Genomic DNA, 115,024 nt, shown 5'->3' with positions numbered 1-115,024 from the left:
TGGACGTGTCTCGTATCACGCACGTACTGAACATCGACATGCCCTATGACCCAGAGTCCTACGTACACCGTATCGGTCGTACAGGTCGTGCCGGTCGTGAAGGTCGTGCGCTGCTGCTAGTAACGCCGCGTGAGCGTCGCATGCTGCAGGTCATCGAGCGTGTAACAGGTCAGAAGGTTGGCGAGATTCGCCTGCCCGATGCCGAAGCGGTACTGGAAGCCCGCATTTCCCGCCTGGCGGACAGTCTGGGTGCGCTACTCGCGGACGCAGAAGAAAACCGCGGTGCGCTGCGTGACGAGCTGTGCGAGCGTCTGCAGTGTGATCCGACAACATTGGCCGCTGCGGTATTGGCCAAGCTGACTGCTGGCCGTGCGCTGGATATCGACACGGTTCGCCGTGAGCAGCCGCTGACACCGGCGCCTCGCTCCGATCGTGGCGAGCGTCAGAGCAGTGGTGGTCGCAGTGAGCGTGGCGAGCCACGTGATCGTCGTCCGATGGCGCCACTGCCGGAGGGTCGCGTACGTTGCCGTACAGCCCTTGGTGCACGTGATGGCATCGCTGCCAAAAACCTGCTGGGTGCTATCCTTAATGAGGGTGGTGTTCAACGCGAGGCGATTGGTCGTATTCAGATCCGTGAATCCTTCAGCCTGATCGAGTTGCCGGAAGAGGGACTCGAAGGGCTGCTGAATCGTCTGAAAGATACGCGTGTAGGTGGCAAGCCGCTGCGTCTGCGTCGTTATCGCGAAGACTAAGCAGTGTGATCTGCAAAAAGCCCTGGCCTTGTGCCGGGGCTTTTTGTTTTCGGGTGTTGGATGCCTACTGTCTAGTTATCAGCAAGGAGGTCATGTGGAAGCAGCATTCTGGATATCCAAGTGGGAGCGCAACGAGATCGGTTTTCACGTGCCTGAAGTCAGTGCTTATCTCACACGAAACTGGGTGTCACTGGAGCTAGCTGCCGGGTCGCGTGTACTGGTTCCGCTTTGTGGAAAAACACTGGATATGGTCTGGCTGGCAGAGCAGGGCTATCAGGTCGTGGGCATTGAACTCTCCCAGGTGGCGGTCGAGTCATTCTTTGCCGAGCAGGGGCTGAGTCCTATGCAGGAAAAGCGCGGTGATCTGGTGCTCTACAAGGCGGGACCTTATGAAATTGTGCAAGGTGATTTCTTCAAGGTAGGCGCAGAGCAAGTGGCGGCATGCGCTGGCTTCTATGACCGAGCAGCTTTAATTGCCTTGCCGGAAAATATGAGACCTTCTTACGTTAAGCAAATGGGCAGGCTTATGCCAGCCAAGGCGAAGGGACTCCTCGTAACTCTTGAATATGACCAGGACAAGCGCGCGGGCCCGCCGTTTTCAGTGTCAGAGCACGAACTCCATGCCTTGTATGGCTCTGCTTGGGGGCTGACCTGTCTGGAGCGCAATGATGTACTGGCGGAAAACGCCAAATTCGCCCGGCAGGGGGTGATCCGGCTTGATGAGGTGGTGTACCGAATCAGTCGGTAGGAAAGGAGGGGCAGCAATGCGCTGCCCCTGAGTCAGAGAATGACTTTATCTCGCAGCTTTTCAGCAGCCTGCTGCAAGGCCTGGATGACTTTTTCCTTGTCATAATTCTGGATGCTATTGGTATCCAGGTACATGGAAAAGCCTGGGGCTTCATGCTCCATGTAACTGGGTGAAGCGCCCAGATCATGGCGGAAGTCCACAACCTGATAGATCTGAACCGGACGGCTGAAGCCCTTTACGCTGATCTGGCTTTTATCCCGGCACATGATGACGTCCTTGATCAACGAGTAGGTCTCATGGCTGATCAGAATTTCCCCGGCATCGGCCGCACTTTCAAGCCGGCTGGCAAGGTTTACTTCACGGCCGATGATCGTGTAGTCCATCCGTGTGCTGGCACCGAAGTTACCGACCGTGCAGTAACCCGTATTGAGGCCCATTCGGATTTCCAGAGGCTTGGTAATGCCCTGGCTACGCCACTGCTGCCTGAGAACTTTCATGTGCTTGCGCATGGCGATGGCCATGGATACCGCTGCAACCGCGTCCTTCTTCGCGCCTTGGGTATTGGGGTCACCAAAAAACACCATGACGCAGTCCCCAACGAACTTGTCGATCGTACCACCGTACTTGATGGCAATTTTCGACATCTCGTTGAGGTAGTTGTTGAGCATGTCCGTCAGTGCTTCGGCTTCAAGCTCTTCGGACAGCTCCGTAAACCCTTTGATGTCGGAAAAGAACACGGTGAGCTTTTTACGCTGGGTCTCCAGGATGACGTTCTTTTTACCGGTAAAGATCGACTCCCATACTTGAGAAGGCAGGTATTTAGAAAGATTGTGGGCCAGGTTCGCAGCTTTTTCATGTTCAAGCTTGAGCTCTTCCTGCGCCTGACGCAGGCGAAGCCGCTGTTCATACATGAAGTACGCTGTCATGCAGAGGTGCAGACTGGTGCCTACGATACTGACAAAGGTAACCAGAAGCGGTGTGTGCGGTTCGATGTGCTCCAGCGCGACCGCACTGGTCGCCAGTAGAGCGCTGAAGGCTGTCAGCAATGCAATAGCAGCATAGCGGCCCCCTCCCATCAACAGGGAGGTAAACGTCAGTAGCAGCAGGACCATGAAGCTGGGTACCAGCGAAAAGCCCAGCAGCAGAATGCTGATACCCGCATGCACCGAATCGATGAACAGCAGGATCAGGTCGGTTTCCTGGTTGCGGTTGCGGCGGAAGCGTATGCTGACCTGTTGAGCCACATGGGGATACAACAGCGTGTAAGGCACCAGCCACAAAATGTTGTATGCGAAGTGGTGGGCATAGGCGCCTGCGGCAATGGTGGCTGCCAGGGCAAGGTAGGCCAATGCGCGAGAATAGTATTCGCCTAGGTACTCGGATGGGCTGTTGGCGTGTCGATGGGTCAGAAACTTCATAGAGTCGAACCATCTGGAAGAAAAAGTGATGCCATAGTAACCCTCAAAAGTCTTGCAAAGAGCTGTGCCAGAATAGCGTTGCTGGCGAGCGCGATCTTATCTGAGGTCGTTATTCTCGTCCAAAGTCTTTACTTGTTACCGATGAGCAGAAGTTTGGCATGGAGTAATGGCACAATTCAGCCGGTCTGTACAACAACGATCGTTTTGATGAAAGAGGTGTTCATGGATGCACTCGATGTGCTGCTCAACCGCGTTTCCGTTGCTCGCTTGACCGAGCCTGCCCCTACGGCAGAGCAGTTGGAAATCCTCTTTGCTGCCGCGTTAAGGGCGCCCGATCATAAGCAGTTGCGCCCCTGGCGCTTCCTGACGATTCAGGGGGAAGGGCGCCAGGCGCTGGGCGAGTTGTTTTCAAGGGCGGTTCTGGCTCAACGCCCAGAGAGCCCGCCCGAAGCCTTGGCCAAGGCGCGCAACATGCCTATGCGTGCGCCTTTGCTGGTGGTGGCTGTGGCCTGCATTCAAGAGCACCCCAAAGTACCTGCGCAGGAGCAGATCCTGGCAGCAGGGTGTGCGGCTCATGCTCTGGAACTGGCGGCTTATGCCATGGGGTTAGGCGCTATATGGCGCTCCGGTGATCTTACGCATGATCCTGTCGTACGCGAAGGGCTGGGCATTGGTGCTCACGAGGAAATCGTCGGTTTCATTTACCTGGGGACGCCGGAAGTTACTCCGCGCAAGCCGGTAGCGTTGGAAACGAAGCAATTCGTCAAGACTTGGCCGGCGTAATCAGGCTTGCGGGAAGCTCCAGTGTGGCGACGAACCCGCCCTCGGGATGGTTGGCGAACACGAGCTTTCCCCCATGTCGCTCGACCGCGCGTCGGGCGATGGCCAGGCCCAGGCCGTAACCCTGACTCGTCTGGTTGGCCGCACGATAGAAGGGTTCGCCCAACCGTGGTAGGTCTTCATTCGCCACCCCTGTTCCGTGATCACGCACTGCGATAGTCAGTGTTCTCCCGGTCTGGTGGGCTGTAATTTCCAGAGGCGTTTCAAGTGGATTGAAGCGTAGTGCATTACGGATCAGGTTATCGATGGCGCGTTCGAGCAGGTCAGGCCATCCGTGCAGCATCAGGGTGGCGGGTACACTTACCTCGATCCGCTGCTCGGGTGCGGTCAGCTGAGCGTCATCGCACAGGTGTTCGATGAGTGCATTCAGAGGGATGTCTGCCCTGTCGCCAGGTTCGCCGTCCAGGCGGGCCAGCGCCAGGATCTCACCGATCAGCGTTTCCAGACGATTGCATTCCTGTTCCAGCCTGGGCCACATGGCGGCGCGATCTTCAGGGGTCGCGCGCTCGGCCAGCGCAAGGGCAATGCGAAGTCGGGCAAGAGGCGAGCGTAACTCGTGAGAGACGTCTCGAAGCAGTTGACGCTGGCTGACTATGAGACTTTGCAGGCGGTCGCCCATTCGGTTGAAGTCCTGCGCCAGTACGCCAAACTCGTCTCTTCGCCGAGAAAGCTTGGCAAGGCTGTCCTGCTGATAGGCCGTACGTCCCAGATCATGCACAGCGCTGCGCAGGCGGTTCAAGGGTCGGGTAATCGCCAGCGTTAATAGCAGACTGAACAGCGTCAGAACCACAAAGGCAATGACCAATACACTGATAGGGAAGAGCACTGAATCGCGCCGCCAGGCATTCAGCTCGGGCAGTGGGATATGGTAAATGAACAGGTAACTGCGCCCGCTTTCGCTGCTGGTATATTCCGTAGTAATCCGGCGCCAGGGCGGCGGTCTTCTGGGGCCGCGTTTTTCCATTTCCATGACATGCGGGGGGAGGGTGCCGGGCACCAGTGGCGTCCCGTTCTCGCCCAGTACCTGTATGTCGACGCCAAAGCGGCGCTTACGGTGCTCAAGCAGTCGTTGGGCTGCATCCTCGCCTTCATGCTCGTAGCGCTCGACCCACTTGGCGGGCAGTTGTTGAAGACCGGGATGGCGGGAAAGGATCCAGGAATCCTGATCGAGAATATGCCCCAGGAGCATGGTCAGGCCGACTGCCGACAGGATTGCCAGCCAGAAGGTACCGAATATTCGCCAGAACAATGTTCTCAATACCATGTGGAACCCTGGTTTGGATGGAAAACTGCCCAGCTGGGCTGGGCAGTTTTAGGCATCAATTGGATTTGTGTTCTTTCTTCCACTGCTGGAATTCAGCCCATTCCGCTTTGCGCTGTTCCTGCTTCTTGGCCAGCTCGTCGAACTTTTTGCGCTGATCAGGCGTGAGCTGATCGCGAATGGTCTTCTGCGTCTTTTCGCGGTTGGCCTTGAGCTCATCCTTCATGGCCTGGCGCTCTTTTTCTGGCAGCTTGTCCAAGTACTTGTGAATGATGTCCTGGCGATCGTGCATCTCCTGACCCATCAGCTTACCGATAGTACGGTGCTGCTCAGGCGTCAGATCAAGTTCCCGGAACGGGCCGCCCATCATGTCGCGATGTCCCTTGGGACCGTCCATATGCATGCCGGGCGGGGGCGGCGGCATGTCATCGGCTGGCGCAGGTGCTGCAAAAGACAAGGTAGGCAGCAGGGAAGCGAACAGCAGGGCGGGAATCATCTTGCGCATAAGGTTCTCCTTTTTGAGAGCCGGTATCGACCGGATGAGTCCACTTTAGCGGAGGCAAGGTCAGGCGCCGTCAATCAAGGTAAAGCTTGGGTAAATACGCAGTCAGTAAACTGTGTCAGTACCGTGCCGGCTATTCACTGTAGTAATAGCCGCGGCCTCTAATGGCCATGATGCGGGGTCTGCCATCCGCATGGGCACCCAGTTTCTTGCGCAGATTGCTGACATGCATGTCGAGGCTGCGATCGTAAAGCGTAAGCTTACGTCCCAGGGCAATCTGGGCCAGAGCCTGTTTATCCAGAGGGTCACTGGGTTGGCGAAGCAGGGCTTCCAGAATGCGGCTCTCGGTAAGTGTCAGGTTGACCTCGTGCTCGCCGATGTTGGCGACGCCTCGGGCAACGCTCAATGACAGATCGCCCAGCTGTAAACGGGCTGCGGGCTGCGCCGGGTGGCTGCGGCGTAGAACGGCGCGCAGGCGCGCAGTCAGCTCTCGCGGGTCGCAGGGTTTGGCCAGATAGTCATCCGCGCCCAGCTCCAGGCCCAGGATGCGATCCAGGGGTTCGCCACGGCCGGACAGCATCACGACAGGTAGCTCGGGATAGTCGCTGCGTAGCTGCTTGAGCAGCTCCAGACCACTTCCATCAGGCAGCATGACGTCGAGTACCACTGCAGAAGGGGTGTGGGCAGCCAGTTCCTGGCGTGCAGTCACGCCATCGTGGCTGGCGCGCACTTCGAATCCTTCCTGCTGCAACCAGGCACTTAGCAGATCGCAAAGCTCACGATCGTCATCGATCAGAAGAATTTGGCTCATTACGTTAGGCTCGTCGGGAACCGGAAGCAGGCTACCGACGTATGACAGGCCGGCAGCTGTATGAAGACTTCAGCGGTTCTAGGATTTCTTGGAGTCGCTGTCATGCAGATGCCTGGACAGGTAAATGCCCTGACCAATCATGAAGAGCAGCGTCATGCCCAGGCTGCCAAACACCTTGAAGTCCACCCAGATGCTCTCGAACGTAAAGGCGACGAACAAATTGGCAAAGCCGCAGACCAAGAAGAAGATGATCCAGGCAATGTTGAGGCGTACCCAGATCGCATGGGGCAGGGTCATGGCATGGCCCAGCATCCGCTCGATCAGCGGTTTGTCACCAATGAAATGACTGCCGATGAAGGCCAGGGCAAACAGCCAGTTGACCACAGGCGCTTTCCATTTCAGGAAGGTTTCGCTGTGGAACGCCAGGGTCATGCCACCAAACACCAGACAGGCCACCAGCGTCAGCCATTGGCCTTTCTCCAGACGCCGCTGCTGGATGAAAAGGATGCCATAGACGATGACTGACGCAATGATCAGAACCGCTGTTGCACTAAAGATGCCGCCCAGTGAGAAGGCATGACCTGCGAACTCGACGGTTCGAGGTTCAAGCTTGAAGACGATGAAGAACAGAAGCAGGGGGATGAAATCGATAAGTTGTTTCATTTAAGCAGCCGGAGCCAAGACATCCGGGCATAATAACAGACGAATCAAGACGAGGAACCAGGATGCGTGTCGATCTGCACTGCCACAGTACGGCTTCTGATGGGACATTGGCCCCGGCCGAGGTGGTTGCACGCGCCTATGAGCGGGGCGTTCGGTTACTGGCCCTGACCGATCATGACACCCTGGAAGGATTTGCCGAGGCGCGACAGACGGCCGATAAGCTGGGACTGACGTTGCTGACAGGCGTTGAGCTCTCCTGTACCTGGGGCGGTGCGACCATCCATGTATTGGGCTACGGCTTTGACAGCGATTCTCCAGACTTGAAGCAGGCTCTGGAGGCCCTTTACACGGGGCGTTGGGCGCGGGCCGAAGAAATTGACCGGCGCTTGGCTGCCAAGGGCATGCCCGGGGCGCTTGAAGGCGCTCAGGCTATTCAGCAGGCGCTGGGTGATAGCCGTAATGCGCCTTCCCGCCCTCATTTCGCTGAGTTTCTAGTGCAGGCAGGTTATGTGAAGGACAGGGGCGAAGCATTCCGCAAATGGCTGGGCGGAGGCAAGATCGGTGATGTCAAGCAGCACTGGCCGACCTTGGAGGAAACAGTCACAACCCTGCGTGCGGCCAAGGCGTGGATCAGTCTGGCTCATCCATTGGCTTATGACTTTACACGGACTAAACGGCGCAAGCTGATCGGTGACTTCATTATGGCCGGCGGGCATGCCCTGGAAGTGGTCAATGGAGTCCAGCCGGCCGAACAGGTTGGCATGTTGGCAATTCTGGCGCGTGAGTTCGGTCTGATGGTTAGTGCCGGAAGTGATTTCCATACACCGAGTGACTGGTCTGACCTGGGCATGTACCGTCCGGTCCCTGAAGACCTGCCTCCGCTGTGGGCACGATTCGGCCATGCCATCTACCCAGCCAGTCAGGAGCCAACGTGAGCCAGTACATCGAGATACATCCGCAAAATCCCCAGCCGAGGCTGATCCGTCAAGCCGTGGATATCATTCAAAGCGGCGGCGTGATCGCTTATCCCACCGACTCGTCTTATGCATTGGGCTGTCGGATCGGTGAGAAAAATGCCGTAGAACGCATCCGGCGAATTCGCCAGCTGGACGATAAGCACAACTTCACTCTGGTATGCCGCGATCTTTCCGAGCTTGGTTTGTATGCCAAGGTCGACACGAGCACCTTTCGACTGATCAAGGCGCATACGCCAGGACCTTATACCTTTATTCTCAACGCCACCCGTGAGGTGCCACGCATTCTGCTGCATCCCAAGCGACGTACCATTGGTGTGCGGGTGCCCGAGCATCCCATCACTCAGGCGCTTCTGGAAGAGCTGGGGGAGCCGCTGATGAGTGTCAGCCTTATCATGCCCGGCGAGAAAGAGTCGCTATCCGACCCTTATGAGATGAGAGACCAGCTGGACCATCTCGTTGACCTGATCATTGATGGTGGAATGGGGGGACTTGAGCCCTCTACGGTGGTCAGCCTGACCGACAGCGAGCCGGAAGTTCTACGTGTTGGTGCTGGTGATCCAGAGCCGTTTGAGCGTGAGCGTGCATGAGCGAGCCAGGCAGTCCTGACGTGAACGAGCCTTCGGCACGCATAGAGGCGGCAGTACCGCTGGTTTACGGGCAGGCTTTTACCGAGCTGCCACAGGACTTGTATATCCCGCCAGATGCGCTGGAGGTCTTCCTCGAAGCCTTTGAGGGACCGCTTGACCTGCTGCTTTACCTGATCCGCAAACAGAATATCGATATTCTCGATATTCCAGTGGCTGAGATCACGCGGCAGTACATGGGTTATGTTGAACTCATGAAATCGGTTCGTCTGGAGCTTGCTGCAGAGTATCTGGTCATGGCAGCCATGCTGGCGGAGATCAAGTCGCGCATGTTGCTGCCTCGCTCTTCGGAGGTGGAAGAGGAAGAGGATGACCCTCGAGCTGAATTGATTCGCCGGTTGCAGGAGTACGAGCGCTTCAAAAAAGCTGCTGAGGATATAGATACTTTGCCTCGGGTAGGGCGTGACATTACGGTACCCACTTTACCGGCACCTGACGCCAAGGCGCGCAAACTCCTGCCAGATGTGGGGCTGAACGAGCTGATGCTGGCCATGAGTGAGGTTATGCGGCGGGCGGATCTCTTCGAGAGCCATCAGGTGTCACGGGAAGTCTTATCGACTCGTGAGCGCATGAGCGATGTGCTCGAACGCCTCAAGGGGGGGCAGTTCGTACCCTTTATTGCCTTGTTTACCGTCGAAGAAGGCCGTTTAGGCGTGGTGGTGACATTCATGGCTATCTTGGAGTTGGTAAAGGAATCGCTGATCGAATTGGTACAGAACGAGCCCTTTGCAGCGATTCATGTACGGGCCCGAGGCGAAGACGCGCCTGTTGCCGATGCAGATATTGCTCAGTCCTGACTACCGGCCTAGGCCTAGCGCCGTCATCAGGGAATCGATTGCAGTAAATGTCTGGTCCGCCTGTGGTAATGGGGGGCGAGCACGCATCAGGGCAGGAATTTTCAAGTCGCGCGCAGCGATCAGTTTAGCCTCGGTGGCGCTGCTGCCGCTGTTCTTGCATACAATCACCTCGATCTCTTGATCTTTCAACAAGGTGTATTCGTCTTCTATCCGGAATGGTCCTCGTGCGTTCAGGAGCGTAACGTTGGAACGACTCTGCTCCGAAGTGACCAGGCAGCGAACCCACCAGCGCTGGTGACGGGGTATCTCATCGATATGGGTTAGCGGCTCTCGCCCGAGCGCCATCAGGACGCGGGCAAAGGGATAAAGCTGGGCCGTCAGATCGGGCCAGTGATGCCATTCCCGCCAGTTATCACCCGCGCAAGGATGCCAGGCCGGACGATGCAGCACCCAGTATGGGATACCTGTTTGTCTAGCGGCTTTTTGAGCATGTCGGCTGATCTGTTCAGCGTACGGATGGGTCAGATCGAGCAGCAAATCAATTCGTTGTTCATGAATGAAACGAACTAGCCCATCGATACCGCCAAAGCCACCTACGTGGCAGCGGCAGGGTAAGTCATCGGGTATCTGACCCAGGCCAGCCAGGCTATAGATGGCATCAGCGGGAAGCTGATAGGCAAGGCGCAGACCTTCGCGAGTGCCGCCCAGCAGCAGAATTTTCTTCAAGACGCGCTCCCCATCAGATTGCCGGCGCGGTCGATGGCAAAAACGTCCAGTGCCGTGGCAGCGGGCAGTTTACTGAGCGCCACATTACGGGCGAGTCGGCAGATATGGTCAGCCAGGAGGAAACCGGCCTCATGAGAAAGCTTGAGCGCCTGTTGACTGGTAGTGCAGGAAGCAATAGCTGCTTGCAGGGAGGCACCTGCGCCGAGAGCTGCCGCCTGCTCAGCCAGCCAGGGCAGGTCTATGCTGGAGCTACGGCTGTGGAGATCCATGTGTCCGGCTGCCAATTTGCTGATCTTGCCAAAACCGCCACAGAGAGACAATCGTGGCACTGGAACGCGCTTGGTATGTTTTAAGACCGCGCCGACAAAATCTCCCATCTCGATCAAGGCAATTTCAGGCAGGCCGAAGTGGGTCCGCATGGCCGCCTCGCTGGCATTGCCGGTACACGCAGCCAAGTGAGACTCTCCATTGGCGCGGGCAACATCAATAGCCTGCTGAATTGAGGCGATATAGGCTGCACAGGAAAAGGGACGAACGATGCCGCTGGTACCCAGAATCGACAGCCCTCCCAGGATGCCCAGGCGGGCATTCATGGTCTTTTGCGCCAATACCTCACCGCTTTCAACGCCGATAGTCACTTGGAACCCGCCAGGGTAGCCAGCCTCAAGGGCGAGCCGCTCCAGATGGTGGCGCATCATCTGCCGGGGTACCGGGTTGATCGCGGGTTCACCAACCTCCAGTACCAGACCTGGTCGGGTTACTGTGCCAACACCAGGACCTGCTAGAAAGGTAATACCGGGCTCGGCTGTCAGCTCGACCTGAGCGAAAACCCGTGCGCCATGGGTAACGTCCGGGTCATCTCCAGCATCCTTGATGATCGAGGCGGTGGCACCCATAGCACTACGCTCGCAATGCTCGATACGAAGCAGAAGGGTTTTCCCGCCCTTGGGCAGATCAATGGTCAAGGCATCACAGGTTTCGCCACGCAAGAGCAGGCGTGCCGCTGCCAGGCTTGTGGCCGTGGCGCAGCTGCCTGTTGTAAAGCCGCTGCGCAGCGGACCTTTACGCTCGGGAGATTCCTCGCGCATGGGCGTTGAGTCGTCCTTCAGCCCACCACTGACATGAGTGCGTCAGGTTTGGAATGGACGAACGGGCAGGTGAACGGTCTCATGCAGGCGGCTCCTCGCTGGCTTTCTTGCGACGCTTGTATGCCGGACGATATACATGAGCCTTGTCCTCCCGGTAAAGAAAGGATTCGGAAAAATCATCTGGTGCCAGCACGCGCCCGACAAGAATCAGCGCCGTGCGGTGGAAGCCTTTGGCCCGAACTTTAGCCAGGATGTCTTCCAGCGTACCCATTACCCAGTCCTGATCCGGCCAGGTAGCTCGGTGCACCACAGCCACCGGGCAATCGGCGCCATAGTGCGGGATCAGGTCCTCGACAATCTTGTGCAGTCGGTTGATTCCCAGGTGTATGGCAAGGGTTGCGCCATGCCTAGCAAGGTCCGGCAGTTGCTCACCCTCGGGCATAGTTGTCTTGCCTGCATAGCGCGTGAGAATAATGGTTTGAGAGATATCCGGGAGCGTCAGTTCTGTACCGAGCAAGGCAGCGCAAGCAGACGTGGCTGTGACGCCCGGTATCACTTCGAACGGAATGTCCAGCTCACGTAAACGGCGAATCTGTTCGCCAATTGCGCCATAGAGTGACGGGTCGCCTGAATGCACGCGTGCTACATCCTGGCCCTTGGCGTGGGCAGCTTCGATCAGCGTCATGATTTCCGCCAGATGAAGCTCGGCAGTATTGATGACCTGTTCGGCTGTGTTGCCTTGGAGAACAGCCTCAGGGACCAGGGAGCCTGCATAGAGAATGACCGGGCAGCTGTGAATCAGTCGCTGGCCTTTGATGGTGATCAGCTCAGGGTCGCCAGGACCGGCGCCGATGAAATAAACCGTCATGCATCGGCTCCCAGTTTTTTGGCATAGCCGCGGGGCGTGTATACCCATTGGCCAACTCGGCGGGTTTCGCTGTTGCCCACCAGCACAATAGTCAGCATATCGACCTGAGCTGGGTCAAGTTCGCCTAGTGTAGTGACAGTGATCTGCTCTGTTGCCCGGGTAACGTTGCGACCGATAATGACAGGCGTGTCTGCTGGGCGTTTTTCCAGTAACAGCTCACGGGCACGTGCCAACTGCCAGGTACGCTTTTGGGAGACCGGGTTGTAGAAGGCCACCACAAAATCTCCTAGGCCTGCCGCACGGATGCGTGTCTCGATGGTTTCCCAAGGAGTGAGCAAGTCTGAAAGCGAGATAGTGCAGAAATCGTGGGCCAGTGGGGCGCCCACACGGCTGGCGCAGGCTTGCAGGGCTGAAATGCCGGGCACTACGGCAATCTCCACCTCGTGCCAGGCGGGCAGCGCCTCGTGCTCCAATAGCTCGAACACCAGAGTCGCCATGGCATAGATGCCTGCATCTCCGCTGGAAATCAGCGCCACGCTTCGGCCTTCGGCGGCCAGCTCCAGGGAGCGGCGGGCACGGCCGATTTCATCACCCAGTGGGCTATCGTGACGTGCCTTGCCGGCCACGATCTCGCCGAGCAGGTCGACGTAGAGCGGGTAGGCAACCAGGTCTGTAGCGCCTTCCAGCGCGCGGCTGGCAGCGGGGCTCAAGTGCTCCAGCCCGCCTGGGCCGGTACCAATGATAACTAAACGTCCAGTCATGAAGGATCCTGATAGGCGCGTGCAAGAGCAAAGGTCGCACGGGCGTTCTTGTGTTTGGGAATGATCAGCTCGGCCGGACCGCCCGTTACCTGCTCGGCCATTGCAAGGGCCGCTGCCTCTGCCACGCCATAGCAGCCCGTTTCGCGAAAAACGATAGCGGAGCGTTGAGTGAGCTGGTTTTCGTACCGGTTGAGCGTGTCGGCCTCAAAAAACCGAATAGGTACATTTAATGTTTCAGCCAATGCCAGCATGCCGACTTCGTCGTGTTTCAATGCGATGCTGGCGAAGCCATTGATGTCGGCTACGGTCAGCGAATGGGCAGCCAGGGTTTCTGTCATCAGTGTATGCAGAACTGATTCCGGGCAGCCTCGCTCGCATCCCAGGCCAGCAATGTAGAGAGGACGGGTGTAGCGCCGGGCACTGGTGATAACGCATTGAGCCTGCAGCTGCTCCGACCATTCCTGCGCCCAGGCGTTGGCGCCGCCTTCATGGCCGGACAGCAGGGGAATGATGAACCGACCGGCTTCATCCAACACCAGCACCGGCGGGTCGCGGTACTTGTCTTGCAATACTGGCGCCAGGGTGCGTACGGCGATACCGCTGGCGCAGATCAATGCCAGCCGATGTCCGGCCTGGAAGCGTTGCTGTACGATTTCGATAAAAGGCTGAGGACGATGCAGCCACTCGGCACTTCGATCCAGTAACTGCAAGCGTTGAGCGAGCGCAGCACCGGCATCCGTCAGACTGACGATGGTCAGCATGGCTGTGCCCCGATTAGGAACAAGGCAAAGTAGGGGCCTTGTTCTCCATCAGGCATCGCTTCATGGCATCGAATGATCCGCTGTGTGTCACGGCTGGCGTATTCGACATAAACGCTATCAGCGTCACGTCCGGTACGTCGCAGCAAGCGCAGGATTTCACCGTACTGGCGGCCGGGTTTCATGATCACGAGCGGTCCGGGCTCATGCAGGGCGCTGGCCAGCCGCTCCGGGCCGGCAGTGGCGGGTAGGATGCGCAGGCTTTGTTCGAGTCGCGTCAGCGGGTGACGCGCTGCAGCGGCGGCGGCCATGATCGAACTGATGCCCGGCACAATCTGGCAGGGAAACCGTTCGCCCAGCCGGTCATGTAGATAGATGAAGCTGCCAAACAGTAGAGGATCGCCTTCGCATAGAACCGCCACGTCCTGCCCACGCTCAAGCCGATGGGCAATATCAGCAGCAGCTTGATCATAGACAGATAGCGCCGCATCGCGCTGACGCTCGAACGGCATGTAAATAGGCAGCTCCAGCTGATCGATCAGGTGTTCCTGGGCAATGACCCGCGCCTGGGAGGCACCTTGCTGATTGGCAATATAGGCTACTACCGGACACTGCCGGATCAGGCGGGCAGCCTTGAAGGTAAGCAGCTCGGGGTCGCCGGGGCCGACACCGATGCCATAAAGTGTACCAGTCATGGTTTGATTCGCTTGAAAAGAAGTACAGGCAGGTGCGGGCGCATGAGGCGTTGACCGGCGAGACGGTCGCCTCTGGAAACGGCCAACTGGATCCATTCGTCGTCCTGGGCAGGCTCAATTTGTGAAAAACCATGCAAGGCCATACGCGCATCTTCGGTGACGGCACTGGCGATCAGGTGTCCTCCTGACGGAAGTCGAGCCCAGCATGCTTCAAGAATCGCAGCCAGATCACGGCCGCCACCGCCTACAAATACGACGGTCGGCGATGGCAGTTTAGCGATATGCTCAGGCGCACGGCCTTCATGAATATGCAGGTTCTTGATAACGCCGAAGCGGTCACGGTTCGTAGCAAGATGGGTGAGTCGCTCGGCGTGATACTCCAGGGCATGAACCTGCCCATAGGGGTTCCATCGGGCCCATTCCACCGCTACGCCACCACACCCTGCACCAATATCCCAGCCGATATCACCTGCACGGGGCTCAAGCAGCGAAAGAACACACAGCCGTACCTCGCGCTTGGTCAGCAGACCTCTGCCGGCCTCGTCACCGTCTGTGCTGAACGCGGCGTCGGTGATGCCCGGGAATTCAGGCAGTACGCCACCTGCACCTTGAGTCCTGAAGATCACGACGTTCAAGGGAGAAAAGACTTCAGTCGACTCACTGAGAAGGCTGGCCGTATGAGTGGACACACGTTCCTCATGGGTACCCAGGTTTTCTGCTACCCAAACGGTGGAATCACCAAAGCCTCCGGCAACCAGCTCGTCTGCGATCGCGGCAGGATGGCTGTGGGCATCGGTGAGCGTTGCAAACCAGCGGTTGACCTTCAGGGCGGCGCGCAGACTGGAAAGGGGACGACCATGCAGGCTGACCACTTCAGCCTCTTGCCAGGGTTGGCCGATCCGGGCAAAGGCGGCCTGGATACTGGACACTGCCGGATAAAAGCAAAGCTGCTCAGCGGTGAGGTGCTTGCGCAGATGTCCGCCAAGGCCATAAAAAAGCGGGTCGCCAGAGGCAAGCAGGACGATGCGCTGGCCGGAGTGCTCTGCCAGAAGCGACCAGAGCGCTGAAAACGGGCTAGGGAAATGGGCTCGGCGAGGAACATTGAGGCCTTGCTGCTCAAGCGCTTCGAAATGACGCGGTGCACCAATAACCAGTTCAGCCGAGTCCAGTGCCTGCCGCGCTTCGGCCGAAAGGGCTTCGCCTGCGAGCCCAAGGCCGATGACTTCCAGCGTAGGGCCATTCCAGGTTCGTTCGCTCACCAGCGTATCCCTTGCTGCACACGTGCCAGTGCATTGAGCGTAGCGGCGGCCAACGCGCTGCCGCCCCGTCGGCCACTGAGCGCTATCCACTCGATGCCGAGTGCTTGCCCATGAGCCATGAGCGCATCCTTGGATTCTGCTGCACCAATGAATCCAACCGGCATCCCGATGACAAGGGCGGGCCTGGGGCCACCCGATTCCAAGTGCTCAAGCAGTCTGAACAGGGCTGTCGGGGCGTTGCCAATGACTACAATGCTGCCGGGCAGATAGGGCTCCCACAGCGACAGCGCCACCATGCTGCGCGTTTCACCCGTTGCTTTTGCCAGTGCCGGGACACGCTCGTCATTCAAAAAGCATAAGGGACGTTCACCGAACAGGCGTCGGGTCAGGCCGTGCCTGACCATTTCGACATCACAGAGGATAGAGGCCTGCGCCTCCACGGCGGCAAGACCGGCTTCCATGGCATGTGGGCTGAAGTGCAGCGCTTCCACAATCTCCGGTTCGCCACAGGTGTGTACCAGGCGCATGGCAATCTGCGCCTGGTCAGGGTCAAAGCGGCTGAGGTCGGTCAATGTCCTGATCTGTTCAAAGGACTGACGCTCGATGGCCTCCGGGTCGCGCTGATAATCGAAGGGCATGCAATCAATCCGCCGGGGTCAGTTTCTGAACAGCTTTGAGCGGCGCTGCCTGGGCAGGTGACAGAGCATGATCATGACTGTGGCCATGTTCATGATCATGGTGGTGATGACCATGATGGTGATGATGGTGGTGGTCATGATCGGCATCGGTGCCAATACCGCGCACATGGTGGTGGTGTCCGAACTGGGGAGCACCGACACGGTCTTCGAAGCCGATGATCTGCTCGCGGTAATGGCAAAGCTGGCAGTTCATGTTGCCAGTGCCTTCCTCGGTTTCATGGAGTTTGTCCACCAACGCCTCGATGACCAAGGGATGGTCGTTGAGATAACCGGCCTTGACAACCCGTACCTCGGGATGCGCCTCGGCATAGGCATCTACGTCTGCATAGATGCGATCGATCAGGCGTCCTGTGAAAAGGAAGTAGGGGAATACGATGACATTGCGGTAGCCCAGGCGATGCACGACAGGCAGCGCGTCGGCTACCAGCGGCTTGGTTACGCCGGAATAGCAGGTCTCGGCCCAGGCGAAGCCCATGCCTTCCCACAGGAAGCGCGTGATCTTGGTGATGTTGGAGTTGGCGTCAGCATCGGACGCGCCTCGCCCGACAACGACCAGAAGGGTTTCATCGCGACGGTAATCATCGCCAAACTGCGCTTCGGCCGCCTCGATACGATCGCGTGCAGCGCGCATCATCTTGGCGTTGACGCCCAGTTCCACTCCGTAGGTGATCTTGACTTCCGGGTTCGCGGCCATGAACTCGTTGAGTTCGCTGGGAATGTCGTTCTTGGCATGGCCGGCGGCCATCAGCATGCCAGGAATGGCGGTAATGTTGCGAGCACCTTCTGCGATCAGCTTGTTAAGGCCTTCAGCAATGGTCGGGCGGGCGAATTCGAGAAAGCCTGTGGTGCACAGACGATCCGGAAAGCGGCTCTTGAGGTGTTCGGCGAGGCGGAAGAACTCTTCGACGCCCGGCCTGCTGCGAGTGCCATGCCCCACGACGAGAATGGCGGGTGCGCTGTTACTTAATGTCATCAGGTATTCTCAGCTGTATCACGGGTGTAGAACCAGGCGCTCAGCCAGCCCAGCACAATCCAGAAAACGGCATTGGAAACAAGTGCTGCCAACTGGAAATGTTGCTGCAGGAATTCAGGGGCCAGGCTTGCCTGTTCGGCAGGTTGTGGTGCGCCAATTATATGGGGCAGCGCAAAAAGGGCCAATGCGGCCAGACGCAACACCCTATGGCGGGTGAAAAATAGCAGGGCCAGGGCGCAGGCTGTGGCAGCCGCGGTGCCGATCCACCAGCCTTGCCGTGCGGTCAGTTCAGCCGCTGCGGTGCCGGGCAGTTCCGGTGGCAGCCCCAGGGAGGGCGCAAGACAAAAGGTCAGATAGCCAGTAGCGCCCCAAAGCAAGCCATGCCAGGCGTGGCGTGGGGCTCGTAACGTAAACAGGCCTGCCAATATCAGGCTGAATCCAACCGAAACGACCAGGTTGCCGCCGAGTGTCGAAAGCGTTCGTTGCCAGCCGTCTTCAGGCGCCCAGGCCTCGTCGTCATGGTGGTGAGCAGGCGTGTCAGCGGCATGCGCGTGCGCTTCACCCGCTACCTCATAGGTTTCGGCTTCCAGGATCAGCGGCGTGATCCAAAGATTCTGCAGTACGCTCAGGAGCAGTGCCGCCAGTAGTCCGGCAAAGCCGGCTGTAAAGGCAATCCGTTTGTACATGTCACAGCCTCAATGGCAGGGGAAGCCTTCACTATGACGGGTGTCATGAGCGCCATTATGAATGGCGTCGATGTGTGAGAAGCCGGCTAGAAAGACCAGGCCTGCTCCCAACACGCACGCCAGGGCGGCGGCAGTCAGGCGTTGAGTCAGGGTGCCGGATGCCGTAGGCACATGAGACAGGGATTGGCTATTCATGGATTCCCTCCTAGGAGTGTGGCGAGGATGAGGGAACGCACGAAGGCGCGGTCGCTTGCGCGCCACGCCATTCAGCTGCGCCCGCCCACCGCGGGTTGCTCAATCGTCAATCAGGCCGGTCTCCGGACTTGTGAAGGGGGTGGAGCAAGGTGCTCCAACGCCTGCAAGATCGGCCTTCCCATGCTCTACAGCCGAGCACAGTGGATATCGATCTACACTCACGTACCGTTGCGGGGGCAGTGCCGGACTTGAACCGGCTTCCCGTTTCACCGCCACGAACCGCGTGGCGACACCTGAAATCAGGCGCAAGCAGACCACGAACACGGGCGAAGCGTCAACTTCATCGATTGACACTCCAGAGTGGCGCTCGTAGCCTTTGCGCCTTCAGGGTGCTTTGGCACATGACCAAAGCTAAGAGGGAATGCGGTGCGAGACCGCAGCTGCCCCCGCAACTGTAAACGGTTGTTTAATCGATGCTTTTCAGGAAGCCACTGCTCTTGGGCGGGAAGGCGAGAAGCGTTGCCGTGAGCCAGGAGACCTGCCTTGAACACATTTCAGAATGCGGCTGCACGTGTGAGCCGTATTCTTTCCGACAACCGGGCGGGGTGATCCGGTGTGGCGTCTGGACTGCGTATGAGCGCGTCTTCGTCATGCCTGCCTGTCCCTTTTTCATAAGGCAGCTCATGAAAACCTTGGCCAAGATTCCTGTCACAATCATTACCGGCTTTCTCGGCGCCGGCAAAACCACATTGCTGCGCCATATTCTGGAAAATGCCCAAGGGCGGCGCATTGCCGTCATTGTGAATGAATTCGGTGAGCTGGGTATCGACGGTGAAATCCTGAAGCAGTGCAGCATCGGATGTACCGAAGAAGAAGCCGCAGGCCGGGTATTCGAGCTGGCTAACGGCTGTCTGTGCTGTACCGTGCAGGAAGAGTTCTTTCCGGTGATGCGCGACTTGGTGGCCCGACGTGCCGATATCGACCACATCCTGATCGAGACGTCTGGCCTGGCGCTGCCCAAGCCACTCGTACAAGCCTTCCAGTGGCCGGAAATCCGTAATGCATGCACCGTGGATGCCGTTGTCACCGTGGTGGATAGCCCGGCGGTTGCCCTGGGTACGTTTGCGGCCTATCCCGAAAAAGTCGATGCCCAGCGTCAGCTGGACCCCAACCTGGATCACGAGTCCCCACTGCATGAGCTGTTCGAGGATCAACTGGCAAGCGCCGATCTGGTCATCCTGAACAAGGTCGACCAGATGCCGCAAATGGCCCTGGCGGCCGTGCGTAGCCAGATCGAGAGCGAATTGCCAGCGTCCGTGAAAATCATCGAAGCGAGCAATGGGCAGCTGCCGTTGTCTGTCCTGCTGGGGCTGAATGCCGAGGCCGAGCTGCATATCGACTCGCGAAAGACGCATCACGACCATGAGCCTCATGAGGAGCATGATCATGACGAATTCGACTCGTTTGCGGTCGATCTGCCAGAGGTAGAGGAGAGTGTCTTGCTGGACGCATTGACCGGGCTGGTGCAGCGCCACGGCATCCTGCGTATCAAGGGCTTCGTCGCCATCAAGGCCAAGCCGATGCGCCTGCTGGTGCAAGGGGTAGGTACCCGCTTCGACAAGCACTTCGATCGTGCCTGGAAGGCGGATGAGGTTCGGCAGACACGTCTGGTCGTGATTGGCCAGGATCTGGATCAGGCTGCCATCAGCGCTGAACTCCGCAGCGTACTGGCTTAATACGATGCATCTCCTCAGGACTCAGCCCGGCGGCTTTACTCCCGACGACGGAATCGCTCATCTTGCACAGACCCCGGGTGACCTAGTGATCCTGTGCAGTGCCGATTCTCATCTAGCGTTGCTGGCCGAAGCGGCGTGTGGGCTGCCTGAGGACTTTCCAAGCCTGCGCTTGGCCAACCCCATGCAGCTGATGAATCATGCCTCGGTCGATCTGTATGTCGATGAGGTGCTTCAGCATGCCAAAGTCATCATTGTCTCGTTGCTGGGCGGGGCGGCGTATTGGCGCTACGGTGTAGATCAGTTGGCCCAGCTGGCCGCACAAGGTGCCAGGCTGATTCTTGTACCCGGAGATGACAAACCCGATCCTGAGCTAATGGCGTTGGGTAACTCTTCCGTTGAGGATGCCGAGCGGATCTGGCAGTACCTGCGACAGGGCGGCATGGATAATGCCCGCATGTTGTATCGCTTCATCGGCCAGCGATGGTTTGGACATGAGGCGGTGTGGGTCGAGCCTCAGCCGCTACCGCGTGTTGTGGTGTATGCGCCAGAGCGTGATAAAGATAAGGCGCTGGGCTCGTGGCAGCAGCGTTGGCAGGAGGATGGGCCGGTAGCAGCCCTATTGTTCTACCGCAGTCATCTACAAGCGGCCAATATAGGGTTCATCGATACGTTCTGCGAAGCGTTGATAGCTCAAGGGATCAATCCGTTACCTGTTGCCGTAGCCAGTCTCAAGGACCCGGAGTGCCTTGCTGAGGTCGAGGCGCTGCTGGAGGCGACAGAGACCGAGCTGATCATCAATACGACAGGTTTTGCCCAGTCCAATCCGGATTCCCCTCATCTTCGCCCGTTCCGTCGCGATGTGCCGGTATTACAGGCTATTTGTGCCCAGGATAACGAGTCGGGATGGCGGGAGAACGCCCAAGGACTTGGCCCACGCGATCTGGCGATGCACATTGCCTTACCGGAACTGGATGGGCGGATCATCACGCGCCCCGTCAGTTTTAAAGGTTTGGCCTGGCGAGATGAGCGCAGCCAGAGCGATGTGGTGTGTTATCAGCCCGCTCATGAGCGAATGGCGTTTGTGGCTGAACTGGCTCGGCGCTGGATCATGTTGGCTCGATTGCCAAATAGTGAAAAGCGTACCGCCTTGATCCTGGCCAATTACCCGACCCGGGACGGCCGGATTGGTAATGGTGTAGGGCTGGATACGCCTGCCGCTGCACTCAATATTCTCAAAGCGCTGGAGACCGAAGGGTATCCGGTTGAACATTTGCCCGAGAGCGGAACAGCCCTGGTCCATTCTCTACTGGGCGGCGTGACGAATGATCTGGGAAGCCTGGATCTACGGCCATGCCACCAAAGCCTGGGGATGGAGGACTACCTGCGCTTTTTCGCCGAATTGCCGCAGGTGAACCAGGACGCGGTGCGGGAACGCTGGGGCGATCCCGAGCAGGACCCCATGTTTCGCCGCGGCCGCATGATGGTTGCCGGGCTGCGGTTCGGACTGACGTTTGTAGGTATCCAGCCGGCGCGGGGCTATCACCTTGATCCCAGTGCGGTTTACCACGATCCGGATCTTGTACCGCCGCATGGGTATCTGGCGTTCTATTTTTGGCTGAGGCACGTCTATCGCGCCCATGCGCTGGTGCATGTCGGCAAGCATGGCAACCTTGAGTGGCTTCCAGGGAAGGGTGTTGGTCTGTCTGAAACCTGTTGGCCAGATGCCATGCTTGGCCCAACGCCCAACATTTATCCTTTCATTGTCAATGATCCGGGCGAAGGGGCGCAGGCCAAGCGTCGTACCCAGGCGGTTATCATCGATCATCTGATGCCTCCGCTGACGCGCGCCGAGAGCTATGGGCCTTTGCGCGATCTTGAGCGGCTTGCCGATGAGTTCTATGAAGCGCAACTGCTTGATCCGCGTCGCGCCCGCGAGCTGCAAGGCGATATCGCACAGCTGTTACGCCGCACCAGTCTGGACCAGGAGCTGAAACTCTCGGATACCGAAGCACCCGAAGACTGGTTACCCAAGGTAGACGCCTACCTGTGCGATCTGAAGGAATCGCAAATCCGCGACGGGCTCCATATCTTTGGTGAGTCTCCGCAGGAGCGCCTGCGGCTTGATACCCTGCTGGCGTTGGTTCGTATTCCCCGCGGTAACGGGCAGGGCGGTAATGCCAGCCTGCTTCAGGCATTGGCTAAAGACCTGAGCCTGAATATTGATCCCCTTGATGCTGCGTTGGGAGAGCCCTGGCCTGGGCCGCACCCTGAAGCGTTACGGGCAGTCAGTACGGAGCCTTGGCGTATCGCCGGTGACACGCGTGAGCGCCTGGAATTACTGGCCGGTCGACTGATTGAGCAGGCACTGGGCGGTGAGTTGAATGAGGCGCAGTGGCCCTATGCGGGGCTGGTGCTGGCCCAGCTCAAAAGCCATATAGCACCGCTTCTTGACGCCTGCGGTCCGGCGGAAATCGCAGGAATCATCAGTGCATTGGCAGGACGGTTCGTCCCGGCAGGCGCCAGCGGAGCACCTAGTCGAGGCCGTCTGGATGTGTTGCCTACAGGCCGCAATTTCTATTCGGTAGACGTCCGCAACCTGCCAACCCAAACGGCATGGCGGATCGGTTGGCAATCAGCCAACCTGTTACTGGAGCGCCATTTGCAGGATCATGGGGATTACCTGCGGCAGCTGGGGCTGTCCGTTTGGGGAACCGCTACCATGCGAACAGGTGGCGACGATATCGCCCAGGCCATGGCACTGTTGGGCGTGCGTCCCGTCTGGCAGGCGGGTAGTCAGCGTGTCAGTGATTTCGAGATCCTTCCATTGACTATTCTGGACCGGCCACGTGTAGACGTCACGCTACGGGTTTCAGGCTTTTTCCGTGATGCCTTTGCCAACCTGATTCGGCTATTCGATGCTGCGGTACAGGCCGTGGCAACGTTGGACGAGCCGGAGGATATGAATCCATTGGCCGCCCGGGTCCGTGAGGAGCAGCGTGTCCTCGAAGCGAAGGGGCTGGCGACGGACGAGGCGCGGCGCCAAGCTGGTTGGCGGGTATTTGGTTCCAAGCCCGGCGCCTATGGGGCGGGTCTGCAAGGCCCGATCGATGAGCGTCAGTGGCAATCTCGCGATGATCTGGCGGAGGTATACCTTAATTGGGGCGGCTACGCCTATGGCGCAGATGACCCAGGCACGCCTGCACGGGAGCGCTTCGTCGAGCGGCTCGGCCATTTACAGGCTGTCTTGCACAACCAGGATAACCGTGAGCACGATCTGCTGGATTCGGACGACTACTATCAATTCCAGGGTGGCATGCTGGCCGCCGCAGAGACATTGCAGGGCGAGGCAGTAGCGTCTTATCACGGCGACCACAGTCAGCCGGAGTCGCCTCGTATCCGTACACTCAAGGAAGAGCTCAACCGCGTCATTCGTTCCCGGGCTGCTAATCCCAAATGGATCGATGGCGTGAAGCGGCATGGATACAAAGGTGCTTTTGAGCTTGCAGCCACGGTGGACTATCTGTTTGCCTTCGACGCTACGACAGCGTTGATCGATGACCACCAGTATGCGCTGTTGGCCGATGCCTATGTGCTCGATCCGGCCACCCGCGAATTCATCCAGCAACACAATCCTGATGCCTTACGAGAAATGACCGAGCGATTGCTGGAGGCCCAACAACGCGGGCTCTGGCAGGAGCCGGGGCATTATCGGGAAGCGCTAGAAAACATTCTGATGGACAGCGAGGAAAGCTAAGTAGATGTTTCCTCATAATACCAGCCCATTAATGAGCCCTCTATGACTGATACTCCGCAATTTCCTTTGGCTGCCATTGTAGGAGCCGACTCCTTGAAGTTGGCGCTTTGCCTCAATGCGATTGATCCGGGTATCGGTGGGGTATTGATCGAAGGTCCGCGCGGTATGGCGAAGTCCACCCTGGCTCGCGGCGTAGCCGCCCTGATGCCGGGTGGTTCATTCGTGACCTTGCCATTGGGGGCCAGCGAAGAGCGTATTACCGGCACACTCGACCTGAACGCCGCCCTGGGTGAAAAGCGCGCTGCATTTTCACCTGGCGTGTTGGCCAAGGCGGATGGCGGAGTGTTGTATGTGGATGAGGTCAATCTGCTGCCGGATCATCTGGTTGACCTGTTGTTGGACGTAGCCGCCAGTGGTGTAAACACCGTGGAGCGCGACGGGATTTCCCATCGGCATCCGGCGCGCTTTGTACTGATTGGCACCATGAACCCGGAGGAGGGGGAGTTACGCCCCCAATTACTAGATCGGTTTGGTTTTAATGTGGTGCTGAATGCCCATCCTGCGCCAGCGGAGCGAGCCGAGATCATGCGCCGCCGTCTGGCGTTCGACCTTGATCCGCCCGGTTTTATTGCCAGTTGGGCCGGAAGCCAGGCGGACCTTGTCGAGCGCTGCCAGGCTGCACGTAGCCGGTTGGCAGGGGTCGCACTGGATGATCTGTCACTGTCGCGTATTGCCGAGCGCTGTTTTGCAGCGGCAGTGGATGGCATGCGTGCGGATCTGGTATGGCTAAGGGCAGCACGCGCCCATGCGGCTTGGCGCGGCAGCGAGATAATTATCGAAGATGATATCGATGCGGTGGAAGAATTCGCGCTGCGTCATCGACGACGACAGCAACCCCCTTCGGAGTTACCGCCACCACCATCTTCTGATCGTCCCGTCTCCGAACCTTCTTTAAGCCATTCGAAGAGTGAAGGGCAATGGGGTGAACTACCGCCTCAGGCGACGGCGATTGGCGAAAAACGCTCAGGTGAGGGTTGGCCAAAAAAGCGCTGAGCATTCGCCCGCGTGTAACCCAAGTGGCGGATGCTCGACCTTTACCGGGGAAGGCCAGTAGTGGTCGGCACGGTGCTTCTCGCACAGGTGAGGCAGGGGCAGTTGCCTGGGTACCGACTCTGCTGAAGGGGCTTCCTCGACGTGAGGCTGACCTGATACGCCGGCCTCGCTCTCAGTCGCCACGAGAGCATTGGTTGTTCATTGTTGATGCCTCGGCGTCCATGCGGCGTCATGGCGCCTTGGTGCAAGCCAAAGGCGTATTGCTGGGTTTTCTCGAGCAGGCTTACCGTGCACGGGCAAGCGTAGCGGTGCTGGGCGCAACAGGCGTACAGCCGCACTGGCTTGCCCAGGCTCGTCGAGCCAGTCAGCAGGTTCCGGGTTGGCTTGCAGACCTGGGTGCAGGGGGCGGTACTCCCTTGCTTGAATCTCTGAAGCACGCACATGAGTGGCTAAAGCAACACCAATGTCGTCTCGGCAATGAGCCGGTAAGTGTCGTTGTGATGACCGATGGCCGGGTACGCGCCTGGACCTCATTGCCTCGTCTTGATGCGTCTGTCCTTGTCATCGATACCGAGCGTGCTCCGGTTCGCGTTGGACGTGCGCGTCAGCTGGCAGCTGATCTACAAGCCGTCTACTGCCACGTCGATGAGCTACCCATTGGGAAGCTGAAACATCCGCTGCGCTAAATAAGGCAGCGATTTTGTTGCGTAACCGGTAGGCTATACAGCAGAACTACGATTTTCTTTGAGGTATGCGTCCTTGTTTTCCGATTTCGACCTGCACGAGCGTCTGCTCAAGGCACTGGACACGCTGAAATTCAAAAAGCCCACGCCGGTTCAGGAGGCCGCCATCGGCCCGGCACTGGATGGGCGAGACCTGCGTGTGACTGCCCGTACCGGCAGTGGCAAGACGGCTGCCTTTGTCCTGCCGATTCTGCATCGTCTGTTGTCCGAGCCCAAACCCCAGGTGGGTGCTCGGGTGTTGATATTGTTGCCTACCCGTGAGCTGGCCCAGCAGACGCTCAAGGAAGTCGAGCGGTTTGCCCAGTTCACGTTTCTAAAGGCCGGACTCATTACCGGAGGTGAGGGGTTCAAGGAGCAGGCCGCGGCGATGCGCAAGAATCCCGAGATTCTTATCGGAACGCCCGGACGGCTGATCGAGCATCTAAATGGCGGTAGCCTTGAGTTGGACGATGTCGATTTTCTCGTCCTGGACGAAGCCGACCGGATGCTTGACATGGGTTTCTCCGAAGATGTGCTCAAACTGGCCGACGCGTGCACTTCAGAGTCCCGACAAACGTTGCTGTTCTCGGCTACCAGCGGCGGTAGCTCCCTGCGTACTGTCATAGAACATGTCCTGCGTGAGCCGGAAGTGCTCATGCTTGATCGCACCGGGGAACTCAACGAGGCGGTCACCCAGCAGATCATCACTGCCGATGACGTGGCTCACAAGGAGCGCCTGCTGCAATGGTTGCTGGTCCACGAGACCTATCGCAAGGCCATTGTCTTTACCAATACCCGTGTACAGGCCGACCGCCTAGGCGGCGTGTTGACCGCCAGCAACATCAAGGTGTTCGTTCTGCATGGCGAAAAGGACCAGAAAGACCGCAAGCTGGCGATGGAGCGCTTAAAGCAGGGCGCCGTGTCCGTGCTGGTTGCTACGGATGTAGCGGCCCGTGGCCTGGATGTGGAAGGCATGGATCTGGTCATTAACTTTGATATGCCGCGCAGCGGGGATGAGTATGTCCACCGTATTGGCCGTACCGGACGTGCCGGCGAGGCGGGCATGGCAATTTCGTTGATCTGCCATACCGACTGGAACCTGATGTCCAGCATCGAACGCTACCTGAAACTGCGTTTCGAGCGGCGCGTGGTGCAACCGCTTAAAGGCACCTATCAAGGGCCGAAGAAGCTCAAGGCGTCTGGCAAGGCTGCCAGCACCAAGAAGAAAAAGACCGACACCAAGAAGCCAGTGACGAAAGCCAAGACATCGCCACGGCCCAAGCGCCCCAGCGCTTCCAAGGTGGTCAGCCAGGATGGCATGGCGCCTCTGCGGCGTAAGAAGACGGACGCGGAATAAACGAATTGGCCCTGTTGATTACAGGGCCAATTTCGTATCAGAGCTAGTTCGTTGCGTAAGACGAGGAGAAAAGCGAGCCGCCCTGGCCAGAGGTCTGAGGCGTTACGGGTCGCCTGAGCCAGTGCTCAAGCTCAAGCGCACCCATGGGTTTGGCAATGTGGTAGCCCTGACCCTCATCGCATCCTAGCGCCAGCACGGTGTCCAGAATCTCGGGTGTTTCCACGCCTTCCGCGGTGACTTCGTATCCCAGGCCGTGTGCCAGTTCCACCATGGTGCGAACGATGAGTGCGTCCTTGTCGTCGCCTGGCAGGCAGCGAATGAAACTCTGATCGATCTTGATGTAATCCGTTGGTATCTGGCGGAGATAGATCAGGTTGTTGTATCCCGTTCCAAAGTCATCGATTGAGATAGAGGCTCCTAGATGCCGAAGCGCATCCAACTGGATGCGAGCGTTCTCAAAATTGCACATGAGCGAATTTTCCGTCACCTCGAACTCCACGCAGGAGGGCGGTACGCCATGTTTGGCCATTTTTTCCGCTACCCGCTCGGCAAAATCTGGATCGTCCAGGTCGTGGGACGAAATGTTGATCGACACATTGAAACAATGGCCGTCTGCTTTCCAAAGCGCATACTGGCTCAAGACAGCATCGATGACCCAGTAACTGATAGAGCGAATCAGGGCCGTTTTCTCAGCCAGTGCTATGAATTCGGTAGGCCCGATGGCGCCCAGCTTTGGGTGAGCCCAGCGCAACAGGGCTTCCACGCAGCGGCAGGCACCCGACTTGAGGTCTACGCGAGGCTGATAAAACAGGGAGAGCTGACCTTCGCTGTGCAGGGCGACCGGCAAGCTGCTCAACAGGGCAAAAGCCCGTTGCTGAGCAAGATCATGGGCCGAGTCGTAATAACGGCTCCCCATTCGACGTTCGCGGGCTATATCGGCTGTCGAGATCAGTGCCCTCAGCCAGTCGCGGGTGTCGCCGGGCTTGAGCTTGAGAATCCCCAGACCGGGACGGGTTTCAATCGGGATGCCGTTGTAGTCGATAAGCCCTGTCATACCGCGCTCGATGCAATCAAGCACTTCCTTGCCTTGCAGATCGGTCATGCCGTGGACCAGAAATGCAAAGCGGGCCGTACCGATGGAGTACAGCCGTATCCCCGAAGGCATCAGGGAAAGCAGTCGCTCCTTGATGGACTGGAGCAGTCCTTCGTAGTGGTCCTGGCCCAGCGCATTGAGCAGGCCATTAAGATAGAACGGGTCGAACACATCCATGGAGACAGCCAGCAGCTCTTCGGAGCTGCGCAGCATCGATTCGACATCTTCCAGCAGACGGCTGCGGTTAGGCAGCTGGGTAATAGGGTCTACGTAGCTGAGTGAACGCAGCGTCTCGATGCGCTCCATCAGCATATCGCGCAATTTACTGAGGAGTCGTACCTGGGCACCACTAAGTTCAGACCGTGGGTTGGTATCTATCAGGCATAAGGTGCCTAAGGCCAGACCTTCGTGGGTCCGTAACGGGATGCCGGCGTAGAAGCGTATGCCAGGGTTACCGGTTACCAGTGGATTATCCTTGAACCGTGGGTCGGTCTGGGCATCACGCACCTGCATGATGTTTTCATCCAGGATGGCATGAGAGCAAAACGAGATATCCCGAGGCGTTTCCTGCGCGTCGAGTCCGCGGATAGACTTGAACCATTGTCGATGCTCATCCACCAGCGAAACGATGGCAATAGGCACGTCGAAGAGTTCGGTAGCAATTTCGGCTATGTGGTCAAATGCGGGGTCAGCTGGGCTGTCCAGCAAGTTTGAACTGCGCAAAGCAGCCAAGCGCTCTGTTTCATTAGGCGGAAGGGCAGCGCCATTACTCATAAGCTAAATCCTGCAGACATGTCTGCTAAATAACACACCCATACTTTCGCATGAGCGCTCTACAGCTCATTTCCACTAAACAGTTAGTAATCGCAACGGTTTAGTACAACTATAGGAATAGCTTAGCCTAGGCATCTGCGCCAGAGTGGCGCATCGGCATCATGAGTACCCTAACGGTCAGCCCTTAACGACGCGGCTGACCGCTGCTTGAGCGCTATCGTCCCAGATAGTGCACGCTAAAGAGGGCCGCGGGATCTTTCCATACGGCTATTGGGGAAAAGCCAGCTTCCCGGCTCAAGGTTTCAAATCCTTTCAAACTGTATTTATAAGAGTTTTCGGTGTGCAGCGTTTCGCCCTGACGAAACATGAAGCGCTGGTCTTCGACACGAATCGTCTGGGCGCGGCGGCTGACCAGATGCATTTCAATGCGAGACTGCTGTTCATTGTAAAAGGCGTAGTGGCTGAAGCGCGAAGGATCAAGGTCAGTATCCATCTCGCGACGGATACGCTCCAGCAGATTGAGGTTGAACGCCGCGGTAATACCCTCGGCATCGTTATAGGCCGCCTCCAGGCGGGCCTTGCTTTTGACCAGATCCACACCGATCAACAGCCCGCTGCCCGGTGGCAGCAATCGATGGAGGTTACGCAGAAAGGCACATGCCTGGGTTGGCGTGAAGTTGCCGATGCTCGAACCGGGAAAAAAGGCCAGCACGGGCGCTTTTCCCAGCGTTTGTGGAAGCTTCATCGGCTGTGTGAAATCCGTGCACAGCGCACTTACGTCCAGCCAGGGGTAGTCGGCGGCCAGGCGGTGCGTGCTGGACAGAAGAAAGTCTCGGGAAATGTCCACACCCAGGTAGCTTTGAGGACGCAGGGCTTCCAGCAGGAGCCGAATCTTGCGGCTGGCACCACTGCCCAGTTCCATGAGCGTCATGCCGGAGCCTGCAATAGCAGCGATATCGCCAGCCGCTTCGGTCAGGATGCGCTCTTCAGTACGAGTCGGGTAGTACTCTTGCGTACCGGTAATGGCTTCGAACAGTTCGGAGCCGCGCTGATCATAGAAGTACTTGGGCGGAATGGCCTTGGGTTCGGCTGCCAAACCATTCAAGACATCTTCACGTAGGGAGTCGCTGGCGACGTCCGGTTGTTGATCGTAGAAGCGAACCGCTAGAGCCATGATCAGATCTCCTTGGCAAGGCGAAGGCCGGCGAATTGCCAACGCATGGCTGGGTAGAAGAAGTTACGGTAGGTCGCGCGAATATGATCGGCAGGGGTAGCGCAACAGCCGCCCCGCAAGACCATCTGCCCGGACATGAATTTGCCGTTGTACTCGCCTAGACTGCCATCCAGCGGCTTGAAGCCGGGGTAGGGGCGATAGGCGCTGCCGGTCCATTCCCAAACGTCTCCAAACAGCTGGCAGGGTTGATCGGGCGTGTGAGTCCTACAGGCCACAGGCGAGAGATGGTCCTGCTCGACAAAGTTGCCTGTACGCGAAAGACCGGCGGCGGCCAATTCCCATTCGGCTTCGGTTGGCAGGCGGGCGCCGGCCCAACTGGCGTATGCATCCGCCTCGTAAAAGCTCAGGTGACAGACGGGAGCCTGCTCATCGACAGGTTGTAGGCCGCCCAAGCCCATGGCGTACCAGCGGCCGTCTACGTTCTCCCAGTAGAGGGGTGCTTGCCAGCCGGCCTGCCGCACTTGGCTGAAGCCATCGGACAGCCAGAGATCACTGCGGCTATAGCCCTGATCTTCGATAAAGGCCATGTACTCACCGTTGGTGACCAGGCGACTCGCCAACTGAAACTCATCGACGAAGACGCGGTGGCGTGGTGTCTCGCAATCAAAGGCAAAACCGTCACCGCTATGGCCTATGTGGCGTACGCCAGCCGGATATGAAAGCCATGTCAGCGGAGTGGGATCAGCGTGTGTGGCTGGCTTGAGATCGTGCCGATATACCGGATGGAGAGGGTTCTGGGCCAGGATGTGCTTGATGTCCATGAGCAGCAGCTCCTGATGTTGCTGCTCATGGTGTAGCCCGAGTTCTGTCCGACGGGCGATTTCTTCAGCATGCTGTTCCGGCAGATGGTTTAGCAGTTCGAGCATGGCCTGATCGACCCATTGGCGAAAGCCATAGACCTCTGCAACGGTTGGACGGGAGATCAGCCCGCGCTTGGCTCGTGGGAATGGGGTGCCATGGGTTTCGTAATAGGAGTTGAACAGGTAATCGTAGGCGGGATCCAGCGTCTTGTAGCCCGGCAGGAAGGGCTTGAGAATGAACGCTTCGAAAAACCAGGTCACGTGGGCCAAATGCCATTTGGGCGGACTGACGTCTGGCATGCTTTGTATCAGGTAGTCTTCGGTCTGAAGGGGAGCACAAAGCTTTTCAGTAGCGGATCGAACCTGTGTAAAGCGTTCGATGAGGCAGCCAGGGGTGTCGAGAGCGAAGGCATCCACAGTGTTCATCTCGCGGGCGAGATGGCTCATGGCATTATCTCCAGGTCGTTCCGACAGATGCCGGAGGTGGGCTTCGTAGAACGGACCCGGAGAGAAACTTAAAGTTCTTTCTAGAATAGAGGCGGCTAAGATCGATTGCTTCTGGATGGTCGAAGGCTTATAGCCGTATCGGAGCTGGTGCCAGAATACGGCTATAACGCTACCGCTTTACCACCAGGTTTCCAATTGCACGCCGAAGTTTGAACCGTGACGCTGAGAGCCGAATGCCCCTGAATCAGACAGTGCAGTGTCTTGCGCTGCGCTTAGCTGAGCGGCACGGTTCCACTGCGCATAAGTCCAGTAGAATCGGATTTCGGGACGATCCATCAGGCCCATCCCGCCTAACGCAAGGGTGGGCGCCACGGTGAACTTGGTCAATTTGCGTGTGCCGCCTTCTTCAGGGTCGATCTGATCGTGGCCTGCTTCTACCAGAAGCTTGAAATGCTCGCTGAACGCATAGGATGGGCGGACACCAAAGGAGTACCACGTCTGGCCAGCGTTGTTAGGCGCGCGGTCACGCTGTACCAATGCCAGCAGCATTCCGCCAAAGCGCGGGGTAATCTGCCAGCGGGGCGATTCCAGAACCCTTATGCTCTTTACATCCTTGTCGGCTTGTACGTTACCGGTCTGGCCAAGCCCGATACCGGGACCTTCGCCGTATTGAACCGTAAACCGGTTTTCGCCACCAAAGAAATTCACCTGCTTATGTTCGGCCGAGATGGACCAGCCGCTGTGCGAATCTTCAACATGTCCGGCTTTCTGAATGTAGCTCAGGCCAATTTCAATCTCGGCGTCCTTGTTGGCCTTGATGCCGCCCAGGTTGATGTCGTGTCGGTTGGCCTTGTGCTTCTGTTCGATATTGTCTTCTCGGGAGAAGGCATAGCTCAGGCGTAGTCCTGTGTCACCCAGGCCATAGTCCTCGATACCTGCGCCTGTGCCGCTTGGGTTCCAGTAGTAGAAGTCATTGATGTGAATGTCGTGACGCTTGTAGTAGCGGCGACCGAACCAGAGGCCACCGCCGTTCAGTTCGGGCAACGCCAGACTGGTCCAGATTTGCGGCAAGCGAACATTGCCATTGTCGCCGCTAAACGTGGGCGACTGGTCATAGACATTGTAAAGGCTTGCCATGCCGTGCAATTTCCAGAGCGTCCCGTCAGCGCCCTTGTACAGTTCCTGGTGACCCTCTAGCTCCCAGTAGGTCTCGCACTCGTTACCCAAGCGGTATTTGGCAGGTGCTCCCGGAAGCTGAAAGCAGGACTGCTTACCGCCTGCATCAGCACCCCCTATACCAACACGTCCGTACCCATCAAATTCGAATGCCTGCCCTGTGAGCGGAAAGATGCATGCTAAAAAAGCCGCAGAGGTGCCGCGAATCATTGTTTTCATTAGTTATTTTCTCTATCCCGATAGCGCAATAGTTCTTTTTTTAAAAAAAGCTTTTCTCGGACTCGCTGTTTCTCGACGAGTTGCGTAGCGCCTCGCTGAACTACTTTTGTATGACCTAGCTCTCAATTTGTAGACGAGCTGTACAAAAGTGCCAGTCGCATCGCTGTGCGGCCCCTTTATAAAAATAGTGAGGACAAGAAATATGGCGGCCTCAGATGTTTCCGCTGTCCAAGAGACGGATTCCCCTTCTGGCAAAAAACTGCACGAGCACATTTACGAAACCAACCTTCCGGCCCGGCTCGACCGCCTGCCCTGGGGGCGCTTTCATACCCTCTTGGTCATGGCTCTGGGTATTACCTGGATTCTCGATGGTCTTGAAGTCACGCTGGCGGGTTCGGTAGCGGGCGCCTTGAAGGCGAGTCCCGCGCTTCAGTTGACCAATGCTGATGTTGGATTGGCAGGTGGCGTTTACATCGCCGGTGCAGTTCTGGGTGCGTTATTTTTTGGCTGGCTGACGGACCGGCTAGGGCGTCGCAAGCTCTTTTTCATCACACTGTTTCTCTATGTAGGTGCAACGTTTCTGACGGCGTTTTCCTGGAACCTGTGGAGCTTTCTGCTGTTCCGCTTCCTGACAGGCGCAGGCATTGGAGGCGAGTACACGGCCATCAATTCCACCATTCAGGAATTCACGCCAGCGCGTTATCGCGGCTGGGTTGACCTGACGATCAATGGCTCGTTCTGGGTGGGTGCAGCCCTGGGTGCCATGGGCTCCATTGTGTTTCTGGACCCCGAACTGCTTCCAGGCGACCTGGGGTGGAGAATGTGCTTTGGCATTGGGGCGGCGCTCGGGTTGATCATTCTATTCATGCGCATGTGGATACCCGAAAGCCCGCGCTGGCTCATGATTCATAATGAGCCGGAAGAGGCCAAGCGCATTGTCGATAACATCGAAAAACGCTTCGAAGCCGAAGGCTACAAGCTTGAGCCGGTCGATCCCAAATTCCATTTGCGCATGCGCGGTCGGGACCATACGCCACTCAAGGAAGTTTTCCAGAGCTTGTTTGTCGTGCATCGCCAACGCGCATTGGTAGGCATGACCCTACTGACAGCTCAGGCCTTTTTCTACAATGCAATCTTCTTTACCTATGCGTTGGTACTGACAGATTTCTATGATGTACCCTCAGAAAATGTCGGCTGGTATGTACTGCCATTTGCGCTCGGTAATTTCTGTGGTCCACTGCTCCTGGGGCGACTGTTCGACGTGGTTGGCCGCCGGATCATGATCAGCTCTACCTACGCTATTTCGGGTGTCCTGCTCATCATCACAGGCTATATGTTCCAGCAGGGTATGTTGGATGCAACGACTCAGACGATTGCCTGGATGGTTATCTTCTTCTTTGCATCGGCGGCAGCCAGCTCGGCCTATCTGACCGTTGCTGAAACGTTCCCGTTGGAAATCCGCGCCTTGGCGATTGCAGTGTTCTACGCCTTTGGTACAGGGCTTGGTGGAATTATTGGCCCAACCCTGTTTGGTCAGCTGATTGAGAGTGGTAGCCGAGTCAACGTCTTCTATGGCTACGCCATTGGCGCTAGCCTCATGATTGCAGCAGGGATAGTGCAGTCGATCTGGGGCGTGGCAGCCGAACGCAAGTCACTCGAGTCAGTCGCGCGACCGCTGTCGCTGGCAGACAATTGAGTCAGAAGGCTTGATGCAATCGTCTGTTACTAAGCCGGGCGAAGTAGAGAAATCCACTCGTCCGGCTTCGTTTATACCGCCTTGTCTGTTATCGAAGTCGCTCCCATAGTGGGGTCATGACTTATCCTTTACGTCCCGCTTCCAGCCAAGAGGCTCTGGCAGGTTTTCATCCTGCCGTGCAGTCCTGGTTCTCGCGTACCTTCGCCTATCCAACCCAAGCCCAGCAGCATGCCTGGCCTGCCATCAGGGCAGGACAGTCGACGCTGGTCGCAGCCCCTACCGGCTCTGGCAAGACCCTGACAGCCTTCATGGCGGCAATCGATGAACTGGTACGCCTGGGTGTTGAACACAACGGTGCCTTGCCGGATGAGACCTGGGTTGTTTACGTTTCACCGCTCAAGGCGTTATCGAACGATATTCGAATCAATCTGGAAAAGCCGCTCGCAGGTATCACGGCTGAGCTTGAACAGTTTGGTTTGCCGCCTGTAGCGATCCGAACGGCCGTCAGAACAGGCGATACACCGCAGCGCGAGCGTAATGCCATGCGTAAACGGCCGCCACACATCCTGGTGACGACGCCAGAATCGCTTTATGTACTGCTGGGCTCAGACTCTGGACGCGCGCTTCTACATACGGTGCGCAGCGTCATTGTGGATGAGATCCATGCCATTGCTGACGGAAAGCGGGGCAGTCATTTGAGTCTTTCTCTTACGCGCCTGGAGGCCTTATGCGAGCGGTCTCTGGTGCGTATTGGATTGTCGGCTACACAAAAGCCTATCGGCGCCGTCGCGCGCTTCCTGGTGGGGTGCGATAGAACAGGGCAGGAAAGACCTTGTGCGGTCGTTGATATCGGCCATGATCGTGTTCGGGATCTTGCTCTTGAAGTACCGCCCGCTCCGCTGCAGCCTGTGATGTCCAATGAAGCGTGGGAAGGGCTTTATGATCGTCTGGCCGAGCAGGCTGAGGCCCATCGAACGACGCTGATTTTCGTCAATACGCGCCGTATGGCCGAGCGCATGGCCAGGCATCTGACGGACCGGCTCGGCAGTCGGGCAGTGGCCGCCCACCATGGCAGTCTGGCCAAGGAGCAGCGCCTCGACGCCGAGCAGCGCCTCAAGCGTGGCGAACTCAAGGTGCTTGTAGCAACCGCATCGCTGGAATTGGGCATCGATATTGGTGAGGTTGATCTGGTCTGCCAGATCGGGTCACCTCGCTCCATTGCCGCTTTTCTTCAACGTGTAGGCCGCTCGGGTCACCATGTTGAAGGAATTCCGAAAGGGCGACTGTTCCCAACGTCTCGGGATGATCTGATCGAATGTGCAGCGCTGCTTGATTGCATCCGACGTGGCGAAATGGATACGTTGGTTATTCCTAGGCAGCCGCTGGATGTGCTGGCACAACAGGTCGTAGCGGAAACCGCATGCCGTGAGTGGGACGAGGACGCCTTGTTTACGCTGGTCCGATGTGCCGAGCCCTATGCGGCACTGTCACGAACTGACTTCAACGCGGTAGTGACGATGCTGTGTGAAGGCTATAGCCATCGGCGAGGTGTTCGGACCGCCTATGTGCACCGCGACGCCGTGAACGGGCTCTTGCGCGGTCGTCGTGGTGGCAAGATGACTGCGGTCATGAGCGGTGGGACCATTCCTGAAACCGGCGATTATTCTGTCGTGCTGGAGCCGCAGGGGCATGGGATCGGGACGGTCAATGAGGACTTCGCGGTCGAGAGTCTGGTTGGCGATATCTTTCAGCTGGGCAATACGTCCTATCGAATTCTCAAGATCGAAAGTGGACGTGTCCGCGTTGAGGACGCACAGGGTCAGCCGCCCACTATTCCATTCTGGCATGGCGAGGCACCTGGGAGAACAGATGAGCTCTCACACGGTGTTTCGCGCTTGCGTCATGAGCTGGAGCTACGCTTATCCGATACGGCGTCGGTCATCGAATGGCTGAAAGTGGAAAAAGAGCTTCCAGCGGCGGCGGCTGAGCAGATCGTCGATTATCTGGGACGTGCTCGACAGATGCTGGGTGCGTTACCGACCCGGCAGACGCTGGTAATGGAACGGTTTTTCGATGAGGCAGGCGGCATGCAGCTTGTCATCCACTCGATTTATGGAAGCCGTGTCAACCGAGCCTGGGGACTGGCGCTGCGCAAGCGATTCTGCCGCCGATTCAATGTGGAGCTGCAAGCGGCGGCGACAGAGGATGCTCTCATCCTTTCGCTCTCTACCAGCCATAGTTTTCCGCTGGAAGAGGTGTGGCGGTACCTGCACTCAGCAAGTGCGGAGCACATTCTTATACAGGCGCTGCTTGAGGCACCGCTTTTTGGCATTCGCTGGCGCTGGAATGCCACCACCGCATTGGCCTTGCCGCGGTTCACGGCAGGTCGGAAGGTCGCGACTCAGGTCCAGCGGATGCGCAGCGATGATCTGCTGGCAACCGTCTTTCCCGATCAGGTGGCTTGTCTGGAAAACATTGTTGGCGAGCGTGAGGTTCCTGAGCATCCGCTGGTCAAACAGACCCTGCATGACTGCCTACAGGTATCCATGAATAGCCGCGCCTGGCTGGAGCTGCTCGGGAATATCGAGGCGGGTACGGTCGCGACAAAGGTCTGCGATCTGCCTGCACCGTCACCCCTTGCAGCCGAAATTCTTACCGCACGCCCCTATGCCTTTCTGGACGATGCTCCTTTAGAGGAGCGCAGAACGCTGGCTGTGATGAATCGGCGTTGGTTGGATTCCGTGACTGGCGATGATCTGGGTGCGCTCGATGCCGAGGCGATTGACTCAGTACGGGAGCAGGCTTGGCCGCAGGCACGTGATGCCGATGAGCTGCACGAAGCGCTCACAGGACTAGTGTGCATGACTGAAAAAGAGATGTCTGCGCAAAATAGCTGGAAACCGTTTCTGGCCAAGTTACTCAAGGCAGGGCGGGTATGCCGTGTTGTTACGCCGCATCAGGTCTTTTGGGCCCCGGTTGAGCGTGTACGCCTTTTGGAACTGGTTTATCCGGGAATGACACGTGATCCTGATGGCTCACTGCCTGTCGAACTTGATGAGATATGCACTCGGGAAGAGGCGCTGGTAGAGCTCATACGTGCCCGGCTGATAGGCTTCGGTCCGCTGACGTTAAAAATGCTGAGCCAGCACACGGGGCTTTCAATCTCAGAGCTCATGGTGGCACTCGCTGCACTGGAGCGGGAAGGTTATGTTTTGCGGGGGCGTTTCACGCCTGTCGCTGCTGAAGAGGAATGGTGTGAGCGTCATCTGCTGGCTCGCATTCACCGCTATACCGTCAACCGGCTACGTCGTGAGATTGAGCCGGTGAGTTGTACGGATTTCATGCAGTTCCTGTTTGACTGGCAGCACGTCACACCTGAGACCCAGGCCAGAGGGATCGAAGCCTTGTCAGCGGTACTGACCCAGCTGGAAGGGTATCAGGTGGCTGCTGCAGGCTGGGAAAGTGAGATATTACCTGCGCGCCTGCCGGATTATGGCTTTCATTGGCTGGATGATCTGTGTCGTAGCGGGCGTATGGTGTGGATGCGCCTGGATCCCGTAAGCAAGGCTGCTGGCGGACCTGTACGAGCTTCTCCCATTGTTTTATTGCCCAGACGCGACTTGGCTGTCTGGAATGCGCTATCTGCTCATTCGGCCGAGCCGGAGCTTTCACCTAGGGCACAAAAGGTCCTGGATGCCCTGTCCCGTCGCGGCGCGCTGTTTTTTGACGAACTGATGAGCGAAGCTCGTTTGTTGCGGACAGAGCTGGAAAATGCCCTGGGCGAGTTGGTCAATACAGGGATGGTCAACGCAGACAGCTTTGCCGGATTGAGGGCGTTGTTACTGCCAGCTGCCAAGCGAGGCAGCCGTACCACGAGTCGTCGGGGCAGGGTGCCTCTGTATGGCGGGATGGACGATGCAGGCCGCTGGGCATTGATTCGGCGGCCTGCAGCAGAAGCCGTGCAGCAGGTATCCAAAACCCCACGCTGGAGTGATGACGTCATGGAGCACATTGCCTGGGTGTTGCTGAGGCGATATGGCGTCATCAGCTGGCACCTGCTGGCACGGGAGGCAGACGCCTTGCCGCCCTGGCGCGAACTGCTGCGCATGTATCACCGTCTCGAAGCGCGAGGAGACATACGCGGTGGGCGTTTCATAGCGGGTCTTTCCGGTGAGCAGTTCGCCTTGCCGGAAGCTGTTGCGCTACTACGCGCCGTGCGAACACGTGCCGCAACTGAACGCTATGTGCGTATTGCCGCCGTAGACCCACTCAATCTTGCCGGTACACTGCTATCTGGAGCCAAGGTCCCTGCGGTTATGGGGAATCGGCTGCTGTTCAGAAATGGCGTACCGATTGCGGCCTGGGTGGCCGGTAAGTTCAAGGCGTTGATCGCCTTAGAGCCAGAGGAAGAACAAAAGGCCCGGCTACTGCTGATTCGAGGTGACGCCTACCTTGCACAGACAGGCGTAAGCAGCGTTTATGAATAGTGTGCTCATTACTTTGCCATTTGTCGTGATTAGATAAGTTTAATCAGGCGCTTACTCAATAAATGCAGGCAGCAGGTCGATACCTCCTACGACACGACTGTGTCGACCCATTAAACAATTATTTCTTGGTAGAGGGCATGCCTGTGTCCGAGTCCGTTTACTCCCTAACTACTTACTACCGCAAGGCCGATAAGTTGATGTTGGCTGTGGTTTGGGTCATGTTCGTCTATTCGCTCTGCCTGACCTACTGGGAAGGAAGTCTTACGCAGGCCCTGCTTGTCGGTGGAGCACTGGCTGCTTTGCCCACAGTGCTTTATAGCGTTGCACCCGGCTCACGCCTGATGCGTTGCACCATAGCCGTTGTATTCATGGGTTTTGCTGCATTGCAGATCCACCTCTTGCGAGGCATGGAAGAAATGCACTTCGGCGTCTTTGTACTGTTGGCGTTTCTGGTGTATTACCGGGACTGGTTACCCATTCTCATAGCGGCGGGCGTTATCGCTGTTCATCATGTTGGATTTTATGCAATCCAAGCGTCAGGATGGGATCTGCATGTCATCCATCGTAGCGAAACATGGGGCGTTATTTTCCTGCATGCGTTTTATGTGGTGTTGGAAAGCGCCATTCTTATCTATCTGTCGCTTCATACCCGTAAGCAGGCGGTTGTCAGTGAATCCTTGTTACTGGCAGTAAACTATCTGACACGTCATGGTCAGGCGGTCGATCTGAGCTATCGCATTTCACTGAAAAATGAACTGACAGACCGGTTCAACGGATTTCTTGACTCGCTCGACCACACTGTTGGAAGTGTCGTTTCTAACAGCCAAGGGCTCTCTGTTGCCGGTGAGGGTATGGCTAAAGCCACTTCTCACATGCGTGAGGGCTCACGCATACAGCATAAGCAAATTACTAAGGTTTCATCTGCTATTGATCAGATGGGAGCCACAATCGGGGTAGCTGCTGAACAGGCTCAGCAGGCTGCTCAAGTAGCCGGTCAGGCGACTAAGCGTGCTTATAAAGGCAGTACCGATCTGAATGCCATGCAAAAGGAATTCAGCCTTCTGGCTGAGCATCTTGAGGGAACCGATGAGGAAATGCGCGCTTTGGCCGCTCACTCTCAACAGATCGGAAAAGTGCTGGAAGTCATCAAAGCGATTGCCGAGCAAACTAACCTTCTGGCGCTTAACGCAGCCATCGAGGCGGCCCGGGCTGGAGATCAGGGTCGAGGGTTTGCGGTGGTGGCAGATGAGGTGAGGGCATTGGCGCAGAAGACAGCGGCCTCGACCTCAGAGATCGAAAACATCATTGGCTCATTGCAGATGGGAAGCAAAAGTGCAGTAGAAGCCATGCAGGAAAGCCGAGAGCGCGCGGTTCGCTGCGCTAGCGATGTGCACAAGAGCGCTCAGTCCTTGCAATTGATCTCCGATGACATCCGTGCCATTAACGATATCAATGCGCAAGTAGCAGCTACCTCCTGTCATCAGGTTGAAGTCACTGGCGAGGTAAGTAAACACCTCTACTCTGTACGGACAATCACCGAAAAGAATGCTTTAGAAGCGGAAGGGCTTGAGCATGAAAGCCAGCGTTTAAAAAGCCTCTCAGAGCAGTTCCATCAATTGAGTAGTGTTTTCAAAACCAGCCTTTAACCTATTGCATCCAGCGGTCCTATGACCGCTGGGTGACTTAAAACAGAGGGTGCGACGCCTTTAGCAATAAAGCGGTATCGCAGTAGGCGTTGTGTCCTGAATAGGATGAGCAATCCTGTCCCTGAAGACTGGTTCCGGTGTAAGAAAAGTTGAACTGAGTATCAGCCCATTTGCGGGTCAGATTTACCGACCAATCATTATACGAGCGAACCATGTCGCCACTTGCCAGCGTCACCGGCGAGTTCAGCATGTAATTTCCATAACGCATGGAAAGGCCCATTCCGAGAATCGGAGTAGTGCCCAGGTCCGCGTAAAGAGATGTGTTGCTACGGTCGGGATCATTGGCGAACGCCGCGCCAAAGCGGCTACCGAAGATGCTAATACCAGAGTAGATTTCCCGGCTGGGTTCTACGTCCTGCGTGACGTGATCATAATTGATCAGACCGAATTCATAACCGTATCCGCTGCTGGCAAAGCGATGCTTGTAGCCCGCATAAGTATCCATTTCAATGGATAGGTTATCTGCGGAGGATCCGCTGTTCGCCGTCCACTGGCCAAAGTACAAGCCAGTGTCATGGGTGAAATCCAGACCGCCATTTACTGCGCCGTTAGAAGGCTTGACGAGCCCCTGGGCCATAGTGCGCGTCTGGGTCGTTCCCAGTGTCATATCGAAGCCGCCCAGGTCACGCTGCAAGAGCGTCTGGGCTGTAGCAGTACCGGAGGCAAGAGCCGCCACAATAAAAACAAGCCATGAAGGGTTTGGCATGGGTTTCACTCCCCTAGGTTTAACAGGAGCGGCGATTGCTCAGCAGCCTGCACTAGCAGGCAAACAGCCAGAGGCCAAAGCAATGCCTGACGTCAACATTCATCCGTGGTTGAGCAGGTAGTTAATATTCAAAAAAGTCCGCCACGTGGAACACGCTACGTTCTTGTTATGACAGGAGGAGCCAGGCACTCAGGCACGTAAAACAGGCTCAGGGGAATAATATCGATCTAGCCGAATTGGAAAAGGTCATTCGTCGGTTAAATTTTGACCAATATTACAAACTTAGGAATAAGACCTCAGGTAATTACTCAACAGTTCCGCTGATCGTGCTAATTTTTCGTTCTATCGCACCGTTGAGGTTCAAGGTCTTTCTGTATATCCGTTAATCGACTGACGATCTGATTACGCTGTGTTTCATCCGTGGTTTTGTACACGTCGTCAATAAGCGAAATCGCTGCCTCCTGGGTTTTCGAAAAGCTTTCCCGGTAAGCAGGCGTCCACAGGCTTTCCCGATCCTGCAGCAGCTGTTTGACGCGCTGTGGGAAATCTGGCTCGCCGCGATGTTGCAAGGCCTCAAGCAGTTCTCGCTGCCACTGAATCCGATTGCCGACCCAGGCCTGATTTTGATCACCAAGTTGCACCGACCATTGCATGATTCGGTCTTTCTGAGCCGGATTGAGCGAGCCTGTCCAGAAGCTGATGCGTTCCTCCATACGAGCGGCCCGATCTCGAATCTGTTCGCCGCGAGAAGGGTCGAGGTACTTTTTACGACGGTCCTTGATGTCACGGTCCAGCTCTTCCTTCAGCTCTGCGACCTGCTGATCGGTCAGCTGTTTTAACAGATCGGTACTGGTCGGTGTGATTTCAACCGCCAGGGTATCGACGGCCTGTTTGAGTTCATCCATGCGGGCCCTGATCGTTACTGGGGATACCTGCTGGTTACGCACCATAGTCTTGATGCCATCCATCCACTCTAGATAGCGAGGCAGCTCGTGGCTACAGTGCCAACGTAGATGGTCCGCCAACCGTTCGTCAAACCAACGACGCTGCTCGGAGTTCATGTCGAGGTAATCGTTCATCGACCACGGTATAAGCGTATTGAGGTGCTTATAGGCAAATCCGACACGGGTACAGGCCCCGATACTCAGGGCAATGGCAAAGATGACCAACCAGGGTGAAAGCGGAACACGCATGAATACTGCCTCTTCCAGAGCACTACTGTTTAGTCCTTCAAAAACTGGTTCTGGTTGCATACTTGTCTGTTTGCAACGTAGCGCACAGGCCGTTTGGGTTGAGCGAAATATAGTGTTACGGCTGGGGCAATAGTTCTGGAATTGAATAGGGCAAAATTGACTCAATATTAAGGTAAGCCTGCCGATAATCTGTTGAGTGCGTTATTCAGGCAATTTTCCGGCAGACACGTAGTCTCTGTATTACAGGTAGTAGATCTCAGGAGATCGGTGATGAAAGAACGTATTCAAGAGCTGGCGTCCAAATTGATCGAGGCGCTGGGCCTGGCTGATCAGCCGCGTCTTCAGCCTATTCCTGTGCGCAGCCGCGAGCGGGAGCGTTTGGCAGAAGAGCAGCGTCGTCGCGCACGTCGTCGCTAACCCCTACTTAAATTCTATGCATTGAACGCTTGTCTTTGCCGTAGCCCGTATAGTCAAGTCGGTAACGGCAACGTCCAATGCAGGAGTCGATGCTGATCACGGCTCCTCTTCCCTGATTAACCCCTGCAACCAGAATCGCTAACACTGCTTTCACAGCACTGATCTGCTATAGGGTAATACCATCCCTGTTAAAAGGTGCCGAAACGGACTACGTCTGTAAGCGTTCGCTTATTGTAACTGTCTATGTGAGTGGGCCTTTTTAGCCGAAGTAAAGCGCTACAGTCAGTTTTCCGGTTAAAAAGGGGGAACACTATGTTTAGGTGGGCGTTGGCAGCGGGCGCGTTGCTGTTAAGTAATGTAGTCATTGCTCAGGGACAGGTCGCTACCTATCCCAGTGAGAAAGGCAAGGTGAGCGTTACGGTCATTAAGAAAGGCTTGGACCATCCGTGGGGGCTGGCTTTTTTGCCTGATCAAAAGGGAATGCTGGTAACCGAGCGGCCGGGGCGCCTACGTGTACTCAAGAGCGACGGCTCTGTATCTAACCCTATTGCAGGCTTGCCGGCTGTCTACAATCGCAGCCAGGGCGGCTTGATGGACGTGGCTTTGTCTCCTTCTTTTGCTGAGGATCGTCTTATTTATCTCAGCTACTCCGAAGGGGGAGGCGAGGATGACAAGGCTGGTACGGCGGTTGGGCGAGGCGCGCTCTCTGCTGACATGACCCGTGTGGAAGGCTTTACCGTGATTTTCAGGCAAGAGCCCAAACTTTCTACCGGTGCGCATTTCGGCTCGCGGCTGGTGTTTGATCAGCAGGGCTATCTATTCATTGCGCTGGGTGAGAACAACCAGCGTATCACGGCGCAGGAGCTCGATAAGCTCCAGGGCAAGCTTGTTCGCATCAAGGCCGATGGCACCGTTCCGAACGATAACCCCTTTGTAGGCCAGTCAGGTGCTCGCCCGGAGATCTGGTCCTATGGGCATCGCAACCAGCAGGGCGCGGCCCTGAATCCCTGGACCGGACAGGTCTGGACGAATGAGCATGGGCCTCGTGGAGGAGATGAGGTCAATATTCCGCTGGCAGGTAAAAATTATGGTTGGCCTGTGGCTACCCACGGGATCAACTACTCCTATACACCCATTCCGGAAGCAAAGGGCAAGGACGTACCAGGGACAGAGCAGCCATTGTATGTATGGGAGAAGTCGCCGGGCGTCAGCGGCATGGCCTTTTACTCAGCCGATCAGTTTCCCGCCTGGAAAAACAGCCTCTTCATTGGCGCTCTTGCTCAAGAGAGTCTGATCCGGCTGCAGCTAGAGGGCGACAAGGTTGTTCATGAGGAGCGTTTGCTGGAAGAAAAAGGGGCACGTATCCGGGACGTTCGCCAGGGACCTGATGGTTATCTGTACGTATTAACGGATTCGTCAGAAGGGGAAGTGCTGAAAATAGGGCTTGAATGAAGAAGGGCGCATACGCGCCCTTTCTCAGTTATAACCCGTGCCGTCTTTCATGCGATCAGGGCTGTTGGGAGAGGGCGGGTTACGCTCCGAATCCACCTGGGCATGTTCTGTGCGACGTGGCTTTTCTGCTTGATCTCTTTTTTCGTTTTCGGCATTTCGCGTTTGTTCAGTCATGGCTCACCTCGCATTGCGTGGTTATGAATGGCTCATAAGGTGTGACTGAACTTATACAGACCCGTTCAATGTTTTTCGGCCAACGGTCATTGCAGTGTCTGAAACGTTGGCTGCTCAGCTATCAAGGTCTTTAGCAGCTCGTTGACCTGCCGGGTAAAGGTATCGGTAATCGCTTCGCCGGTTGTATGTCCCATGAAGGGAAGAAACCAGATACCCATCCAGGTCTTGATGGAATCATCGTTACGGTGCCGGGCAACTGGGTGCAGGCTAGGGTCGAATAACTCGCCTGTCAGGGTAAAGTTGTCCTTGGCCACGCCGGGGACAATAAATAGCGTTGCGCCGGTAAGCATGCCGCTGGCAACAGAAGCTGCCATGGCGCTGTGGTTGTATAGCTTCAACTTGAGTACGTAATCACCAGGCTCGGCACGATCAGGCGCCAGGCTGTAATGACTGAAAAGCTCCGAGGTCTGCAATGCCTGGATGAGGGCCGGTTCCAGGCCTTCACGCGCTACTGGAATGGATCGGGCATCCCCATCGCCGGGTTCGCCCCGGTAGAAATTGAATTCCACGTGTAATCCAGGACGGGCGAAAGACGGCGAAGCGATGGGCGCTGGTGTAGGGGCGACCTGATCGCCTGGAAACACCGCACATCCTGATAGGGTCAGAAGCAGAACGAGTCCCAGTTTACGAAGCATATATCATCCTGTTATCTGTCGTGCAGGCATAAAAAAAGCCCAGCTTTGCAGCGGGGCTTTTTCGAGAAGTCGGGGTAGTTAGACTACCTGAACCTCATCAGCCTGCAGGCCCTTCTGGCCTTGCACGACCAGGAAGGAAACGGCTTGACCTTCCTTCAGGCTCTTGAAGCCAGTGCTCTGAATGGCACGGTAGTGTACGAAAACGTCCGGGCCGCTCTGCGGAGTGATGAAGCCGAAGCCTTTTTCATCGTTGAACCACTTGACGGTACCGGTTTGGCGAGTAGACATGGATTGCTCCCTGAACAAAGATTTTTGACAGCGCTGGAACTGCCCAGGCTGCGACTGAGTGCAAAGAGTCACCACTGCTAAGCGTGGCCATGGCCTCGCCGATAAACGGTACACGTGCAACACAGTGCAGGCACTGTAACGCTTTCGAAGATTTTGTCTAGCCCTTTTGCCAGGGCATTTCATGGTTTATCGGTTGAGCAGAATATGTCAGGTATGATAGTGGCTTCTCAATGAGGTACTAGCATGGCTTTAATCGGGCGTTTTAATAGTCTGCAAATTATCAAGCGGACGGACTTTGGCTTATATCTGGATGCCGAGCAGGACGGTGAAATCCTGTTGCCGAACCGCTATATCCCGAAGGATCAGCCCACCGAGGCGGGTGATTGGATCAATGTATTCGTTTATCTCGACAGTGAAGACCGGATCATTGCGACGACTCAAAAGCCCAAGGTTCAGGTAGGGCAGTTCGCCAGTCTGAAAGTGGTCGAGGTCAACCGTATCGGAATTTTTCTGGATTGGGGCCTACCCAAGGACCTGTTGCTCCCGCACTCCGAAGAAAAGCGCCCGTTGCAGGTTGGGGATTACTGCGTGGTCTATGTCTATATTGATCAGCGCACCCACCGAATTACCGCAACGGCGCGCCTGGATCGATACCTGGATACCGTACCGGCGTCTTACACAAGCGGTCAGGCAGTCGATCTGCTGGTGGCCGAACAAACGCCCATGGGCTTCAAGGCCATTATCGAAGGGAAGCATTGGGGACTCATTCATCAAAATGAGGTCTTCAAGTTTCTGCGTAGCGGTATGCAGGAAAAGGGCTTTATCAAGGAAGTGCGCCCCGATGGAAAGATCAGTCTTTCCCTGCAACCGTTGGGACGTCAGGCTGTCGATGCGCTGGGTCAGCAGATACTTGGGCTGGCAAAAGCCCGCAATGGCGTTCTCGAAGTCAGCGACAAAAGCTCGCCAGAACTGATCAGCAAGCTGTTCGGCGTCAGCAAGGGGACGTTCAAGAAGGCCATTGGCGGTTTGTACAAGCAGGGGCTGATCGTTATATACGACGACAGGATCGAATTACCTGAGACGGACGATTGATAGCCGCCTCACCTGAACATTGACGGAGGCAGAAATGATTCGTGAACTGGTGAGAATGGGTGATGAGCGCTTGTTGCGCATCGCCAAACCTGTGCCGGCATCCATGATTGGCAGCCAGGAGCTGGATGCGCTGGTGGCGGATATGTTCGAGACTATGGAACAAGCTGGTGGTGTGGGTTTGGCTGCTCCGCAGATCGGTGTGGATCTGCAGTTGTTCGTAATGGGCTTCGACAGCAGCGAACGCTACCCGGATGCACCTGCAGTGCCCCAAACCGTTGTTATCAATCCTGTGATAACGCCGTTGTCACAAGAGATGGAGGAGGGGTGGGAAGGCTGCCTTTCCATCCCCGGCCTGCGCGGTGTCGTTGATCGGTATGCCCGTATCCGTTACAAGGCAGTGGACGCGAGAGGCGAAACGATTGATCGGATCGCTGAAGGTTTTCATGCGCGCGTGGTGCAGCACGAATACGATCATTTGATCGGGCGGCTCTACCCGTCGCGTATCACTGACTTTTCCCGGTTCGGATTCACGGATGTCCTCTTTCCGGAAACCTCACCGGCAGCTCAACGCTAGCAGGCTCAGCGTTGAGTCGTGAGCGTCTCGATTGCCCGTGTGAGACGCTCATAGTCCACCGCGCCGCTAAGCTGGGTTGCTTCTTCGTAGGCTTGGCCTTCCAGACGGATTAGTAAAGTGGGCACCGCTGTAATACCCAGTGTCTGGGCCAGCGCTTCATCGTCGAGCACGCTCTGGGTATGACGATTTTCTTCAAGCGCCACACCTAATTCGAATGTATCGATGCCCTGCAGGTTTGCAATATCCAGCAGGATGTCGTCACGACCGATGTCGCGCCCTTGTTCAAAAAAGGCCTTGAATATCCCTTGATGCATGGCATCGAACTGTCCAGATTGCCGGGCATGTTCAGCTACTTCCAGTGCTCGTCGGCTACGGGGTTGCACGGGAGGCAGGCGCAATGTCAATCCCCGTTCTTCCGCCATGGGATATACCGCTCGCGCCCATGTGCTGCGTAAGTAATGGCTATCCGGGATAAGGGTTGGGATGGGGTCTGGTCTCAACTCGAAGGCATGCCATGTAACGGTCAGCCTGTCGCCATAATGCGCCTTCAGCTGATCGAGCAGCGGCAATTCCAGATAACAGAATGGGCAGACGTAATCGCTCCAGACGTCGATGTGGATAGGCAGTGTGCTCATAGGACTCTCCTTTGCAGGAACGACAGGCGTAGACTCTTGACTCTCGTTATGCCTGTCGGTTCGCAGGGGAAAAGCCCGTATTCCGCTGCAATAGCGGTAGAACGTGTTCAGACAGCAGGGGCGCCAGAGCAACCTCATAAGGTGGTGCCAGCGGTATCCAGGCCAGCGCCTCAAGCTCCGCCGCTACAGCCAGCGAGGGTGTATCTACATAAGCCATGAAAAGCTCTGCCTCGATCATGGTGTCTGGCTCGTTGGCAGCGGGCGCCTGGAAGAGGCCGAGCGGCTGGCAGGTCTCGGTATCCAGCAGCAGATTCAATTCTTCCTGAATCTCTCGTGCAAGTGCTTCGAGACCGCTTTCGCCTGCCTCCAGTTTGCCGCCAGGCAACATGAAGAATCGGGTATGTCGTTTACGTACCACGAGTAATTCGTTTGCCGGGTTGAGCAGGCAAGCGGCGGCAATCTTTAGGCGAGTAATAGGCATGACACATCCTTGTCTTGGAAGAGGGCCGCTATTGTCCGCACCTTGGTCAGTACTGACCAGCCCTATGTGCAGCTGGGGTATGAGGAATTGATGCGAAAACCAGAGGTAATCGATTTTTCCAACATTTCACAAAAAAACCTTTAAAGGCGGCGTATACCGATGCCGGTTATCGTGAATAGCGCTACTTGACAAAATCGAAACGAACTCCTCCGTGCCGCTGAAGTCACCTTATTAACGCGCAGTTTTATGTCTTTTGAGTCACCGCTGCGCTTACCAGCCGCTATTGTGCGGAAAAACGTAAAAATGGTGGGACCAAGCTATGACATCACCCTACGAGAGTAATACTCGAGAAAGCCAGCAGCAGAGTATGCCGTCTGCCCAAGAACAGGCCGAAGCCATGAAAGATAAGGCCCGGAGTGTGGCGGACAATGCAATGGTGCAAGGTAAAGGTCAGATTGATCGTTACAGCGACAAAGCCGCCAATGAAATCGAAACCGTCGCTAACAGTTTCAAAGCGGCAGCGTCGGAGCTGAGCGACCAGGATCGTGCCGGTCTCTCAGGCTATGTCTCCGATATCGCCCAAAGCATGGCCGGGCTAGCTGATACGCTACGTGGCAAAAGCGCTGATGAGTTGATCCAGGAAGCAGGCCGACTGGCCCGTGAAAACCCGGCACTCTTTTTGACCAGCAGCATCGCTATTGGCTTCGGACTGTCTCGCTTCGCCAAGGCCAGCAGCCGCAAAGCCAATACCTCCGGCATGGAGATGTCGTCCTCGAACACCAGCGGCTCCGGAGTAGGTTCCGATCTGTCCTCCGGTTCGTCCTATACCGCTCGGGCAGGTGCAACGGGTGAAACCATGACCACACCGCCAACGCTGGGCGAGAGCGACAAGGAAACATCCTGTCGTGTAATGGGCTCTAGTGCGGCCATGGGAACCACATCTTCGGTTAACCATGCCGGTATGGGTGGCTTTGAGCATTCAGATGGCACGCGTACCATCGATCCGGCATCCCAGACCAGCACACCTGTTATCGCCGAACAGGAAAGCACCTATCAAAACAGTACCTCCCAGTTGCCTAAAGGCGATACCACGGCCACTACCTCAATTGTCCGTCCAGTGCCTACATCCGACTTGGGCGATACCCCACCCTATGGTTCCCCCGCGCTTGATCCTGATCGTGCATCAACCACAGCGCTAGGCAATACCAAGAAGGACACTAACGGAGGTCTGTAATCATGAAAGAACAACCGAACCTACGTGATGCTACCTATCAAGAAGAGACTGGCATCGATTCAAATTCAACCTCGATTGCAGGTCTGGTGCGTCAGCTGACACGCGAAGTGCCTTCTCTGTTTACCAAGGAATTAGCACTAGCCAAGGCTGAGATTACCGAAGCCTTGAATACTACCAAGGCTGCCACAATCAGCATGGCATCAGGCGGTATTGTTTTGATGGCCGGTTTTATCATGCTGCTGCTTTCAGCCGTTCTTGGACTGAGCCAGGTCATGGCGCCCTGGTTGGCCGCCCTGATCGTGGGCGGTGTGGTGTGCATAGTGGGTCTGGTAATGGTATCTGCGGGCAAGAAGAAACTTGACCCTGCGGCGTTCAAGCCAGAGCGAACCGTTAATAGCATGCAGAAAGATAAAGAAGCCGTGAAGGGGAAAGTAGCATGAGCACCGATACCCATAGCCGACTAGACGCTGAATCGCAAAAAGATCCTGCGACTCTTGAGCGTGAAATCGATCAGCAGCGTGACAGTATCAACGATATCGTGAATGCGCTGGAAAGCCGCCTTTCTCCCGGCGAGTTGCTTGACAAGGCAATGACCTATGCCAAGGGCAATGGAGGCGAATTTATCAATAACCTAGGCTCGACCATTAAGGCGAACCCAGTGCCGACACTGCTTACCTCGGTTGGGCTCATGTGGATGATGATGGGCCAGAATCGCAGTCAGCCCTATACCAATGCAGGCATGTCCTCCACAGGCATGTCCTCTACAGGCACGTCCTCCACTGGTATCGTCGATTCGCTAAGGGACAAAGCTTCAGGCCTGAGCGACACATTACACGACAAGGCCAACAGTATGTCCGGCGCGGTACATGACAAGACAGACAGTATGAGAACGCAAACTCAGGGCTTTAAGGACAAGGCTGCGGACATGCGCAGCAGCACGTCTGACTCCATGAGTTCAGCCCGTCAGACTGTAAGCGAAAAAGCTCAGACTGCATCCGAAACCATGCGTAACCAGACGGCCAAGGCCAAAAGTGGTTTCCAGTATATGCTGGAAGAGCAGCCGTTGGCGCTGGGTGCCATTGGGATTGCAGTAGGTGCGCTACTTGGAGCGACCTTGCCTGCAACCGAGCGTGAAAATCGCTTGATGGGCAAGACCAGTGATCGGATCACTGACAAAGTGAAGATGAAAGCCGAGCAGGGTTATGCCAAGGCAACTGAAGTAGGGCAGGATCTGGCTGATCAGGCGACAAATCGTGTTAAAGAAGAAGCCGATCACATGTCTTCCAAGCATCAGGAACAAGAGCCACAGCGCGCATCACGCTCCATGTGATATGTGCTTTCCCGCTAGCGGCCTGCGCTCGGTAGGCCGCTAGAATTTCTCTAGCTTTTGATTGGATTCTCCTGAGTCGTATCGGGTATGGCGGCCTCTAACGGAGGCACGAACGTGCAATCGATATCTCACGATCCACTTTTCCCCGTATCCCTTTCTTTTTTCGTCTATAGAAAGCCTTTGTTGGGACTTTATTGAGTCCTGCCAGAATACTCTGCCTACGAACGCCGTCCTGGCTTCACACGCCCTACCCGGCACCACCGAAAAGCTGAAAAGGTGTGCGACGGGACCAATGGTTTGAAACAGGCTCTCTCGTAGAGGTCTTAATGTGGAGGAGGGGCAGGAGATCGAAATGAGCGTATTTAAAATAGCAATGTGCGGGCTTGGGCTGGCATTGGCGTTGGCTGCCAATACAGGTATTGCAGACGAGTTTGATAGACGTGCGATACCCCGAACCTATATAAGCCCCGGAGCGTCCGGGAGCATCGAGACGCAGCAGCGTAGCCAGCACTATAATTTATACGGTGGCCAGGCTGTCCCGCGTGGAACGGTTCGGGAGTACCGCTCTCATTCCAGCGGACTGTATGAACAGCGAGGCTCGATTCGCCAGAGCACGGAATACCCTGGCGGAATCGAAATTGAACGGACGCCGGGCTCTACAACCAACCGGCTTGAACGTCGTCAGTGAGTCATGGCCGCTGTTTCGGAAGGCTTGTCACTGCTCAGACGCTCCACCAATACCAATGCCTTCTCGAAAGAAGGATAGCCGCTCTTGGCAACGTCAAGATCGCTGTAGCTGTCCTTGTAGGTTTCCGCTCGAATAGGGTCTGCTTCAGTTACCAGGTAAGGCTTGGAATAGACCTGATAGAGCATTGCATAGGCCAGCGGATACTCTTTCTTGGCTGAGGTTTCCAGCAGGGACAGCACGTCATCTGCTTGCGGGCCTTGCTTGATCATCACCAGCGCCTTGTAGAACTCGATCTCGCCGGTGCCTTCTTCAGCTTTGTCGGTTTGCATCGAGGCGCGATTGAGCAAGGCGTCAGCCAGTTTGAGTTCATCTTCCCCTCCCGATACTACAAGCATCTTTGCCTGGAGGAGGTCATTCTGGGTGAGCAGATGCAGTTCTTCCTGAGTAAGTTGAGGGGATTTACTGGCGCAGCCTACCAGCAATGCGGTAGCGAAAAGAGGAATCCATTTTTTCATAATAGATCGTTTGATCCCTTGTCTAGCCATCTGAAGCAGCTTGTCTTCGACGGTGGTGGTGCCAACGAGTTCACTACTCATCATATCTCGTCTGCGGAAAAGCGCTTTATAATCGAACCGCTGGGCGCTTTCGTGGTCGGATCTCCCAACGCTCGGGGTCGAGCGCTTTTAGACGTCCATTTAATCGGTCACTGAGAGCCTCATGCTGAGCATTGTAACCCGATGAACGGCTGTTTAGACTGCCATAGTATTGCTCCCACAGATCAAAGGACGCCCATGATCACCAAATGTCTGTTCCCGGCCGCCGGCTACGGCACTCGCTTTCTTCCAGCAACCAAAGCGATGCCGAAGGAAATGCTGCCCATCGTGAACAAGCCCCTGGTCCAGTACGCCGTTGAAGAGGCACTCGACGCTGGGCTCAAGCAAATTGCTATGGTCACCGGGCGTGGCAAGCGCTCTCTGGAAGACCATTTCGATATCAGCTACGAGCTGGAAAGCCAGATCAAGAACACCGCGAAGGAAAAGTACCTGACCGGGATTCGCCGCCTGATCGACGAATGCTCCTTCTCTTATACCCGTCAGATCGAAATGAAAGGTCTGGGTCATGCCATCTTGACTGGCCGTCCTCTGATCGGTGACGAGCCGTTCGCCGTTGTGCTGGCGGACGACCTGTGCCTGAACCTCGAAGGCGATGGCGTTCTGAAGCAGATGGTCAAGCTGTACAACCAGTTCCGCTGCTCCATCGTGGCTATCCAGGAAGTACCTGCGAACGAAACACACAAGTACGGTGTGATCTCGGGCGAAATGATCCGCGATGACATCTACCGTGTGAACAACATGGTTGAGAAGCCCAAGCCGGAAGATGCACCTTCCAATCTGGCGATCATTGGCCGTTACATCCTGACGCCTGATATTTTCGACCTGATCGAGCAGACCGAGCCGGGCAAGGGCGGTGAAATCCAGATTACTGATGCCCTGATGAAGCAGGCTCAGGACGGTTGTGTTCTGGCTTACAAGTTCAAAGGTCAGCGTTTCGACTGTGGTAGTGCGGAAGGCTTCGTTGAAGCAACCAACTTCTGCTTCGAGAACGTCTACAAGGAGCTCTGATCTCCTCGTTAGCCTGTGTTTGACAGAAGCCACCTTAGGGTGGCTTCTGTCGTTTAAGGCAACAGTATTTTCGTCAGCAGCGATGCAGGTGCGTTAAGCTGGTGAGCAGTTAAGCCGATCAGGATTCGTCATGACATACGATTTTGACCTTTTTATCATCGGTGCGGGGTCGGGCGGTGTTCGTGCAGCGCGTTTTTCCGCCGATTTTGGTGCTCGCGTGGCCGTAGCGGAAAGCCGCTACCTGGGTGGCACCTGCGTAAACGTCGGCTGTATGCCGAAAAAGTATTTCGTCTATGGGGCTTCGTTCCATGACGAGTTCAGGCAGTCGCGCAGTTATGGCTGGAAGGTCGAGGAACAGGGGTTCGATTGGCAGAATCTGCTAGCCAATAAAGACCATGAGATTCGTCGACTGAACGGCATCTATCGTGCACTGCTCATCAACAGCGGGGTGACACTGCTGGAAGACCATGCGCGAATCATTGATGCGCATACTGTCGAAGTGACGGGCAAGCGCTACACCACCGAGCGAATCCTCATCGCTACAGGCGGTTGGCCCTCAGTGCCCGAGTTGCCTGGTCGTGAACACATCATTACGTCCAATGAAGCCTTTTATCTGGATAAGCTGCCCGAGCGAATGATAATCGTGGGTGGCGGTTATATCGCGATCGAATTTGCATCGATCTTTCACGGCTTGGGCGTGAAGGCGACTCTCATGTACCGCAAGGAGTTATTCCTGCGCGGGTTTGATGATTGCGTACGGGTGCATCTGCGGGATGAATTGCTCAAGCGAGGCCACGATCTGCAATTCAATGCGGAAATTGCCCGTATCGACAAGCAGAGCGATGGCAGTTTGAAGGTTACGCTCAAGGATGGCCGTGTTCAGGAAACTGACTGCGTGTTCTATGCGACAGGCCGTCGCCCCATGCTGGATAACTTGGGCCTGGAAAACGTTGGCGTCGAGCTCGATGAACGTGGCTTTGTGAAGGTGGATGAAACCTTCCAGACCACGGAGCCCTCAGTGTATGCGATTGGGGATATCATTGGCCGTGTGCAGCTGACGCCTGTTGCCCTGGCAGAGGCCATGACCTTGGCCCGCAGCCTGTACAAGCCTGAAAGTTACAAGCCACTTGATTACAACCTCATCGCTAGCGCGGTTTACAGCTTGCCTAACGTCGGAACGGTAGGACTGAGTGAAGAGCAGGCCCGTGAAAAGGGCTACACGCTCAGGATTTTCCAGACGACCTTCAAGCCTACCAAGCTCAGCCTGACCAATGAGACGGAGCGTACGCTCATGAAGCTGGTTGTAGACGCTGAGACTGATAAGGTGCTGGGTTGCCATATGGTCGGGCCCGATGCTCCCGAGCAGATCCAGTGTCTGGCAGTGGCTCTCAAGGCCGGTGCAACCAAAAGCTGCTTTGATGACACTATCGGTATTCACCCGACAGCAGCAGAAGAGTGGGTGACCATGCGCTCCCCAGTGAGAGAAGACTGATTTACGTAATACATAAAAAAGGCCGGTAGTGACCGGCCTTTTTTATAGGTTAAGCAAAAGAATTCAGTGCGCCTTGGCTACCTTGGTTTCACTGGCGGTTGTCTCTTCACGCCGCCCGTAGCGCTGTGCCAATACCGCACACACCATCAGCTGGATCTGATGAAACAGCATGATGGGTAGCAGAATGGCACCCATGCTGCTGCCAGCGAATAACACCTTGGCCATCGGCACGCCAGTCGCCAGACTCTTCTTGGAGCCGCAGAACACTACTGCGATCTCATCTTCTTTATTAAAGCCCAACAGGCGCGACGTATAGCGGGTAATCAGCAGCGCCAGGGTGAGGATTACCGAGCAGACTGCAGCAAGGCCCAGCAAAGCGGTCAGTGGAATGGATGACCAGAGGCCTTCAAGAATGGCAGCGCTGAACGCAGTATAGACAACAAGCAGAATGGAGCCCTGATCGACAAACTTGAGGCTGGACTTGTGTTTGTCGACCCATCCGCCAATCCAGCGGCGCAGGATTTGACCCGCAATAAAGGGAACCAGAAGCTGAAGGAAAATCTTGGTAATGGCATCTAGGGTGGACATCCCATTGGTGTCTCCACTGCTTTGCGTGTCCAGCAGCAGGCTTACCAGTAGCGGCGTCAGGAACACACCAATCAGGCTGGACGCCGAGGCACTGCACACGGCGGCAGGCACGTTGCCGCGGCCCATTGAAACAAAGGCGATGGAGGACTGTACGGTTGCCGGTAGGGCACACATATACAGTACGCCCATGTAAAGCTCAGACGTGACAAGGGGCGAAAGCAGCGGCTTGAGCGCCCAGCCCAGTAGCGGGAATAACAGGAAGGTGCAGCAGAAGATCAGGAGATGAAGGCGCCAGTGGGTAACGCCCGCTACAATGGCCTCGCGTGACAGCTTGGCGCCATGCAGGAAAAACAACAGGCCAATGGCGATGTTGGTGATCACATTGAGTACCCCGGCAGCGGTTCCGCTACAGGGAAAGATGCTAGCCAACGTGACGGTTGCTATCAGGTACAACGTAAAGTTGTCGGGTAAAAAGCGTGGACGAGCCATTCACATCTCTCGAACAGTTGTTGAGTCTGACTTCGCAGTCTACTGTGGTGTGATTATTCCGACTAACGTCAAAAAGGCTTTCAATGTCGCCTAACGGACAATCCGCTGAGTTACGCCGGCAGATTCCTTCTCTCAAAGCGCTGCCTCGCCCGGTTTATGCCCGGGCCGAGTCGCTGGCACGTGGCTCTTGGACGCCTTGGCATAGTCATCCGTGGGCGCAGCTCTCCTATGCCATCAAGGGGGTGCTTTCGGTGCACACTCGCGCGGGTAGTTTTGTCGCACCTCCTCAGCGGGCCGTGTGGATTCCGGCGGGGCTGGAGCATGAGGTGCGCTCTTCAGCCGAGGCTGAAATGCGCAGCCTCTACCTAGGACCGCAGCTATTGCCGAACCGGGGGGCCGAGTGTCGGGTACTGAGCGTCAGTTTACTGTTGCGTGAACTGATACGAACGTTCACAACCTTTCCCGTCGAGTACGATGAAGAGGGTAGTGAAGGACGCCTGGTCGAGGTGCTGATCGATCAACTGGCAATCGCGCCTCATATGGCGTTGTCGCTGCCATTACCAGCAGATGCTCGACTGCGCCGATTGTGTGAACACTTGCAGCAAGCGCCGGATGATCAGCGCACCTTGGCGGAGTGGGCATTACTGCTGGGGGCTTCCGAAAAAACCCTGAGTAGACATTTTCAGCGGGAAACCGGTCTTACCTTCAGAGCCTGGCGGCAGAAGCTGCGTCTGCTAAGCGCACTGACCCTGCTTGAGCGGGGCGACAGTGTCACGGCGGTAGCTTTGAGTTGCGGCTATGATTCGCCGTCAGCCTTTATCGCTGCGTTTCGAGCGCAGTTCGGAACAACGCCGGGTGACTTCTTTACCCTCTGATGGAGCCCTCGATGGTTTCGCTGTTTTATCTGTGCGATCTATTTGGCGTTGCCGTTTTCGCTATTACCGGCGCCCTGATGGCCGGGCGCAAAGCAATGGATCTGTTTGGTGTTCTGGTAGTGGCCCTGGTAACTGCACTGGGTGGCGGAACCCTGCGAGACGTGATTCTGGGGTTGCATCCGGTAAGCTGGATACGGGACGACACCTACATTGCAGTGGTTGTCTTTGCCACTTTAGGTACGGTGCTGTGGGTACGTCTGACGCGACCGATACCGGAAAAAGCGCTTCTGATCGCCGATGCATTTGGTCTGGCAGTGTTTACCGTGATCGGAACGGAAGTCGCCCTGCGTCAGCAGGTACCTTTAAGCACAGCCGTCATCATGGGTGTCATGACCGGTGTGGCTGGTGGTGTCATCCGAGACATTATCTGCAATGACATTCCACTGATCTTTCATAAGGAGATCTACGCTACACCCTGTATTCTCGGCTCGCTGGTATACATCGGGCTGAGCCGCCTGGCGCTGCCGGCAGAGCTGGTCACAGGCGTTGGGATGCTAGTGGTGCTTCTTATTCGCCTTGCCGCGATCCGTTGGCATTTCGCCTTGCCTCGCATGCAGTTGCTTGACCGTAACCGGTAGTGCTCAAACCAGAAAGATCTCCCAGGGCCGAAACAGGCGCGACAATACATGGGATGGCAGGATAGGCTCCGGCGCCGGGCCGTTGGCTGTGTTGAACGCCTCGACAGCATAACGCTTAGCGGCAAGACTGGACTCATCCAGCGGTAGCCGTCGGGCACGCTCCCAGGGAAAGCGATCATCACCCGGACGGAGCCATTGCCATGCCCAAAGCGGGACTTCAATACAGCGAGCCCCTGTGACTACACAGGCAAAGCTGGCGGCACGGCCTGTCGCTTCGTGATCGGCATGACCATCCTCGCGCCAGGCGGTGAACACCGTATCGGTCGACTTGATGAGTGCCGCCAGTTGTTCGCTAAGCCGTTGTTCTTCATTGCTGGCGATGCCGTCGGAAAAGTCCAGCCGGCAGATGTCTACGGACTCCAGGCACAGCCGTCGGCTGGCTTCACGACTTTCCGGCAGGGTAGGTACATGGAAAACCGGTTGGCTGCCCAGCCCTTGCTTGTATTCACCCCGCGTTACGCTGACTAAAAGAACTTTGCGCCCCAGCTCGGCAAGCTGAGCCAGCAAGCCGCCACAGCCCAGAATTTCGTCATCCGAATGGGGCGCGATGATTACGGCCCGTCGACCTGGCGGGACCAAATGATTGGCATCGACTTCCGGAATTCCGGCAAATCGGGGCCAGGCGGCCCACTCCTGCGCAGAGGCGCTTTTTTCCTCCAGGGTGCGGGTATTGAGCGTCGTCATATCGCTGTTCCTCGTGCGAGGCCACTACCTCGCATAATGCCGAACTGATATTGGGCGCTTTTGAGGCACATCAACAGTACAGGCGAATCATTTACTCCATACCTAACGTTTTTCGCTGCGCAGCGGTAATCCTCTGGCGCACGATTGCGTAATCTGCCCAAGGATCATCTTGCCGATGATCCAAATGGTCGAACAGCGTTTCCAGTGTCCACTGGTCGCCTCGTTCAAGTGTTTTCAGCTCCTCACGGCGTATAGGGACCGATACGCCCAGACCCGGGCGTGCCCGTAGCGAATAGGCCGATACCGTGGTAGCACCTTCGCGATTGCGCAGGTAATCGATAAAGATCTTGCCGACTCTGTTCTGCGCGCCCATCTTGGCGGAGAAGCGCTCTGGAATAACCGCCGCCATATGCTGAGCAATGGCCTGTGCAAAGTCTTTCACGCTATCCCAGTCATCTCTGCGTTCCAGAGGAACAACAATGTGCAGGCCCTTGCCGCCACTGGTCTTGATAAAGGCTTTGAAGCCCAGCTCATCCAGCAGGGTCAGCAACAGCTCAGTTGCCTCCAGCATCTGTTTCCAGGGCAGTTTGGGATCAGGATCAAGATCAAAGATCATGCGATCCGGTTTACCGATCTGGTCAGCCCTGGCGTTCCACGTGTGCAGTTCTACCGTGCCCATCTGTGCAGCACCCAGCAGTGCTTCAAGGCTGTCAATCACCATAAGCGGTGCATGGCCTGGATCCAGAGCCGGGTCCAATTCGCGGATATGCGGGATTGCCAGGGTTTGCTTGTGCTTCTGGAATATCTGTTCGCCCTTGATGCCTTCAGGAGTCCGTACCAAGGCAACCGGCCGGTTTTTTAGGTGCGGCAACATCCATGGCGCAATACGCTCGTAGTACTCTGCGACGTCTAGCTTGGTGGTTTTTGAAGACGGATCGATAACGCGCTCTGGGTGGCTGATGCGCACGCCTGCGACTTCAGCACCCTCTTTTTTCGTTGAGGCTAACGCTTTCTTTGGCGCAAGGGACGAAGCCTTACGCGGGACGACCTGCGCCTGTTCAAGCCCAATATCCTGAGCCGGCTTGTCTTGCCGCAACCCATGGAAAACACCCTGGCGTACAATTCCGTCGTTGGTGATGGCGGCAAACGCTACTTCACACAGTAATTCCGGCTTGAGCCACGTAACGCCGCGGGCTTGAGCACCCCGAGGCGGGTTCTTAAAGGGGGAGGTGTCAGTTGTGTAGGGCTGCATATGCTCATGGAGTGCAGCCAGGCTTTCCCGGGTAAATCCCGTTCCGATCTTTCCTGCAAAGCGTAGTGAGCCGTCCTTGTCATGCAGGCCGATCAGCAGCGCGCCAAAATGACTTCTTGCTCCCTGGGGTTGGGTATAGCCGCCAATGACGAACTCCTGCCGGCGCTTGCACTTAAGCTTGATCCAGTCGTTGCTGCGCCTGGAGGTATACAGGCTGCCGGCACGTTTTCCAATGACACCTTCCAGGCCAATGGCGCAGGCACTTTCCAGTATCTTGTCGGCGGGTACGTCGAAGGCTTCCGAATAACGTATGACGTCAGACTGGATGGTATCCAGTACGGCTTTGAGAGCACGACGACGTTCTTCGAGTGGGTAACTACGCAGGTCCGTACCGTTACAGAACGGCATATCGAACAGGTAGTAGAGGATGGTGGTGTTTCGGCCGGTATCGAAAGCGTTTTGCAGGGCCTGGAAGTCAGAGACGCCATTGTCGTCGAGTACGATAATTTCGCCATCAAGCCAACCATTATCCAGGCCAAGTGCTGAGAGAGCCTTTGCCTGTTCTGGCAGACGATGGGTCCAATCCTTGCCGTTGCGTGTGATAAAGCTGACCTTGCCATCATCAATACGGGTCAACAGGCGATACCCGTCAAACTTGATTTCATAGAGCCAATCGCCTGCCGGGGGCGCGTCGACCAGCGTGGCCAGTTGGGCTTCGACCATTTCAGGCAGTGCCAAAGGCGCAGCGGAAGATGTTGCCTTTGCCGCCGTGGTACGGGCCCGCCTGGGTTTTGCTGGCTCCGCTGCCTTGGCAACAGGCGTCGCTGTCTTACCCAGTCGCGGTAATGTCTTCTCGCTCAGTACGCTGTCAGGTAGAGCCTCGGTTACGTCATATTCGCTATGAGGTTTGGCGTCAGCGTCTTTTTCTTTGATCAGCAGCCACTGCTCTTTTTTGCCGTTGCCATGCAGGCGCGTGCGCACCAGCGTCCAGTTGCCCTTGAGCTTTTCGCCTTGCAGCTCGAACTTGAGCTTGCCCGCCGCATAATCGGTAGCTGCATCGCCATGGGGTATCCAAATGCCATGATCCCAGACGATGACGTCACCACCGCCGTATTCGCCTTCTGGAATACTGCCCTCAAAGGTGCCGTATTCGATCGGATGATCTTCAACGTGAACAGCCAGGCGCTTTTCCTTGGGGTCATAGCTGGGACCTTTAGGAATGGCCCAGCTCTTCAAGGTGTCGTCCAGCTCCAAACGAAAGTCATAATGCAGCCGGCGTGCATCATGTTTCTGAATGACGAACTGTAGCGCTTCGGGCGAGGTGCGCGCGTGGGGCGCATTGCCTTCAGGCTCTGCAGTCACCTTGAAGTTTCGCTTACGGGAGTACTCGCTCAACGGGTTAGCCATGGCCGGGTTCCTTATTTGGCTGCTTTACGGCCTTTGGGTGAGGCGGTACCTGACGAGCGTCGGGTGGTGCTGGTGCGCTTTGGCTTTGCCTTGGCGGGTTGGGCTTTTTCGTCGTCGTTCTCGGGCGGCGTGCGTGTGCCTCTCAGGCTACGTTTGAGCAGCTCGGTAAGGTCAATGACATCGGCTGTACGTTTGGGTGCTTCCTGTTCAGGCGCTTCAAGCGTTTCGAGCTTGCCCTCACGCACCTTGCGCTCAACCAACTTCATGACGTTGTCTTCGAAGGTGTCATGGTATTGCTCCGGACCCCACGACTCGGTCATGTCTTCAACCAGGCGCTCGGCCATGTCGATCTCGCGCTTGGACACCTTGGCGTCCAGGTCTTCAAGACCCACGTCCTCGGCTGAGCGAACCTCGTTGGCCCAGCGCAAGGTGTTGAGCACGAGCGTATCGCCCAAGGGCATGATTACAGCAAGGTGCTGCTTGGTGTGCATCACGACGTTGGCTACGCCAACTTTGCCGGTGCGTTTGAGTGTCTCTCGCAAAAGGATGTATACCTTCTCGCTGTGTTTTTCAGGAGATAGAAAATAGGGCTTTTCGAAGTGCAGGATGGAAATCTCGCTGGCCTCGACAAATGCCAGAATATCGATCGTCTGGGTGGCTTCCGGCAGGGCGTTGTGAATCTCCTCGTCGCTAAGCACGACATACTCGCCTTTTTCGTGCTCGATACCTTTGACGATGTTTTCCCGCGAGACCTCTTTGCCCGTATTCTTGTTGACGCGCTTGTAGCCCACCGGGTCCATGCTGCGCTTGTCCAGCCAGTCGAAATCGATTCCATGGCTGGAAGTGGCGGATACCAGGGAAACCGGAATATTGACCAGTCCAAAACTGACGGCGCCTTTCCAAATCGAGCGTGGCATACCGGTTACCTCCAGGTGTGTGCTTTCCAGTTTTGAGTTGACCGCTGCGTCCGAGGTTCCAAAGCGCCATGACGGACGGGGAACCAGATACGTTTCAAAGGCTCTACCCGTGACTGTCGAGGCAAAGCGCGCCTGCTATACACTGGCAGCGCATGGCCTCCTGGCTTACCGATTGAGTGAATTGAATGGATAGTGTGGATTCGAGCGTGTTGCGCAGCGCCTTGGCTTGGCGTCGGGAAGGGCATCGCGTTGTGTTGTTTACGGTGGTTCAGACCTGGGGAAGCTCCCCGCGTCCACCGGGTGCCATGTTGGCTCTGCGGGACGATGGTCGTGCTGCCGGCTCGGTTTCTGGTGGCTGCATCGAAGATGATCTGATTGCACGCATGCATGATGGCCGGATTCCCGAAACTGGAATAGAACTCATCACCTACGGTGTGACGCAGGAGGAGGCCGCTCGGTTCGGGCTTCCCTGTGGCGGAACGCTGCGTTTGGTGCAGGAGCCTTTAGGTGATCCACAGTGGATTGCCGATCTACTGAGCCGCTGTGACAATCACGAGCTGGTGGCCCGGCAGCTTGAACTTGGCACCGGAGCCGTTCAGTTATTTCCGGCGCAGGCGGACGACGCCTTGCATTTGGATGGGCAGACCTTGCGTGTCGTTTATGGCCCGCGTTGGCGATTGCTGTTGATTGGCGCAGGTCAGCTGTCCCGCTACGTTTCCGAAATGGCTCACATGCTGGATTTCGACGTGTTGATCTGCGATCCGCGGCAGGAATTCAACCACGGCTGGGAGACTTCAAAGGCGCGTTTCGTCCCGGGTATGCCAGACGATGCGGTGCTTTCCATTGTTCCTGATGAGCGGACGGCGATCGTGGCGCTGACTCACGATCCGCGTCTGGATGACATGGCGCTTCTGACTGCGCTCAAGTCCTCGGCCTTCTATGTCGGCGCGCTGGGCTCGTTGGGTAACAGTCGCAAGCGTCGGGAACGCTTGGCCTTGTTTGATTTGAGCGAGGATGAAATCGATCGCTTGCACGGCCCTATTGGCCTGCATATTGGTAGCCATACGCCGGCCGAGATTGCTGTTTCACTGCTGGCCGAAGTGGTCGCTGTAAAAAATGGTGTTGCGCTGACACAAAAGAAACAGCCCAAGCCTGTTGTCGATCAAGTGGCCTGACGTGGCTGATTCGCTATGCGTGATCGTGATGGCGGCCGGGCAGGGCAGTCGCTTTCGCGCCCAGGCCGGGACTGACAAGCTGCTGGCCAGGTATGAAACTGGGGTAGGCGAGTCGACCCGCGTGCTTCAGCAAACCTTGCGCAATCTCAAGGGTATCGGGCAGCGGCGGGTGGTCGTGACCCGACCGGATAATGGAGAGGTGGCGGCACTCGCCAGACGCGAAGGTTTTGACATACTGGCCGTACAAACCCAGGGGATGGGCGAAACACTGGCGCAGGCGATTGCGGCCGAGCCAAATCATCGGGGCTGGTTGATCGCCTTGGGTGACATGCCATTTGTACAGCCGGAGACGTTCCGCCAGATAGCCGAGGCGGTGTCAGAGGACGTAATTGCCGTGCCGTTCTGCCCTTTAAAGAACAGCGTTTCACAAGCATCCAGTAATTCTCCAGATGGCACTCCTGAGGCTGGTAACCCGGTGGCCGGCATTCCGGTGGCCGGCAATCCGGTGGCGTTTGGCCGTCGTTACTTCAAGGCGTTGTGTGCGCTCACGGGCGACCGTGGCGGGCGAGGGCTGTTTGGGCAAGGTGAGCTACGCTGGGTAGAGTGCAGTGATCCTGGCATCTATCGTGACGTGGATGTGCCTGACGATTTGAAGCGCACCTGACGGTACGTATGCTCTTTCCAATCGAACTTGCGCGGCGGCTGCCTTTCATAACGGAAATGCGCACTTCGTTTCGTGGGAGCATCCATGAGGTCAGATATCCAACCGGTTCTCGATTATTTGAAAGAGTACGACATGCTGCTGGTGACAGCCGAGTCCTGCACGGCAGGGCGGGTCATTCACCTGCTGTCTGAAATTCCAGGCAGCGGATCCTGTCTTGATGCCGGTTATGTCGTTTATTCTCCTGCTGCCAAGCAGCGTTTGCTGGGTGTTCACCCGTACACGATCGATACGTTCAACCTGACGAGTGAAGAGGTGGCGCGGGAAATGGCCATCGGTGCCCTGCACGACAGTGATGCGGCGGTCGCCATCTCTAACACGGGGCTTGCAGGCCCGGATGGAGTAGATGGAATACCTCCTGGCACCGTATGCTTTGGTTGGGGCTTTCGTTATCAGGGCGAGCTGGTCGTTTTTTCCCGAACCGAACGGTTCTTTGGTGGCCGGGAAGACGTGCAGTTGGCAGCAGCCGTCTACAGTTTGACGAATATTCCATTATTCCATGCACGATTATTACGCGGAGAGAGAGGCTAAACGCATGTCAGACGATTACGAATCCATTCAGCGTGACATTATCAAGGCACTCGAAATACCCACCGAATTCGATGCCCAGCGTGAGGCCGAGCTGCGTACCAAATTTCTCAAGGACTACCTGATCAAGACCGGCATGGAGGCGTATGTGCTGGGTATCAGCGGAGGGGTAGATTCCTCGACTGCAGGTCGTCTCGCCCAGTTGGCCGTCGAGCAGGCTCGTAGTGAAGGTCACAACGCCCGCTTCATTGCCATGCGGCTGCCCTATGGTGTGCAGAAGGATGAAGAGGATGCCCAGCGCGCATTGGGCTTCATTCAGGCGGACGAAGTGCTGACCGTGAATATCAAGCCGGCTACCGACGGGATGCTGCAGGGCTTGCAGGACAGCAAACTGGCCTTTCGTGATGAAGGGCAGCAGGATTTCGTCATGGGCAATGTCAAGGCGCGTCAGCGTATGATTGCCCAGTATGCGGTGGCGGGGGCCCGCAAGGGGCTGGTCATCGGGACTGACCATGGTGCTGAAGCACTGATGGGGTTCTACACGAAGTTTGGCGACGGTGCCTGCGACCTGACTCCGCTGCATGGGTTGAACAAGCGCCGTGTACGCATGATTTGCGAATACCTGGGTGCGCCTGACAATCTTGTGCACAAGGTGCCCACGGCGGATCTGGAATCACTGTCGCCCGGTAAGCCGGACGAAGAGGCGTTTGGCATTAGCTACGCCGAAATCGATGATTTCCTTGAAGGCAAGAAGGTCAGTGACCATGCCTATCAGGTTATTTTCAAATACTACAGCGGTTCGCATCACAAGCGAGCCCTACCTGTCACGCCGTATTCCTGAGACCAAACAAAAGGCCCGCATCATGCGGGCCTTTTGCCAAGGCAATACCCAATCAGCTGAGCTGGGCCTTGAGTTCGTCACGCAACATCGTCTTGATCTTGATGAGGTGCTCTTCCTCATGGCGCATGGGCACTTCGAAGCTGGAAGCAATATTGGGATGGTTCGCCTGGCGAGCCAGCTCGATCAGCAACTCCCATGCAGCATTGTCTGTCAGCTCGATGGTCAGCATGGCATTGAGGCATTGCGCCATGTTGGTTCTGGGGTCTGTCAGTACCTGGATAATTCCTTGAGCCATGGTGCCAGAGACATGGGCGCAGGGCGTCATGGCAGTAGGGTCCGCACCCAGTGTTTCGATGGACTCCCGTAGCAGCTGCATGTGCTCGGCTTCCTGCTGCTGGATAGTCCTGAGCGTTTCCAGAAGCTCCGGGCGGGCATCGGGTGCTGCGGCGACCTTGGCAATGAAGGCTTCATACAGACGAACCCCGGTGCGCTCGTAGGCCAGGCGCTCGCCCAGCTTGTCGAGAAGCAATTCAGGGTTTTTACCCATCATTTTGTCCAGGCCGGTTTTCAGTACGCCTTTCACCGAGCCAGGTGGAGGAACGGAGCCGACCTGCTCATCAATAGCTTCATGCTCACGAATGAACTTGACGCGCTCCTCAGTAATGCGCGAGGCATCGCCTGGGGGGATATCGTGACGGAACTGCTCAGTGGCCTCAATTTGTCTTTTGGTGTCCTCGGGGGACATTTGTGCGCCGGTGCGATTCAACCCCATGGGTGCAGAAGTAGTCATGGCGAGTCCTCAAGGTTTACGGAAGAGTTCGGTACCGGGTGTCCAGATATAACCTGCCGAGGCCATATCCGAAGGGATACCTTCTGAGTTCAGGTGGTTGCGGTAATCCTGAGAAGCCCTGTCTTCCTGCTCTTTTGGTACGTAATGGATGCCGTGGGCGCGCAGGTCGATTTCTTTCGAAAGGGTCTCGCGTACAAAATCGCGGTTGCGCTTCAAGGGGCGCATTTTGGGCAGCTCACCAACCAGCACTTCAGCCGGATCGCGACGCTCGTATTTCTTGAACAGGTCACAGGCAAATTCCAGGTGGCCCAGTTCGTAATCCAGGAAGCGCTCCCACAGGGCCTTGATGCGCGGGTTCTCTTCCTGTTCGGCACAGCTCGCGTAGGCATACACTTCCATCGCCTCATGAACCAGCCACTTTTCCATGAAGGTTTCGCTGGCATCCATTAGGGACTCATATTGGGTCACATGCTGCTCTTCAACCGAAGCGATTTCCGCATACAGCGCGCGTGCAACCGGATCGGCAAACGTGTTGCCGATATTCATGTAATAATCGTGAGTCTGGTATTCCGAGCTGGTAATCATCGCCGCATGGATCTTAGTGATCAGCTGCGCGGTAGTTTTGTCATAGCTGTCGCGTAAATCGTCACTGGGGTTCCGGTGGTGCTGGCTGGTCGGACGCCCCGGAATGATGTCCGTGTACCCTTGCAGAATATTGTTCGGATCTTTGCCCTCCAGTCGGTCATACATGGCCGAGTAGCGATACAGGTGATCGAAGTCTTCCAGAAGTCCGAAGCGGTATGACTGTGCCTGGTAGGGGTCAGGCTCGTTCTGGGCGACTGCCGCCGTAACTTCAATAGCCACCTGCTCGTAGGCAATGGTCGTTTCCAGCGGGGAGTGGTCACCGGAGATCAGCCAGTTGATGGCGGTAGCCTGATGGTGCTCTACGCGGCGGATATGGGCCAGATGAGGTTGCAGCTCCTTGTGGAATCGCGCGCCGATATGCTTGAGTCGAAGGGCCTCGGTTTCAATGCCATTCATGAGAATGATGCGGATGCGAGTCGTAGCATCATCATCCAGTTTGCTGATCGGTCGAGTGGCCATTTCACGCCAGGTAAACCGCTGCTTATCCAGCGGCGTGCCTTTCATATCCAGAAGTCCAGCAAATGTATCCATCTTGTCCCCCAGGTTTAATCGCTTCGGGAGAGGGTTAATTCCCTTTATCGCCTCGTCAGTAATAGTCACGGTTGCACACAATAGTGGCACCTGAGGATGGACTCTTGAGGCGTCATAGCATTCCTCTTGCCACAAAATAACTGACCAGTGGAATGTACTTTGAGGAAACTTTATTTTTAGATCTGATTAGTCCACTTATGACTAAAGAGTCGACTAGGCTGTTGTATAAATCTTGTATAAATTCAAGTCGTCTCGCTATAGACATATGGCGCTTCATTGCTAACAGAGCGCTCTAGAATGGGATTTGAAGGTATTATGTCTGTGGGTATGTATTTTTCAGCCGGTCGTAATGCGATGGTTGGCGAGAACTTTGTGAGAAGGGCAGTTGACTAAACAGAAGTGGATAGCGAAGAAACTAAGGCGTTGTGCATTACTTAATACAAGAGTTGTAAAACTTTAAGTAATAACAGCCGCTTATGTATTTCGGATTTAGCCGCTTAAGTTGGAAAGTTCGCTTCGCTTAACTAACTTCTACCCTGACCAAAAGGTGAAGAGACATGACTACTCGTCAAGAACATTTGATCGACTGGCTCAAAGATGCCCATGGTATGGAACAGCAGGCAGACAAAATGCTGAAGGGCCAGCTGGAACGTCTTGAGAATTATCCTAAGCTCTCCGCCCGTATTCAGCAGCACATCGAAGAAACCCAGTCCCAGCTTCAGTTGATCGAAGGCTGCCTGACTCGTCTGGGTACCAGCCCCTCTACCATGAAGGACTTTACCGGTAAGTTCATGGCCATGGGCCAGGCAATGGGCGGCATGTTCATGACTGACGAAGTGGTCAAGGGGTCCATGGCCAGTTATGTCTTTGAGAACGTCGAGATCGCCATGTACACCGTGCTGATCTCTGCCGCCGAAGCGGCTGGCGATCTGGAAACCAAGCGGGTATGTGAGCAAATCCTGCCACAGGAAATTGCCATGGCCGAGTGGGTGAGAGAGCATCTTCCGGAAGTCACCATGGCGTTCATGGCGCGCTCCGAAGCCGGTGAAACTGCCAAGAAGTAAGTATCCTGTTGTATCGAGGGCCAACCATACGGCTGGCCCTTTTTGTTGCATGCTTACTGTGTCGGGGCCGCGTTCCGCGCTGTCCAGGGATTGGTCTCAAGACTGTTGTGAATGGCCGTCGAGCAGAGTGCGGCGTGGCCGGTCGCTACGCTGATCTGCTTGAGTGATTTGACGACATCGCCTGCCGCATACAGGCCTGGAATGGAAGTACGCAGGTGTTCATCAACAATTAATGCTCCCGTATCGTCGGCTTCGGCGCCCAGGCGTATGGCCAGCTCGGAACGGACTCTAGAACCTAAAGACGGGTAAACGATGTCGAACCGATGAATCTCGCCCTTGCAGGTCCTGAGTTCTACCTGCTGGTCTTCCAGCAGGCGGATGCCTTCAACGCGATCACTGATCAGGCGAATGTCATAATGTTCGGCCAGAGCAAACGCTTCCTCACAGGCCTTTGGCTCTCCGTGTATGACAACGGTCACCCGATTCGTAAACGTGCGCAGGAATACAGCGTGTGAGATGGCGCATTCTGCCTCGCCATACACCGCCACATTATCACCATTGATCTCGTAGCCATCACAGATCGAGCACAGGCGCACGGAAGATGCTGCAATGGCCTCGTACACACTAGGCATATCGGGCAATTCATCCTGTATACCGGTGGCCAGCAATACACGACGGGTCAACACGCTCTGGCCATTGAAGAACACTTCGAAACCTTCCGGGCGCTGCTGGATGTCATCGACTCGGGCATTTTCAAAACGAGCACCATAGGTCGTTGCCTGCTCCCGCAAACGCTCCAGCAGACCTTTGCCCGAAATGCCGGGTGGAAAACCGGGATAGTTATGAGAGAGGGGAATCAAGGCGGCACGACTGGCACCGTCGTCGACGATCAGCGTCTTGCGGTGAAAGCGTGCCAGGTAGATGGCAGCTGTAAGGCCCGCTGGCCCTGCGCCCACAATAACGCAATCCAGCTCATCGGCTGCGCTGGTACCTGTAATGGATTCAGGTTGGTCAAATATCTGCTCATAATCTTTCATGATGGGGAGGCCCTGTTGCGTATGGTTAAGATCACACCCAGTAGGGCTGTCGACCACCTATGAGAAATAGAAGGCTGCGCACGTTTGAAGTTCTCTACAATTGCTATTGTCTGGCGTGCGGTAGGGTTACTCCGACGCTTTCTGATTGTCTTCTTTCTCCTGCATCTTTACCCCTAGACGCCTCACAGCGGGTAGCCATTCCTTGTTGCCGCAGCAGTCGCACTCCTGATCTTCAGGCGCAGGGTTGCACTCCGTTACGTGACCGCATCGTGAGCAGGCATAGTGGCTATTGACCTGGATACGCTCACTCATCTCATCGTCTGGCGTTGGCAGCAGCCAGAGTCCATAGTGCGGCGTACGGTATTTGATCAGGCTGAAGTGGCCGGATGACTCCAGGTAGACACGCCGAACCTCGCCCAGATGCTGGATGTTCTGCGCGCGCAGTTCGGAGTGAATACGCTCGGGTGAGAGGCGGGCCTTGACCATGTTGTCGATGACCAGACGGCCATCTTTGACGAGAATGGTTGAGTCCCCCTGGGTCGCCACTTCTACCGAGCGTCTCTTGAACGACAGAAACGACAGGCCTCGCTGAAAGACCAGAGCCGTCAGCAAGAGGACAGCAGCAGGCAGGATGCCTTTTTCCGGTGTCTGCAGGGGCACACCAATCGCCGCACCCAGCGTAATCATGACGGCCAGTTCCGAGATGCTGAGCTGAGCGGCGACACGGCGGCCCATCATGCGCATCATCATGAGCAGAAGCAGGTAGATCACGCCGGTACGCAGCACCACCTCGATCATGAAAGGCCACTGTGTTTCGCCCAGCAAAATACGGTGCCAATCCCAGGATGTAACGTTCAGCATTCAGTCCTCCAGCTCTACAGCGGCTGGCATCCAGCGCTCAGCCTTGCAGTATTCGCAGGCACATTGCGGTTCTTGCTGAGTCTTGAGTGTGTACCCGCAGCTCGTACAGGAAAAATGGTCCCGGCTGGCTACTGCTTCCCGCAACTCGGTGTCGATCTCCGGAATAATAGAAAGCCCAGGGCAGGGCTGGTCAGTCAGTACAATGGAAATGGAGCCGGAAGGCTCGATATAGACGCGGCTGAGCTGGCCCAAGTGCTGAATGTTGCGCATGCGCAGTAGTGCAAAGATTTTTTCCCGAGACAGGACAGTCTTTCGCAAGACCTCCAGTTCCAGTCGCCCATTGGTGATGGCAGTCATCACACTGCCCGAGACGGCATGGTTTACCTTGGGATGGCGCATGGTCAGACGCGCAGTTACTCGCTGAAAGATGATGACGCCTGCCATGATGATCAGAGGCGGCAACATGCCGCGCTCCTGCGCTTGCAGCGGTACACCAATTGCACCGGCCAGGGTAACGACCACGGAGAGTTCGAAGAGCGTATATTGGGAAGCCACGCGCCGCCCGAGGAGCCGCATGGCCATCATGATCAGAACATAGGTTAGCCCAGCCCGGATAACCACTTCTATCAGGAACGTCCAAGGTGTTTCGCCGATGAGAATGCGGTGCCAGTCTGCCAGGGAAAATTGCTTAGCTTGCATAACGGCCTCAACATCAATACGCCATGTTTGAAGCAGGGAAGGGCAAATCGGTTCGCTTGTTCCGACGAGGCGATAATCCTTTGATCGGTTAATGACCGTTTGTCGAGACGGGCATGACGCGCTTAAGGCACAAAACTGTAAAATACCGACCTTTTATGGCCGGCTTGTTGAGCACCTCCTGGATTATGAACTGCACGCTGGAAGTCTCTTCCCCTGATCCTGCTTCAATGCCACCGCTATCGTCAGATATCTTGAACGACATGGTATTCGAGCTTCTGCCTGCCGCTGCGTTTGTGTGTGACGCGACGGGAGCCATTGTTCGCTACAACCGCAAGGCGGCAGAATTGTGGGGACGGGAGCTCGTTCCTGGTGAAACCTATTACATTGGAATCGACCGGGTTTTCCATGCCGACGGGCGCGTGATGCGACCAGAAGAGTCACCCATGGCCAGTGTGCTGCGCTCCGGCACTCCGGTGCGCGATCATGAGCTGCGAGTCCAGAACTTGACGGGGCAGGAGCGTTGGGTGCTGGTTAACATCTCGCCGATTTTCGATGCGGTCGGACAGATCCAGGGCGCCATCAATTGTTTTCAGGACATCACCGAGCGCAAGGAAAGCGAGCGAAGACTGCAGGAAAGTCAGGCTTTTCTACAGGCTATCGTTGATGCAACGCCCGAGTGCATCAAGATCGTAACCGAAGACGGCTCGCTGATGCAGATGAACGGGGCCGGCCTTGCCATGATTGAGGCCGACTGCCTTGAAGCGGTACAGGGGTCTTGCGTATTCGATCTCATCGTGCCCGAGCATCGGGAGATATGGATCGCGAATCACCTGCGCGTGTGCAACGGTGAGCAGCTCAGCTGGACCTACGACATCATTGGCTTGGCTGGCTCCCGGGTAAACATGGAAACCCATGCGGTTCCGCTGCGCCTGCCGGATGGTCGTAGAGTTCATCTGGCCGTGACCCATAACATCACCCAGCGGATAAAAGACGAGCAAGCCGTGCGCGAAAGCGAGCGGCATTTGAGTGAGCTGCTCGATGGGCTTGCCGTGGCCGTTTACACCACCGACGCGAAGGGTTACCTGACCTTTTACAACGAAGCCGCAGTGGAGCTTTGGGGGTATCGTCCCCGATTGGGTAAGGCCCAGTGGTGCGGCTCTTGGAAGATGCAGTGGCCGGATGGTCGTGAGCTGAACCATGATGAATGCTTTATGGCTGAAGTACTTAGCGATGGTAAGGCCATACAAGGTGGAGAAGGCTTTATTCTGCGGCAGGATGGCTCGCGTGTTCCATTCGCTGCGTACCCGTCCCCCTTGCGTAACGCGCAAGGTGAAATCACCGGCGCCGTCAATATGTGTGTGGATATCAGCCGGCACAAGAAGGCGGAGGCTCAGCAGCGCGAGCTTATCAATGAGTTGAACCACCGGGTGAAAAACACGCTGATGACGGTGCAGTCCATTGCAACCTATAGCCTGCGTAGCGCAAATGCCGAGTCTCGATCCCGCGAAACATTCGATGCCCGTTTGCTGGCTTTGAGCAAGGCCCACGACCTGCTGACCCATGGGCAATGGCAAGGGGCTCAACTCCGAGCGGTAATCGAGCAGGAGATTGCGCCTTATACTGAGCAGGAAAAGTCTGACCGCATTGCGCTTTTTGGCAGTGATTATGCGCTTGAGCCCCGAGAAGCACTGGCCTTGGCCATGGTCTTTCATGAACTTATCACCAATGCCGCAAAATACGGTGCACTCTCCGTCCCGGAAGGGCGCTTGCAGCTGGAGTGGTATGTCGGTAAAGATGAGCATACGGGGCATGATTGCCTGGAACTCAGCTGGCTGGAGCGCGACGGTCCCACTGTCGAGACTCCTCAGACCAAAGGCTTTGGCTCTCGCCTGATCGATCGCAGCATTACGCGTGAACTGAAAGGGCGCGTCGTAACCACATTCGTACCGCAAGGCCTCGAATGTCACTTATCCATCCCGCTGTTGTGCCTGCAGGTCAGGCCCAAAGGAAGCTTCGTTTGACCACTACCCGTAAACGTGTCCTGCTTGTCGAAGACGAAACACTGATCGCCATGCTGCTTGAAGATATCCTGGATGAGCTTGGCTACGACGTGGCAGGTAGCGCGGCTGATTTTGATGAAGGCATGCGGCTGGCCAGCTCAGAAACCTTCGATCTGGCCATTCTGGATGTGAATGTAGGTGGGCGTGAAATTTTTCCGATTGCCGAGCAGCTGGCCGCGCGCGACATCCCCTTTATGTTCTCTACTGGTTATGGGGCCTACGGGTTGCCGGAAGAGTGGAAAAATCGGCCGGTTCTGGCCAAGCCGTTCAAGCCTGACGATTTGGAAAGGGCATTACAGGCCAACTTCCCTTGATGAAAACAAGAGTGAGTGATGCCTGAAGGCATCACTCATCGTCGGAATAACGTTCTTCCTGCCAGGGATCACCACGATTGTGATACCCGCGCTCTTCCCAATAGCCGGGCACATCGCTGACCCGAAACTGGATTCGCCTGATCCACTTGGCACTTTTCCAGAAGTACAGGTGGGGTACGATCAGGCGTACCGGCCCGCCGTGCTCGGTTGAGAGGGGATTACCTTCCCAGGAGTGGGCAAGCAGGGCGCCCTGAGCTGCGAAATCCTCCAGCGTCAGGTTGGTGGTATACCCGTCGTTGGAGTAGAGCAGTACAAAACGCGCGTCTGGGTGCGGCTGTACACGATCCAGCAGGTCCTGCGTGGTTACACCCTGCCATTGATTGTCGTAGCGAGACCAGCTGGTTACACAGTGAATATCGCTGACTAATCGAGACTGGGGTTGCGCCATAAAGGCGTCCCAGTTCCAGTTCTGCGGGTTTTTCACTGCGCCGATCACGTTTAGCTGCCAACGTTCCCGAGTAACGGTGGGCCTGACGCCCAGATCCAGTATGGGCCAGTTCTTGACCAAATGTTGACCGGGCGGTAAACGCTCCTCTTCAGGCCGTGAAATACGGCCTGTCAGATAGCGCCCCTCACTGACCCAGCGCTCTTTGGACTGGGTCAGCTTGGTGGGTTCTGGAGGTGGGTGATCCTTCTCATCGTCCATGCACAACTCCCATTTACGGCATGAATACCGCGCGCATGCAGTCCTCGGTCTTTTCCTTGAACATGGCATAACCGCGCGGTGAATCTTCCAGACTCATCGGGTGCGTCAGCAGGTAGGACGGATCCAGCTCGCCTTTCTGAATGTGCTCGAACAGCTTATTGGCATACCGCTGGCCTGGCTGCTGGCCGGAACGAACCGTAAGGGCTTTGTTGACGATGGCGCCCATGGGGAATTTGTCCAGGAGGCCGCCGTAAACGCCCACCACGGATACCGTCCCGCCTTTGCGACAGGCCCGAATGGCCTGACGAAGCACAGTACCGCGCTCAGTGTGCAGGTGCATCAGTTGTTTAGTCTTGTCGTATACATAATCCAGCTCGGTGCCGTGTGCTTCCATGCCGACGCAGTCGATGCAGCGGTCTGGCCCGCGCCCACCAGTCAGCTCCAGCAAGGCTTCGTGGACATTCGTGGTTTCGTAATTGATGGTAATCGCCCCGGCTTTTTTCTCGGCCAGTTCAAGGCGAGAGGCGAAGCGGTCGATAGCAATCACCCGCTCGGCACCCATCAGGTAGGCGATGCGAATAGCCATCTGGCCAACACCGCCACAGCCCCAGACGGCGACAGTATCGCCCCGCTGGATATCGGCATTATCGGCGGCAAAATAGCCAGTCGGCGCAGCGTCCGACACAAAGACTGCCTGCTCATTGGTAACGCCGTCGGGCACCTTGAACAGGTTGACGTCGGCAAAGGGCACCCGGATATACGTCGCATGGCTTCCGGCATATCCGCCAAAGGCATGGCTGTAACCAATAATGCCGCAGCACGGTTGGCCGTAGGCCAGATCTGTCGTTTCCGGGTTCGGGTTGGAGTTGTCGCAGCAGGAAAAATCGCTACGCTGACAGTGTTCGCAGTTGCCGCACCCTATGATGGAAATGGTAACAACGCGATCACCCTTCTTGAATTGGCTAATGCCGGAGCCAACTTCAACTACCTCACCCATGAATTCATGGCCGATAATGTCTCCCGGCTTCATGGCCGGCACGTAACCGCCCAGCAGGTGAAGGTCGGAGCCGCATACCGATGACATGGTGACGCGAAGAATGACATCGCGTGGATTAACGATTTCCGGGTCCGGTACGGTTTCTACTTGAAGAACGTTAGGGGCTTGCCAGGTGAGCGCGCGCATCAGTAAGCCCCTCCCTGACGAGTCTCATCGGTATGTGACGCGATAGTGCGCGGCTCGCTGATCACTTCGCCTTCCAACGGTACGGTTGCTGACACTTCATCCACCGGGACCCGTTCGACAGCGCCTGTTCTCATGAGGCTGTTGGTAATCTCGCCGGTCTCCAGGAGCTGCTTCAGGCGACGCAAATCAAGATTAAGCTCACGTCCCGAGAATTGGCTGATCAGACTGGCTGCGGCGTAACCTACCCGGCCGGCTGGCGGTTCGCACGCCAGAACGACCTGTAACTCCGTTCCCATGCCGTTAGGGGCATCTCTGAAGGTGAGGGTGGCTTTATGCTGAAGGTATGCCGTGGATTCGGTGCTCCAGACGATACGTTCCTGCGCAATCTCTTCCTCCAGGAACGCATTCCACTCTACTGTCCGATTCTGTGGGCCTACCGCAACCCAGCGATAGTGAGTGGCGTCCATCTGCTGGACGCGTTCGAGGCGACGCAGGAACAAGGGGAGATTTTCAATGCTGCGTACAAAGTCGTAGACCTCGGCACGCGGTTTGCCAATAGTAATCGTGCGGGAAATCGCTTCGGCATTGGTCCAGCCGTACTCTTCCTGCAGAAGCGATTCGTATGGCGTAGGCGTAAGCGCTGCCTTGGCCTTGCAACGACCAGTGACGCCACGGGCTGTTACCAGTGCGCCCAAGGCCATTTGTGCCAGCCCCAGAAGACCGCCATGGCGCAGGCCGCCTGCCAGGAGTAAGCCACCACCTACAAGGGAAAGGGTGCGCTCGGTTCCCTGTACATTAGGCTCATTGAGTGACTGCTGGGACTTGCGTGTGGCCATTAGTGGTTCATGCAGGGCTTTCATCGTGTGTTATCTCCATATAGAACCAATCGGTATCTAAAGGGGACTCCACTGCGAGACGTCCTGTTCCCTAGTCGTTACAAAGGCTGACAAACGTTCAGGCGATGGACAGGTTTGCCGCCTGACGCTGAAAGCGTCTCAGGTGGTTATGCTGGTCAAGGAAGCCGTCTCCGCAGCGGGCACACGCCCGGTTACCTCGCTCAGTTCAACCTTTGACGTCTCGGGTAGCAGCAGACCTCCGATCAACGCCATTACGGATATCGCGATGAGATAGAACGCTGGTGCCAGGTTGCTACCGCTCTGTGCAATCAAATAGGTTGCCATGAGAGGCGCAGTACCGCCGAAAACGGTATAAGCCATGTTGTAGGTAATGGCTGAGGCGGTGTAACGCGTCCGGGTGGGGAAGACTTCTGACAGCAGTGCAGCGGTGACGACACCGGACAGTACCGCTCCGACGGCCAATAGCAGTACGCCCAGAACCGACAGCAGCAGGTTGCCTGAGCTGGCCATCCAGAACGACGGATAGACCACAACGATCAGTAAGGTACAGGTTGTAAATACGGTAGCCTTGCGCCCAACCCTGTCTGAAAAGAGACCTGCGAATGGGCATAGCATGGCTGCAAAAACCAGGGCAATGACGGTAACCAGAAGGGCGGAGGCGCGATCAAGCCCACCGGCTACCTGCAGGTAAGTCGCAAAGTAGGTTGTGAACATGTAGAAGGACAGGGCCGTTACGGAAATAAACGCGCCCAGCCGACAGATAGCTCCGCCATTGGACTTGAGCGTTTCACGCAGTGGCGCATGTGCTACTGCGTGTTGAGCCTCGACAGACTGGAACGCCGGGGTCTCGCCTAGCCGCAACCTCAAATATAGACCTACGAGGCCCAGAGGCGCTGCAATAAGAAAGGGTATACGCCAGCCCCAGCTGGCCATGGCGTCTTTGGTAAGCGTAGCATCCAGACCGTAGGCCAATACGGCTGCACAGGCAAAGGCCGAGAACGTCGATACGGGTACGAAACTTCCGTACGTGGCGCGTTTTTCCCGTGGTGCATGCTCCATGACATAGGCGCAGGCACCAGCGTATTCGCCTCCGGCCGAGAATCCCTGGACGCATCGGATAACGGTCAGCATTAGCGGAGCGGCCATGCCTATGGCGGCATAGGTAGGTAACAGGCCTATCAACGTCGTGGCACCGGCCATCATCAGGATCGTCAGGGCCAGTATCTTCTTGCGGCCGATCCGATCACCCAGCATGCCGAAAACGATGCCGCCCAATGGCCGGAAGGCAAAGGCGACGGCGAATACGGCAAAGGTCTTGAGCAAAGCGGCTTTCGCGTCGCCGCTGGGAAAGAATTGCTCGGCAATGATCGTTGCAAGAAAGCCATAGATGGCAAAGTCGAACCACTCGACGAAATTACCGATCGAGGCGGCGGTAATGACTTTGCGCAACGTATGGGGGTCGACGGAACCGGGTGCTGCCTGGGTCATGATCACGCTCCAGAGGAAAGGGATTCGCAACGGGCAGGAAAGAGCAGGCGCACGGATTATTAGGATAGTGAGGATAGGTGGCCTGGTGGTATCAAACGCTACCGTTCTGAACTGTAGAGGCGGTTTCCCAGGCACAGTGGTCTGCCGACGACCCTTACTATTGAGCAGGCGACATGTGGGTGGCAGTGTCTCTCATCATGGCGGTCTGCTCGGAAAGGTAATGTCGACCGGCACTGTCATAGCGTGTCACTTCCACAAGTAGTGGAAGTTCGTCTTGCTCGGAAAGAGGAAGGGTAGGCAAGGGCAAGACTGCGCGCTTGGTCTCTTTAATGGGCGTTCAAAACAAGCGAATTAGTCCTACTGTGGCCATAGGCTTTATTCAAAGACTGACAGATGTTTTCTTTAGCATCTGGATAATGGCTTTTTTCATCTGTACCAAATCCCACGGCTTCTGTAGATAAAGCATGCCGTCTGGTAGCTCAGGAATGGTCTCCAGATCACGTCCGGTGGTTACAATGACTGAAAGACCTGGCCAGCGTGCGCCAACCATGGTTGCCAGCTCGGCGCCCTTGATCTGCCCAGGCACCAGATGATCGGTGACGACCAGAGAGGGCTTTTCACCTGCACTGAGCATGTAAACCAACGCATCATCAGCCGTCTCGAAGCTGCTGACACGACCGCCCAGCTCTTCCACGAAGCCCGATAAAATACTTTGCAGAAGTGGATCATCTTCAATCAAGACAAGCCAGTGGCCTTCAAGCAAAGCTTTAGGCTCTTCGATAACACCATTCATAGCTTTGCCAGCCCAGATCAGACGCGCTTCATGCGCAATCCCGTATTTTCTCAAATTTCAGGACACTTCGCTTTATGGGTGGACGAACGTACACCTGTAAGTTACTTGATCCAATTAACACAACGCGACATCAGTAGTGATGCAGAAGGTGTTACACCCTAAGCGCACCGCGTGAGATGCCATTAACGGGTGCAACGTCTGGCTGTTTCTACGGTTTCCCATCCTGTCCGCTCCGGCTGTCTATGCAGGCAGCCGGAGCGGATTTATTCGCGTTAACGCTTAAATGGTGCGATCGGATTGATCAAGGTTCCGGCAAGCTTCAGGTTTCCAGCCGGATCTGTCAGATTGACCATCTGTTGGTTGTTGCCCAATTGGAGACGGTTCAGGCAGGAGCGGATGAACTCGGGCGCAAACAGATCGTATCGGGCAAATTTTTCGGCATATTGAGGATGACTCTGCTGATAGGTGCTGACGCACTCGGCTACCAGCGACCAGAAACGGTCTTCAGCGTAGTCGGCTTTTTCCACCAGAATGGCGCTCATGTAGCGGAAGAAGCAGTCGAACACGTCGGTAAAGAGCGACAGGATTTTCAGCTCTTCGGGTACAGAGACGGCCAATCGCTTGATCTTTTCCGGCAGCTTGGCATCAGGGTTCAGCACGGCGATCTCTTCCGCAATGTCTTTCATGATTGCCCGTGACGGAACGTTGTTATCCAGCACCAGAATCAGGTTCTCCCCGTGAGGCATGTACACCAGATCGTGAGCATAGAAACAGTGCAGCAGGGGCGTCAGGTAGGCGTTGAGATAGCGGCGCAACCAAGTGTCCGTATCCACACCGGAGGACGCGATCAATGCTGTGAGAAGCGAATCTCCCTCGGCATCCAGATGCAGCAGTGAGGCCATGGTCATCAGGCGTTGGCCGGGCTTTAGTTGTGAAACCGGACTTTCGCGCCACAGGGCGGAGAGCATCTTCTTGTAAGGGGTATCGTTGACCAGTGCCGTCTCGTAGTAGTGGTTGCGATAGCCCACCGAGGCTACTTCACGCAAGATGCTGAAGCCGTTTTCGGTCAAAAACGGATCGCTTTCAATCAATGCTTTCAGCCACTCGTTGATAGCAGGCGTCGCCAACATGTAGTAAGGCGACAGACCGCGCATGAAGCCCATGTTCAGAATAGACAGTGCCGTTTTCACATAACGCTTTTCAGGGTGGCTTGCGTTGAAGAAGGTGCGGATCGACTGCTGTGCCAGGTACTGATCCTCCCCATAGCCCAGACAGACGATATTGCGGTTGGCGACATCGGCCGAGAAGGCCATGGAAAGCTTGTTGAACCACTGCCACGGGTGAGCTGGCATGAAGAGGTAGTCGTTCGGATTCAAGCCCTGTTCGGTCAGCTGAGCAGTGAAATCAGCAATCGTCTGGCTGCCTAGTTCCTCCTCGAGCAGGCGTTCATAGCTCAGGTCCGATAACGATGAGAACGTTGCCTTGGTCTTGCGTACAGCGAGCCAGACCAACTGGATCGGGGAGGCGGCTTCAGGTGCATAGGCGCGGTAATCATTCGCGTCGAAGCCCATGCGGCCATTGTTCGCGACGAACCCTGGGTGGCCTTCCATCATACCGGTTTCTACGGACTGGAAGTCAGCGCGGGTGAGTTCTTCTGCAGTTAATCCTGGTTTGGCATGCTTGTAGGCGCTGCCATACAGCGTGCTGCTGATCTCGTCCAGATAGACCGGCATCATGCTTTCCTGAATACCCAGTTGATCCTTGAACTCGATGATGAACTCCAGCGCATCCAGCGGCGCAGCGTTGCCGTCCTGCGTCTTTTCGATCGAGGCGGTGTCGATCAGCCAATGATCGAGCGCCAGCTTGCGAGCCCGGAAGCGGTACTCCAGTGCCGGATTGCCATTGTCCAGACGGTAATGCTCCCAACCGTTTTCAGACGCGATCAAGGCCGGCTCGATAAGCTTTTCATGGGCAAATTCCGCCAGGGCTTTGCGCACGAGCAGGCGATTGACCTTGCTCCAACGTTCGGGGGTCAGGTGCAATGCGGCTTGACCGGGCGTGGCGGTGGGCAGAGTAGTGATCATCTGGTTCATGGGCGGTTCTCCATTACAAGGCTGGCGGCGTAGTGTTCGCGAGTGCAGAAGGCAAGGTGGGCAGTTTTTTCGCCTAGTTGAATGACACGGTCGTACTCGAAACCGACACGCTGATTGAGCACGTGGATCTTGTCGTTACGAACATCGGGCTCGACGACGACGCGGCGGGCAAAGGGATCGCTGAAAATGAATTCCATGATGGTTCGCATCACGGCCAGGGTGAAGCCTGAAACAGGTTTCTCGCAGGGCGCGACGAGAAAATGCATGCCCCGGTCACCTGGCTTCACGTCGTAGTGCTGGCCTACCGGGTCATGAAGCGGCATATAGCATTCGACCAGAAAAGCCGGTGCGCCATCATGTAAACCCAGGTAGGCGTTGGCATGAGGAGAGGCCATGAGGTCGCGGTAGAATGTTTCCACCTCTGCCTGGGTCGCATTCTGCATCCCCCAGAAGCGTGCATAGTCACGAGTCAGCCAATCATGTAGTCGCGCCGTATCCTCTGGCAGGCTGAGTGGGCGCAGGCTGAGGTGGCCGAGTCCATGCTGTGGCTTGCCGAAGCACGGGCGGGTATCGATGGGTGTTTGCAAGGCAATGGCAGTCATATCAGACCCCCTTGTCGATAACAGGTGTTGTCGTGGGCTGGGCCGTGCGGACCAGCAGCGGATAGGCAAGGGCGGTCAGGGCAAAGCCTGCCGCGCCGATCAGAAAGGGCATAGTCAGGCCAAACGTGCTGACCAGGGACCCCGCCGCAAAGGACGAGCCCACTACGCCGAGTTGTTGAAAGAAATTGATCTTGCTGAAGTCAGCGGCATACGCATCGGGCGTGCTCAGCTCGAAGAGCAGGGCATCCAGCCGTACCGTGACCTGGAACATGGCCCAGCCATACAGGCAGCGGCCAGTCAGGATCAGGGCGGTCTGCTCACCAGCTTGAAGCAGCAGGCCGCACACACCCAGCAGCAGCGCACCGCTCAGGGCCTGTTGTCGGCTGCCGGTACGCCGGTTCAGCCAGAGTCCGAGCAGGGCCATGCCACCAGGAATGGCGTACACCAGTCCGGTCAGGGCGGCGTGGTCCAGCTGAGCGACCTGCTCCCAGTACACCGTAAAGAACGGCTTTACCAGGTAGCCGCTGAAATAGAACAGCAGCATCAGCAGGCAGAGCCGGTAGATAGGCCATGCCTTGCCGGTACGGTGCGTAATGGCTTGTTCCGGCTTGGCATGGGGTGGTTCCCGCCGTAGCAGGCGCAGGCAGATCGCCATTTGCAGAAAATCCCCCGCGGCCATCACCACAAAGACATCCCGTGGCTCCAGTACCTGAAGGACCAGGCCGCCCACCACGGCGCCGAGGATGGCACCGAAGTGAACGACAACCGACAGCATGCCGATAGTATGGGTATGGTTCCTGGAGTCCTCCAGGCTCATCACGTAGGGGTACATGAGCAGGTAGCTGCCCTTGAACACGATCATCCCCAGCGAGACAAGCCAGAACTCCAGGAGCGCCGATGCCCAATAGCAGTACAGGCACAGCAACCCGGCGGCGAGCTGCGTCCAGATCAGCAGCCGGATCGGGTGCACCCGCCGCGCCACGCGCGCCCAGAGGGGCAGCGCGAGCATGACCGTAAAGCAGATGGCGGCCAGATAGGCCCCCACATGCTCCGGCCGCGTTTCACCGAAACGGCTGGCAAAGTACTGCGGATAGAACGGAATCAGCATGGTGTCGCTGATGACGGCAAGGGCCGTCATGGCGATCAACGAGGTACGCAGCGTCATGTCTTGGCCGGCTCCGGCTGGAGCAGTGTCGAAGAGGGCGCCGTGAACTGCTGGAAGGCGATCTTGCGTTCGACGGGGTAATGTTCGCGGCCGAGCATCTCGCGAATGATATAGGCGTTGCGGTAGCACGCCATGCCCAGGTCGGGCGTTACCAGGCCATGCGTATGAAGCTCGGCGTTCTGGACGAAGATCTCCTGACCGGCGGTATCAATTGTATAGTTTCGATTGACGGCGAAGCGGCCACACTCATCGAAGCGCAGGCGTGAGCGTAACCCTTGAAGGAAAGGAGGGGTTCTGTAGCAATACCCAGTTGATAATACCAGCCCATTAGTCTGAAGCGTATAGCGGCTCTCCTGTTCCTCCTGAAACAAGGTAAGCGTAAAGGTGCCGGTACGCTCATCGTAGCGGCAGTCCTGCAGCTCCGTGTTGGTAAGCAGGTTGGTCCTGACCGGACCGCATAGGCTCTTGTTGTACAGCAGGTCGTAGATGTCATTGATCAGGGCGCTGTTGATCCCCTTGTAGAGCCCCTTCTGACTGCGCATCAAGGCGTCACGCTTGTGGGTAGGCAGCTGATGGAAGTAGTCGATGTACTCGGGCGATGTCATCTCCAGGGTCAGCTTGCTGTATTCCAGCGGGAAGAAGCGAGGCGAGCGGGTTATCCAGTTCAGGGTGTACTCGCGCGTGTCGATTTCCTGCAAGAGGTCATAGTAGATCTCCGCCGCGCTCTGACCGCTGCCGATCAGCGTAATGGTGCTTTTTGCCTGTAGAGCCTGTTTGTCGGTCAGGTAGGTCGACGTGTGGGACAAGTGGCTGCTGGCGTCCTGGCAGCAGTCAGGGATGTAGGGTGACGTGCCAGTTCCCAGGACCAGACGGCGCGCCTGATAAACCAGGCGTTCTCCTGTTTTGGTGCAGGTACAGTTCACCGTATAGAGGCCGGTTGCCGGATCATGGTCGATACGTTCGACGTATCGGTTGAACTCGATATTGGGCAGCCGATCGATGACCCATTGGCAGTACTGGTTGTACTCGCGGCGCATCAGGAAGAAGTCTTCCTTGATGTAGAACGCATAGATGCGGCCAGTGGATTTAAGATAATTCAGGAAGCTGAACGGGCTGGTCGGGTCCGCCAGGGTGACCAGATCGGCCAGGAAGGGCGTCTGCAGGGTTGCAGATTCCAGCATCATGCCGGGATGCCAATCGAAGCACTCGTTCTTGTCGAGAAACAACCCATTGAGCTCGTCGATGGGAGCAGTCAGGCACGCCAGACCCAGGTTGAAGGGGCCAACACCAATCGCGATGAAATCGTAGGTTGAAGCCGTCATGGTGGTTCTCCAGATCAGCACGTGGCCAGGGCAGATTGTTGGTTAACGTAACGGGCACCTTCATGCTTGATGGCGTCGAGAATGCCTCGCAGGTCGCCCAGGGTGGTCATGGGGTTGAGCAGGGTGAACTTGAGGTACTGTTGGCCGCCTACCTTGGTGCCCGCGACGATGGCGCGTCCGCTGCGAGAGAGCGCTTTGCGAATGGCTGCATTGGTCGCATCGATCTGCTCGGCACTCATCGGCTCCTCGGGGATATAGCGGAAGACCAGGGTGCTCAGTTCGGGAACATGGGCAATGTCGAAGCGTGGGTCACGCTCGATAAGCGGATAGGTTGCGCGAGTCAGATCGATCGCGTGATCGAATAGGCTACCCAAGGCATTCGCACCCATGGTGCGCAGCGTCATCCAGAGCTTGAGCGCATCAAAGCGGCGTGTGGTTTGAATGCTTTTGTTAACGAGGTTGGGTGTGCCTTCCTGGGTCTGGCTCTTGGGGTTCAGATAATCGGCATGGCAGGTGACATGGCCCAGCTCTCGACGATCCCGTACCAGAAACGCACTGCAACTGACCGGCTGGAAGAATGATTTGTGGTAATCGATGGTGACCGAGTCGGCATGTTCGATACCGGCCAGACGGTTACGGTATTTGGGCGAAATCAGCAGTCCGCCACCGTAGGCGGCATCGACATGCATCCAGATTTTTTTCTCGCGACAGATTGCCGCGATGTCTTCCAATGGATCGATGCTGCCGAAATCCGTAGTACCGGCAGTAGCCACTACCGCCAGCGGAATCAGCCCTTCGGCTTCGCATTCTTCCAGCACGCGGCGCAGATCGCTCAAGTCCATTTTCTTGCGCGCATCGCTGCGTACCGGTATCACGGCGTCATAGCCCAGGCCCAGGATGGCCGCGGATTTCTGTACGCTGAAATGACTGACCTCGGATGACAGAATGCGCAGGCGTTTGAAATCGGTCGGCAAGCCTTGCGTCTTGTTGCTGGCGTGACCGGGCTGACGGTTGCACACATGATCACGGGCCAACAGCATGGCCATCAGGTTGGACTGAGTACCACCACTGGTAAACACCCCATCGGCTTCGCTGCCCAGGCCGATGCGCTCAGCCGTCCAGTCAATCAACTTTTGTTCGATATACGTGCCGCCGGCACTTTGATCCCATGTGTCCAGTGAGGAATTGATAGAAGAAAGTACCAGTTCGGCAAGAATAGCCGGAATAACAATAGGACAATTAAGATGAGCAACATAGTGAGGATGATGGAAGTAAACAGCATCTTTCAGGTACAACGCTTTTAATTCTTCCAGTGCCTCGTTGAAGTTACCCAGTTTTTCATCCAGATTCACTTCGTCGAACTGCCGCTTTAGTTCATGCGGCAATATGCCGGTATAAGGCTTATCGATACCGAGCAATGTTTCCTTTATACATTCAGCCCCTTGAACCATAAGGCTTTCATAGGCCTGCGCATTCTTTTCGTTGAAAAGATGCGAAGTCGCCTGATCATCCTGTAGGCGAGCGGAAGGGTATGCAGTAATGGCCGCATACGAATGCAATGGATTATTCACGAATGGAACCTCGGCAATTGATTAAACAATTCTGCAATAACCCAACATGTTGTCGGGATATATGCCTCGCCGGGCTCTCACGGTAGTTTGATATTAATAGTTAGCTATATGCCATTATCAAACGGCTTAGCCTTTATAATTTAAAAGCAGTAATAACGCATTAAAAGTAAGTGTTCATTACTATCGCAAAGCCCATTCAGAGTAGACCTTGTATTGAATGAAAATCAATATCATTTAACACAATGCGGGTGATGAAGTGTGATGCGCTTCGCTTAATGGTGCGCTCTTTTGGTGCTGTGGCACGGTGATATTAGAAAAACTGATCGGTGACGGAGCGAAACAAACACAGCAGCGCTAACTTGGCCAGTCGCCTTGAGTTTACTCACATGGGCCAGCAGCGAGATTCGTGCGGAGCTGCCAAGGCCGGGGATCAATAGGAAAACCCGTCCAGTGACGGTTAAGGCACGACGGTTGCCTGTACCAGATTGAGCATAAACCTGTTGTATGAACAAAAAGGTCGTTGCCGTGATTGAAGCGAATTGCCAGGGAATATTTCGGTCCCATTAGAAGGACGCCCAATTGCATGTACTGAGGGCGTGACGATAACGAATTCACCGTCCTGAGAAAGGGAGCGCACTCATGCAAGAGAAAGTCGTCAGCAGTTCCAATGGTTACTACGTGTTCGAATGCGCAGATGCGACTGGCGGCAGCTGTTATGAAATCAGAATGGGCACACGCTGCGTCAAGCGCGTCGGCAGCCTCGACGAGGCCAAGCGATTCATCCAGTTCGCTTATGCAGAAGAAGAAAACTATCAGGACTAGCACCTTCGTGAAGACCTGGAATGAGATAAGGCCCGATCAGGCGTAAGGGATGGGAGGAAGGCCTGCGCGGCCTCCCTCCGGCAAGGTCAGAACGCGACGGCCTGACCGTCCTTGCGTGGATCAGAGCCACCGACATAACCATCGGCCATTTTCTGAATGATCTGAGCACCACCGAATGCAAACACGCCGCTTGGTGCCTCAACCTGGATATCATGTCCTTTGGCGCGTAGGGCAGCTACGGTCTGTGAATCGAACTGTCGCTCAACGGCAACCTTCCGACCTGACTCGATCCGCCAGCGGGGCGCGTCGGCCGCCGCCTGCGGGTTCTGCTTGTAGCGCAGGATACGCAACATCATCTGCAAGTGTCCCTGCGCCTGCATGGGACCGCCCATAAGGCCGAACGACATCAACGGCGTGCCGTCGGCATTCATGGCAAAACCGGGGATGATGGTGTGGAAGGGGCGCTTACCGGGAGCGACGGTATTGACATGCTCTGGGTTCAGAGAAAAGCCCGCCCCGCGGTTTTGCAGGCTGATTCCCGTGCCTGGAACCACTACGCCGGAGCCAAAACCCATGTAGTTGGATTGAATGAACGACACCATCATGCCGCTTTCATCTGCCGCTGACAGGTACACCGTACCGCCGGGCTTGGGCGAGCCATGGCCTGGGTCAGCAGCGGTCTCGCCGATCAGCCTGGCGCGCTCCTTTAGATAGGCCGGGTCAAGCAGATGGTGAGCCAGAACGCGCATATGGTCCCGATCTGTAATGTGATGATTGAGGTCCGCCAGGGCCAGCTTCATCGCTTCCAATACCACATGCAGGGTTTCGGGGCTGTCGACAGGATGATCGCCAATACCGATGGCCTCCAGAATTCCCAGGCCGCTGAGCGTAGCGATGCCCTGGCCGTTAGGAGGCAACTCATGGACCATGGCGCCTGCAAAGGGCGTGGATAGGGTATCGATCCAGTCAATTGAGTGATTGCCCAGGTCATCCAGGCTCATAACGCTGTTGTTGGCTCTGGCATGAGCAACCATGGCTTCGGCCAGGGCGCCTCGATAGAACGCTTCGCCGCGGGTTTCGGCGATCAGCTCCAGCGTTTTGGCATGGTCCCTGAGTTGAATCTTCTGCCCGGCTCTGGGGGCTCGGCCATCGGGCAGAAAACACTCGGCAAAGCCGGGCTGATCTTTCAGGAGCTGACCGCCTCGCTGCCAGAGTTCAGCAATGATAGGCGTTACCTGGTAACCCTCTCGCGCATAGCGTATGGCGGGTTCGGCCACCGTGGTGAAAGGCAGCTTGCCGTAACGCTCGGAAAGCCCGGCCCAGGCGGAAACCGCACCGGGCACGGTCACTGCATTCCAGCCGCGCTCCGGCATGTGTTTGTGCCCTGCAAAATACTGGGGCGACCACGCTGCCGGTGCGCGTCCAGAGGCATTCAGGCCCTGTAATGTCTTGCCATCCCAGACGATGGCAAAGGCATCACTGCCGATACCACACCCTGTTGGCTCTACTACCGTAAGCACCATGGCAGCAGCAATTGCCGCATCTACCGCATTACCGCCACGGCGCAGCATGTCCAGGCCTGCCTGGGCGGCCAGTGGCTGGGAGGCCGCTACCATGTTCCGTCCCATGACAGGGGAGCGGGCAGAGGCGTAAGGCTGGCTATAATCTAGATGATCGAACATGGGATCACTCTCTTCTTGTCTGACGGTTAGTCTTTGGGATCCAGCGCATCGCGCAAGCCGTCGCCCAGCAGGTTAAAGCACAGCACCGTGATATAGATGGCCACGCCTGGAGCAATAGACATCCAGGGCGCCTGTTCCATGAAATTCTTGGCTGTGTTGAGCATGGAGCCCCAGGAGGGCGCTGGCGGTTGCTGGCCAAGGCCCAGGAACGACAGGCTCGCTTCTGCGAGAATGGCTGAGGCAATGGTCAGGGTTGCCTGGACTACCAGCGGCGAAAGGACATTCGGTAACACATAGCGCAGAATGATCCAGCGATCCGGCAGGCCAATGGCGCGGGCACCTTCCAGGTAGTCCTCATGTTTAATCGAAAGGACCTGTCCGCGCGTCAGGCGCGCAAAGATAGGCATGGCAGACAGGCCAATGGCGATCATGGCATTAGTCAGGCTAGGGCCAAGAAATGCCCCCAGCGCGATAGCCAGCACCAGAAACGGACAAGACAGCAGTGCTTCCATGATCCGGGAAATAAGGGCATCCAGCGCGCCCCCAAAATAGCCGGCTATAAGACCTAGCGGAACACCGATGGCCATGGCGATGGCGACCGATACTCCACCCGCCAGCAACGAGCTGCGCGCACCCCAGAGCAGGCGTGAGAACAGGTCGCGGCCCAGCTCATCCGTGCCTAGCCAATACAGGGCCGAAGGTGCCTTGCGAACGGCCAGAAAGTTCGCCTTGAGTGGATCATGGGGCGCAATCCAGGGTGCCAGAACAGCTGCCAGGACAAATAACAAGAGGATAGCTGCACCGATGACAGCACCCTTGTTCTTCAAAAACTTTGCCAGGAAACGAGACTGTAGACGGGTCTGTAAGACAGGGGGGAGAGGGGTGGCAATGGCATTCATGCGGCAGTCCTCAGGCGCGGGTTGATCAGGCGATAGAGCACATCGGCCAGCAGATTCATCAGCACGAATCCAATGGCTACGCACAGCACTACACCTTGCACCACGGCATAGTCCCGGTTGAAAACGGCATCGACGATCATCTTGCCGAAGCCGGGAATACTGAACACCTGCTCAGTCAGGACTGCGCCCCCAAGCAGTTCGCCGAACAGCAGTGTAGTCAGCGTCACGATGGGCATCAGCGCGTTACAAAAGGCGTGCTTGAGAATGACTGTTCTGGGAAACAGCCCTTTCGCGCGCGCTGTCCGCACATAGTCTGAGCGCAGCACTTCAAGCATGGCGCTGCGGGTATGACGCATCAGGGTTCCGGAAAGACCTGCACCCAACACGAAGGCCGGTAACAACAAGGTTTTAAGGTTTTGCAGCGGGTTTTCACTGAACGGTACGAAACCGGAGGCAGGCAGCCAGCGCAGCTTTACCGCAAACACCATGATGAGCAGTATCCCCAGCCAGAAGTGCGGAATGGAGATGCCAGAAAGGGCAACGATGTTCGCACTGTAATCTACCGCGCTCCCTTTACGCACCGCCGAGAGAATACCGGTGGGGATACCTATCAACAGCGCAATCAGCAAGGCGAAAAATGACAATTCCAGGGTGACCGGCAGTTTCGAGACGATAAGCGCGGTCACCGGTTGCTCGGTGCGCAAGGAAGTGCCGAAATCACCTTTCAAGACATTGCCCACCCAGTTCAGGTATTGAACCGGTACGGGATCGTTAAGACGATACTTGTCTCTTAAGTATTCGATGACAGCAGGGTCGCGCTCCTCCCCAGCCATGGCCAGCACCGGATCGCCGGGCAGCAGTTTTTGCAGCGTGAAGACAAAGAGCGAGACCAGAATCAGTGTTGGGATGGCACTGAACAGGCGGCGAAGGATGAACGTCAGCATGCATAACCCTCGTGGATTACCGGCCCGTGCGGTTTACTGCAGCGGGCCGTATCGATCATTGCGCGAATGACACGTTGGCCAGGCGGATCAGTCCGTCCGGGTTGGAGACATACCCTGTCACCTTGCGATTCGCCACAATCAGTCGAGGCTCGAAGTAGAGGTAAATGTTCGGCGCTTCGTCCGCCACGATGGTCATCGCCTGGCGATACAGATCCTGGCGCTGGGCCTGGTCATTGACAGTACGTGCCTTATTAAGCAGCTCATCCAGCTTTGGATTGCAGTAATGGCCATCGTTCTGGTTTCCTTTGCAGGTCACGAACTGATGGATATTGCCATCTGGATCAGGACGACCGGACCAGGCGCTCATACCTACCTGGAAGTTTCCGGATTGCTGCTCGTTGAGAAGCGTCGCGTACTCGGTGGCGACCAGATTGACGTTGAAGCCCGCTTCGGACGTCATCGCCTGGATAATTTGGCCTACCTGCTGAGAGACAGGTGTATTGCCAACCTTGAGCTCAACGTTTACCGGGGGCTTAACGCCTGCTTCCGCCAGCAGCGCCTGGCTTCTGGCAATGTCTCGCGAGGGGAGTGGTAGTTCCTTATCGAAATAAGGGCTACTTTGTGGAAAAGGTTGATTGCCCGGCGCGTAAAGTCCTTCGAATACCACTTGGTTGATAGCGTCCCGGTCCATTGCCAGCTCGAAGGCCTTGCGGACACGCTTGTCACTTCCCAACGGATTTTTGGCTTTGTCACCATTGGCGACATTGACCATCAGTTGCATATACCCCAGGCCGGGCGTGTTATAGACCGTAAGACTCCGGTCATCCTTGACCGCCTTGATGTCCGTGGGAGCAACACGTTCGACGATGTCCAGGTCTCCAGAGCGCAAGTTTGCGAGACGAACCGACGTGTCAGGTATGGGCAGGAAAATCACTTTATCAAAGTAATAGGCCTGCTTGTTCCAGTAATGATCGAAGCGCTCCAGCACGATGCGATCCTGCTGTACGCGCTGCACGAATTTATAGGGTCCGGAGCAGACAGGTTTGGACCCGACATCGCTTTGTGAGGCGTTGGGGGCAAGCATCATGCCGGCCCGGTCGGAAAGCTGGGCGATCAGGGTAGCGTCCGGTTGCTTCACCTTGATCGCTACGGTCTTGGGATCGATTGCATCCACGTGTTCGATAGAGGCCAGTTCGCTCTTGCGCAGTGAATCGGGCAAGGTACGAGCTCGGTCCAGATTGAATTTGACCGCGGCGGCATCAAAGGCTTCGCCATCATGAAAGGTCACACCTTCACGTAACGTCATGGTCAGGGTTAGGTTGTCGTCGCTCCAGCTCCAGCCTGTGGCCAGTTGCGGTACAAAGGTTAGGTCCGGCGCAACATCCACCAGTTTATCGCACAGGGCGGTGTATACCAGACGTCCCGAATAGGTTCGTGAACGGTGCGGATCCAGAACATCCGGGTCGTCCTGGATGCCGATGCGCAGGGTGGTTTCGGCAAATGCCGTGGTGCCGATCGTCAATAACAAGGCTCCAGTCAACAGGCGTACAGGATTCAAGGCTGGCTCTCCAGGGCAAGGGGCTGATGGCTTTTGAATAGATGAAGGCGTTGGGAGAAGGCGGGGCTGGGAGCTGGCACAATCAAATTGCCTGCTCCGGCATTCGCAATTTCGCGCCAGAAATGGCAGGCAACCTGACGCGCCCCTTCGACAGATTCAAAGGCAGGTTTTGCCTCTTTGCAGAGGGGGCGGGCATGGGGACAGCGCGTGTGAAAACGGCAACCGGGCGGTGGATTGGCCGGGCTTGGCATATCCCCACCCAATACGGGGCGAGCCCGTCGCAGACCGGGGTGGCTGACAGGCACGGCGGCCATAAGCGCTTGTGTATACGGGTGAAGTGGCGTTTCGAACAGCGTGTCGACCTCGGCCAGCTCCACGATCTCCCCGAGATACATCACGGCGACTCTGTCGCTCATATGGCGGATCACGGCCAGTCCATGGGCCACGATAAGCAGCGTCAGCCCAAACTGATGCTTGAGGTCTTCCAGCAAATTGACGACCTGCGCCTGGACCGACACATCCAATGCCGAAACCGGTTCATCCCCCAGGATCAAGCGTGGATTGGAGGCCAAGGCGCGAGCAATGCCGATACGCTGGCGTTGCCCACCGGAAAACTCATGGGGATAACGGTTGGCATGTTCAGGGGCCAGGCCCACGGTATGCAAGAGTTCTGCTACTCGTGCTGCGCGATCTGCGCGGTGGCTATCGGTGTGCAGCCAGATGGGTTCGCCAATGATAGAGGCCACTGTCATCCGGGGGTTGAGTGAGGCAAAGGGGTCCTGAAAGATGATCTGCAATTCCCGCCTTGCCTGCCGGAGCTTATCCGCAGGCAGGTTTCCCAGGTTTCTGCCTTCGTAGATGACATCGCCAGCGGTAGGCGCCAGCAGGTTGAGCAGCAATCGCCCCAGGGTTGACTTGCCGGAGCCCGACTCGCCTACCAAGGCTAATGTCTCGCCTCGCTTGATCGACAGGGAAACATCCGTGACGGCTTGAACAGGAGCCTTCTTGCGTTGCAGAAAGCCTGTAGGTGACGTGAAGTGTTTGGTCAGATGAAGGCCTTCAAGAATAGGGCGTTCGGGCGTTTTCATGCGCTAACTCCCAAGTGCTGCTCCAGCGGTGTACGAATGCATGCTGCCAGATGCCCTGGTGTGATCTCGCGTAGCGGGGGACGATCTGCGCGGCACGCCTGAATCACAAAAGGGCAGCGGCTGGCAAAGCGGCAGCCACTGGGCATTTCTGCAGGCGTGGGAACACGGCCGGCAATGGTGGCCAAGCGATCTTCACGCTGGCCCATCGAGGGCATCGAGCCCATCAGGCCAATGGTGTAGGGGTGCTGAGGGTCATCGAACAGCGCAGTAACGGGACCGCTTTCGACAACCTGGCCCGCATACATGACCGCTACATCGTCAGCTACTTCTGCAACGACGCCCAAATCATGGGTAATCAGCATCATGGCTGTTCCGGTTTCGGCTTGCAGGTTTGCGATCAGAGAAAGAATCTGCGCCTGAATGGTTACATCCAGTGCAGTGGTTGGTTCATCGGCAATGATGAGGGCTGGGTCGTTGGCAAGCGCCATGGCAATCATGGCCCGCTGGCGCATACCCCCTGACAATTCGTGGGGAAAAGCCTCCAGCCGTTGAGCCGCTGCGGGTATACGGACTTTTTCCAGCATCTCCAATGCCCGGCGGCGGGCTTGTTGGGGAGACAGGCTTTGGTGACGCACGACGCTCTCGGTGATCTGATCACCTATGGTGAATGCCGGATTGAGTGACGTCATGGGTTCCTGAAAGATCATTGCCAGGCGGTTACCGCGTACATCCAGGCGACGCTGCTCAGTCATTGCCAGCAAAGGTTCGTTAAGGAAGGTCGAAGTATCGGCATGCACTTGGGCGCTATCCGGTAGAAGCCCCATCAGCGCCATGGATGTTACGCTCTTGCCGCAGCCGGATTCACCAACAATGGCCAGGGTTCGACCTGGCGCAATGTCGAATGACAAGCCATCTACTACATTGACCGCTGCACCTTTAAAGCGAACGGTCAGGTTACGGATACTCAAGACAGAGCATGGGGATTCGCTCATAAACTGTTCACCAGATCGTGATGGATAACGGTGTCGAGCGCCTGTTGCAACGCACGCAAATGGCCACGCATGGCCATCGCCGCCTTGCCGGGGTCACGCTGTTCGATCGCGGACACAATGTCGTCGTGATCATGGCTATACGCATGCATGCGGTCAGTGTTGCGGGCACGCTGGCGCAGGTCGCGCCAGACAGAGTCCAGGCGAATGGCATCGAACATTTCGAAAATATCCAGCATCAGTCGGTTGCCAGCGGCTTCCGCAATGCCTCTATGAAAGGCGCTGTCCCAGAGTTCCAGTGCTTCTGCATCGGGCGTCTGGGCATTGAGTTGTTGGCCGGTACGTTCAGCGAGCCTCCGCAGCATTGCCATCTGCTCGCCGCTGGCGCGAATGGCAGCCAGTGAGGCAAGAGCAGGTTCCAGGTAAAGGCGGGCCTCCATGATTTCGATGAAGTTGGTTCGGCTGGATAGCCTGGTAAAGCTCAGGGACGCACTGGGTGGGGTTGGGCCTACAAAGGTGCCTTTGCCCTGGCGGCGCCACACCTGTCCTTCTGCTTCAAGCACTGAAAGGGCGCGGCGAACCGAGCGACGGCTAACGCCAAAGCCAGCAGCCAGATCACGCTCCGGAGGCAGAGGTCGTTCCGGAAATGCTGAATGCTGTGCCACCAGCTGGCGAAGGGCATCGAGTGCCATCCGGGCTGATTGATCGATAGGAGTTTCCGTTTCGCACGTTTGCATCATGCTCTCTCAGGCCAACATGAATGTCTGTCTGTGCGCCTCGTATATGCTTGATAGTAGGGCGCAACAGTTACAGGCAGTTTTGCAAGCGAGATGCCAATAGCGATTGGTTCATACTGGCGAAACGGTTATGACCGGGCGCTTAGGCTATGACTACAGGCGTGTCAGGCTTTTGGTACAAAGGTGTGGAGGCAGGGAGTAGGGGATGATCTGGCATTGGTTCAGTCTCTATGCGAACCAATTTCTGGATTGGTTACGGGAATGGTCCGTTTACGGGCGACACTGCACGTTAACGGTGCGGCTAGGGTGACTGACAGGACCGAACATGTATGCACGGTCCTGTTTTCATTAATCAGGAGGAGGGAACGCCTTTTTCCCAGGCACTCCAGTTCTTAACGATGTCCTGCACCAGAGGATTGCCTGTACGGAACAGGTTTTCTAAGGCGGGTTCAAAGCCGCCTTGCTTGGCATAATCGATCAGGTTTTCAACATCTGAATAACCCTCGTAAGGGCGATCGAAGTCAGAGCCGCCACGCACTACGGCCAGGCGCTGGATATCGACACGGCCCGTACGGCTGGCCCGTAGCAGCGCCTCGTAAGTGGCGTTGTCTTCTTGCTGCGTAGTGCAGTAACGGCCTTTGCCATCCGTCAGCGTACGCGTCCATTCTTCGGCGCGCTGGGAGAGCAGCGTACCGGAGAACCAGGTATCGCCGGCGACGGTGTCACAGCGGGTAACCACAGGAGGCTGGTTGGCGGGCGCATAGCTGTACTTTTTGCGCCACGCAGTAGACTCGGGGCTTTCGATGAGCTTGACGTCCTTGGAAAGGGCATAAGCCTTTTCCATCAGTTTCTGGTTAACCTCGAACACCTCGGTCTTGTAGTCCAGAGGAGGCTTTTGAGTGGGATGACGCGTATTGATACCCAGGTAGCCACCTTTCCAATCAGCCGGAGCTTCTCGAGCGTCCAGCTCCCATTGGATGCCGAAGTCCACGAGATAGTGCGCCCATGCCGTAGTGCCGATGGTGCCCTCGTGCGGGTTGATTCCTGCAATACCAGCGACCAGGAAATAGGTCTTGCGCAGATCGAACTTGGGCGAGAAGGCTAATGCCATAGTCGACGCCGCGGCATTGGTGTGCCCCATTGCGGTCGTCATCAGACACACCTGCGCCTCATTACAGAGCACATCCGGATACTCGGCAGACAACCCTTCGACCGGCACCTTTTTATCGAGCTTGAGTTGCTCGATCCAGGTCTTGGCTTCCGGGCCAAACATGGCGATCAGCATGACTTTGGGCGCAATGGGTTTTTCCGCTGCGGATACCTGGGGCGCCGCGGTAAGTCCGCCCAGCAGACCTGCCAGTCCTAGCGCGCTTGCGAGGGATTTTTTCAGCATGGGATGGAATAGCCTCTTATAGAGTGAGCGTGAAAAACCTCACCGGATGTTCAAGGTACATGCCAGCGCTAGGCGCAAACGTGCAAAAGCGGTTGTCTGCAACACGAATCGCTGATAGAACGCGGGTTGGCTTCACGGGCTGGCAGTATAGGAAAAGCAGTGATAACAAAGGGCCAGCCACGCGCTTTGTGATGTGTGCAAGAGCCTGTTCAATCTGAACAGGGGAACTATAGTTCTTCCGTCAGCAACCAAGGCAGGTTGTACAGCTGTTCTGCCTCAGATCGAAGCATAAGAGGACGCATGACTTTCTTTGCCTGGAAAGCGCCGCGCGCTATACGTAAGTGGAAACTGCCCCGTTCGGAAAAAAACCGAGTGTCTCCCTCCACCGCTTCGGTCGGAATATCCGGTAGCCAGGCTGCCCATGCACCCATGGCGGTTCCGCATATTGTGCCGATTGTGTTGGAAGCAAGGGCAGGGGCACCCGAACAGCCAGCTGTACGTATTTTCCTGGGAACCGAGCCTGCACAATACCGCGCCGAGCGGATCTTCGTGTATTCGTTGGAGCAGGTGCGCAATCCTGATCGGCGTTACGAGGTTTACCGCATGACCCGTCTGCCGGGCTTTGATGAAAGCCGCTGGCGTACCGGGTTTACGAATTATCGATTTGCCATTCCGGATCTGGCCGGACGTCATGGGCGCGCCATTTATAACGATGTGGATCAGATCTATACGGCTGATCCGGCGGACCTCTTCGACCAGCCCATGGGTGAGCATGGTTATCTAGCGTTAACCCCAAACGACACGGCCGTCGCCTTGATCGATTGCGCGCGCATGATCGATGTCTGGAATTTTGATAAGGCACGTCGTGAAAGCAAGAAGGCCTTGCACGCCCAGGCTGCCGAGAAACCCGGCCTGTGGGGACAGCTCGACCCCGTCTGGCATGCGCGTGACCTTGAGTATGAGCATGGCCGTTCCAGATTGCTGCACTACACCACGCTGCACTTGCAGCCCTGGCGGCCAACACCTGAGCAATACTCCTATCAGATCAACCCGTATGCCGAGTATTTCCTGAGCCTTGAGCAGGCGGCCAATGCTAAAGGTTACGAGCCTTACACCATGGCGAGTCCTAGCCCAGACTTTAACGCAGCCTGTCAGACGCTGGCATCGCCTGCTGCGTCTCTGCCATCGGATGTCCTGTCCTTTGCAAGCGCACTGAGCGGCAACGATATCGCCTTCGTAGGGCATTGGACTGATGTTCATAAGGACTCACTGGCTACGACCCACTACCGCTTCGAGCAATTGCGCCAACCAGACCTGCCCAGCCATGACCTTTTGGCGGTCAGTGGTCTTGAGCATCTGCCACCGGAAGATGTGCCCTGGCTCGTGGACCGGCTGTTCAGGCTTAGCCGCGGTTTTGTCTACATCCGGACAGGACTGGGGACGGATGAGTCACTCATCAGCTCGATCAAGGGATGGCGGGCACTGCTGCGCCGTGTGTCCCAGCGCTATCCGGATCGTTGCTGGCAGCTTGATTGCGAAGACGATAACGGCACCTTGCAGCGTTATCTGGCGGACTTCCCGTTACGTTCCCGACGGGCAGAGGCGCTGCCCAGGGTGTGGGTACTTCTGGGCCAACATGCGGGCGATAATGCACAGCTGGTTGCCATTGCCGAGTCGCTTGGCTGGCCATATGAATGCAAGGAAACGCGGTTCAAGCCGGCCAAGTATGTGCCGGGTGCCTTGTTGCAGGGCAAGATGGCTCAGTCCGCGCCGGGTCTTGCCGCGCCCTGGCCGGATCTTGTCTTGAGTTCGGGACGACGTACAGCACCGGTGGCGCACTGGATCCAGCGCCGTTCCGAGGGGCGGAGTCGTCTGGTAGTCGTTGGGCGCCCACGCGCACCGTTATCCAGCTTTGATCTGGTCCTGACCACACCTCAATACAGCCTGCCACTACGGGACAACGTAGTGGATTTACCCGTGCCCTTTATCCAGAATCAGATACCGTCTGACCAGGAGCTGGCGGTCTGGAAAGAGCGTTTTGCGCATCTGCCGCGGCCCTGGGTCGCCATGTTGGTAGGGGGAAGCAGTATTCCTTACGAACTAGACAAGGCCGCAGGGCGAACGCTGGGTGCCCAAGCCAGCGCTGCTGTCCGGGCCAAGGGGGGATCGCTTCTGATTTCTACAAGCCCCCGTACCGCAGAACCGGTTACCCAGTCGCTATTAGAGGCCATCGAGACGCCGCACTGGTGTTACCGTTTCGACAAGGGTAGCGATAATCCTTACCGGGCATTGCTGGCGTTGGCCGATGCCTTCATCGTGACCGGCGAAAGTGTCTCCATGCTGACAGAGGCTGCCCTGGCCGGCAAACCGGTTGCAGTTTTCCCATTACCGGTACGGCGCCATTTCAAGGCGCGTGTGCATCATGCGCTTGAACGCAAGCTGGGCGTGATTGACCGGGTGGCAGGTAGCCGTGGCACGCCCCGGCAGCAGAACAAGACCGGACGACTCTACGACAGTCTTGTAGAGGAAGGACTCATCAAGCGTGAGCGAAGAATCGAGGAAGTTCATGTAGCGCTGGGGCTTTTGCCTTTGCCGCAGGGACTTGATCAAGTGCCAGGTCTGTCGCCAGCACTTATGGCTACCTCGCGCCAGCGTGCTATCGAGGCCGTACGGGCCGTGATTACAGGCGAGCGGGCCTTGTCGGCAAATCGCATCTAGGCGCATACATGCAGGCGGTCCGCTGGGCCGCATCGAATACCGTCAGGACACACGTACAATGACCAACGCCGCACCTCCTGTTGCCGCTAAAACAAAAGTCAAACGCAGCGCCCTCTACCGGACCGGTAAAAAGCTGCGGCCCGCGCTTAACAGCTATCTGGCCAAAAATTCTCTGGTCGGCGATCCGCCTGTATTCGATAAGCAGCTGTTTCCCTGGACGGCCTCGCTGGAGCAGCATTGGGAGGGTATACGACAGGAGGTACAACAGCTCTTGAAGGGCATGGGTTCAATTCCTGCGCTTCGCGATATTTCGCCTGATCACCGCAGAATTGCCGAGGGTAATAGCTGGCGCTCCTATTTTCTGTGGGGGTATGGCTACAAGATCGAAGAGAATTGCCTGCGTTGCCCAAAGACCACCGAGGCCTTGTCCGTAGTGCCAGGTCTGAACAGTGCTTTCTTTTCCATCCTGACGCCGGGTGCGCACATTCCACGGCATACCGGAGTGACCAAGCGCATCATGACGTGTCACCTAGGACTGCTGACGCCCACTCCACGTGAAAATTGCCGCATTCAGGTAGGGGATGAAATGGTCTATTGGGACGATGGCAAATGTATCGTGTTCGATGACACCTATCCCCATGAGGTCTGGAATGAAACCGATCAGACCCGGGTCGTGCTACTGATCCAGTTCAAACGGCCATTGCGCCTCCCGGGACGGCTCTTGGGCGACCTGTTTTTAGGTGCAGTAAAGCGGAGCCCCTTCGTTCAGGAAGCACGTCGCAATCTTGCTGCGTGGGACGATGCTCAGAAATTGCTGGATGAATAACTACGTTTGAGTGACAGCTCGACGCCAGGAAACGCCGAGCCGTTATTCTATCGTTACGGCTCCAAACCACGTTCCCAGGCGCGATGGTTGCGCCGCGCATCCTGAATGAAGGGTGACCAGCGAATCAATCGTAAGATGATCCGGTTAAGCAGCGAGCCCGGCCAAGCCAAGGGTCGTTGAATGTCCAGGAACAGCACTACGCGGACGCCATCGGTCTCGTTCCAGACCTGATGTCGGTAGGTATCGTCAAAGATCATGCATTTACCGGTTTCCCAGTGCCGGGTCTCGCCACCCACCTCAATACGGCACTTTTCTTTCGGCTCGGGGACGACTAGCCCCAGGTGAGCCCGGAGCAGTCCGTTGTAGGGACCGCGGTGCAGTGGGATGTGCTTTCCAGGCTCCAGAATGGAAAAGAACGCCGTGAACATGCCTGGGATGGACTCGATGATGCGAGTTGTCTCCGGGCAGCGCAGGCAATTGCCATCCATCTTGTAGCCGTATCCGTACAGGAAGAAGGTTTTCCAACGATCATCCTGGGTGATGTTTTTCTGGTCCTTGGAGATGTCCTGGAAATTGGGAATCTTGTGCTTGTTTTGCAAGACTTCGTTCAGCTCGGCACGAATCGTTTCCCAGTGGGTTTCCAGTTCAGGCACCCAGGCAAACTGGCCGGCATCGATAAAGGGTGTCGTTTCTACCTTGGAGTAGTGCTTGATCGCTTTTTCCAGGCGCTTGATGATCCAGAGACCGATCGCCACACTGGGGCGGTGCTTTTTGCGTTTACGTTTCTGAGTAGACAGCGTGGCGTTGTCCTGGGTCTTTTCCACTCTTCACCTCGTAGGCAGTGCCGCATGGTTCCTGATGCAAGCGAAGAGCGCTCCGCTTGCGTTCGATTTAGCGTAAACGACGTTCCCTCAATAACCGCCACAGCAACGGCCAGCCGAAGATCAGCGGGTAGCGGCGCAGCCGAGGCGTTACCTCAATTGGCCGGCCCATATGCCGTTCTAGCTTCCAAGCGATGTAGTCCACTCCATTCTCGAATGTGAAAACGGACTTCATGAGCCGAAGAATATTCAGCATTCGTCCCTGACGCCGCCGGGTGCTCCACATCTGTCGGCTTTGCTGCAAGCGCTCGCGGGAAGGCATATGCGAATAAAGATCCTCTTCAGACGCTATTCGATGCATGCCGGAAAAGTCACTGACAACGGCTGCCGTTAACTGACGGTAGTAGGTTTTATCATAATGAACCAGCTCGGCAGGCCGACTTGCGGCTTCTGGACGCAGTTCAGTACCGTAGCTCAAGGCAAGGCCCGTTTGCCATAACTGTTCACTGCTAAAGCGTTCCGGCATCGAGGGCAGTGTTTGTTCCACTAACCTCAAGACGGCGTAGCCCAGTGCCTGATAAATACGCTGCCGTATCGTGTCGTCCCGGCAGTACACCAGGCGAGACGGCTGCGCAAACCGGCCCCATAGATAGCTCTGGAACCAGCGGGCAGTGCCGCGCTCCAGATCCTTCAGCGAGAGCACAGCGCATTTGGTTTGCAGCACTTCTCCTTCTGGCGTTCGGGCTTGAAGCATGAAGACATTAGGCGGTAGCCATGCATTAGCGGCCCTAAGCAGCGCATTGGCATGTACCTCTGCGTAACTATCGACAACGGCATACAGGTCAACGATGCCTTCGGCCGGATTGCCACTTCGCAGGCAGGAGCCATAAAACAGTACGCCAACAACGGACGCGCCAAACCTTCTCTGGACCGCTTCACACAGGCAATCGAGTTCCTGGCGTACCGGTTGCCCGCTTTGCCTGGCGATTACCTCAAGCAATGCCGGTGAAGGACGGGGGAGCGGGGCAAGATCTGGCATGGCCGGCCTCAGTAAGTTAGAAAGCGCAGGGGAGCGGTGGTTGAAAGACGAATCGGGCAAGTAGCCTCGAACTGTTCACCGTCCAGAAGAAAATGTGAGCTGCCCTCAAGACTGAGTGTGCTGAGGTTACGACTGATATAGCCGTCCCGCTCATGCGCGACCGATTTGCCGCGACCGCACAGCAGGAACGGTAGGACGCGTATCAGCCGTCGCGGCTGATGCTCGACGGCTGTGAAATGCATGGGGGCCGCTTCGGTGCCCCAATACGGGCGGCAGCCGATCAACAGATTATCGAGCGTTGACGCGAGTACCAGAAGCCAGCTGCTGCTCCAGTCATGCGTGTCGGTTCTCAGTGACGCGGGTGTGGCTGGGAGAAGTGGATGGGGTTTGCTGCGCAGCAGCGACAGCAGCATACGGATAAAGGCCAGGGCAGGGCCTAGCGCACCGCGTACACCCGTTGGGCGAACATGCTGATGAAAATACCGGACACCGCTCAGAATCGCTCCCGTGCCGAAAAACATCCCGTACTGTGGCCCGCTCGTCTCGTTGCCCTCGACCTTTATCGCGGCGCGCTCCACCTGGCGCGGCGCCGCTCCCTGGCCCTCCAGCCAGGCGCGCAAGGCCTTCAGTACGGCCTCAGGTTTCGCCCGTGTGCCCAGGTCGGCGGCACTCATGTTTGTGGTGCCACCGGCAATTACCAACAAGGCAGGTAAGGGCGTGGAGGACGTTTGTAGCAGAGCCGTTAGGACGGCTTGTAACGTGCCGTCGCCGCCGATTACAACCACAAGTTCTGGTGAGGTTCCCTGCCATTGAAGCAGCGCGCGGGTAATATCCGCTGGTTCTGAAGCCTCATGCAACATGACACCGGGCAGGGTGGCAATCGATGCACGTAAAGGCTGCAGACGCCGACGAACACGACCGCTTAATGGATTCATGAGTATCCCGATCCGTTTCGGTACGGGAAGTTCGTATTCAGGCATCGGCCAGCCCGGAGCGGGGAGCAAATAGCCGAACCACCGGACGATGCCCTTCAGCCTTGAGGTCGATCTGGCTCAACCACGGCTGCAATTCAGCACCGCGTCGCCGCAACGTAATGGCCCATATGACGCGCCACGCCAGAACAAGCGTCGAGATGACTGTCCAGGCTGCCACCAGTAGCAGTCCCACATCATTGGCCCCAGCAGCCCATGCCAGCGTGAGCAGCAAGAGGTTGGGATTGCGACGGGCCGTAACCAGTCGGTTCAGCGAGTCGAAGGGTTTCCAGAGGAACATCGAAAAAGGGGCGGCAAACTTGAACGAGCCTTCGCACAGGCGTCCTGCTACATAGCCAATAAAGATAGCCCAGAACACGAGAGAAAGCGGCAGGCTGTAGCTCCAGGTTGCAGCAAGGCCCATACCCCAGGCGATGTACCAGAGCGGGGGGTGCACGATGTCGAGGGCGTGGTCGAAAATATTGCCAAAGCGGGTCGAGGTTACCGTTACGCGGGCAAGTTTGCCGTCCACGGTGTCGAGAAAGGTCATGATCCAGCCGGCGATCAGGCCCAGGCCGAACTGCCCGTTCCAAAACCACCAGCCGGCCAGGATGGCCAGCACATAACTGGCGGTCGTGACGTGGTTAGGACTCAGGCCCAGACGAACACACAGGTGGGTCACCCAGCGTGCCGGCACAGGCCAGACGCCGCGGGTGATAAAGTCCGTTACACCCTTGTACGCACCATTGAACAAGGACTTTTCCAGGTGCTGGCGGTTGCTTTGGGTGATTCTTGCTACCCAAGGCTGATCGAACTTGCGCAGCTGGGTCTGTAGGCCGGAGGCTACGGTGTCAGGTTGCGCAGGACGTAGCTGAGCGACAGCAGGTGCATTCAGGTCGGCCACGCCAGACAAGCGCGAGGCGGAGAGTCGGGCCGCGACAACCGCGCCATCCCGAGGGTCCTGCAAGGCAACGTCTTGGGTATCCAGCAATCCTCTTAATACCCGGTCATCGTAAAGGTAATCCTCGCGCAGCAGCAGAACATCACCTTCAGCAGGAAGCGCTTCGCCGGGGCTGGCCAGATGCGCCTTGGGAAATTTCTTCAGGATTCTTCGCAGCCGCTCCCGTGAGGTCAGGCCCCACAAGATCACCTCGCAACGGCCTACCAGATGGACCTGTATCGTCATAAGTTCTGCCTTAGTCCACGCAATGGATGTGTTATTTAAATTATTAAGCCTTGCGAGCCCTGTCTGACGAGGGCCGCCGCCTGTTTGGCAGCCTTTCGTACCGCCTTATCGTTTTCTGTCGAACCGAAAAATCAGGCTCATCGAGAATACCAGCATTAACAGCGCCGGAACGGTTCCCACCAGAACAGGAACAAGTCCGAACAGAATGCCCAGGTTTACAATAATCTGATTGGTCAAATAAACCAGCAGTCCCGTCACTGCGCCAAGGGCCAGCTTGCTGCCCAGCCCGGTGGAGCGTACCTGGCTAAATGAAAAAGGCACTGCCAGCAGTATCATGGCCAGGGTCAGCAGAGGTGTTCCAAGCTTTTCCCATAAGGCCACTTCATACTGGGCCGCTGGTTGCGCGGTATCCTTCAGGAATTCGATGTAGTGGTAAAGCTGCCGGGAGGAAAGACTCTCCGCCGGAAGCGCAACCTCCTGCAGGCGCGTTTCAGGCAGCACTGATTGCCAAATCATCTGATCCATGTGCTCGACCGTCTCGTCACCATCGACCCAGCGCTTTACCGTCACATCATGCAGCTGCCATATCCCCTTGGGCTGAATGTCGGCATAGTTGGCAAACAGATACTCCTTGAGTACCTCGTCGCCGTCAAAGCTGAACACTTCGATATGGGTAGGAATCCGTCCCAGGCGCAGCCCGCCTACACGAACGAACTGCTGGTCCTTACGCCCCCAGATGCTGCCATCCTTGCCATTCCCTTCGACTGAGGCAATGGCATGTGCACGTAGCTGAATAGCGCTTTGCTGAAGAGGCGAGGCAGCAAACTCATCGACTGCCGCCAGTGCTACCGCAAGCAGCGCGCCGGCTAACACGGTACTCAGTCCGATACGAGCAGCAGAGATGCCAGCAGCACGCAGCGTGTTGAGCTCTTGCGTCAGAGCCAGCTGCCCCAGTGCAGCGATACCGCCCAGCAAGGCAATGAAGGGGCCGAGTTCTACCATGCGTCGAGGCAGCGTCATGGCGACTACCTCAATGGCCTGGACAAGCCGGTAATCTCCGCCGATGTCATCAAGCTCCCCGACAAGGTCCAGGGTACTGAACAGTGGCAGTAACAATGCGGCAGCAGCTATGAAGCCCATGAAGAGAGACTGCAACAGGTACTTGTCGATGATCTTCATGCCGTGCGGATCCGCTTCTTGCCTACGTCCCGCCGGATGGCGACAAGCAGCGCCAGCATCATGAGAATAGGGATCAGCCACATGCCGGGAAAGAGGGGCAACGAGCCATTGCCAACCATGCTCCGGCAAATGTCGCTGGCATAGAAAACCAGAGCAAATGCCGCCGTGACCGGTAGCATTCTCGCAAAACGGCCCTTGCGGGGAGCGGTATAGCTAAGTGGTATGGCAAAAAGTGCTAACAGTAGGGTGGTGATGCCTCGGGTCTGGCGCCATTGCAGCTCTGCTTGATCAGATAAGGCTGACGAAGTTGCGAGGGCACTGCTGGGTGCGGCCTTGCGTCGATACTCGGCTGTTTGTGCAACCGGCGCCAGGTGCAGGGTCATATCCTTGAAAAGCATGGTCTGGTCCCGGCTGCCCTGGCGCTCCAGCGAGTAGGCAGTACCCTGTTCCAAGGACAGAACAGGGTCTTCCGGATTAGGGTCTGTAATCAATGCTTGGCGGGCCCTGAACAGGTGGGCTCTTTCTGCGCCGCTGTCGTAGATCAGCACATCCTTTAACGCGCCTGAGTCAGGCTCGATGTGTTTTGCCAGGATCATCCGACCATTGTCTTCATTGACGTTGAAGCGTTCGGCCTGCAAATGATTGACGTCCAGATCCGTTTTGGACTGCTGTTCGAGTCGATAAGCGTTGTCATATGCCCAGGGTCGGCCATAGAGGGAAAGACAGGCAACGGCGATCGCAACGGGCAGCGCAATCAACAGGATGGCTTTATACAGGCGCAGCGGGCTGACACCTGATGCAGCAATAGCCGTCATTTCCGTATCGTGGTACAAACGTCCCAGGCTCAGGACGACCGCGACATAAAGCGCTACAGGGACAAGCACTTCGAGCGCAATAAGTACCTTGTAATAGACGATATCCAGAACGACACTCAGTGCCAACGTGCCATTCGCAGCTTCAGCCAGATAGCGTTCCGAGGAGTAGCTGGCAAAAATGAAGGTAAGAATGCCCACCATGGCCAGTAAAGGACGGCATACCTCGGAAATAACATAACGCTCAATTAGACGCATGAACTCTGGAGCCTTCTGTGGTTCCAAAACACCCGCCGGTTACTATACCGTTTATTCATACGTAACTGGCTGAATAACCATCCTTAAATGTTTGGCCGGGGTTTGGCTGCTTCGAGGTGGTTAAGTTCCTTCCTGTTAGGAGACGGCATTGAATCATCTTGAACGGAATGAGCCCAGTCGGGCGATCATTTTAAGCGCGGGGCAAGGACGTCGGCTTCTTCCTTATACTGAAAACAAGCCCAAGTGCCTTATCGAGCTTGAGGGGCGTACGGTTATCGAATGGCAGATCGATGGCCTAATGGCCGCAGGAATAGAAGACATTACGGTTGTCGTAGGCTATGAGGCGGGTCAGGTAGAGCGTGTATTGAGTGACCGTTATGGTGCAGGCGTCATCCACACGCTGTTCAATCCCTTTTATGAGGTTGCGGATAACCTGGCCAGTTGTTGGATGGCGCGCGAAGCCATGCGTGATGATTTTCTGCTACTCAATGGCGATACGCTGTTTGATCTACCGGTACTCAAGCGTCTTCTGGGTACGTCGCCGCGGCCTATCACACTGGCCATCGACCGCAAGCCCTCCTATGACAGCGATGATATGAAGGTCTGTCTCGAAGGCGATCAGCTGATGCGTGTGGGCAAGACGTTGCCGTTGCCAACGGTCAATGGCGAATCAATTGGCATGATGTACTTCCAGCCGGAGGGGGCCGTTCTGTTTCGCAAGGCGCTTGAGGACAACATGCGCAAGCCTGAAGCCCTGCAGCGCTGGTATCTGAGCATTATCGATGAAATCGCTCAGCAGACCGGCCAGGTTTTCGTACAGTCCATCGAAGGACTGAGCTGGGGCGAGCTGGATTTCCCTCAGGATCTCGAAGCTGCCAAGCACAAGGTGCATACGTGGCAGATGGCGACATCAGCAGCGGCTCAATACTGAGCCGCTTCACGCCCGACTCTTTCTGACAGGATCGTCTCTACCAGTTGACGGTCCGCTGGCGTATCCACATCAACTGCGGCCTCGGCAAAGGGCAGCACCACCGCGCCAATTCGCATGTTCAGTTTGCGTGACAACCGCTCCAGTGCCTGCTCCAAGGTCAACGTCCCCGCCAGGTAGCGAAGCACTGCCGTCCAGCCCAAGGCACCTGTAATGACTCGCCATGGTCGCTTGCGCTCCTGCTCGATCCGTCTCCAGAAGGGAGCCAGCTGATGGCCGCGCTCCGTCATAAACGCAAACAGGTTGCAGCCACAGAAAGGGCCGTCCTTGAGTTTGATTGCCGTGCGGCGATTTCCGGGAAAGCGCGCCTTGACTGTTTCCAGGCGAGCGACGCCCACCACAAAATCACATCCGCTGCGCCGGGCCTCGGTCAGGAAGTACTCAACCATGTCCGGCGTCAGCAGTGCATGGTCGGCAGTCGTCAATAACACCGGTTGCGTTGGATCTTCCCCCTCAAGGCCGAGCGCGGCGCTGGCGCTGGGGGAATTCGCATGGCTCAGCCAGTTGATTTCACCGGCTTGCAGCCATGCTTCTACCTGAGGTTCCTGGCGCAACAGGGCGCGGGTAGGGCCTATGAGCGTAATGCGCTCCACCAGAGGGCTTGAGCGCAGAGTGCTAGTTACACGGCGAACCATCGGAATGCCGCCTACGGTTGCCAATGCCTTGCAGTCCACACCGGCCGCCATTGCCACTGCGTCCCCGTCATGTCGGTCAGCGGCCAGAACCAGTGCCGAAAAAGGTTTGGATTCAGAGCTGCTTTTCATAGACGCGGTATCGCTTGTACTGGTGGGTGCCAATCTGCTCGAGAATAGTGCGCATGCCGGTATTGCTTTCCAGAATCCAGGACATCTCCAGGGCTTCAAGGCCGTGCCTGACGAAGGGTGGTTTGAGCGCTTCGATCAGGAGCAGCGCCAGCGTAGGACCGAGGCGGCTGAATTGATGTTCCTGACGTACCCCCATCAACGGTACGCGCGCTGTGGTTGGCTTGCGAATCTTGAGTCGCCACACCAGACGCAGCCAGCCAAAGGGCAGGAGTTTGCCGTTGAGTGGCCTGATCACCTCATTCAGGTTGGGCAGGGCAATGATGAATGCGCTGGGCTTGCCATCTACTTCAGCAATGTACAGCAGGTCATCGGGCACCAGCAGCTTGAGGTTGTTACCCATCTCCCGAAACTCGGCTTCGGTAAAGGGAACGAAGCCCCAGTTGTTAGCCCAGGCATCGTTGAAGATATCGCGCAGCGTCTGCATTTCTTCGGCGAAACGGCTACGGTCCAGCGTTCGGATGCGAACACGCCCACGGTAGCGATCCATCATACGGCGCATGGTCGGCGTAAAGTTGAGCTCGTCCGTACGCATCCAGTACGCCAGAAGATCGGCAGCGGGCCGGTAGCCATTGTTCTCCAACTGCTGGCTGTAGTAAGGGTGGCCATGACCCATCATGAACATCGGCGGTGTATTGAAGCCTTCGACGAGAAGGCCACTCTCTTCATTGATGGTCAGGCTGAAGGGGCCTGTAATACGACGAGCGCCTTGCTCGAGCAGCCAGGCTTCAGCCGTATCGATCAGTGCCTGAAAGACGGTCGGATTATTAATAGCTTCAAGCATGCCGAAGTGACCGGTGTCCTGACCATGACGCTCTCGATGGAGCGTGTCCACCTGCGCCGTGATACGTCCTACCGGCTCGTGGCCTGACCAGGCGATCCAGGCCCGCCATTTCAAATGTTCGAATACGGGATTTTTTCGGGAGAGGTGCTCGTGGCGCTCGAAATGCAAAGGTTCGACCCAGTTCGGGTCGCTCTTGTAGAGGCGGCCCGGGAAACCGATAAAGGTCGCCATATCCGTCTTGCTGACAACAGGTCTAACTTCAATTGTTCGTTTGATCCCGGAAGTAAGTTGGTCCACATGAAGGCCTTTGGCTTGGTTAGCTGAACGATGCTTCGCGTTGCACTAGAAACATGCTTCCTTACATACACACATTACTTCTTCCCACGGCACGATTATGCGCTTATGGTTTACGAATGTTTCAAAAAATAACAAGCATTAGTGATTCGAATAGGCTTTCAAAGCAGCGCATAAACATTTAACTTCCGTAGCCGAACCTAATCATACGATGATCAATGGGGTCTGGATGGAATCGACTGATGCGTTGAACGCCACCATGAAGAAGTTTGGCGCTCCTGATACGGTGATTCGTGATTACCGCTATTGGGCGGTGCTGTTGCGACCCCAGCAGGTAACGTTGGGCTCTCTGGTATTGATTGCCAAGGAGCAGGTAACGACCTTTGCCGAGTTGAGTCCGGCAGCATTTGCAGAGCTCAAAGCTGTTACTGTCGACATTGAAAGCACTTTAAAAACTATCTTCAACTACGACAAACTGAACTATCTAATGTTGATGATGGTCGATCCAGACGTCCATTTTCATGTAATACCTCGTTACAAGAGTCCCCGTACTTGGGCTGACCGGGAGTTCAGTGATAGTGCCTGGCCAGGACCCCCTCAGCTGAATTCATCGATTGAGTTTCAGGAGGTCGACAACATTAATTTACGTGATGAACTGATGCGCTGCTGGCCTTGCTGATCGGCCCGCTGCATGCGATGTGCTGAAAGCAGGACCAAAGGGATGGCCGAACTGTACATGTCTGCAACACTAACTCAACACGGTTTACCTCAGCGCCTGGCTGATTTTTCGACGTTGTCGGAAGCGCTTGATTATGCGGCTGAAGGTGAAACAGGGCTGAACTTCTATGATGGCCGTTGCCGCCTGACGGCTGTTGTACAGTACGGTGCCCTCAGAAGAGAGGCTCTCAAGGTCGCTAAACGGCTTCATGGTTTGGGCCTTGAGCGGGGAGATCGGGTTGCCCTGATCGCCGACACCGATCTGTCCTTCATGGAGGTTTTCTACGGCTGTCAGTACGGCGGCTTTGTGCCCGTTCCGCTGCCGATTCCCTCGGGGCTAGGCAGTCACGATATCTACGTCAAGAAACTCAAGGGACTCCTCAAGAGTTGCGAAGCCTCTGCCGTATTCGCACCGGCCGAGTTGGTCAAGTTTGCCGAGGAGGCCGCTGAGCAGCCGATGCGATTCATCGGTACGGCCAAGGAGCTCTCCTTGCGCCCGCTTATAGCAGTCGAGCTGGCGCCTTCCCGTGCCGATGAGGTCGCGTATTTGCAGTACACCTCCGGCAGTACCCGTTTCCCGCGTGGTGTCGTTGTAACGCAGCGGGCTGTGATGGCGAATCTGCAAGGCATTACGCGAGATGGCCTGGGCGTTCAGCCGGGTGATCGCTGCGTCTCGTGGTTACCGTTCTATCATGACATGGGGTTGGTCGGATTTGTCCTTGGCCCGATGGCGTCCCAACTGTCCGTTGACTATCTGCGGACTCAGGACTTTGCCATGCGTCCCAGGCAGTGGCTGAGTCTGATCAGCCAGAACCGCGGTACGATTTCGTTTGCACCTCCTTTTGGTTACGACATTTGCACGCGCCGTGTTCGCGAAAGCGATATGGAGCGTTTTGATTTGTCCAGCTGGCGCATCGCAGGTATTGGAGCCGAGCCTATCAGGGCAGAGGTGTTGAACCGTTTCGCCATGCAGTTCGAACGGACGGGCTTTGATCGCAAGGCGTTTTTGCCCTGTTATGGACTGGCGGAGAGCACCCTGGGCGTCAGCTTCGCGCGTCGTGATACCGGTATCCAGACGGACCGTATCAATCGCTGGGAGCTTGAGCACCATTCCCAGGCCATTCCTTTCGACGGGCCGGACAGCAACGCCAGCAGCTTTGTCAATTGTGGTGCGGCCCTGCCCGGACATACGCTTGAAATCCGTGATGACAACGGACATGCCTTGCCTGAGCGTGCAATCGGTCGTATTACCCTGAAAGGGCCGAGCCTGATGTCGGGTTATTTCTGCGACGAAGAGTCTACCCAGGCAGTCATGAGCCCTGAAGGTGATTGGCTGGATACGGGAGATCTGGGCTATCTCTCCAAGGGTGAGCTCTATATTACCGGTCGCCGCAAGGACTTGATCATTGTGCGCGGACGTAATATCTGGCCTCAAGACATTGAGTACCTGGCCGAATGCCAGCCGGATATTCGCCCCGGCGACGTCATTGCCTTTCTTATTCCAGGCGAAGAGGAGCCTCAGGTCGTCGTCCAGGTTCAGTGCCGTATCATGGATCTGGAACAGCGTGAGCATTTTGCTCAATCGCTGACCAAGCTCATCAACAGCGAGTTTGGCCTTACCTGCCGGGTGGAGCTGGTGCCGCCTCATTCATTACCGCGTACGTCCTCCGGCAAGCCCTCGCGAGCCGAGGCACGCAAGCGGTTTATCCAGCAGATCGAGGCTGATTGCGGCCTCTCTCTTGCTGCTGGATAAGCCTTTGACCGCTCAGGTTGTCGCCCTCACGGGGGCGACAGGCTTTATCGGAACCATCTTGCGCAAGCGTCTGGTTGAAGCGAATCTCACGGTACGCGCTCTAAACCGACGCGAAGACGGCCCCCGCGACGGTGTCACCTGGATCAAGGGTTCCCTTGAGGAGCCTGATTCACTTGAGCATCTGGTAGACGGGGCGGACATTGTTATCCACCTTGCCGGTGCCGTTAGAGGCAGCACGCCCCATCAGTTCAACCGGATCAACGTCGACGGCAGCGCCCATCTGATGGAGGCTGTACGGCGGATTGGTGCAGGCCGGCGGTTTCTTTTGATGTCTTCTTTAGCGGCTCGGCATCCAGAGTTGTCCTGGTATGCAGCCTCCAAACGTGAGGCAGAGCAGGCTATCCAGCAACGGGCCGGCGACCTTCCGGTTACGGTATTCAGACCTACCGCAGTTTATGGGCCGGGCGACAAGGAGATGCGGCCACTCTTCCAGTGGTTGCTGCGTGGCTGGCTATTGACGCTGGGTGAGCAATCCGCACGCTTGTCATTCATTCATGTGGAAGATCTCGTCCGCGCTGTGGTGGCCTGGGTCGGTGCCTCGCAGGTACACTCGGCTACCTATGAACTCAGTGATGGTCATCCTGACGGCTATGACTGGCAGAGCATTGCCGAGATTGCTAAAAGAGTTCGCCAAGGGCCGGTGCGTAAGGTTACTGTGCCTGCCGCAGTGCTTGAGGGAATGGCACAGGTCAATCTGTCCCTTTCCCGCCTGACACGACGTGCACCCATGCTGACACCCGCCAAGGTAGGTGAGTTGAGACATCCTGACTGGTCATGCAGTAATGCAGCCGTTGAGCAGGCACTGGGATGGCATCCAAATATCCTGCTGGAGAAGGCTTTGCAAGAGCGTAGTTTCTGAAAGGCCTAGGGCATTCATTCCGTTTAGGGACTTAGTCATGACATCCCAAGAAAAAATACTAGAAAAGATCTTTGCTTACCTCAATCGCCTTGCGCCTCCCGGTACGCCTATTCATCCCGACATCGATCTGATTCAGGAGCTTGGCCTGGACTCCATCAAGGTCATGGATCTTCTGATGGAAATGGAAGACGAGTTCGATATCTCCATCCCGCTCAATGTCCTGACCGATGTCCGAACCCCCGCGCAACTGGCACATGCTGTCATCGCCTTGCTGGAGCCTGCAGATGGCACTGTTCGATAAGTTCAACAAGCTGGCACAGGAACGTACCGCTCTGATCCAGGCGGAGCCCAGTCCCTTTGGTACACGCATCGACGAAATCTATACGCCTACTGAAGGACGTATTGGGCAGTGGCGTGTAGTGCTTGCGGGAACCAACAATTACCTGGGGTTGACCTTCGATGCTGAATGCATCAAGGCTGCCCAGCAGGCGTTGGAACATGAAGGCACTGGTACGACCGGCTCGCGCATGGCCAATGGCAGCTACGGCAGCCACATGGCACTTGAAGAGGAATTAGGTGATTTCTTTCAGCGCCGCTCGGTCATTGTATTCTCGACAGGCTATCTGGCCAACCTGGGCATTATCGGCACCCTGGCGGGGCCGGACGACATCGTGCTGCTGGATGCCGATTGCCATGCCAGTATCTATGATGCCTGCCGCATGGGTGGGGCACAGGTCATTCGCTTCCGGCATAACGATGCCGCCGACCTGGAAAAGCGCATGCTTCGCCTGGGCGAAAAGGCCCGTGATGCGATCATCATTGTAGAAGGCATCTACAGCATGATGGGTGATCAGGCGCCACTCAAGGAAATCGTCGAGATCAAGCGTCGTCTGGGTGGATATCTGCTGGTTGATGAAGCGCATTCCGTTGGGGTGCTGGGTGCCAACGGCCGCGGTCTGGCCGAGGAGCTGGGCGTCGAGGACGAAGTAGATGTCATCCTGGGTACGTTCAGCAAGAGTCTGGGTGCGATTGGCGGCTTTGCAGCAAGCCAGCACGCTGAGTTTGATCTGCTTCGTTATGCAAGTCGCCCTTATATCTTTACAGCGTCACCTTCGCCTTCAGTGATTGCTTCCGTGCGTACGGCGTTACGTAGCCTACGTACCCGTCCCGAGCTTAGAACGCAGCTTTGGGACAATGCACGACAGCTGCACAAGGGATTGTCGGCGTTAGGCTATCGGGTAAGTTCAAGACCGAGTCCTGTCATTCCGGTCATGCTGGGTTCGCCCAAGGAGGGCGTTGCCTTCTGGGAAGCGCTGATCGAGCAGGGCGTTTATGTGAATCTAGTGCTGCCTCCGGCCAGCCCCAACGGGGATGCGCTGGTTCGCTGCAGTGTTAGCGCGGCGCATACGCCAGAACAGATCGACCAGATCATTGCTGCCTTTGCAACGCTACGTGATGTGTTTTCGACCGCGGCGCAAGTCAGCTGACGTGTCTGCCTTACGCCGCTTTCACAGGGGTAAGGCAGATCAAGAGTTTATGAACCAAGCTATAGGCTCACAGGGATACGGAGCTGGATTACCCCTTTGTAGTCTGGCGATAGGTTGAGCCGTGCGCTCCCTATCCAGTTAACCGAGCCCATCGCTAACGGATATACCATGCGGATTCTTTTTGCTTACGGCCGGGCTTACCCGGTGCGTACGTTTCTGATGTTGATAAGCCTGCTGCTGGCAGGTATCGCGGAAGGGGTCGGCTTGACGACCTTACTGCCGCTACTCTCCATTGCCCTGGGTGATCAGGCGCATTCTGACTTGGCCAATAAGGTCATTCATGTCCTTGGGCTGGTGGGTCTTGAGCCTACGCTGGTAACGATGCTGGTCGTGATCGTTGTGGGGCTGACGCTGAGCAGTACATTGGTACTCTTGGGTAACCGTCAGGTCGGTTATGCCGTAGCCCATGTGGCCACTGACCTTCGAATCGATCTGATTCGTGCGTTGCTGGGGAGTCGCTGGGAATACTACCTGCGTCAGCCTGCCGGTGCGCTGGCCAATGCTGTAGCGACCGAAGCCTATCGTGCCTCGACAGGGTATGAGCATGCGGCCAACATGTTGGCGCTGGTCATCCAGGCGGTTGTGTATGCCGTCATTGCGTTCATCGTTTCGTGGAAGGCAACGCTGGTTTCGCTCATCCTTGGAGGTTTTCTCCTGATGGCCCTGCAGCGTCTGGTAAAGACGTCCCGGCGCGCCGGCAAGAGTCAGACCAGTCTCATGCGCGAGCTGCTGGCTCATCTGACCGATACGCTGGGGTCGGTCAAGCCGCTCAAAGCCATGGCGCGTTATGACATTGCCGATTCGCTGCTTCGCCATCAGGCAGCCGAGCTCAACAAGGCGATGGAACGTGAGGTCATGAGCCGTGAAGCGTTGCGTGCGCTTCAGGAGCCCATGCTTGCCATCCTGGCAGCCGCTGGGCTGTATGCGGCGCTGGTGGTCTGGAAGCTGCCTCTGTCGTCTGTCATGGTGCTCATCTTTCTAGTGGTGCGGGTACTGGGTCTGCTTCACAAGGCACAGCAGCGCTATCATCGGATGGCCGCACAGGAGAGCGCCTATTGGGCGTTACAGGATTCCATCAACGCGGCGCTGGCGGATGCTGAGCCCAATGGCGGCACCCGCACACCGTCTCTGAAAAGCGCTATCGTGTTCGAGCAGGTGTCCTTTCATTACGGAAGCAAACCGATCCTGAGCGAGGTGGACCTTACTATTCCGGTCGGAACATTCACCAGCCTTATAGGGCCGTCTGGCTCGGGAAAAACCACTATTCTGGATCTGATATGTGCGCTGCTGGCTGCGCAGTCTGGGCGCGTCCTGATCGACAGTGTTCCGATTGAGGAGCTCGACAAACGCCAATGGCGTCGTCTGATTGGCTATGTGCCGCAAGAAACCTTACTGTTGCATGACACCGTTCTGGCTAACGTTACGCTGGGTGATCCCGAGCTTACGGCTGCTGATGCCGAGCGGGCGCTGAAGCAAGCCGGAGCATGGGAGTTCGTGGAAAAACTCACCGGCGGTATGAATGCTGTCGTAGGGGAGCGGGGCGGACGTCTTTCGGGCGGGCAGCGTCAGCGTATCGTTATTGCCCGTGCCCTGGCGCATAACCCTCGTTTGTTGATTCTGGATGAGGCCACCAGTGCGCTAGATCCTGAGTCCGAAGCCGCGATCAGCCATACCCTGAAAGCGCTGACCCCTGGTATTACCATAATTGCCGTATCGCACCGGCCTGCACTGATTGATGTGGCCGATCAGGTGTATCGCCTGTTCGAAGGGCGGCTGACGCAGATCAAAAGCAATGAGCTCGACGAAGTAGCGCATTGACCTCTAACACGGATGCCGTCCGGTCTGCCCCGTAGGGCATCCGTTCAGACGCTGATTGCCTCACCTTGTGGGCTAAGGGTGAGTCGATAGAACATCATCATTTCGTCTTCCGTTTTCAAACCTAGCGAAGCGGGTTTGGAAAACAGATACTCGAAGCCACTCTTGACCAGAACCCTGCCTGAGGCAGGGTTGCGCGCAAGGTGATTACCGCGCACCTCGGTCAGGTCCAGCGTTTGAAAGCCAAAGTCTGTAATAGCCTTGCAGGCTTCGGAGCCGTATCCCTGATTCCAGTAATCCACGCCGATCCAATAGGCAACGATAGCGCGTCGGTCACGGATGTGATTCAGCGAAATGACGCCAATCAGCTGCTCTGTCTGTTTCAATCGAATGCCAAAGGCAGCCAGCTCGCCGGCTTCCCAGCGAGCGGTGTGAGTAGCGATCCATGATTCGGCCAATCCGTCGGGATACGGATGGGGAATGTGCGCCGTTACATCGGCAATCAAGGGCGAATTGGCCAGCAACTGAATGCGTGGCGCATCACTTGGCAGGAGCGGGCTTAATAGCAAACGGTCCGATAGGAGGGTAGGCTGAGTCACGGTCTGTTTTGTGGCGATGGACAGATCCCGAATGTAGCATGGTGTCCATGACCGAATCGTGTCTTCGTCTATGGGGCCTTGAGCGTAATCCAGGTGGGAGCGTGATCACTGGCATGGGGCTGGTCACGTACCCAGCGGTCTACACCGGCATCCAGCAGGCGTGGCGCAAGTGATGCACTGAGCAGGAGATGATCGATACGCATGCCCGAGTTTTTCTGCCAATGCTGGCGGAAATAGTCCCAGAATGTATAGATGCGCTCGTTAGGGTGGCAGGTGCGCAGGGCATCGGTCCAGCCTTGCTCCAGAAGCTGCTCGAAGCAGGCTCGGCTTTCCGGTTGCAATAACGCATCTTTCTGCCAGGAGCGCGTGCTATAGATATCCTCATCTGTAGGAATGACATTGTAGTCGCCTGCAAGAACGACCGGATGACCACTTGCCTGCAGCTGGGCAGCATGAGTATTT

The 115,024-nt window shown here is 56.5% G+C and carries 107 protein-coding genes, 1 pseudogene and 2 riboswitches (2 of these 110 cut by a window edge); of the genes and pseudogenes, 43 read left to right on the top strand and 65 right to left on the bottom strand.

Annotation, left to right across the window (positions count from 1 at the left end; genetic code table 11):
• Together B3729_RS18815 and B3729_RS18810 are read left to right on the top strand one after the other, a co-directional pair.
• Positions 1–752 (top strand): annotated as a pseudogene (locus B3729_RS18815) (DEAD/DEAH box helicase); it begins 956 nt to the left of the window's first position.
• A 94-nt stretch (positions 753–846) separates the two neighbouring features.
• Entirely contained in the window at positions 847–1,500 is a 654-nt protein-coding gene (locus tag B3729_RS18810) for a thiopurine S-methyltransferase (protein ID WP_286788683.1), read from the top strand.
• 32 nt (positions 1,501–1,532) lie between these two features.
• On the opposite strand, the gene B3729_RS18805 is transcribed toward B3729_RS18810, so the two are convergent.
• Positions 1,533–2,918 carry an adenylate/guanylate cyclase domain-containing protein gene (locus B3729_RS18805; RefSeq protein ID WP_286788682.1) on the bottom strand — a complete coding sequence of 462 codons (1,386 nt, stop codon included), beginning with the start codon at positions 2,916–2,918 and terminating at the stop codon, positions 1,533–1,535.
• A 222-nt stretch (positions 2,919–3,140) separates the two neighbouring features.
• Between B3729_RS18805 and B3729_RS18800 the strand changes: the two genes are divergently transcribed.
• A complete protein-coding gene (locus tag B3729_RS18800; protein ID WP_286788681.1) occupies positions 3,141–3,701 on the top strand; it encodes an NAD(P)H nitroreductase in 561 nt (186 codons plus the stop codon).
• On the opposite strand, the gene B3729_RS18795 is transcribed toward B3729_RS18800, so the two are convergent.
• The 4 genes from B3729_RS18795 to B3729_RS18780 all read right to left on the bottom strand — a co-directional run bounded on the left by B3729_RS18795 (position 3,682) and on the right by B3729_RS18780 (position 6,995).
• Entirely contained in the window at positions 3,682–5,016 is a 1,335-nt protein-coding gene (locus B3729_RS18795; RefSeq protein WP_409438620.1) for a HAMP domain-containing sensor histidine kinase, read from the bottom strand. The two genes, B3729_RS18800 and B3729_RS18795, sit on opposite strands and share 20 nt — an antisense overlap.
• A 61-nt stretch (positions 5,017–5,077) precedes the next feature.
• The gene (locus tag B3729_RS18790) at positions 5,078–5,524 is read right to left on the bottom strand and encodes a hypothetical protein (protein ID WP_010798035.1); all 447 of its coding nucleotides are present in this window, start codon (positions 5,522–5,524) and stop codon (positions 5,078–5,080) included.
• Between the two features lie 130 nt (positions 5,525–5,654).
• A complete protein-coding gene (locus B3729_RS18785; RefSeq protein WP_010798036.1) occupies positions 5,655–6,332 on the bottom strand; it encodes a response regulator transcription factor in 678 nt (225 codons plus the stop codon).
• Between the two features lie 78 nt (positions 6,333–6,410).
• Positions 6,411–6,995, bottom strand: coding sequence for a septation protein A (locus B3729_RS18780; RefSeq protein ID WP_019365064.1), 585 nt, complete (start codon positions 6,993–6,995; stop codon positions 6,411–6,413).
• Between the two features lie 62 nt (positions 6,996–7,057).
• On the opposite strand from B3729_RS18780, the gene B3729_RS18775 reads away from it, so the two are divergent.
• The 3 genes from B3729_RS18775 (at position 7,058) to B3729_RS18765 (ending at position 9,413) form a co-directional block, all read left to right on the top strand.
• Entirely contained in the window at positions 7,058–7,930 is an 873-nt protein-coding gene (locus B3729_RS18775) for a PHP domain-containing protein (protein WP_010798038.1), read from the top strand.
• Positions 7,927–8,559: an L-threonylcarbamoyladenylate synthase gene (locus tag B3729_RS18770; RefSeq protein ID WP_010798039.1), complete on the top strand. Its 633-nt coding sequence runs from the start codon at positions 7,927–7,929 to the stop codon at positions 8,557–8,559. Before B3729_RS18775 ends, B3729_RS18770 begins: the two co-directional genes overlap by 4 nt.
• Before the next feature lie 119 nt (positions 8,560–8,678).
• The gene (locus B3729_RS18765) at positions 8,679–9,413 is read left to right on the top strand and encodes a segregation and condensation protein A (protein WP_167517283.1); all 735 of its coding nucleotides are present in this window, start codon (positions 8,679–8,681) and stop codon (positions 9,411–9,413) included.
• Here B3729_RS18765 and B3729_RS18760 read toward each other — a convergent pair whose 3' ends face one another.
• The 11 genes from B3729_RS18760 to B3729_RS18710 all read right to left on the bottom strand — a co-directional run bounded on the left by B3729_RS18760 (position 9,414) and on the right by B3729_RS18710 (position 18,120).
• The gene (locus B3729_RS18760) at positions 9,414–10,139 is read right to left on the bottom strand and encodes a cobalt-precorrin-6A reductase (protein WP_286788679.1); all 726 of its coding nucleotides are present in this window, start codon (positions 10,137–10,139) and stop codon (positions 9,414–9,416) included.
• Positions 10,136–11,227 carry a cobalt-precorrin-5B (C(1))-methyltransferase gene (locus tag B3729_RS18755; RefSeq protein WP_286788678.1) on the bottom strand — a complete coding sequence of 364 codons (1,092 nt, stop codon included), beginning with the start codon at positions 11,225–11,227 and terminating at the stop codon, positions 10,136–10,138. The genes B3729_RS18760 and B3729_RS18755 overlap by 4 nt, the downstream gene beginning before the upstream one ends.
• Before the next feature lie 79 nt (positions 11,228–11,306).
• Positions 11,307–12,095 (bottom strand): precorrin-4 C(11)-methyltransferase, encoded by a 789-nt coding sequence (cobM, locus tag B3729_RS18750; protein ID WP_286788677.1) that lies wholly within the window; start codon positions 12,093–12,095, stop codon positions 11,307–11,309.
• Positions 12,092–12,856 (bottom strand): precorrin-3B C(17)-methyltransferase, encoded by a 765-nt coding sequence (gene cobJ / locus B3729_RS18745; protein ID WP_122042739.1) that lies wholly within the window; start codon positions 12,854–12,856, stop codon positions 12,092–12,094. The genes cobM and cobJ overlap by 4 nt, the downstream gene beginning before the upstream one ends.
• Entirely contained in the window at positions 12,853–13,617 is a 765-nt protein-coding gene (locus B3729_RS18740) for a cobalamin biosynthesis protein (RefSeq protein ID WP_197870279.1), read from the bottom strand. Before B3729_RS18740 ends, cobJ begins: the two co-directional genes overlap by 4 nt.
• On the bottom strand, positions 13,611–14,309 hold the full coding sequence (gene cobI, locus B3729_RS18735) for a precorrin-2 C(20)-methyltransferase (RefSeq protein ID WP_286788676.1): 699 nt from the start codon (positions 14,307–14,309) through the stop codon (positions 13,611–13,613). The genes B3729_RS18740 and cobI overlap by 7 nt, the downstream gene beginning before the upstream one ends.
• Complete coding sequence (cbiE, locus tag B3729_RS18730) at positions 14,306–15,568, bottom strand: precorrin-6y C5,15-methyltransferase (decarboxylating) subunit CbiE (protein ID WP_286788675.1); 1,263 nt, start codon at positions 15,566–15,568, stop codon at positions 14,306–14,308. Before cbiE ends, cobI begins: the two co-directional genes overlap by 4 nt.
• Positions 15,565–16,206 carry a precorrin-8X methylmutase gene (locus B3729_RS18725; RefSeq protein ID WP_150347560.1) on the bottom strand — a complete coding sequence of 214 codons (642 nt, stop codon included), beginning with the start codon at positions 16,204–16,206 and terminating at the stop codon, positions 15,565–15,567. Before B3729_RS18725 ends, cbiE begins: the two co-directional genes overlap by 4 nt.
• A gap of 4 nt (positions 16,207–16,210) precedes the next feature.
• Positions 16,211–17,239: a sirohydrochlorin chelatase gene (locus B3729_RS18720; RefSeq protein ID WP_286788674.1), complete on the bottom strand. Its 1,029-nt coding sequence runs from the start codon at positions 17,237–17,239 to the stop codon at positions 16,211–16,213.
• A complete protein-coding gene (locus tag B3729_RS18715) occupies positions 17,239–17,925 on the bottom strand; it encodes a CbtA family protein (protein ID WP_286788673.1) in 687 nt (228 codons plus the stop codon). The genes B3729_RS18720 and B3729_RS18715 overlap by 1 nt, the downstream gene beginning before the upstream one ends.
• Before the next feature lie 9 nt (positions 17,926–17,934).
• On the bottom strand, positions 17,935–18,120 hold the full coding sequence (locus B3729_RS18710) for a CbtB domain-containing protein (protein WP_010798051.1): 186 nt from the start codon (positions 18,118–18,120) through the stop codon (positions 17,935–17,937).
• A gap of 96 nt (positions 18,121–18,216) precedes the next feature.
• Positions 18,217–18,432, bottom strand: a riboswitch (cobalamin riboswitch).
• A gap of 58 nt (positions 18,433–18,490) precedes the next feature.
• A riboswitch (cobalamin riboswitch) is annotated at positions 18,491–18,680 on the top strand.
• Between the two features lie 123 nt (positions 18,681–18,803).
• Between B3729_RS18710 and cobW the strand changes: the two genes are divergently transcribed.
• The 5 genes from cobW to B3729_RS18685 all read left to right on the top strand — a co-directional run bounded on the left by cobW (position 18,804) and on the right by B3729_RS18685 (position 26,742).
• Positions 18,804–19,856, top strand: a complete 1,053-nt coding sequence (cobW, locus tag B3729_RS18705; RefSeq protein ID WP_286788672.1) for a cobalamin biosynthesis protein CobW — start codon at positions 18,804–18,806, stop codon at positions 19,854–19,856.
• A 4-nt stretch (positions 19,857–19,860) separates the two neighbouring features.
• Positions 19,861–23,610 carry a cobaltochelatase subunit CobN gene (gene cobN / locus B3729_RS18700; RefSeq protein WP_286788671.1) on the top strand — a complete coding sequence of 1,250 codons (3,750 nt, stop codon included), beginning with the start codon at positions 19,861–19,863 and terminating at the stop codon, positions 23,608–23,610.
• Positions 23,611–23,652: 42 nt separating this feature from the next.
• The gene (locus B3729_RS18695; RefSeq protein WP_286788670.1) at positions 23,653–24,663 is read left to right on the top strand and encodes an ATP-binding protein; all 1,011 of its coding nucleotides are present in this window, start codon (positions 23,653–23,655) and stop codon (positions 24,661–24,663) included.
• Positions 24,645–25,349: a VWA domain-containing protein gene (locus B3729_RS18690; RefSeq protein ID WP_286788669.1), complete on the top strand. Its 705-nt coding sequence runs from the start codon at positions 24,645–24,647 to the stop codon at positions 25,347–25,349. The genes B3729_RS18695 and B3729_RS18690 overlap by 19 nt, the downstream gene beginning before the upstream one ends.
• Before the next feature lie 73 nt (positions 25,350–25,422).
• The gene (locus B3729_RS18685) at positions 25,423–26,742 is read left to right on the top strand and encodes a DEAD/DEAH box helicase (RefSeq protein ID WP_409438618.1); all 1,320 of its coding nucleotides are present in this window, start codon (positions 25,423–25,425) and stop codon (positions 26,740–26,742) included.
• 43 nt (positions 26,743–26,785) lie between these two features.
• On the opposite strand, the gene B3729_RS18680 is transcribed toward B3729_RS18685, so the two are convergent.
• The 4 genes from B3729_RS18680 to B3729_RS18665 all read right to left on the bottom strand — a co-directional run bounded on the left by B3729_RS18680 (position 26,786) and on the right by B3729_RS18665 (position 32,485).
• Positions 26,786–28,609, bottom strand: a complete 1,824-nt coding sequence (locus B3729_RS18680) for a sensor domain-containing phosphodiesterase (RefSeq protein ID WP_286788667.1) — start codon at positions 28,607–28,609, stop codon at positions 26,786–26,788.
• A gap of 214 nt (positions 28,610–28,823) precedes the next feature.
• Entirely contained in the window at positions 28,824–29,783 is a 960-nt protein-coding gene (gene egtD / locus B3729_RS18675) for an L-histidine N(alpha)-methyltransferase (protein WP_286788666.1), read from the bottom strand.
• Between the two features lie 2 nt (positions 29,784–29,785).
• On the bottom strand, positions 29,786–31,069 hold the full coding sequence (gene egtB, locus B3729_RS18670; protein WP_409438621.1) for an ergothioneine biosynthesis protein EgtB: 1,284 nt from the start codon (positions 31,067–31,069) through the stop codon (positions 29,786–29,788).
• A gap of 198 nt (positions 31,070–31,267) precedes the next feature.
• Complete coding sequence (locus B3729_RS18665) at positions 31,268–32,485, bottom strand: maltoporin (RefSeq protein ID WP_026003839.1); 1,218 nt, start codon at positions 32,483–32,485, stop codon at positions 31,268–31,270.
• A gap of 202 nt (positions 32,486–32,687) precedes the next feature.
• Between B3729_RS18665 and B3729_RS18660 the strand changes: the two genes are divergently transcribed.
• From B3729_RS18660 to B3729_RS18650, 3 genes are all read left to right on the top strand, one after another.
• Positions 32,688–34,181 (top strand): MFS transporter, encoded by a 1,494-nt coding sequence (locus tag B3729_RS18660; RefSeq protein ID WP_010798063.1) that lies wholly within the window; start codon positions 32,688–32,690, stop codon positions 34,179–34,181.
• Between the two features lie 116 nt (positions 34,182–34,297).
• Positions 34,298–38,668: a DEAD/DEAH box helicase gene (locus B3729_RS18655; RefSeq protein ID WP_286788664.1), complete on the top strand. Its 4,371-nt coding sequence runs from the start codon at positions 34,298–34,300 to the stop codon at positions 38,666–38,668.
• Between the two features lie 62 nt (positions 38,669–38,730).
• Positions 38,731–40,314 (top strand): methyl-accepting chemotaxis protein, encoded by a 1,584-nt coding sequence (locus tag B3729_RS18650; RefSeq protein WP_409567367.1) that lies wholly within the window; start codon positions 38,731–38,733, stop codon positions 40,312–40,314.
• Positions 40,315–40,351: 37 nt separating this feature from the next.
• Here B3729_RS18650 and B3729_RS18645 read toward each other — a convergent pair whose 3' ends face one another.
• Positions 40,352–41,080, bottom strand: coding sequence for a TorF family putative porin (locus tag B3729_RS18645; protein ID WP_074825426.1), 729 nt, complete (start codon positions 41,078–41,080; stop codon positions 40,352–40,354).
• A 329-nt stretch (positions 41,081–41,409) separates the two neighbouring features.
• Complete coding sequence (locus B3729_RS18640; protein ID WP_286788662.1) at positions 41,410–42,333, bottom strand: DUF6279 family lipoprotein; 924 nt, start codon at positions 42,331–42,333, stop codon at positions 41,410–41,412.
• Between the two features lie 210 nt (positions 42,334–42,543).
• Here B3729_RS18640 and B3729_RS18635 point away from each other — a divergent pair, with 210 nt between their 5' ends.
• Both B3729_RS18635 and B3729_RS18630 read left to right on the top strand, forming a co-directional pair.
• Positions 42,544–42,690: a PA1414 family protein gene (locus B3729_RS18635; RefSeq protein WP_010798068.1), complete on the top strand. Its 147-nt coding sequence runs from the start codon at positions 42,544–42,546 to the stop codon at positions 42,688–42,690.
• Between the two features lie 312 nt (positions 42,691–43,002).
• Positions 43,003–44,142 carry a PQQ-dependent sugar dehydrogenase gene (locus B3729_RS18630; protein WP_286788661.1) on the top strand — a complete coding sequence of 380 codons (1,140 nt, stop codon included), beginning with the start codon at positions 43,003–43,005 and terminating at the stop codon, positions 44,140–44,142.
• Between the two features lie 24 nt (positions 44,143–44,166).
• Here B3729_RS18630 and B3729_RS18625 read toward each other — a convergent pair whose 3' ends face one another.
• From B3729_RS18625 to B3729_RS18615, 3 genes are all read right to left on the bottom strand, one after another.
• A complete protein-coding gene (locus B3729_RS18625; RefSeq protein ID WP_010798070.1) occupies positions 44,167–44,316 on the bottom strand; it encodes a hypothetical protein in 150 nt (49 codons plus the stop codon).
• Between the two features lie 86 nt (positions 44,317–44,402).
• Positions 44,403–45,011: a hypothetical protein gene (locus B3729_RS18620; protein ID WP_286788660.1), complete on the bottom strand. Its 609-nt coding sequence runs from the start codon at positions 45,009–45,011 to the stop codon at positions 44,403–44,405.
• Positions 45,012–45,089: 78 nt separating this feature from the next.
• The gene (locus B3729_RS18615; RefSeq protein ID WP_010798072.1) at positions 45,090–45,299 is read right to left on the bottom strand and encodes a cold-shock protein; all 210 of its coding nucleotides are present in this window, start codon (positions 45,297–45,299) and stop codon (positions 45,090–45,092) included.
• A 243-nt stretch (positions 45,300–45,542) separates the two neighbouring features.
• Here B3729_RS18615 and B3729_RS18610 point away from each other — a divergent pair, with 243 nt between their 5' ends.
• Entirely contained in the window at positions 45,543–46,391 is an 849-nt protein-coding gene (locus B3729_RS18610) for a CvfB family protein (RefSeq protein ID WP_074825433.1), read from the top strand.
• A gap of 34 nt (positions 46,392–46,425) precedes the next feature.
• Complete coding sequence (gene def, locus B3729_RS18605; RefSeq protein ID WP_010798074.1) at positions 46,426–46,965, top strand: peptide deformylase; 540 nt, start codon at positions 46,426–46,428, stop codon at positions 46,963–46,965.
• A 5-nt stretch (positions 46,966–46,970) separates the two neighbouring features.
• On the opposite strand, the gene B3729_RS18600 is transcribed toward def, so the two are convergent.
• Together B3729_RS18600 and B3729_RS18595 are read right to left on the bottom strand one after the other, a co-directional pair.
• A complete protein-coding gene (locus tag B3729_RS18600) occupies positions 46,971–47,600 on the bottom strand; it encodes a DsbA family oxidoreductase (RefSeq protein ID WP_010798075.1) in 630 nt (209 codons plus the stop codon).
• Positions 47,601–47,646: 46 nt separating this feature from the next.
• A complete protein-coding gene (locus B3729_RS18595) occupies positions 47,647–48,081 on the bottom strand; it encodes an NUDIX hydrolase (protein ID WP_010798076.1) in 435 nt (144 codons plus the stop codon).
• A gap of 319 nt (positions 48,082–48,400) precedes the next feature.
• On the opposite strand from B3729_RS18595, the gene B3729_RS18590 reads away from it, so the two are divergent.
• The 4 genes from B3729_RS18590 (at position 48,401) to B3729_RS18575 (ending at position 51,333) form a co-directional block, all read left to right on the top strand.
• Positions 48,401–49,315 carry a hypothetical protein gene (locus B3729_RS18590; RefSeq protein ID WP_010798077.1) on the top strand — a complete coding sequence of 305 codons (915 nt, stop codon included), beginning with the start codon at positions 48,401–48,403 and terminating at the stop codon, positions 49,313–49,315.
• A 2-nt stretch (positions 49,316–49,317) separates the two neighbouring features.
• Positions 49,318–49,755 (top strand): phage holin family protein, encoded by a 438-nt coding sequence (locus B3729_RS18585; RefSeq protein WP_286788659.1) that lies wholly within the window; start codon positions 49,318–49,320, stop codon positions 49,753–49,755.
• Positions 49,752–50,645, top strand: coding sequence for a DUF3618 domain-containing protein (locus B3729_RS18580; RefSeq protein WP_150347541.1), 894 nt, complete (start codon positions 49,752–49,754; stop codon positions 50,643–50,645). The genes B3729_RS18585 and B3729_RS18580 overlap by 4 nt, the downstream gene beginning before the upstream one ends.
• Positions 50,646–50,997: 352 nt before the next feature.
• Positions 50,998–51,333, top strand: coding sequence for a hypothetical protein (locus B3729_RS18575; protein WP_286788658.1), 336 nt, complete (start codon positions 50,998–51,000; stop codon positions 51,331–51,333).
• Here B3729_RS18575 and B3729_RS18570 read toward each other — a convergent pair.
• Positions 51,327–51,848 carry a hypothetical protein gene (locus B3729_RS18570; protein ID WP_100217730.1) on the bottom strand — a complete coding sequence of 174 codons (522 nt, stop codon included), beginning with the start codon at positions 51,846–51,848 and terminating at the stop codon, positions 51,327–51,329. The two genes, B3729_RS18575 and B3729_RS18570, sit on opposite strands and share 7 nt — an antisense overlap.
• 276 nt (positions 51,849–52,124) lie before the next feature.
• On the opposite strand from B3729_RS18570, the gene galU reads away from it, so the two are divergent.
• Together galU and gorA are read left to right on the top strand one after the other, a co-directional pair.
• Complete coding sequence (gene galU, locus B3729_RS18565; RefSeq protein WP_010798082.1) at positions 52,125–52,955, top strand: UTP--glucose-1-phosphate uridylyltransferase GalU; 831 nt, start codon at positions 52,125–52,127, stop codon at positions 52,953–52,955.
• Between the two features lie 130 nt (positions 52,956–53,085).
• Positions 53,086–54,447: a glutathione-disulfide reductase gene (gene gorA / locus B3729_RS18560; protein ID WP_286788657.1), complete on the top strand. Its 1,362-nt coding sequence runs from the start codon at positions 53,086–53,088 to the stop codon at positions 54,445–54,447.
• A gap of 63 nt (positions 54,448–54,510) precedes the next feature.
• On the opposite strand, the gene B3729_RS18555 is transcribed toward gorA, so the two are convergent.
• Positions 54,511–55,524, bottom strand: a complete 1,014-nt coding sequence (locus B3729_RS18555) for a bile acid:sodium symporter family protein (RefSeq protein WP_286788656.1) — start codon at positions 55,522–55,524, stop codon at positions 54,511–54,513.
• An 83-nt stretch (positions 55,525–55,607) separates the two neighbouring features.
• On the opposite strand from B3729_RS18555, the gene B3729_RS18550 reads away from it, so the two are divergent.
• Together B3729_RS18550 and B3729_RS18545 are read left to right on the top strand one after the other, a co-directional pair.
• A complete protein-coding gene (locus B3729_RS18550) occupies positions 55,608–56,399 on the top strand; it encodes an AraC family transcriptional regulator (protein WP_019365026.1) in 792 nt (263 codons plus the stop codon).
• Positions 56,400–56,410: 11 nt separating this feature from the next.
• A complete protein-coding gene (locus B3729_RS18545; protein ID WP_286788655.1) occupies positions 56,411–57,037 on the top strand; it encodes a trimeric intracellular cation channel family protein in 627 nt (208 codons plus the stop codon).
• Positions 57,038–57,040: 3 nt separating this feature from the next.
• On the opposite strand, the gene B3729_RS18540 is transcribed toward B3729_RS18545, so the two are convergent.
• From B3729_RS18540 to B3729_RS18530, 3 genes are all read right to left on the bottom strand, one after another.
• Entirely contained in the window at positions 57,041–57,781 is a 741-nt protein-coding gene (locus tag B3729_RS18540; protein ID WP_010798087.1) for a PIG-L deacetylase family protein, read from the bottom strand.
• A gap of 91 nt (positions 57,782–57,872) precedes the next feature.
• Positions 57,873–60,440, bottom strand: a complete 2,568-nt coding sequence (gene ligD, locus B3729_RS18535; RefSeq protein WP_286788654.1) for a DNA ligase D — start codon at positions 60,438–60,440, stop codon at positions 57,873–57,875.
• Between the two features lie 11 nt (positions 60,441–60,451).
• On the bottom strand, positions 60,452–61,357 hold the full coding sequence (locus tag B3729_RS18530) for a Ku protein (protein WP_286788653.1): 906 nt from the start codon (positions 61,355–61,357) through the stop codon (positions 60,452–60,454).
• Positions 61,358–61,542: 185 nt separating this feature from the next.
• Here B3729_RS18530 and B3729_RS18525 point away from each other — a divergent pair, with 185 nt between their 5' ends.
• From B3729_RS18525 to nadE, 4 genes are all read left to right on the top strand, one after another.
• The gene (locus tag B3729_RS18525; protein WP_125889008.1) at positions 61,543–62,532 is read left to right on the top strand and encodes an XdhC family protein; all 990 of its coding nucleotides are present in this window, start codon (positions 61,543–61,545) and stop codon (positions 62,530–62,532) included.
• Position 62,533: 1 nt separating this feature from the next.
• Positions 62,534–63,196, top strand: coding sequence for a nucleotidyltransferase family protein (locus B3729_RS18520; protein ID WP_286788652.1), 663 nt, complete (start codon positions 62,534–62,536; stop codon positions 63,194–63,196).
• A gap of 84 nt (positions 63,197–63,280) precedes the next feature.
• Positions 63,281–63,784 (top strand): CinA family protein, encoded by a 504-nt coding sequence (locus tag B3729_RS18515; RefSeq protein ID WP_010798092.1) that lies wholly within the window; start codon positions 63,281–63,283, stop codon positions 63,782–63,784.
• A gap of 4 nt (positions 63,785–63,788) precedes the next feature.
• Positions 63,789–64,622, top strand: a complete 834-nt coding sequence (nadE, locus tag B3729_RS18510; protein WP_286788651.1) for an ammonia-dependent NAD(+) synthetase — start codon at positions 63,789–63,791, stop codon at positions 64,620–64,622.
• A gap of 52 nt (positions 64,623–64,674) precedes the next feature.
• Here nadE and B3729_RS18505 read toward each other — a convergent pair whose 3' ends face one another.
• Together B3729_RS18505 and B3729_RS18500 are read right to left on the bottom strand one after the other, a co-directional pair.
• Positions 64,675–65,412 carry a ferritin-like domain-containing protein gene (locus tag B3729_RS18505; protein ID WP_286788650.1) on the bottom strand — a complete coding sequence of 246 codons (738 nt, stop codon included), beginning with the start codon at positions 65,410–65,412 and terminating at the stop codon, positions 64,675–64,677.
• Positions 65,413–65,421: 9 nt separating this feature from the next.
• The gene (locus B3729_RS18500; protein ID WP_197870323.1) at positions 65,422–66,588 is read right to left on the bottom strand and encodes a hypothetical protein; all 1,167 of its coding nucleotides are present in this window, start codon (positions 66,586–66,588) and stop codon (positions 65,422–65,424) included.
• 557 nt (positions 66,589–67,145) lie between these two features.
• Here B3729_RS18500 and B3729_RS18495 point away from each other — a divergent pair.
• The gene (locus B3729_RS18495) at positions 67,146–67,652 is read left to right on the top strand and encodes a ferritin-like domain-containing protein (RefSeq protein WP_010798096.1); all 507 of its coding nucleotides are present in this window, start codon (positions 67,146–67,148) and stop codon (positions 67,650–67,652) included.
• A 53-nt stretch (positions 67,653–67,705) separates the two neighbouring features.
• Here B3729_RS18495 and B3729_RS18490 read toward each other — a convergent pair whose 3' ends face one another.
• The 3 genes from B3729_RS18490 to B3729_RS18480 all read right to left on the bottom strand — a co-directional run bounded on the left by B3729_RS18490 (position 67,706) and on the right by B3729_RS18480 (position 70,249).
• Positions 67,706–68,689 (bottom strand): NAD(P)/FAD-dependent oxidoreductase, encoded by a 984-nt coding sequence (locus B3729_RS18490; RefSeq protein WP_233432143.1) that lies wholly within the window; start codon positions 68,687–68,689, stop codon positions 67,706–67,708.
• 126 nt (positions 68,690–68,815) lie between these two features.
• Positions 68,816–69,550 carry a DUF421 domain-containing protein gene (locus B3729_RS18485; RefSeq protein ID WP_286788649.1) on the bottom strand — a complete coding sequence of 245 codons (735 nt, stop codon included), beginning with the start codon at positions 69,548–69,550 and terminating at the stop codon, positions 68,816–68,818.
• Complete coding sequence (locus tag B3729_RS18480) at positions 69,551–70,249, bottom strand: DUF421 domain-containing protein (RefSeq protein WP_233432144.1); 699 nt, start codon at positions 70,247–70,249, stop codon at positions 69,551–69,553.
• Positions 70,250–70,404: 155 nt separating this feature from the next.
• Between B3729_RS18480 and B3729_RS18475 the strand changes: the two genes are divergently transcribed.
• Together B3729_RS18475 and B3729_RS18470 are read left to right on the top strand one after the other, a co-directional pair.
• Complete coding sequence (locus tag B3729_RS18475; protein ID WP_286788648.1) at positions 70,405–72,270, top strand: PAS domain S-box protein; 1,866 nt, start codon at positions 70,405–70,407, stop codon at positions 72,268–72,270.
• Positions 72,267–72,623, top strand: a complete 357-nt coding sequence (locus B3729_RS18470) for a response regulator (RefSeq protein WP_019365010.1) — start codon at positions 72,267–72,269, stop codon at positions 72,621–72,623. The genes B3729_RS18475 and B3729_RS18470 overlap by 4 nt, the downstream gene beginning before the upstream one ends.
• Before the next feature lie 31 nt (positions 72,624–72,654).
• Here the strand turns inward: B3729_RS18470 and B3729_RS18465 are convergent, their stop codons facing one another.
• The 10 genes from B3729_RS18465 to B3729_RS18420 all read right to left on the bottom strand — a co-directional run bounded on the left by B3729_RS18465 (position 72,655) and on the right by B3729_RS18420 (position 84,403).
• Positions 72,655–73,329 (bottom strand): sulfite oxidase-like oxidoreductase, encoded by a 675-nt coding sequence (locus B3729_RS18465; RefSeq protein ID WP_125889015.1) that lies wholly within the window; start codon positions 73,327–73,329, stop codon positions 72,655–72,657.
• A 13-nt stretch (positions 73,330–73,342) separates the two neighbouring features.
• On the bottom strand, positions 73,343–74,512 hold the full coding sequence (locus B3729_RS18460; RefSeq protein ID WP_010798103.1) for a zinc-dependent alcohol dehydrogenase: 1,170 nt from the start codon (positions 74,510–74,512) through the stop codon (positions 73,343–73,345).
• The gene (locus B3729_RS18455) at positions 74,512–75,372 is read right to left on the bottom strand and encodes an SRPBCC family protein (RefSeq protein ID WP_286788647.1); all 861 of its coding nucleotides are present in this window, start codon (positions 75,370–75,372) and stop codon (positions 74,512–74,514) included. Before B3729_RS18455 ends, B3729_RS18460 begins: the two co-directional genes overlap by 1 nt.
• Positions 75,373–75,507: 135 nt before the next feature.
• Entirely contained in the window at positions 75,508–76,857 is a 1,350-nt protein-coding gene (locus B3729_RS18450) for an MFS transporter (RefSeq protein ID WP_286788646.1), read from the bottom strand.
• Positions 76,858–77,236: 379 nt separating this feature from the next.
• A complete protein-coding gene (locus B3729_RS18445; protein ID WP_150347523.1) occupies positions 77,237–77,650 on the bottom strand; it encodes a response regulator in 414 nt (137 codons plus the stop codon).
• A 272-nt stretch (positions 77,651–77,922) separates the two neighbouring features.
• Positions 77,923–79,743: an IucA/IucC family protein gene (locus tag B3729_RS18440; RefSeq protein ID WP_286788645.1), complete on the bottom strand. Its 1,821-nt coding sequence runs from the start codon at positions 79,741–79,743 to the stop codon at positions 77,923–77,925.
• Positions 79,740–80,345 (bottom strand): GNAT family N-acetyltransferase, encoded by a 606-nt coding sequence (locus B3729_RS18435; RefSeq protein WP_286788644.1) that lies wholly within the window; start codon positions 80,343–80,345, stop codon positions 79,740–79,742. The genes B3729_RS18440 and B3729_RS18435 overlap by 4 nt, the downstream gene beginning before the upstream one ends.
• A 1-nt stretch (position 80,346) precedes the next feature.
• Positions 80,347–81,510, bottom strand: coding sequence for an MFS transporter (locus B3729_RS18430; RefSeq protein WP_286788643.1), 1,164 nt, complete (start codon positions 81,508–81,510; stop codon positions 80,347–80,349).
• On the bottom strand, positions 81,507–82,832 hold the full coding sequence (locus tag B3729_RS18425; RefSeq protein WP_286788642.1) for a lysine N(6)-hydroxylase/L-ornithine N(5)-oxygenase family protein: 1,326 nt from the start codon (positions 82,830–82,832) through the stop codon (positions 81,507–81,509). Before B3729_RS18425 ends, B3729_RS18430 begins: the two co-directional genes overlap by 4 nt.
• 14 nt (positions 82,833–82,846) lie before the next feature.
• A complete protein-coding gene (locus tag B3729_RS18420) occupies positions 82,847–84,403 on the bottom strand; it encodes a pyridoxal phosphate-dependent decarboxylase family protein (RefSeq protein WP_286788641.1) in 1,557 nt (518 codons plus the stop codon).
• A 639-nt stretch (positions 84,404–85,042) separates the two neighbouring features.
• Between B3729_RS18420 and B3729_RS18415 the strand changes: the two genes are divergently transcribed.
• Positions 85,043–85,225 carry a hypothetical protein gene (locus B3729_RS18415; RefSeq protein ID WP_010798112.1) on the top strand — a complete coding sequence of 61 codons (183 nt, stop codon included), beginning with the start codon at positions 85,043–85,045 and terminating at the stop codon, positions 85,223–85,225.
• An 86-nt stretch (positions 85,226–85,311) separates the two neighbouring features.
• Here the strand turns inward: B3729_RS18415 and B3729_RS18410 are convergent, their stop codons facing one another.
• The 8 genes from B3729_RS18410 to B3729_RS18375 all read right to left on the bottom strand — a co-directional run bounded on the left by B3729_RS18410 (position 85,312) and on the right by B3729_RS18375 (position 94,515).
• A complete protein-coding gene (locus tag B3729_RS18410) occupies positions 85,312–86,907 on the bottom strand; it encodes a gamma-glutamyltransferase family protein (protein WP_286788640.1) in 1,596 nt (531 codons plus the stop codon).
• A 26-nt stretch (positions 86,908–86,933) separates the two neighbouring features.
• The gene (locus B3729_RS18405) at positions 86,934–87,806 is read right to left on the bottom strand and encodes an ABC transporter permease (RefSeq protein WP_150347517.1); all 873 of its coding nucleotides are present in this window, start codon (positions 87,804–87,806) and stop codon (positions 86,934–86,936) included.
• On the bottom strand, positions 87,803–88,750 hold the full coding sequence (locus B3729_RS18400) for an ABC transporter permease (protein ID WP_286788639.1): 948 nt from the start codon (positions 88,748–88,750) through the stop codon (positions 87,803–87,805). The genes B3729_RS18405 and B3729_RS18400 overlap by 4 nt, the downstream gene beginning before the upstream one ends.
• Before the next feature lie 55 nt (positions 88,751–88,805).
• The gene (locus tag B3729_RS18395) at positions 88,806–90,308 is read right to left on the bottom strand and encodes an ABC transporter substrate-binding protein (RefSeq protein ID WP_286788638.1); all 1,503 of its coding nucleotides are present in this window, start codon (positions 90,306–90,308) and stop codon (positions 88,806–88,808) included.
• Complete coding sequence (locus B3729_RS18390) at positions 90,305–91,396, bottom strand: ABC transporter ATP-binding protein (protein WP_286788637.1); 1,092 nt, start codon at positions 91,394–91,396, stop codon at positions 90,305–90,307. Before B3729_RS18390 ends, B3729_RS18395 begins: the two co-directional genes overlap by 4 nt.
• Complete coding sequence (locus B3729_RS18385) at positions 91,393–92,388, bottom strand: ABC transporter ATP-binding protein (RefSeq protein WP_286788636.1); 996 nt, start codon at positions 92,386–92,388, stop codon at positions 91,393–91,395. Before B3729_RS18385 ends, B3729_RS18390 begins: the two co-directional genes overlap by 4 nt.
• Positions 92,385–93,122, bottom strand: coding sequence for a FadR/GntR family transcriptional regulator (locus tag B3729_RS18380; protein WP_037030203.1), 738 nt, complete (start codon positions 93,120–93,122; stop codon positions 92,385–92,387). Before B3729_RS18380 ends, B3729_RS18385 begins: the two co-directional genes overlap by 4 nt.
• A gap of 352 nt (positions 93,123–93,474) precedes the next feature.
• Entirely contained in the window at positions 93,475–94,515 is a 1,041-nt protein-coding gene (locus B3729_RS18375) for a purine-nucleoside phosphorylase (RefSeq protein WP_150347513.1), read from the bottom strand.
• Positions 94,516–94,815: 300 nt separating this feature from the next.
• Here B3729_RS18375 and B3729_RS18370 point away from each other — a divergent pair, with 300 nt between their 5' ends.
• Positions 94,816–97,233, top strand: a complete 2,418-nt coding sequence (locus B3729_RS18370) for an ELM1/GtrOC1 family putative glycosyltransferase (protein ID WP_286788635.1) — start codon at positions 94,816–94,818, stop codon at positions 97,231–97,233.
• A gap of 58 nt (positions 97,234–97,291) precedes the next feature.
• Positions 97,292–98,059, top strand: a complete 768-nt coding sequence (locus tag B3729_RS18365) for an aspartyl/asparaginyl beta-hydroxylase domain-containing protein (protein WP_286788634.1) — start codon at positions 97,292–97,294, stop codon at positions 98,057–98,059.
• 53 nt (positions 98,060–98,112) lie between these two features.
• Here B3729_RS18365 and B3729_RS18360 read toward each other — a convergent pair whose 3' ends face one another.
• The 6 genes from B3729_RS18360 to lptF form a co-directional block, all read right to left on the bottom strand.
• Positions 98,113–98,883 carry an aspartyl/asparaginyl beta-hydroxylase domain-containing protein gene (locus B3729_RS18360; RefSeq protein WP_010798123.1) on the bottom strand — a complete coding sequence of 257 codons (771 nt, stop codon included), beginning with the start codon at positions 98,881–98,883 and terminating at the stop codon, positions 98,113–98,115.
• 67 nt (positions 98,884–98,950) lie between these two features.
• Positions 98,951–99,919, bottom strand: coding sequence for a hypothetical protein (locus tag B3729_RS18355; protein ID WP_010798124.1), 969 nt, complete (start codon positions 99,917–99,919; stop codon positions 98,951–98,953).
• Positions 99,920–99,927: 8 nt separating this feature from the next.
• Positions 99,928–100,854, bottom strand: a complete 927-nt coding sequence (locus B3729_RS18350; protein WP_010798125.1) for a diacylglycerol/lipid kinase family protein — start codon at positions 100,852–100,854, stop codon at positions 99,928–99,930.
• A 37-nt stretch (positions 100,855–100,891) separates the two neighbouring features.
• Positions 100,892–102,076 (bottom strand): CDP-alcohol phosphatidyltransferase family protein, encoded by a 1,185-nt coding sequence (locus B3729_RS18345; protein WP_074825498.1) that lies wholly within the window; start codon positions 102,074–102,076, stop codon positions 100,892–100,894.
• A 105-nt stretch (positions 102,077–102,181) separates the two neighbouring features.
• Positions 102,182–103,255: an LPS export ABC transporter permease LptG gene (gene lptG, locus B3729_RS18340; RefSeq protein WP_286788633.1), complete on the bottom strand. Its 1,074-nt coding sequence runs from the start codon at positions 103,253–103,255 to the stop codon at positions 102,182–102,184.
• A complete protein-coding gene (gene lptF, locus B3729_RS18335; RefSeq protein WP_286788632.1) occupies positions 103,252–104,325 on the bottom strand; it encodes an LPS export ABC transporter permease LptF in 1,074 nt (357 codons plus the stop codon). The genes lptG and lptF overlap by 4 nt, the downstream gene beginning before the upstream one ends.
• A gap of 148 nt (positions 104,326–104,473) precedes the next feature.
• Between lptF and B3729_RS18330 the strand changes: the two genes are divergently transcribed.
• Positions 104,474–105,256 carry a phosphocholine cytidylyltransferase family protein gene (locus B3729_RS18330; protein WP_286788631.1) on the top strand — a complete coding sequence of 261 codons (783 nt, stop codon included), beginning with the start codon at positions 104,474–104,476 and terminating at the stop codon, positions 105,254–105,256.
• On the opposite strand, the gene B3729_RS18325 is transcribed toward B3729_RS18330, so the two are convergent.
• Both B3729_RS18325 and B3729_RS18320 read right to left on the bottom strand, forming a co-directional pair.
• A complete protein-coding gene (locus B3729_RS18325; protein ID WP_286788630.1) occupies positions 105,247–106,077 on the bottom strand; it encodes a nucleotidyltransferase family protein in 831 nt (276 codons plus the stop codon). The genes B3729_RS18330 and B3729_RS18325 overlap by 10 nt on opposite strands.
• A complete protein-coding gene (locus B3729_RS18320; protein WP_260466415.1) occupies positions 106,061–107,215 on the bottom strand; it encodes an N-acetyltransferase in 1,155 nt (384 codons plus the stop codon). The genes B3729_RS18325 and B3729_RS18320 overlap by 17 nt, the downstream gene beginning before the upstream one ends.
• A gap of 226 nt (positions 107,216–107,441) precedes the next feature.
• Between B3729_RS18320 and B3729_RS18315 the strand changes: the two genes are divergently transcribed.
• From B3729_RS18315 to B3729_RS18290, 6 genes are all read left to right on the top strand, one after another.
• The gene (locus B3729_RS18315) at positions 107,442–107,891 is read left to right on the top strand and encodes an HIT family protein (RefSeq protein ID WP_125889038.1); all 450 of its coding nucleotides are present in this window, start codon (positions 107,442–107,444) and stop codon (positions 107,889–107,891) included.
• A 42-nt stretch (positions 107,892–107,933) separates the two neighbouring features.
• Positions 107,934–109,682: a fatty acyl-AMP ligase gene (locus tag B3729_RS18310; protein WP_286788629.1), complete on the top strand. Its 1,749-nt coding sequence runs from the start codon at positions 107,934–107,936 to the stop codon at positions 109,680–109,682.
• A 4-nt stretch (positions 109,683–109,686) separates the two neighbouring features.
• Positions 109,687–110,601 (top strand): NAD-dependent epimerase/dehydratase family protein, encoded by a 915-nt coding sequence (locus tag B3729_RS18305; RefSeq protein ID WP_286788628.1) that lies wholly within the window; start codon positions 109,687–109,689, stop codon positions 110,599–110,601.
• A 37-nt stretch (positions 110,602–110,638) separates the two neighbouring features.
• Positions 110,639–110,902 carry an acyl carrier protein gene (locus tag B3729_RS18300; RefSeq protein ID WP_010798135.1) on the top strand — a complete coding sequence of 88 codons (264 nt, stop codon included), beginning with the start codon at positions 110,639–110,641 and terminating at the stop codon, positions 110,900–110,902.
• Positions 110,886–112,088: a serine palmitoyltransferase gene (gene spt / locus B3729_RS18295; protein WP_239380736.1), complete on the top strand. Its 1,203-nt coding sequence runs from the start codon at positions 110,886–110,888 to the stop codon at positions 112,086–112,088. Before B3729_RS18300 ends, spt begins: the two co-directional genes overlap by 17 nt.
• 168 nt (positions 112,089–112,256) lie before the next feature.
• Positions 112,257–113,966, top strand: coding sequence for an ABC transporter ATP-binding protein (locus B3729_RS18290; protein ID WP_122042676.1), 1,710 nt, complete (start codon positions 112,257–112,259; stop codon positions 113,964–113,966).
• Positions 113,967–114,010: 44 nt separating this feature from the next.
• Here B3729_RS18290 and B3729_RS18285 read toward each other — a convergent pair whose 3' ends face one another.
• Positions 114,011–114,562, bottom strand: a complete 552-nt coding sequence (locus B3729_RS18285; RefSeq protein WP_286788627.1) for a GNAT family N-acetyltransferase — start codon at positions 114,560–114,562, stop codon at positions 114,011–114,013.
• A gap of 68 nt (positions 114,563–114,630) precedes the next feature.
• A protein-coding gene (xth, locus tag B3729_RS18280; RefSeq protein WP_286788626.1) for an exodeoxyribonuclease III crosses the window boundary here: on the bottom strand, positions 114,631–115,024 show its 3' portion. Its footprint extends 392 nt past the window's final position; the window shows 394 of its 786 coding nt (coding positions 393–786); its start codon lies beyond the right edge, outside the window; it ends in the stop codon at positions 114,631–114,633.

Source organism: Pseudomonas sp. UBA3149 (assembly GCF_002364655.1).
Classification (GTDB): domain Bacteria; phylum Pseudomonadota; class Gammaproteobacteria; order Pseudomonadales; family Pseudomonadaceae; genus Chryseomonas; species Chryseomonas luteola.
This window is presented reverse-complemented; position numbering and strand designations above follow the sequence as displayed.

Coding starts and splice junctions, on each gene's coding strand:
- B3729_RS18630 (WP_286788661.1), top strand. CDS start 43,003: ATGTTTAGGTGGGCGTTGGCAGCGGGCGCGTTGCTGTTAAGTAATGTA.
- cobN (WP_286788671.1), top strand. CDS start 19,861: ATGCATCTCCTCAGGACTCAGCCCGGCGGCTTTACTCCCGACGACGGA.
- B3729_RS18400 (WP_286788639.1), bottom strand. CDS start 88,750: ATGCTGACGTTCATCCTTCGCCGCCTGTTCAGTGCCATCCCAACACTG.
- B3729_RS18595 (WP_010798076.1), bottom strand. CDS start 48,081: ATGCCTATTACTCGCCTAAAGATTGCCGCCGCTTGCCTGCTCAACCCG.
- B3729_RS18490 (WP_233432143.1), bottom strand. CDS start 68,689: ATGAAAGATTATGAGCAGATATTTGACCAACCTGAATCCATTACAGGT.
- B3729_RS18390 (WP_286788637.1), bottom strand. CDS start 91,396: ATGAAAACGCCCGAACGCCCTATTCTTGAAGGCCTTCATCTGACCAAA.
- B3729_RS18800 (WP_286788681.1), top strand. CDS start 3,141: ATGGATGCACTCGATGTGCTGCTCAACCGCGTTTCCGTTGCTCGCTTG.
- B3729_RS18425 (WP_286788642.1), bottom strand. CDS start 82,832: ATGACGGCTTCAACCTACGATTTCATCGCGATTGGTGTTGGCCCCTTC.
- spt (WP_239380736.1), top strand. CDS start 110,886: ATGGCACTGTTCGATAAGTTCAACAAGCTGGCACAGGAACGTACCGCT.
- B3729_RS18610 (WP_074825433.1), top strand. CDS start 45,543: ATGGCTTTAATCGGGCGTTTTAATAGTCTGCAAATTATCAAGCGGACG.
- B3729_RS18620 (WP_286788660.1), bottom strand. CDS start 45,011: ATGCTTCGTAAACTGGGACTCGTTCTGCTTCTGACCCTATCAGGATGT.
- B3729_RS18615 (WP_010798072.1), bottom strand. CDS start 45,299: ATGTCTACTCGCCAAACCGGTACCGTCAAGTGGTTCAACGATGAAAAA.
- B3729_RS18790 (WP_010798035.1), bottom strand. CDS start 5,524: ATGCGCAAGATGATTCCCGCCCTGCTGTTCGCTTCCCTGCTGCCTACC.
- B3729_RS18465 (WP_125889015.1), bottom strand. CDS start 73,329: ATGGACGATGAGAAGGATCACCCACCTCCAGAACCCACCAAGCTGACC.
- B3729_RS18460 (WP_010798103.1), bottom strand. CDS start 74,512: ATGCGCGCGCTCACCTGGCAAGCCCCTAACGTTCTTCAAGTAGAAACC.
- B3729_RS18575 (WP_286788658.1), top strand. CDS start 50,998: ATGAGCGTATTTAAAATAGCAATGTGCGGGCTTGGGCTGGCATTGGCG.
- B3729_RS18325 (WP_286788630.1), bottom strand. CDS start 106,077: ATGAAAAGCAGCTCTGAATCCAAACCTTTTTCGGCACTGGTTCTGGCC.
- B3729_RS18495 (WP_010798096.1), top strand. CDS start 67,146: ATGACTACTCGTCAAGAACATTTGATCGACTGGCTCAAAGATGCCCAT.
- B3729_RS18715 (WP_286788673.1), bottom strand. CDS start 17,925: ATGTACAAACGGATTGCCTTTACAGCCGGCTTTGCCGGACTACTGGCG.
- gorA (WP_286788657.1), top strand. CDS start 53,086: ATGACATACGATTTTGACCTTTTTATCATCGGTGCGGGGTCGGGCGGT.
- lptG (WP_286788633.1), bottom strand. CDS start 103,255: ATGAAGATCATCGACAAGTACCTGTTGCAGTCTCTCTTCATGGGCTTC.
- B3729_RS18415 (WP_010798112.1), top strand. CDS start 85,043: ATGCAAGAGAAAGTCGTCAGCAGTTCCAATGGTTACTACGTGTTCGAA.
- B3729_RS18345 (WP_074825498.1), bottom strand. CDS start 102,076: ATGACGATACAGGTCCATCTGGTAGGCCGTTGCGAGGTGATCTTGTGG.
- B3729_RS18785 (WP_010798036.1), bottom strand. CDS start 6,332: ATGAGCCAAATTCTTCTGATCGATGACGATCGTGAGCTTTGCGATCTG.
- B3729_RS18680 (WP_286788667.1), bottom strand. CDS start 28,609: ATGAGTAATGGCGCTGCCCTTCCGCCTAATGAAACAGAGCGCTTGGCT.
- B3729_RS18725 (WP_150347560.1), bottom strand. CDS start 16,206: ATGCCCTTCGATTATCAGCGCGACCCGGAGGCCATCGAGCGTCAGTCC.
- B3729_RS18365 (WP_286788634.1), top strand. CDS start 97,292: ATGACCAACGCCGCACCTCCTGTTGCCGCTAAAACAAAAGTCAAACGC.
- B3729_RS18775 (WP_010798038.1), top strand. CDS start 7,058: ATGCGTGTCGATCTGCACTGCCACAGTACGGCTTCTGATGGGACATTG.
- nadE (WP_286788651.1), top strand. CDS start 63,789: ATGTCAGACGATTACGAATCCATTCAGCGTGACATTATCAAGGCACTC.
- B3729_RS18450 (WP_286788646.1), bottom strand. CDS start 76,857: ATGACCCAGGCAGCACCCGGTTCCGTCGACCCCCATACGTTGCGCAAA.
- B3729_RS18710 (WP_010798051.1), bottom strand. CDS start 18,120: ATGAATAGCCAATCCCTGTCTCATGTGCCTACGGCATCCGGCACCCTG.
- B3729_RS18440 (WP_286788645.1), bottom strand. CDS start 79,743: ATGAACCAGATGATCACTACTCTGCCCACCGCCACGCCCGGTCAAGCC.
- B3729_RS18300 (WP_010798135.1), top strand. CDS start 110,639: ATGACATCCCAAGAAAAAATACTAGAAAAGATCTTTGCTTACCTCAAT.
- cobM (WP_286788677.1), bottom strand. CDS start 12,095: ATGACGGTTTATTTCATCGGCGCCGGTCCTGGCGACCCTGAGCTGATC.
- B3729_RS18660 (WP_010798063.1), top strand. CDS start 32,688: ATGGCGGCCTCAGATGTTTCCGCTGTCCAAGAGACGGATTCCCCTTCT.
- B3729_RS18625 (WP_010798070.1), bottom strand. CDS start 44,316: ATGACTGAACAAACGCGAAATGCCGAAAACGAAAAAAGAGATCAAGCA.
- B3729_RS18645 (WP_074825426.1), bottom strand. CDS start 41,080: ATGCCAAACCCTTCATGGCTTGTTTTTATTGTGGCGGCTCTTGCCTCC.
- B3729_RS18370 (WP_286788635.1), top strand. CDS start 94,816: ATGACTTTCTTTGCCTGGAAAGCGCCGCGCGCTATACGTAAGTGGAAA.
- B3729_RS18555 (WP_286788656.1), bottom strand. CDS start 55,524: ATGGCTCGTCCACGCTTTTTACCCGACAACTTTACGTTGTACCTGATA.
- B3729_RS18500 (WP_197870323.1), bottom strand. CDS start 66,588: ATGGATACATTTGCTGGACTTCTGGATATGAAAGGCACGCCGCTGGAT.
- cobI (WP_286788676.1), bottom strand. CDS start 14,309: ATGACTGGTACACTTTATGGCATCGGTGTCGGCCCCGGCGACCCCGAG.
- B3729_RS18540 (WP_010798087.1), bottom strand. CDS start 57,781: ATGACGACGCTCAATACCCGCACCCTGGAGGAAAAAAGCGCCTCTGCG.
- B3729_RS18410 (WP_286788640.1), bottom strand. CDS start 86,907: ATGTTCGATCATCTAGATTATAGCCAGCCTTACGCCTCTGCCCGCTCC.
- def (WP_010798074.1), top strand. CDS start 46,426: ATGATTCGTGAACTGGTGAGAATGGGTGATGAGCGCTTGTTGCGCATC.
- B3729_RS18600 (WP_010798075.1), bottom strand. CDS start 47,600: ATGAGCACACTGCCTATCCACATCGACGTCTGGAGCGATTACGTCTGC.
- B3729_RS18480 (WP_233432144.1), bottom strand. CDS start 70,249: ATGCAAGCTAAGCAATTTTCCCTGGCAGACTGGCACCGCATTCTCATC.
- B3729_RS18530 (WP_286788653.1), bottom strand. CDS start 61,357: ATGCCACGCTCGATTTGGAAAGGCGCCGTCAGTTTTGGACTGGTCAAT.
- B3729_RS18350 (WP_010798125.1), bottom strand. CDS start 100,854: ATGAATCCATTAAGCGGTCGTGTTCGTCGGCGTCTGCAGCCTTTACGT.
- B3729_RS18290 (WP_122042676.1), top strand. CDS start 112,257: ATGCGGATTCTTTTTGCTTACGGCCGGGCTTACCCGGTGCGTACGTTT.
- B3729_RS18590 (WP_010798077.1), top strand. CDS start 48,401: ATGACATCACCCTACGAGAGTAATACTCGAGAAAGCCAGCAGCAGAGT.
- B3729_RS18545 (WP_286788655.1), top strand. CDS start 56,411: ATGGTTTCGCTGTTTTATCTGTGCGATCTATTTGGCGTTGCCGTTTTC.
- cobJ (WP_122042739.1), bottom strand. CDS start 12,856: ATGACTGGACGTTTAGTTATCATTGGTACCGGCCCAGGCGGGCTGGAG.
- B3729_RS18435 (WP_286788644.1), bottom strand. CDS start 80,345: ATGACTGCCATTGCCTTGCAAACACCCATCGATACCCGCCCGTGCTTC.
- B3729_RS18310 (WP_286788629.1), top strand. CDS start 107,934: ATGGCCGAACTGTACATGTCTGCAACACTAACTCAACACGGTTTACCT.
- egtB (WP_409438621.1), bottom strand. CDS start 31,069: ATGAACACTGTGGATGCCTTCGCTCTCGACACCCCTGGCTGCCTCATC.
- ligD (WP_286788654.1), bottom strand. CDS start 60,440: ATGGCTAACCCGTTGAGCGAGTACTCCCGTAAGCGAAACTTCAAGGTG.
- B3729_RS18525 (WP_125889008.1), top strand. CDS start 61,543: ATGGATAGTGTGGATTCGAGCGTGTTGCGCAGCGCCTTGGCTTGGCGT.
- B3729_RS18455 (WP_286788647.1), bottom strand. CDS start 75,372: ATGAAAGCCCTGCATGAACCACTAATGGCCACACGCAAGTCCCAGCAG.
- B3729_RS18355 (WP_010798124.1), bottom strand. CDS start 99,919: ATGCCAGATCTTGCCCCGCTCCCCCGTCCTTCACCGGCATTGCTTGAG.
- B3729_RS18580 (WP_150347541.1), top strand. CDS start 49,752: ATGAGCACCGATACCCATAGCCGACTAGACGCTGAATCGCAAAAAGAT.
- B3729_RS18780 (WP_019365064.1), bottom strand. CDS start 6,995: ATGAAACAACTTATCGATTTCATCCCCCTGCTTCTGTTCTTCATCGTC.
- B3729_RS18635 (WP_010798068.1), top strand. CDS start 42,544: ATGAAAGAACGTATTCAAGAGCTGGCGTCCAAATTGATCGAGGCGCTG.
- B3729_RS18515 (WP_010798092.1), top strand. CDS start 63,281: ATGAGGTCAGATATCCAACCGGTTCTCGATTATTTGAAAGAGTACGAC.
- B3729_RS18805 (WP_286788682.1), bottom strand. CDS start 2,918: ATGAAGTTTCTGACCCATCGACACGCCAACAGCCCATCCGAGTACCTA.
- B3729_RS18585 (WP_286788659.1), top strand. CDS start 49,318: ATGAAAGAACAACCGAACCTACGTGATGCTACCTATCAAGAAGAGACT.
- B3729_RS18485 (WP_286788649.1), bottom strand. CDS start 69,550: ATGCTGAACGTTACATCCTGGGATTGGCACCGTATTTTGCTGGGCGAA.
- B3729_RS18570 (WP_100217730.1), bottom strand. CDS start 51,848: ATGAAAAAATGGATTCCTCTTTTCGCTACCGCATTGCTGGTAGGCTGC.
- B3729_RS18640 (WP_286788662.1), bottom strand. CDS start 42,333: ATGCAACCAGAACCAGTTTTTGAAGGACTAAACAGTAGTGCTCTGGAA.
- B3729_RS18430 (WP_286788643.1), bottom strand. CDS start 81,510: ATGACGCTGCGTACCTCGTTGATCGCCATGACGGCCCTTGCCGTCATC.
- B3729_RS18655 (WP_286788664.1), top strand. CDS start 34,298: ATGACTTATCCTTTACGTCCCGCTTCCAGCCAAGAGGCTCTGGCAGGT.
- B3729_RS18755 (WP_286788678.1), bottom strand. CDS start 11,227: ATGCGCGAGGAATCTCCCGAGCGTAAAGGTCCGCTGCGCAGCGGCTTT.
- B3729_RS18475 (WP_286788648.1), top strand. CDS start 70,405: ATGGCCGGCTTGTTGAGCACCTCCTGGATTATGAACTGCACGCTGGAA.
- B3729_RS18740 (WP_197870279.1), bottom strand. CDS start 13,617: ATGCTGACCATCGTCAGTCTGACGGATGCCGGTGCTGCGCTCGCTCAA.
- B3729_RS18405 (WP_150347517.1), bottom strand. CDS start 87,806: ATGAATGCCATTGCCACCCCTCTCCCCCCTGTCTTACAGACCCGTCTA.
- lptF (WP_286788632.1), bottom strand. CDS start 104,325: ATGCGTCTAATTGAGCGTTATGTTATTTCCGAGGTATGCCGTCCTTTA.
- B3729_RS18375 (WP_150347513.1), bottom strand. CDS start 94,515: ATGCTGAAAAAATCCCTCGCAAGCGCGCTAGGACTGGCAGGTCTGCTG.
- B3729_RS18445 (WP_150347523.1), bottom strand. CDS start 77,650: ATGAATGGTGTTATCGAAGAGCCTAAAGCTTTGCTTGAAGGCCACTGG.
- B3729_RS18505 (WP_286788650.1), bottom strand. CDS start 65,412: ATGACTACTTCTGCACCCATGGGGTTGAATCGCACCGGCGCACAAATG.
- B3729_RS18385 (WP_286788636.1), bottom strand. CDS start 92,388: ATGAGCGAATCCCCATGCTCTGTCTTGAGTATCCGTAACCTGACCGTT.
- B3729_RS18315 (WP_125889038.1), top strand. CDS start 107,442: ATGGAATCGACTGATGCGTTGAACGCCACCATGAAGAAGTTTGGCGCT.
- B3729_RS18380 (WP_037030203.1), bottom strand. CDS start 93,122: ATGCAAACGTGCGAAACGGAAACTCCTATCGATCAATCAGCCCGGATG.
- B3729_RS18720 (WP_286788674.1), bottom strand. CDS start 17,239: ATGACATTAAGTAACAGCGCACCCGCCATTCTCGTCGTGGGGCATGGC.
- B3729_RS18650 (WP_409567367.1), top strand. CDS start 38,731: ATGCAGGCAGCAGGTCGATACCTCCTACGACACGACTGTGTCGACCCA.
- B3729_RS18550 (WP_019365026.1), top strand. CDS start 55,608: ATGTCGCCTAACGGACAATCCGCTGAGTTACGCCGGCAGATTCCTTCT.
- cobW (WP_286788672.1), top strand. CDS start 18,804: ATGAAAACCTTGGCCAAGATTCCTGTCACAATCATTACCGGCTTTCTC.
- B3729_RS18665 (WP_026003839.1), bottom strand. CDS start 32,485: ATGAAAACAATGATTCGCGGCACCTCTGCGGCTTTTTTAGCATGCATC.
- B3729_RS18695 (WP_286788670.1), top strand. CDS start 23,653: ATGACTGATACTCCGCAATTTCCTTTGGCTGCCATTGTAGGAGCCGAC.
- egtD (WP_286788666.1), bottom strand. CDS start 29,783: ATGGCTCTAGCGGTTCGCTTCTACGATCAACAACCGGACGTCGCCAGC.
- galU (WP_010798082.1), top strand. CDS start 52,125: ATGATCACCAAATGTCTGTTCCCGGCCGCCGGCTACGGCACTCGCTTT.